The following is a 114,555-nucleotide window of genomic DNA, read 5'->3' as shown; positions in this document are numbered from 1 at the left end:
CCGCCCCTTGGACGGGGGGCTGAAGAGCGTTTCGCAGAACGCGAAGTAGTGGTCGGTGTACTCGAGGTTGAGGATCCAGAGGAGATAGCTCTTCTCGACGGGGAGCTGCGCCCTCTGCACCCAGCTTTCCGGGTAGGCGAGCACCGGCATTTCGCCTCCCTCGTAGCCACGGCTGATGGTTTGCAGGGCCGCCGTCACCAGGGGGGCCGGGACCTCGTCGTCGAGCACCATCACCGTCACGCAGTTGGTGAGCTCCGCCATGTTGAAGCCGACGTCGGTGTGGTTCACCAGGAAAAAGGCCTTGAGGGCCCCCTCCTTGCGGAGCGCATAGTACAGTTTCTCCTTGGTGAACCCCAGGGCGCGGTACTCTTTCTCGAGCCCGTCCTCGAAGGCGACCTCGGGGTCGAGGTCGAAGGCCTCGGTGAGAAGCCCCCCAGAGCGGAAGCGGTAGAAGCTTGCCACCTCGGTCAGCTCGAAGCGGCTGCTCGCCCCGAGCTCCCACGGGGGGGGAAGCGGTTCGGGTTCGCTGCCGCTTGCCCGGAAGTAGAAGTAGGCGAAGCGGTCCTCGGAGCAGGCGTGGCGGTCGGTTTCCTGCGCCGCGTAGCCGCCGAAGACCCGGCTGGGGAACTTGTTGTCGGGGCGGTAGTAGCAGTAGACAAAGCGCAGGTGGGCGAAGGCGAAGTTGTCGAGCTCGTTGAGGTATTCCCCCACCCTCTCCAGCACGGCGAGCCCGGCCCGCACCATGGACTTCCTGGCGGCGTGGTGGTGGATCATCCAGGAGTCGCGATAGAAGCGGACCATGGCCAGGTGACCGAGGATGGCGCCGCGGTCCAGGTGGATGAAGTGGCGGGCGATCTGGGGATTGTCCCGGTAGAGCTTCTCGTAGATCCGCTTGATCTCCTCCTTGTTGGCCTGGAAGTGGGCGTACTTGCCGGGGTAGATGAACCCGGTCTCGAAGAAGAAGTCCCACAGGTCGTTGAGATCCACCTCGGTGCAGACGTAGGACTTGCGGTCGGCCGCCTGGTGGAGGAGGGAGAGGATCTTCACGTGGTCCTTGACGTCCATGTCGAGGATGACCAGACCGCAGCGCACGGTGCCGTCCCCCTGCTGGTTGCGGGAGACCACCTGGGCGGTCAGGTCGAGGCTGAAACCGGGGCCGAAGACGAGCTTCACCGCCGGCAGGATGAGACCGGCCATAAGGACCGATTCCCCCTCGCTCTCCTCGACCCCCAGGCCGGTCCCGGAGATGTCGAGCACCTTGAGGTTGACCCGTTTGTCGATCAGGGGATGGGTGAAGACGATGTTGGGGGACGGGACCAGCTGCTGCCGGTTGGTCCGGTACCTCCTCGGCTTGAAACGCTGGATGGCGCTGGTGAGCTGCCTGAGGACCAGGGTGCTGGAGCCGCCGTCCCTTCGCCGGGAGACCATCTCGAAAGGACCCGAGTGGAGGATGGCGCCGTTGCGCACCAGCCGGAGGTTCAGCTCCCGCTCCGGGTTGAACCACTGCAGGGTGGCCGGAGACAAGGTGGCCCCGGAGATCCGTACCGAGACCGGCGTGAAGTCGTCCAGTTCACCCTTGAGCAGCGCGGCATTCTGGATCATCTCCACCCCGACCTCCACCCCGGCATGGCGCTTTATCCTGCGGGCCTCGAATTCCCGGCAGGTGACCGGCAACAGCAGGGAGAACCCCTCCTCGTCGATCGAGACGACCTCGGAGTTCACCACCAGGTACTTCCTGCCGTCCGGGATGAGGAGGAATTCGAAGCCGTAGGTTTTCAGCACCGCCCCCACCCCGGCCTCCTCGGCCCACCGGCAGTCGAGGCGTTCGCCGGCGCACGGCAGGGGGCGGGCCCGCAGGGTGACACAGCTGTCGTAGGCGACGTGCCGAAGGCTCACCAGGATGGTCTGATCCTGGAAGTTGATGAAGTTCAACCGGTTGGCCAGTTGGCTCTTCCCGACGCTTCTCCCCCTGAGGGAGCTCTCCCCTGTGCTCCCCTGCGTCGATTCACCACTTGCTCCTTGGTCCGTCACGCTGGCCTCCGGCACCCGGGGGCGACCCGGGAGTTTCCGGCGCTCCCACCCACGACCTCGCCCTTCTCGGGGCCAATCACGGGGCGATTTCCCGGTCGTTTAGCTCGATCCTGAACTCGGCCCCGTCGCCGACGTTGGCGACCGTCAGGCTCCCCCCCATGTTCCTCTCGATAATGCTCTTGGCCATGAAGAGGCCGATGCCGGTCCCCCCCGCCGGCCCCTTGGTGGTGAAGTAGGGCTCGAAGACCCGGTCCAGGATCTCCACCGGGACCCCCCCGGCGTTGTCGGAGATTGCCACCACGGTCACCCTCGCCCCCTTGCGCACCCGGATGGTGATGACCGGCTCTTCCGCCTTGGCGGCCAGCAGCGCGTCGCGGGCGTTCATGAGGATGTTGAGGACGACCTGGGAGAACTCGCTCGGGTAGCCGTGCACCACCGGGTCGCAGTCGGCATCGAGCTCGATCTCGATGTTGCGCGCGCCGAAGGCCGCTTGCAGGAAGGAGCGGACCTTGCCGAGCACCCTGACGAGCCGGAAATCGACCATGTCGAACTCGGGCCGGAAAAAGGTGCTGAAGTCGTCGATGGTCCTCGACATCCGGCGCACCGTCTCCATGGTCTTGGATAGGTTGTCCTGTATGAACTCCGGGGTGAATTCCCCGAGCCGGTAGGTCATCTGGAGATCCTGGGCCAAAAGCCCTAGGGTGTTGATCGGTTGGCGCCACTGGTGGGCGATGTTGTTGATCATCTCGGCCATGAAGGCCTGCCGCTCCTGGACCATCAGCTGGTCGTCCTTTTGCCGCTCGAGCTCCACCCCTGCCCTGACCAGCCGCTTGGTGTCCGCCTTCAGCTCCCGGCACTCCTGCTCGCACCTTCGGCGCGCCTCCCGTTCCCTCACCAGGGAGGCAAACTTGGCGTCGAGGTTTTTTTGCAGGGTCTGCATCTGGGAAAGCAGCAGCCTATTTCGCTCATCCAGCGGCTTCATAACGCTCTCCGATCACCGCTTACCCCCCGGGGGCTGACCCAGCAGGTGGCGGGGTCAGGTCGGTGAGGACAGTTACAGATAGAGTCGCCGATTCTCATTTGGCCGGCTTGGTCCGGGCGGCCAGGGGATCCGGGGTGGCCACCAGCATGGGAGGCTCCGCGGCCCTCGGGAGCTCGATCCAGAAACGGCTCCCCTCCCCGACCCTGGACTCGACGCCGATCCGTCCCCCCAGGCGGTTGACCGCCCTTCTCACGATGGCGAGGCCGACCCCGGTGCCGGGATAGCTCTCGATGGGGTTCAGCCGCTCGAAGATGTCGAAGATACGCTCCTGTTGTTCGGCGGGGATGCCGATGCCGTTATCCTCCACGTAGAGGCGGCAGTGCCGCTCCCCCTGCTCGGCCGAGACCCTCAGCCGCGGGTTCACCCCGCCGGGGACGAACTTGATGGCGTTGGTCAGCAGGTTCAAGAGCACCTGCACGAGCACGGTGCGATGACCGACCACCGCGGGGAGCTCTCCCCGCACCTCGAGGCGGTACTGCTTTCCACCCGCGACCAGATCGAGCTGGCGGAGCGCCTCGGCCACCACCTGGGAGAGGCTCACCGTCTCCAGCCGGATCTGCTGGCGGCTGAGGCGGCTGTAGGCGAGGAGATCTTGGATGAGCAGGTCCATTCCCTGGGCGGCGGCCAGGATCTTCCGGAGGTACTCGATCCGCTGGGACTCGTCCAGGGTACCGTCCTCGAGGAGGACCTCCGCGAACCCGCGCATGGCCCGCAGGGGAGCCCTGAGGTCGTGGGAGACCGAATGGGCGAAGGAGTCGAGCTCGCTGTTGATCTCCTCGAGCTGTCCGGTCCGCTCGGCGACCCGCACCTCGAGATCGGCCGCATCCGCCTGGACCCGGGCCAGCAGCTGGGCGACCTCGGCCTCGGCCCGGCACCGTTCGGTGACGTCTTCCAGCATGACGATCGCGTGGTGGGCGCCGCAGTCGCCCAGGACCGCCGAGACGGTCAGCCGCACCCGGAACTCCCGCCCGTCAAAGCGGCGCAGCGGTTTCTCCTCCTGGTAACGGCCGAGGTTGTCGTCCACGAGCGAGGCGAGACGGGCGCCGTCCAAGCCGAGATCGACCGCTTCCCACTCCTGCTCCTTGTTGCCGGACATCTCCCGCAGGGCCGGATTGCCGTGCAGGATCTTCCCCTTGCGGTCGACGATGGCGATGCCGATGCCGGCCCCCTCGAAGATGGAACGGAAACGCTCTTCGCTTCGCCGTAGCATTTCCTCGGTGGCCATCGCCTCGGTGATGTCGACCATTACCCCGCGCAAGGTGGTGCCTCGCTCATCGCGGACCACCCGGGCATGATCCCTCAGCCAGACCTCACCTCCCCCGGCGGTCAGGAAGCGGTAGCGGAAACGGCGGTCCCTTCCTTCGGCCGCGCTCTGGCGGCAGATCGCCACCACCCGCTCGCGGTCCTCGGGGTGGAGGTGGTTCACCCAGAAATCCGGCTCCTCCAACCACCGGGAGACGGGGTAGCCAAGGAGTTCCTCGGCACGACGGCTGACGAAGGTGAAGCGGAAGGGATCGATTTCGGCCTCCCACACGATGGCGTCGAGCCCTTCGACAAGCTCCCGGTAGCGCTCGGTGCTCTCCTTGAGCCTCGCCCCGATGGCGCTGACTTTTCTGAAGGCGTCGGCGTTTCGGGCGGCCAGCGCGGCGATCTGGGCGGCCGAGGCGAGCTGGTCCTGATCGAAACGGCTAAAGCCGGAACCGTCCTTCTTGTTGTGGAGTTCGAGGAAACCGATCATCTCGCCGCCCGCGTCGTGGATCGGCGTGCAGATGAGCGAGGTGACGCCGTAACGGGAGGCCAGTTGGCCATCGACTGCGGGGTCCCCTTTCACATCGTTGCAGAGGTAGGGAAGCTTTGTGGCAAGGATCCGCCCCGGGATCGGGTCGCCGGGGGACCAGCGGACGTCGTCAGCGGCCAGCTGGCCGCGGACGATCCGCCGGAAGCCGGAAAGCCCGTCGCGGCCACACAGGGCGGCGATCCCCCCTTCCGCACCGGCCATGGCGACCGCGGCGCGCACGAGGCCGTCGAGGATGTCGTCGACATCGAGGGTGGACTGAAGGGAGACGCTTAGCCTCCTCAGTGCCAGCAAGGCTCTTTCCGTCCTGGTGCCTGCGTCCATGTGAGTGTTCCTTGGAATTGTTTCATGAATACCCCAAGTATATCCGAGGCGAAATTCCTTGCATCACAATTTTCGGAGAGGAGGCATCTGAGGGAGTGGTGCACCCGGAAAAGCCGATCCTGAGCCCGGGAGGCGAGGCACGGTCAGTAACGGGAGACGCAGCGGTTTCCCTTGAGGTAGAAACGAAGGGGTGCGGCCGCCCAGGGGCCGGAATAGGCGACACCGATCCTCGGGCGGGCGACGATGTCGGCTTCCTGCGGTGCTGTTCCGGCGGCGATGAAGAAGTCGTCGGAGAGAAGGTCGTGACCGTTGAGGCGGCCATCGATGAGCATGGCCCTGGAGAGGAGACCGGGGCCCCGGGTGTTCCCGGCGACGTTTTCCACCGGCTCCAGGGCGCGCAGCAGGACGGCAGCCCCGTACCCCTCCCGCTCGGTCACCACGTTGGTGCACCAGTGGATGCCGTAGACGAGGTAGACGTAGGCGTGGCCGGGTGGACCGAAGAGAATGCGGGTGCGGGGGGTGATTCCCTTGGAAGAGTGAGCGGCGAGGTCGTGAGGGCCGAGGTAGGCCTCCACCTCGACGATGGCCCCTACCCTCGTCACCTCGCCCACACGGTGGACCAGGAGCCGCCCGAGCAGCTCCCTGGCCACCGTTTCGGTGTCGCGATCGTAGAACGAGCGGGGAAGCGGGTCCCATAGGTGGGGAGAGGCCATGGCACCACCGTCACTGCTAGATGAGCCCCTGGCGGGAGAGCGATTCCACCACGATGCGGGCCAGCTCCTTGCCGACCGTGACCACCTTCTCGGGCTCGTTGCTCTCCAAAGTGGCCGCCCAGAGCAGTTTCCCGTTGGCGGCGTCGAAGAGGTTAAGCTGCATGGTGGCCACGTCGTAGGTGGTGATGAAGGCGGGACCGTAGTTGGCCATCGAGCCGTAGTAGCCGTAGAGATCCCAGGCGGGAAAGGCCTCCGGGTACCAGCGGCCGGGGTAGGTGGTGACGTATCCCGGCTGGACGGTGGTCTGCTGCTCGACCCGGATGGTCTGCACGGTGAGGACCGCCTGAACGGCGGCACGCTTCACGGCGCCGTCCAAGGCTTCCCAGTTGGCCATCCCGGTCGGAAGCTCGGTGTAGCCGGGGATCGCCTGCACGCCGCGGGCGGCCAATTCCGCCGCGATCATGTCCTCGTAGACCCGGCGGCTCGACTCCTTCTTGGTGATGCTCACCACCATGATCTTCTTGAGGTGCGGGGCTGAAACGGAGGGATTGCGCCAGGTATCGACTACCGAGACGGACGCGCAGGAGCAGAGGAGGAACGTGAACAGAAGCAGACCGCCAGCTTTGAAAAGGGAGCGCTTTGTCATTGCCTTACCTCCTGTAGCCGCTTGAATGCGAAGGGGAAGATCCACTCTTCTGATGATAACACCTCCCGGCTCATTGCACATTAACGCAAGCCATATTCTTGCTCCCCTTTGGCAATGGTATATACTAAATATTATACACCGTTAGCGCATTCCTTTTGGGTTCCGGACACCTCGGCCACGCCCATTTTATCATGAAGGGCACTACCGCTCGTGCCACGACCTTCACGCTGGCGAAACGTAAAGGAGGAAAGCCATGGACACCATCAATCGCATTCTTGCCATCAGCAGGATCAGCGAGGATTGCCGCGACGTCGTGAACAACGGCATTTCTCTGGCCAAGAAACTCGGGGCGGAGCTGGAAGTGCTGCACCTGATTTCAAACCCGGTGGACCAGGAGGCCTTGAACGCCCCCCTGCCCTACCCCGACGCCGCCCACAAGACCTATGCGAGCATCCGTGAGGAGACCAAGGAGGAGCTGGAAAAAATCCTCCGCCGTGAGCTCCATTCGGGGTTCCCGATCAAGCTCATCGTCCGGGATGGCAACCCCATCGACGAGGTGACCAGCGTCGTGAAGGAGGAGAACATCGACCTGATCGTCATGCTGGCCCACCAGGAGACCCGGCTGGAGCACGCCCTGTTCGGCAGCGAGAACGAGGCGATCCTGCGCTCCATGCCGTGCAGCATCCTCTTGGTGAAGAAGGAGCCACACCCGGTCAAGTGGTAGCCACGGTCGCGGGGCGGAGGGCCCCCATTCGAAGGGACAGGATTTCACCGGCACAGGAGGCGGCATGCAGAGTTGGACCTGCACGATTTGCCAGTACGTGTACGATCCGGACCAGGGCGACGCGTTCAACGACGTCCCCCCCGGGGTCTCGTTCGAGGAGCTGCTGGAGGAGTGGACCTGCCCCGTCTGCAAAGGGGCCAAAAGGAATTTCGTTCCGACCACGCCATCGGAAGAGCGCTAGCCACCACCGGGTGAGCGGCGGAAATGATTGACCAAGCGCGGGAGCAGGATTACCCTGTTCCCGCTTTTCATTCCAGCTGGCGGAAACCGCATGCCCATTCTCGAAACGACCACTCTCTCCAAAAGCTACCTCATCGCCGGACGACCGGTACCGGTGCTCGACGAGGTTTCCCTCCAGGTCGAACGGGGGGAATTCCTGGTCGTGAAAGGGGAAAGCGGGAGCGGGAAGTCCACCCTGCTCTCCATCCTCTCCGGGCTGGACCGCCCCGACCGCGGCCGCGTGCTGATCGGCGGGGCGGACATCACCGACCTCGGCGAGGACGCCCTGGCCCCCTTGAGAAACGCCACCTTCGGCTTCGTCTTCCAGTCCTTTCACCTGGTTCCTTCGCTGACCGCGCTGGAGAACGTGATGTTTCCCGCCGAGCTGAAGGGGGAGCCGCAGGCCCGGGAGAAGGCGGAAGCGCTCATGCGGCGGGTGGGGCTCTCGGAGCGGGTCAACAGCTTTCCGCACCAGCTCTCCGGCGGCGAGAAGCAGCGCTGCGCCATCTGCCGCGCTCTCATCAACGATCCCCCCATCATCTTTGCCGACGAACCGACCGGCAACCTCGATTCGGTGAACGGGGCCGGGATCCTCGAGCTTCTCCTGGAACTGCAACGGGAGCGCAAAACCACCCTCATTCTGGCCACCCACAGCCAGGAGATCGCCGCCAGCGCCGACCGGGTCATAACCCTCCGGGACGGCCGCATCGTCACCGGCCAGCCGGCCTGATCGCCCCGCCATGGTCAACGCTCACTTCATCCTGCGACAGATATCCGGAGCCAGGCGCCAGTCGGCCCTCTTCGTCCTCTGCGTCGCCCTCTCCATGATCACCCTGGTCTCCCTCGGGAGCTTCAACCGGAGCGTCCAGCGATCACTGTGGAGGGACGCCCGCGCCCTTCATGCCGCCGACATCATCATCCGCGCCCACGCTGAGCTTCCTCCCCCCCTGGAGTCGGAGATCGCCACCCTGGCCAGCAAGGGCACCATCACGACCGCCCGCTACTACGACTTCTACACCGTCATCCAGAAGCACTCCGGCCAAGGGTCGCTGCTTTCGGATCTCAAGGCGGTCGAGCCGGGGTACCCTTTCTACGGGCAGGTTCTCCTCGCCTCCGGCCGGCCGTTCCACGAGGTGCTGACGGCGGGAAGCCTCATCGCCGAGAGGAGCTTCCTCGACCGCCTGGGCGTTGCGATCGGGGACCGGGTACGCGTAGGCAATGCGATACTTACCGTCAGCGACGTGGTCGTCCAGGAGCCGGACCGGCCGGTCGATTTCTTCGCGCTCGGCCCCAGGGTCTTCGTCGCGGCGGCGGACCTTTCGGCCATCGGTCTATTAGGCAAGGGGAGCCGGGCGGAGTACGTGACCCTCGCCAAGCTGGCCGACCAGGCGAAGCTTGCACCGGTGGTGGCGGCCCTTCGCAGCGCAGCGGGAGAGAGCCGGGTGCGGGTGGAGACCTTCCGGGACGCCGACTCACGGGTGAAGAAATTCTTCGACAATCTCCTTTTCTTCCTGGATCTCTCCGGGATTTTCACCCTCCTTCTGGCCGGTTTCGGCATCCAGAGCACGCTCTTTGCCCTGTTGAAGGAACAGGAGAAGACCATCGCGGTCATGAAGGCGGTGGGGGCCAGAAGCCGCTACATCATCGGCCATTTCCTGGCGGTCACCCTGCTCCTCGGGGTCGCGGGGACCATTGCGGGGCTGGCGGCCAGCTTCGCCCTCCAGCGCTATCTACCCAAGCTTTTCAGCGGGCTCATCCCGGCCCAGGTGGATTACACCATCTCCGGCTGGGCGGTGGCCGAAGGGGTGACGATCGGATTCATCGTGGTGCTCCTTTTCACCGCCCTCCCCCTGTACCGGCTCAAGGAGGTCAAGCCGCGCATCATCCTCGGCAAGGAGGAACAGGAGGGATTCTGGACCCGCTCGACCGGGGTCATCGGCGGCACCGGTACCCTCTTTTTCTTCGCGATGGTGCTGCTGAAAATACGGGACCTGACCACCGGGCTGTACTTCGTCGGGGCGGTCATCGGGCTGGTCTTCGCGGCTTTCGTGCTGGCCTCCATCATCCTGTGGGGATTGAAGAGGCTCCGCCCCAAAAACCTCGCCCTGCGCCAGGCGCTCAAGGGGCTCTTCAGGCCGCGCAACGCCTCGCGCCCGATCCTGGTCACCCTTTCGGCGGGTCTCGCGGTCATCTTCGCCATCACCCTGGTCGAGAAAAATCTCGACGCCTCCTTCATCCAGTCATTCCCGCCAGGCGCGCCGACCGTTTTCTTCATAGACATCCAGCCGGGCCAAAAGGACGACTTTGCCAAGACGCTCGGGAGCCGGGGGGAGTTCTTCCCCATCATCCGGGCCACCATCGGCGCCATCAACGGTAAGCCGATCGACATGGCGAAGCAGCGCCAGTCGCGGGGAGACAACCTGAGCCGCGAATTCAACCTGACCTATCGCGACTACCTCCTTTCGGATGAGCGGATCACCGATGGGAAGACGCTGTTCAGAAACGATTGGCAGGTTTCCCAGGTTTCGGTGCTCGATACCGTGCTGAAGATGCACGAGATGAAGGCGGGGGACACCTTGACCTTCCGGGTCCAGGGGATCCCGATCGAGGCGAGGATCTCCAGCATCCGCACGCGAAAAAGCAGCGGCTTCACCCCCTACTTCTACTTCGTCTTCCCGCCGAGCGTCCTGGCCGACGCACCCCAGACCCTTTTCTGCGCGGCCCGCATCGACAAGAGAGAGATAGCCGCCGTGCAGAACCGGATCGTCCAGCGCTTCCCCAACATCAGCGTCATCGACCTCACACAGACCGCGGAGCTCTTCGGGCGCATCATGGGGAGGCTCTCGACCATCGTCAGGTTCTTCACCTCCTTCAGCCTGGTGGCCGGCATACTGATCGTGATCAGCTCGGTATTCGCCACCCGCTACGCCCGCACCCAGGAGGCCGTCTATTTCACCATTCTCGGAGCCCGAGTCAGGTTCGTGCTGGCGGTGTTCGCAGTCGAGAACCTCTTCCTGGGACTCTCCAGCGGCGTTATCGCCCTGGCGATCTCCCAGGTGGCAAGCCTGGTGATCTGCCGCAAGAGCCTCGACATGGAGTATCACCCGTACCTCGCCCAGAGTCTCCTGCTGGTGCTGGCTACCACGGTGCTGGTGATGATGGTCGGGATGGCGGCGACTATCCCCATCCTGCGGCAAAAGCCGGTCGTTTTTTTGAGGGAGCATGCGGAGGAGTGATGGGGGCGGTTGTAAAATCTGCCCTCACCCGGCCTTCGGCCACCCTCTCCCCCAAGGGGGGCGAGGGTATTTACTAGGTGCCTTCGGCTAACCTTTCCGGAAGGGGCGAGGGGATACAGGGTAAAGGGGTAAAGAGATAAGTATCCGAGGAGGGTATTCCACATGAGACCGATAACGCTGGTGGCGTGGGCAGTTACCTTCTGCACGCTCATGGGCGGGTGCAACAAGGAACCACAGACTGCCGCGCGGCAGGCGGCCGATTCGCCCAAGGCCGAAGGGACCATCGTGGCGGTCGGTGACAGTCTCACCGCCGGTTATGGCGTGAAGGAGGACGAGGCTTACCCGGCCCAACTCGAGAGAAAACTCCAGGCCGCCGGCTACCACTGGAAGGTGGTCAACGCCGGGATCAGCGGCGAGACGTCGTCGGGAACGCTCTCCAGGGTCAACTGGATACTCAAGCTGAAACCGGACATCGTCATCCTGGAAACCGGCGCCAACGACGGCTTGCGCGGCATCGACCCCGCCTTGGCCAAGCGGAACATCGACCGCATCGTCACCGAACTGCAGGCCCAAGGCGTAGAGGTGGTGCTGGCGGGGATGCAGATGCTCACCAACATGGGGACCGGTTACACCAACTCCTTTGTGAGGATCTATCCCGAGGTCGCTCGGGAACACCACCTCATCCTCGTCCCCTTTTTCCTCACCGGGGTGGCGGGCGACGCCAGCCTCAACATCTCGGACGGCATTCATCCCACCGCAAACGGATACAAAATCGTCACTGAGACAGTCTATCCGTATACCGTAAAAGCCATTGAGAGAAAACGTTCGAAGAAACAGAGCTGAAGCAGAATTTACCTACTGTTATGCTCGAACTTTTCACCTCCAGACTTGCCTTTTCGGCCATTTTAATGTAAACATGGTCTGTTTTAAGGGAGGATTTTCCAGCCTCGTACTACTGCCGTCCGACCACCCATGGACCCGCTAGAAAACATCGGCAACAGGAGTAGCACGTTTGAACCAGTTTTCTTTCAGTTATGACGCGACCGGTCACTCCGCCCAAGCCCCGGGGACAGGCTCCGCCGCCGGGGATACCGGCCTCGACCGCGCCGCGCTCAAGGAAGCCCTCCGCTCGGTCCGTCATCCCCTCTACCTGGTCCACAAGGCTGGCGGCCTCACTCCCGAACTGGCCCGCACCGGCCAGGATGCCCCCTTTGCCCACGAGGGTGCGCGAGTCGTCGCCTTTGCCCCCCCTTCCCTTCCCGAACATCTGGGTGACCCCTCTTTCTGCCGCGAGATCGGCATCCGCTTTCCCTATCTCGGCGGCTCGATGGCCAAGGGGATCAGTTCCGCCGCCATCGCCGAGGAGCTCGGGCGCGCCGGGATGCTCGGGATGTTCGGCGCCGCCGGGCTTCCCTTACGCCAGGTCGAGGACGCCGCCGACCGGCTGGCCTCCTCCCTCGGAAAGATCCCCTACGGCTTCAACCTTATCCATTCGCCTCACGAGCCCGACCTGGAGCGGGAGCTTGCCGAGCTTTACATCCGCAAAGGGGTCCGCATCGTCGAGGCCTCTGCCTTCCTCGACCTGACCCTCCCGCTGGTCCGCTACCGGGTGCATGGGATCAGGCGCGAGGCCGACGGCCGGATCGTCGCCCCCAACCGGATCATCGCCAAGGTCTCCCGCGAGGAACTGGCGGCGAAGTTCTTCGCACCCGCCCCGGAGAAATTCCTCCGCGAGCTGGTCGCCAACGGCTCCATCACCGCGGAGCAGGCCGAACTGGCCGCCCGGATCCCGCTGGCCCAGGAAGTCACCGCCGAGGCCGATTCCGGCGGGCATACCGACAACCGCCCCGCCATCGCCCTCTTCCCGACCATCGCCTCGCTGGCCGCCCGGCTCCAGCAGAAGCACGGCTACGACGTGAAGCTCCGGGTCGGCCTGGCCGGAGGGATCTCCACCCCGGCTTCCGCAGCTGCCGCCTTCGCCATGGGCGCCGCCTACATCATGACCGGATCGGTCAACCAGGCCTGCGTCGAATCGGGCACCTCCGACGCCGTCAGGGCCATGCTGGCCGACACCCGCCAGGCCGATGTCATCATGGCCCCCGCCGCCGACATGTTCGAGATGGGGGTCACCGTGCAGGTGTTGAAGCGCGGGACCATGTTCCCGATGCGGGCGGCCAAACTCTACGAGATCTACCGCGCCTACCGCTCCCTGGAGGAGATCCCGGCCGCCGAACGGGAGAAGCTGGAGAAGACCTTCTTCCAGGCCACCTTCGACCAGATCTGGCGCGACACCCGCAACTACTTCCTGACCCGCGATCCCTCCCAGGTAGAGCGTGCCGAGCGCGACCCGAAGCACCTGATGGCGCTGGTCTTCCGCTGGTACCTCGGCATGGCCGCCCATTGGGCCAAGGACGGGGCCGAACAACGCCGGATGGATTACCAGGTCTGGTGCGGACCCGCCATGGGGGCGTTCAACGAATGGGCCACCGGGTCGTTCCTGCACCCCCCCGCCAACCGCAGGGTCGTTGACGTCGCCCTCAACATCCTGCACGGTGCGGCGCAGCTCAACCGCGCCAACGTTCTCCGCAGCCAGGGCATCCAGCTCCCCCAGGACGCCATGACGGTCGAGCCTCTCGAACTAGCCAAGATCAAGGAGTATCTTGTTGAAAACTGAACTGAAACCCGCCGCCCGCAAAGGAAACGAGCTGGCCATCATCGGTATCGGCTGCCTCTTCCCCAAGGCCGAGGACCGTACCGGATACTGGGCCAACATCGCCGAAGGCATCGACGCCATCACCGAGGTCCCCGACACCCACTGGGCGGTCGAAGATTACTACGACCAGGACCAGAAGAGCCCGGACCGCACCTATGGCCGCCGCGGAGGTTTCCTTTCCCCCGTCGATTTCAACCCGATGGAGTTCAACATCCCTCCCAACGTGCTGGAGGCGATCGACAGCTCGCAGCTCCTCGGCCTGGTCGCCGCCGGCCAGGCGCTCAAGGACGCCGGCTACGGCCCCGACCGTACCTTCGACAAAACCCGCGCCAGCGTCATCCTCGGCGTCACCGGCACCCTTGAACTGGTCATCCCCCTGGGCGCCCGCCTCGGCCACCCGATCTGGCGTTCGGCCCTCAAGGACGCCGGCGTGGACGAAACGGTCGCCAAGGACGTCGTGGAGCGGATCGCCGACTCCTACGTCTCCTGGCAGGAGAACTCCTTCCCCGGTCTGCTCGGCAACGTGGTGGCCGGCCGCATCAGCAAGAACTTCGACCTGGGCGGCACCAACTGCGTGGTGGACGCCGCCTGCGGCAGCTCGCTCGCCGCTCTGAACCTCGCCGCACTGGAGCTCACCTCCGGCAAGTCCGACATCGTCGTCACCGGCGGAATCGACACCTTCAACGACATCTTCATGTACATGTGCTTCAGCAAGACCCCGGCGCTCTCCCCGGCCGGCAACGCGAAGCCCTTCGACGTCTCCGCCGACGGAACCATCCTCGGCGAAGGCTTGGGGCTCGTGGTGCTGAAGCGCCTTGCCGACGCCGAACGCGACGGCGACCGCGTCTACGCGGTGGTCACCGGCGTAGGGTCCTCCAGCGACGGCAAAGGGGACGCCATATACGCCCCCAGCGCATCCGGCCAGAAGAAGGCGCTCGTTGCCGCCTATGCGGCCGCCGGGGTCACTCCCGACACCATCTCCATGCTCGAGGCACACGGCACCGGGACCAAGGTCGGCGATGCCGTCGAGGTCTCCGCCCTGCGCGAGGTGTACGGCAAGGCGGACAAGCCGTGGTGCGCACTTGGCTCGGTAAAATCCCAGATCGGCCATACCAAGGCCGCTGCGGGTGCCGCCGGTCTCATCAAGGCTGCCATGGCCCTGCACCACAAGGTGATCCCGCCGACCATCAAGGTCCAGACCCCACAGAAAGAGGTGGTGGCCAACAATTCCCCCTTCTATATCCCGACCGAGAAGCGCCCCTGGTTCCCGCGCCCCGGCATCCCCCGGCGTGCGGCGGTCAGCGCCTTCGGCTTCGGCGGCTCCAACTTCCACCTGGTGCTCGAAGAGTTCCAGGCGGAGAAGAGCGTGGCGGACTGGGACGGCCACACCCAGATCATCCCCCTGTCCGGCGCAACTCCGGCAGTCCTTTCCTCGGCCCTCGGGCAACTGGAGAGCGTGGCCTCTTCGTGGAACGCACTGAGGGATCTCGCGGCGACGCTGCGCAAGAATTTCGACCCGGCTGCCCCCTGCCGCCTCGCGATCGTGGCGGAGAGGAACAAGACCAACCTTGCCGGTGTGGTAAAGAACGCCCGGGCCATGCTGGAGAAAAACCCGAAGGGCGGCTGGCAGACTCCGGACGGGGCCTTCTATGCCTGCGGCGCCAACGCCGGCAAGCTCGGCGTGGTCTTCCCCGGCCAGGGCTCCCAGTACACCGGGATGCTGAACGACCTCTGCTGCCGCTTCCCGCAGGTCATGAGGAGCGTCGTCAACGCCAATGACGGCTTCATGGCCGAAAATGGCGCGTTCCTCTCCGATCTCATCTACCCGATCTCCGCCTTCGATGCCGAGACCCGGAACAGGCAGGAGGAAGAGCTGAGAGCCACCGAGGCGGCCCAGCCCGCCATCGGCGCCACCAGTCTTGGCGCGCTGCGTCTCGTGCAGGATTTCGGTATCGCCCCCGCCGCGGTCGCCGGTCACAGCTATGGAGAGCTCACCGCCCTCTGCGCCGCCGGGAAGATCGACGAGGAGAGCCTGCACGCCCTCTCGCGTCTGCGTGGCCGCCTGATGGGCGAAGGGAAAGGCGACAAGGGGAGCATGCTCGCGGTGGCCGCCCCGCTAGCCAAGGTGAGCGACGTCATCAAGGAAGAGAAGCTGGACCTGGTGATCGCCAACAAAAACGCTCCGACCCAGGCGGTTCTTTCCGGCAAGACCGAGGAGATCGTGCGGGCGAAAGATGTCTTCACGGCCCGCGGCATGACCTGCAAACAGCTTCCGGTAGCCGCCGCGTTCCACAGTGCGCTGGTTGCCGACGCATCCAAACCGTTCCTGGCGGCCCTCGACAAGGTGGAGATCAAGAAAGGCGACATTCCGGTTTACGCCAACACCACCGCCGCCGAATATCCGGCCGACCAGGCTGCCGCCAAGGCCCTGCTGGCCGGACAACTGGGCAAGCCGGTGGAATTCGTTGGTGAGATCGAGGCGATGTACCAGGCAGGGATCACCACCTTCCTGGAAGTCGGTCCCGGGAACCGCCTGACCGGCCTCGTCCAGGCCATCCTCGGCGACCGCCCGCACCAGGCGATCGCCATCGACGCCTCCTCGGGCAAGCGCACCGGTATCGCCGACCTCGCCCGCGCTCTCTCCCAACTGGCGGTGGCCGGATACCCGGTCAAGCTGGCCGCCTGGGATGAAGGGCATGTCCCGGCGGTGGCCGGCAAGAAGAAGCTCATGACGGTGCCGATCTCCGGCGCCAATTACGTAAAGCCGAAGGCGAAGAAGCCGCCGGTTCAGCGTCCCATGGTGACCGCCCAGGTGGCGGCACCGGTGACGGCTCCGTCGGCAGCCCCGGCCATGGCCGCCCAGCCTGCCCAGTCCGCACAGCCCGTTGCGGCAATCCAGGCCGCCACCGCTCAGCAGGCGTTGCCCACCGGATCGCCGTCGCAGGCTGTTCGCCCGGTCGCCACACAGGTTCCGCCGACGGTCCTCAGCGAGACCCTGCGGATGACCAGGGAAAGCATGTCCATCCTCCAGCGGATGCAGGAGGATACCGCACAATTGCACCGCAGGTTCCTGGAAGGCCAGGAGACCGCGGCGAAGACGTTCCAGACCCTGCTGGAACAGCAGCACCGTATTCTTTCAGGCGGCATGGCCGCTTACCAGGCAGCTCCGTCATTCACATCCACACCGGTACAGGCTCCGTTCCAGGCTCCGGTTTCAGCACAACAGGCGCCGGTCCAGGCTCAGATCCGTCCGGTAGCGGCCACCCCGGCGGCTCCGGCAGCCCCGGCAGCCCCGGCTGCCCCGGCGACTCAGGCGGCAGCACCGGTGGCGGCGGTAGCGGCGCCGGCTCCGGCGATGGCTCAGGTCAGCCAGCCGGCAGCCGGGTCTTCCAAGGTCACCGAGACGCTGCTGGCGGTGGTCTGCGAGAAAACCGGTTATCCGGTGGAGATGCTCGAGCTCGACATGGGGATGGATTCCGACCTCGGCATCGACTCTATCAAGCGGGTGGAAATCCTTTCGGCGCTGCAGGAAAGACTGCCGGGTTCCCCGGTCATCGGACCGGAACACCTGGGGACACTGAGGACCCTGGGGGATATCGCAGGACATCTGGCGAAGGGGACCACAGGGCAAGCGGCCCAAGGGACCGAAGGGAGCCAAGGGAGCTTGCAAGGCTTCGACGTCGCGGCGGTTCTGCTTGAGGTGGTGGGCGAGAAGACGGGGTATCCGGTCGAGATGCTTGAACTCGACATGGGGATGGACTCAGACCTCGGCATCGACTCAATCAAACGGGTGGAAATCCTCTCGGCTCTCCAGGAACGACTGCCGGGGTCGCCGGTTATAGGGCCGGAACACCTGGGGACTCTGAGGACGCTGGGGGATATCGCCGGACACCTCGCGAAGGGGGGCGCAGAGCAAGGGACTCAAGGGAGCCAAGTGTCCCACGGGGGACAAGGGGGCCAAGCAAGCTTTGACGTCGCTGCCGTGCTGCTTGAGGTGGTGAGCGAGAAGACCGGGTATCCGGTGGAGATGCTTGAGCTTGAGATGGGGATGGACTCGGACCTCGGCATCGACTCAATCAAACGGGTGGAAATCCTCTCGACTCTGCAGGAAAGACTGCCGGGATCGCCGACCATTGGACCGGAACACCTTGGGACTCTGAGGACGCTGGGGGATATCGCCGGACACCTCGGGAAAGGTGCCGGACACCAAGCGACCCAAGCGCCCCAAGCGACTCAAGCCACCCAAGTGAGCCAGCAAGGCCTTGACGTCGCTACGGTACTGCTTGAGGTTGTGAGCGAAAAGACGGGATACCCGGTCGATATGCTTGAGCTCGAGATGGGGATGGACTCGGACCTCGGTATCGACTCGATCAAGCGGGTGGAAATACTCTCGACTCTCCAGGAAAGACTGCCGGGGTCACCGACCATTGGGCCGGAACACCTTGGGACTCTGAGGACGCTGGGGGATATCGCCGGACACCTCGGGAAAAGTGTCGGACACCAAGGAACCCAAGGAACCCAAGGAACCCAAGGGACCCAAGGGGCTCAAGGGAACCAGGTAAACCTTGGCGGCGTGGACGTCGCAACGGTGCTGCTGGAGGTCGTGAGCGAGAAGACTGGGTACCCGGTCGATATGCTGGAACTGGAGATGGGGATGGACTCGGACCTCGGAATCGACTCCATCAAACGGGTCGAAATCCTTTCGACCCTCCAGGAGCGGCTCCCCGGCTCGCCGAACATCGGGCCGGAACACCTCGGTACGCTCAGGACGCTGGGGGATATCGCATCCTTCCTCGGCGGAGCCACTGCCAACTCTTCCCAAGCTGCCCCGGCACCCACTCCTCAGCAGCCTTCGACTCCCGAACAGACTCCGACGGCTACCGCGGCGCCACATGCTGAGCCGCCTAAAGCTGCCAAAGCGGAACCGACCATCGTCCACCCTATCGAAAGAAGCACGGTGGTTCCCGTCGCGCTGACCGACGAGGACGACTCCGACGCCATCACGCTCGCCAACGACGGTGAGATCTGGGTCACCGACGACGAATCGCCCTTTACCGCCGAGCTTTGCAGCATCCTCCTCGAGCATGGCTGCACCGTTCGCAAGATCGACGCCGCCAGCGTTCACCAGGCTGTCCCGACCGGCAAGCTCTCCGGCCTCGTCATCTCGGCCCCGGTAAGCGGAACCGACGACCAGTTCCTGAAGGACGCCTTCGAGCTCCTCAAGAACGCCTCCGAGGCCCTCATCCAGACCGGCAAGGACGGCGAAGACGCCGTTCTCGTCACCGTCTCCAGGCTGGACGGCTCCTTCGGGTTCGGAAACGAGGGCACCCTCAAGGATCCTCTTTCCGGCGGCCTCGCCGGTCTCGCCAAGACCGCGGCGCGTGAGTGGCCGGAGGTTTCCTGCAAAGCCATCGACCTCGGCGCGTTCCCGCACCAGTCTTCCGCCGCCAGCGCGGTGGTGCTGGAAATGCTCCGCCGCGGCCCGGTGGAAGTAGGCCTTACCCCCGGCGGCAGGTTCGGCCTCAAAACCGAAGTCCTCGCGGAAACGCCCGTCCCGGAAACGCCCGTTATCGAAGAAGGAGAGGTCGTCGTCATCACCGGCGGTGGGCGCGGCGTAACTGCGGCGGCCGCCCTGGCGATCGCCGAACAGTACCATCCGTTCCTGGTCCTCCTGGGACGCTCGCCGGAACCGGAAGAGGAACCGGCCTGGCTGGTCCCCCGGACCGAGGAGAGCGAGATCAAGCGGGCCATCATGCAGCAGGCCACCGGCAAGCTCCACCCCCGCGAGATCGAGGAGCGCTACCGCGCGGTATCCGCCGCCCGTGAGCTGCGGGATACCCTTTCCAAGGTCTCCGCCACCGGCGCCGAAGTCATCTACCGCTCGGTCGATATCCGCGACCAGGGCGCCATGGAGCTCGTGCTGGCCGAGATCCGCCGCTCGCACGGCGCCATCCGCGGCATCGTCCATGGGGCGGGCGTCCTAGCCGACCGGCTGATCGTGGACAAGTCCGCCGAGCAGTTCGAGCAGGTCTACGGCACCAAGGTCTACGGCCTGAGGGCTCTTTTGAACGCCACCCGCACCGACGACCTCCGCTTCATCGCCCTCTTCTCTTCGAGCACCGGCCGCTTCGGCCGCGTCGGCCAGGTCGATTACGCCGTCGCCAACGAGGTGCTGAACAAGGTCGCCCAGCGCGAGGCCCGGCGCCGTGAAAACTGCCGCGCCGTCAGCATCAACTGGGGCCCCTGGGACGGCGGCATGGTCACCCCTGCCCTCAAGAAAGTCTTCGCAGGCGAAGGGATCGGCGTGATCGATCTCGCCGAGGGGGGCGCCTTCCTGGCCCGCGAGATTGCCGCCACCGGCGCCCCGGTCGAAATCGTGGCACTGGCAGGACTCGGTCTCCCCGAGACCGCCGCGGCTCCCGCCAAGCCGCAGGTCCTTCATGAAGCCTTCGGCCTCACCCTCACCGTCTCGGATTATCCGTTCCTCCGTTCCCACGTCCTGGACGGCAAGGCGGTCCTCCCCATGGCCATCATCGTGGAATGGCTCGCCCACGGCGCCCTGCACGGGAACCCCGGCTTCCGTTTCCACGGCTTCAACGACCTCCGTATCTGCAAAGGGGTGGTCTTCGAAAACAACACCGGCTTCAAGCTGAGCGTGATGGCGGGCCGCGCCGAAAAACGCGAGTCGTTCCACCTCGTTCCGGTTGAACTCTGCAGCGAGGGGGCCAACGGCAAGACGGTGCTCCACGCCCGCGCCGAAATCGTGCTGGCCACCAAGCACCCGGAGGGGATCAGGTCCATCACCGAGATCCCCAGCACTCCCTACACGCCGGAAAACGGTGTGATCTACAACCGGGAGCGCCTTTTCCACGGCCCGGATCTGCACGGTATCGAACAGGTCGACGGCTGCTCCGCCAAGGGTATCGCCGCCATCGTCAAGAAGGCTCCCGCCCCGGCCAACTGGATCAAGCAGCCGCTGAGAAGCGCCTGGCTGACCGACCCGCTGGTGATCGACAGCGCCTTCCAGATGATGATCCTCTGGAGCTTCGAACGTTTCGGCGCCGGCTCCCTCCCCTGCTTCGCCGGCCGCTACCGGCAGTTCCAGGAGACCTTCCCGCGTGAAGGGGTCCAGGTGGTCATCCGGGTCACCTCGGAAAGCGCCCACGGCGCCACCGCCGACATGGAATTCCTCGACCGCCACAACGGCAAACTGGTGGCGCGCCTCGAAGGATACGAGTGCGTGATCGATCCATCGCTGAAGCAGGCGTTCCAGCGTAACAAGTTGCAGTCGGTTTCCGTGATGGGGGCCGCCTGAGCATGAACGAGCAGTCCCCCTCGGTTGCCATCGTCGGGATCGGCGGGATTTTCCCCGGCGCTCCCGACCTCACCACGTTCTGGGAAAACATCCGCTTAGCCAAAAGTGCCGCCCGGGAAGTACCCGAGGGTAGATGGCAGATCTCCGCCGATACCGCCTTCGATCCCGAGCCCGGCAAGCCTGACCACGTCTACTCGCGCCGCGGCTGCTTCATCGAGGAGCTGCCGCCGCTTTCCGAGCTCGCCGGCCTCTTCATCGACCAATCCCTGATCGCCCGGCTCGACCCCGCCTTCCAGCTCCTTCTGCACGCCGGCAAGCGCGCGTTCGACAGCGCAGTCACCAAGCCGGTGGATCTCACCCGGGTCGGCGTCATCATCGGCAACCTCGCCCTCCCCAGCGAAAAATCCGCCGAGATCACCCGCGCCCTCCTTGGCCGCACCTTCGAGGAAAAGCTCCTCGGCAAGGCCATCGAGACCGCCGCCACGGAACCCCTCAACCGCTACGTCGCCGGCCTCCCGGCGGGTCTTCTGGCCGCCTCCCTGGGGCTTGGCGGCGGGGCCTTCACGCTGGACGCGGCCTGCGCCTCCTCTCTCTACGCGATCAAGCTTGCCGTGGACGAATTGACCTCCGGCCGGGCCGACGCCATGGTAACCGGCGGCCTCTCCCGTCCCGATCCCCTCTTCACCCAGATGGGCTTCTCCCAGCTGCGGGCGCTGTCCAAACGCGGCATTTGCGCCCCGTTCGACGCCACCGGCGACGGCCTCGTGGTCGGCGAAGGGGCCGGCATCTTCATCCTGAAACGGACCCAGGACGCCCTCAAGCACGGCGACAGGATCTACGGGATCATCCGCGGCGTAGGTCTTTCCAACGACGTCGGGGGAAGCCTCCTGGCGCCGCTTTCGGACGGGCAGCTGCGCGCCATGCGTGACGCCTACGCGAAGGCGGGATGGGCACCGCAGGACGTCGATCTCATCGAATGCCACGCGACCGGCACCCCGGTCGGGGACGCCACCGAGGTAGCGAGCCTCAGGGAACTCTGGGGAGCCGCACCGGGATCGGAAAAGTGCTGCGTGATCGGTTCGGTCAAGTCCAACATCGGCCATCTGCTGACCGCCGCCGGATCGGCCGCCCTTACCAAGATCCTCTTGGCCATGGCCGAGGAAACCCTCCCCCCCACCGCCAACTTCGCCCAGGCTCCCGCCAACTTCGGGCTGGATCAGAGCCCGTTCGGCGTGCTCAAATCCCCGGCGCCGTGGATCCGCCGCGGCGAGGGGATCCCGCGCCGGGCAGGCGTCAGCGCCTTCGGCTTCGGCGGGATCAATGCCCACCTTTTGGTCGAGGAGTGGATCGGGCAGGAGGTGGTGCAAGAAGCGGGGTCGGTTTTTGGCGCTCAGGGGGAGGCAAAGGCAAATCCCCCCTGTCCCCCCTTTGACAAGGGGGGGACCTCTGGCCGAACTTCGGAACGGGGTGGCGACGCCATTCAGGACGATGTCGCTATCGTGGGACTCGATGCGCGGTTCGGGAAGTGGCAGTCGCTGACGTCCTTCCAGGCGCACGTGCTGGGGGGTGATCAGGCGACCAAGCCGGGCCGGCCGACCGACTGGTGGGGAGCCGAGAAGAGCGAGTGGTTCGCCGAAGCGGGGCTTTCCTCCACGCCGTTCGCCGGGTACTTCGTGGACGATTTCGCGGTGCCGCTGGACCAGTTCCGGATTCCGCCCCGCGAGATGGAGGAGATGCTGCCGCAGCAGCTGTTGATGCTGCAGTCGGCGGCGGCCGCCATCGGCGATGCCAAGCTCGATCGTTCGGAGAACCTGCGCGCCGGGGTGTTCGTCGGGATCGCCCTCGACCTCAACAGCACCAACTTCAGCTTCCGCTGGTCGATCGCCGAGAAGGCGGCCGCCTGGGCCAAGGAACTCGGGCTCGAAATGAGCGACGAGCAACTCGCCGCCTGGATCCAGGAACTGCGCGAGAAAAGCGGACCTGCCCTCACCGCCAACCGGACCATGGGTGCCTTGGGAAGCGTGGTTGCCAGCCGCGTCGCCCGCGAGTTCCGTTGCGGCGGCCCGAGCTTCACGATCTCCAGCGAGGAAAGCTCCGGGATCCACGCCCTGCAGGCCGCGGTGCGCCAGCTGCAGTCGAACGAGATCGATCGCGCCATCGTGGGAGCGGTCGATCTGGCCGGCGACCTGCGGGCCGCCTGGGGGCATCACATGGCCCGCCCCTTCTCCAAGTCGGGCCGCGCTACCCCCTTCGACCAGAGTGCCGACGGCACCGTGATCGGGGAAGGTGCGGCGACCCTGGTGCTCAAGCGTCTGGAAGACGCCAAGGCCGCCGGGGATAGGATCTATGCGGTCATCAAGGGGGTCGGCGACGCGAACGGGGAGTTGAAGCTGCCGGGTGCTGCTGCCTACCGCCGGGCGCTCGAGCGCGCGTACCGCGATGCAGGGATCGATCCCGTACGGGTTGGGCTCGTGGAGGCTCACGGCAGTGGCGATCCCGCCGAGGACCGGATGGAGTGCGCCGCCCTCTCCGACTTCTTCCAGCCTCCCGGCTCCACTTCGAAATTCGCTCCCCGCCGCCTCCCGGTCACCGCCGTCAAGGGAATCATCGGGCACTGCGGCGCCGCCAGCGGTATCGCGTCGCTCGCGCGCGCCTCCCTGGCGCTCTACCAGGAGATCATCCCGCCGGCTCCCGCGGGAAAGGCGCCCCTTTCCAAATTCTCCGGCAGCGACGCCATCTTCCTCCCCTCCGGGCCCCGCTTCTGGCTCCGCAATCGTGCCGAAGGGCCCCGCCACGCCGGGGTCAGTGCCTTCGGCGTCGACGGGGGGTGCTGCCACGTCGTGCTGGAGGGATATGACAAGGTACCCGCCGAGGCGAAGGCGGAACGCCTGGCGCCGCTTGGCCCCGGCAACGACTTCCTCTTCCCGGTCACGGGCTCCGGGCAAGGGGAGATTGCCGAAGCGCTCCTTCAGCTGAGGGATAAAGCCACCCTCCCCTCTCCTCCCGATATCGCCACGCTTTCCCGGGAGCTCATCAAGCGGCAGCAGGCGGCGATCAACCAGCCCTTGGCCATGTCGCTGGTGGCCCGCAGCCGCGACGAACTGATCGGGCTCATCGACCAGGCTGAGCGGCTCTTGAGGGCGGATTCGGTCCAGAGCGAGGCCATCCTTCATCCGTCCCTGCGGGATCGGCTCTTCTTCTCCCGCAACCCGCTCGGTCCCACCGGCAAGGTCGGCTTCGTCTTTCCCGGCTCGGGTAATCACTTCGCCGACATGGGGAAGGATCTTTCCGCCCGCTGGCCGGAGATCTTCCGTCGCCAGGACGCGGAGAACCAGTATCTGCGCGAGCAGTTCCAGCCGGAAGCGTTCTGGAACGGAGCCCCCATCGAAGAGGTGAACGACGACCACCTGGCGGTCATCTTCGGCCAAGTGGCGACCGGCTGCGCGGTGAGCGACGTCGTCCAGGGTTTCGGGATCAAGCCGAATGCGGTAATCAGCTACAGCCTCGGCGAGAGCGCCGGCCTCATTGCCACCCGGACCTGGCAGGAACGGGACCTGATGCTCTCCCGCATGAAGAATTCCACCCTCTTCACCCACGACCTGGCCGGTGAGTGCCGCGCGGTCAGGAAGGCCTGGGGCGAGATGGAGGGGAAGGAAATCAACTGGTGCATCGGCGTGGTCGACGCGCCCGCGCGCGAGGTCCGCAGGGCGCTCAAGAAGAGCTCGCACGTCTATCTCCTGATCGTGAACACCCCGGACGAGTGCGTGATCGGCGGCGACGTGAAGTGGGTGAAGCACGTGGTGGCGATGCTCGATTGCCGGTTCTTCCCGCTGCAGGGTGTCACCACGGTCCATTGCGAAGTGGCGCGTCCGGTGGCCGAAGCCTACCGCGATCTCCATCTCTTCAACACCAATCCGCCGAACAACATCACCTTCTACAGCGGGGCCTACGGGGCTTCGTTCCAGGTGAACCGCCGGTCGGCCGCGGAATCGATCCTCGCCCAGGCTCTGGAAGGGATCGACTTCCCGAAGGTGATCGACGCGGCGTACGAGGACGGCGTCCGCATCTTCATCGAGATGGGGCCCGGCGCCTCCTGCACGAGGATGATCGGAAGGATTCTCAACAAGAGGCCGCACGCCGCCAGGGCGGTCTGCTTCCCCGGTGGGGATGAGAACTCGGCGGTGGTGAAGCTGCTGGCCCACCTTTTCGCCGAACGGGTGCCGATGGACCTGGAGCCGCTGATTGCCGGGTACGCGAAGGACGTGGTGGTCGTTGGGTCGAAATCGCTTAGGTGCGTCACTGGCTCTGAACGGTTCGAAGTGACTGCGGTACCCCATCGTCGCCCCACCCATCCCCTTGAAGAGGAGGGAGTAATTGAGGTCGCAACGGTGTCTCTGCCAGAGGAAGAAAAGGCGGTGGAGGTGCCGGTACAGGAAGGATTCAACTTCACTGGCAGCGTAGAGAGTGTCAGCGAGGTGGTCGGACAGAGCACTCTGACGGCAGAAACTGAACTGGTACCGGCAGCATTTGAGGGTGCAGGCACGATGTCACAGGCGCCTGAAACCTTCACCCATAGCATTCATACTGAAAGTCAACCTGCTATTTCTGCGACCGATTCGGCTCATACCATGTCTCAACAAGTAGATACTGCGGCAGCATTCCAGGCTAACGTTCATCCCGCGCCCTCACCCGTCCAGAGCTTCGCCGAGGTTGCCACGGGCGAAGGCCCGCTGGGAGGAGAGGTGGAAAATGGGGTGACCTCGCTGCTGCAGAATTTCGCGGCGGCACAGCAGGCGACTCTCCAGGCACACGAGGCGTACCTGCGCGTGGCTGAGGAAATGACCCGCTCGATGACGGAAGCGCTGGCGCTGCAACTGGCCTTGCAGGAGAAGATGCTGGCGGAAGGGGTCGCGGCGGAGCCGTACGCGGTGGGCACCGTGGGCACCGTGGGCACTGTGGGCACTGTGGGCGCGGTAAGCGCGGTAAGCGCGGTAAGCGCGGTGGACCGGGTGGACACAGCGTCTAAAGCTGGAAGCGCCGCCCGCGATGCCGCATCTCTTGCCCCGGCAGCGGAGCCGCGCCCGCCGGTTAAGCCGGCGGTGTTTGACCGGAACATGTGCATGGAGTTTGCCATAGGGTCGGTCGGCCGGATGCTGGGACCGGCTTTCGCCGAGGCGGATAGCTTCCCGACCAGGGTGCGGCTCCCGGATGAACCGTTGATGCTGGTCGACCGGATGGTCACTCTCGAGGGCGAGCCGAAATCGATGACCAGTGGGCGGGTCGTCACCGAGCACGACGTCCTTCCTGGCGCCTGGTACCTGGACGGAGGCAGGATCCCGACCTGTATCGCCGTGGAGGCGGGTCAGGCCGACCTCTTCCTCTCCGGCTACCTCGGCATCGACTTCATTACCCGCGGACTGGCCGTCTACCGGCTCCTCGACGCGGTGGTCACTTTCCACCGCGAACTGCCGCGCCCGGGCGAAACCATCAGCTACGACATCAGGATCGAGCGCTTCTTCCGCCAGAACGACACCTACCTGTTCCGGTTCCACTTCGAATCGACGGTCAACGGGGAGCCGCTTCTCTCCATGCGTAACGGCTGCGCTGGATTCTTCTCCCAGGCGGAACTTGACGCGGGGAAAGGGATCGTTCGCGGCGCTCTCGACCTCCGCCCAACCTCCGGCAAGCTTCCCGCCGGCTGGCAGGACCTGGTGCCGATGGAAAAGGCCTCCTATACCGGGGAACAGCTGGACCGCCTGCGCCAGGGGGATCTCGCAGGGTGCTTCGGACCGCTCTTCCAGGGGCTTAACCTGAGCCGCCCACTCACTATCCCGGGCGGAAAGATGCGGCTTGTCCACCGGGTCATGGAGTTGGTCCCCACAGGGGGCCGCTATCAGCTCGGCTTCATCAGGGCCGAGGCGGACATCCGCCCCGACGACTGGTTCATCACCTGCCACTTCGTCGATGACAAGGTCATGCCGGGCACTCTCATGTACGAGTGCTGCATGCACACGCTAAGGATCTTCCTGCTGAGGATGGGTTGGGTCGCCGAAGGGGACGAAGCGGCATGGCAGCCGGTTCCGGGCGTGGCAAGCCAGCTCTGCTGCCGCGGCCAGGTTCTGGAAAATACCAAGGTCGTCACCTACGAGGTCACGGTGCGCGAGTTGGGGTACCGTCCGGAGCCGTACGCCATCGTGGATGCGCTCATGTACGCGGATGGCAAGCCGATCGTCGAGATCACCAACATGTCGGCTCGGCTCACCGGGACTGACCGGGATAAGCTCTCCGGACTATGGACCGGGAGGCAGGGTGCCGGGGCTGGCAACGCGGTTCAGGCGGGACGCCCCCACCTCCTTGCACCCTCCCTCCAGGCGGCTTCTCCTGCGGTCGGATACCAGCGGAAACCGGCGATCTATACGAAGGAGCAGATCCTCGCCTACTCCAACGGTAATCCTTCCGAGGGGTTCGGGGACAAGTACAAGGTCTTCGACCGGGAGCGGAAGATCGCCCGGTTGCCGGGTCCCCCGTTCCAGTTCATGGACCGCGTCACGGCCGTCGCCGGTGAGCCGTGGAAGATGGTGCCGGGAGCCATGGCCGAGGCGCAGTACGACATCCCGATGAACGAGTGGTATTTCGGCGTGGAGCGCCAGGGGAGGATGCCGTTCTCGGTGCTCTTGGAGGCCGCTCTTCAGCCGTGCGGATGGCTGGCCGCCTACGTCGGGTCGGCCCTTTCCTCGCCCACCGACATCTCCTTCAGAAACCTGGGAGGTACCGCCCTCCAGTACCGTCCCGTCACCCCGGAAAGCGGCACGCTGACGGCGACCGCCAACCTGACCAAGGTCGCCAACAGCGGCGGGATGATCATCCAGGAGTTCACCTTCTCGGTCGCCGACCGGGACGGCGTCGTCTACGACGGCGAGACCATGTTCGGGTTCTTCGGCAAGGAGGCGCTTGCCAACCAGGTCGGGATCAGGGACGCCGCGGCCTATCAACCGAACGAAACGGAAGCGGCAGGCGCCGAGCGGCTCCCCTACCCTGCGGCGCCTCCTTTCCCGGACACCATGCTGCGGATGATCGACACAATCGAGATGTACCTCCCGAACGGAGGCCCGGCCGGGCTTGGGTACGTAAAGGGGACCAAAAAGGTGCAGCCGGAGGAGTGGTTCTTCAAGGCGCACTTCTACGAGGATCCGGTCACGCCGGGATCGCTAGGGCTGGAGTCGTTCCTTCAGCTGGTCAAATTCGCCGCGGTCCGGCGCTGGGGATGGTCGGATGGTGACGTTCTCGCCGCGGTCGCCCTGAACCGCAAGCACCGTTGGCTCTACCGTGGCCAGGTGGTGCCGACTAACAGTCTGGTGACGGTCACCATGTGGGTCACGGCGATGGACGACGCCGCGAAGGTGATGACGGCGGATGGCTTCCTGTCGGTGGACGGGAGGGTCATTTACCAGATGAATGATTTCACGGTGCAGGTGGAAAGGAAGTAAAACCTCCCTCACCCGCCCTTCGGGCACCCTCTCCCGGGGGGAGAGGGGTTACTGGAGGCGACTATTCGCTCTCCCGGAGGGAGAGGGGTTACTGGAGGCGACTATTCCCTCTCCCTCCGGGAGAGGGGGTACTGGATTTCACTATACCCTCTCCCTCCGGGAGAGGGGCAGGGGTGAGGGAAGCTTTTCAGGTTTCAGGAACTATCAATCCTTAAGGTGGTTTATGAAGTATTCAAAGGTATTCATAGAGTCTTTCGGTTATGAACTGGCGCCGGTGGTGGTTACTTCGGCGGAGCTGGAGGCCCGGCTGGAGCCGCTGTACAAGACGCTCCACTTCGCGCCGGGACAGCTCCAGGCGCTTACCGGCATCCGCGAGCGCCGCTGGTGGGAACCGGGATTCCCGCTCTCCAAGGGTGCCCTGGCCGCTGCCAGGAAGGCTCTGACCGCGGCCGGACTCTCGGGCGCCGATCTCGGGGCGCTTCTCTACACCGGCGTCTGCCGTGAACAGTTCGAGCCTGCCACCGCCTGCCGCGTGGCGGCCGGCCTCGGCATCTCCGGCCAGGCCGCGGTGTACGATCTCTCAAACGCCTGTCTCGGCGTCCTCAACGGCATCCTCGAGGTCGCCAACCGCATCGAGCTCGGCCAGATCCGCGCCGGCCTCGTGGTCTCCTGCGAGAGCGCGCGCGACATCAACGACATCATGATCGAGAGGATGCTCGCCGACCGCGGCATGGAAAACTTCGCCAGCTCGCTCGCCACCCTGACCGGCGGCTCCGGCGCCGTTGCGGTGCTCCTTACCGACGGCTCCTTCTCCAACTCCGGCAGGCGCAGGCTCCGCGGCGGGGTCGCCCTCACCGCCCCCGAACACCACAACCTCTGCCTCTGGGGTGTCCAGCCGGACGGCCACGGCGGGTTCATCCAGTCCATGAGCACCGACGCGGTAAGTGTCATGAATTACGGCGTCGAGCTAGGGGTGAAAACCTGGGCGAACTTCCTTCCCGAAGTCGGCTGGACCGACAGCGACGTCGACCGCGTGATCTGCCACCAGGTCGGGAGCGCCCACCAGAGCGCAATCCTCAAGACCCTCGGCATCCCGCTCCAAAAGGACTTCACCACTTACGAATTCCTCGGCAACATGGGGACCGTCTCCCTGCCGCTCACGGCCGCGCTGGCGGACGAGCGCGACGTCCTCTGCGAAGGGGACCGGGTGGCGATGCTGGGGATCGGAAGCGGGCTCAACTGCCTCATGCTCGGGGTGGACTGGTAAATGGCCAAAGACCTCGGCAAACTCTATCCCTTCACCGGCAAAACCCTCGACCTCTCCGGCCTCTCCTACCATTACCTCGACGAGGGGACCGGCGCCCCGGTGGTCATGGTCCATGGAAATCCTTCCTGGTCCTTCTACTACCGTAACCTGGTCCTGGCGCTCCGGGACCGCTACCGCTGCATCGTCCCCGACCACATAGGCTGCGGCTTCTCCGACAAGCCGGGCGACGACCGCTACGACTACACCCTCTCCCGCCGGGTGGACGATCTCGAGAAGCTGATCGACCACCTGAAGCTTACGGGAAAGATCACCCTCATCGTCCACGACTGGGGCGGGATGATCGGCATGGCCTACGCGAGCCGCCACCCCGAGCGGATCGGCAGGCTGGTCATTCTCAACACGGCCGCATTCCATCTCCCCAAGGAGAAGAAATTCCCGCTGGGGCTTAAGATCTGCCGGGACACGCTCCTCGGCACCCTGCTAGTCCGCGGCTTCAACGCCTTCAGCGCCGGGGCCTCCATCGTGGGGTGCAAGAAGAACCCGATGAGCGCCGAGTTGCAAGCCGCCTACCGCGCGCCGTACGACTCCTGGCAAAACCGGATCGCCACCCTGCGGTTCGTGCAGGACATTCCGCTGCAGCCGGGGGACCGGAACTACGCGCTGGTGAGCGAGGTGGCCGAGGGGCTCGTCCGCTTTGCCGATCTCCCGATGGCTATCTTCTGGGGCGAGCTCGACTTCGTCTTCGACAAGAGCTTCCTCAAGGAATGGATCAGGCGCTTCCCGAAGGCCAAAGTGACGAGCTATGCGGACGCCGGACACTACATTCTCGAGGACATGAAAGAGGAAGTGGTGCCACTGATAGTGAAGTTTCTGGCGGAGACACATTGCGGGGACGCAGCCTAACCGAAAGGAATCGCCCCATCCCCACCCAAGTGATAAGCAAGCGATTCCATCAAACAGAAAAGGCATCGCATGACCAACAGTGACATCGTCAACATAGCCGCCCACCTGCCGGAAATGGCCAAGCGCCAGCCGGATACCACGGCCATCATCTTCCCGAAGCAGAAGCGGCGGATGAGCTTCTCCGAACTGGACAAGCTGAGCGACCGGATCGCCTCGGGCCTCATCGGCGTCGGCATCTGCTCCGGCATCCGTACCGTCCTCATGGTGACGCCGAGCCCCGAGTTCTTCGCCCTCACCTTCGCGCTCTTCAAGGTCGGCGCGGTGCCGGTACTGATCGACCCGGGCCTGGGGATCAGGAACCTGAAGACCTGCCTCGCCGAGGCCGAACCGCACGCCTTCATCGGCATTCCCAAGGCACATATCGCCCGGCTCCTCTTCCGCTGGGGCAAGGGGACCCTCCGCACCCTGGTCACCGTCGGCCACCGCCTCGGCTGGGAAGGGACCACCCTCTCGTCGATCATCGAGAACACGCCACCCGACGAACCGTTCATGATGGCGCCCACCCAGCGCGACGACGTCGCCGCCATCCTCTTCACCAGCGGCAGCACCGGCATTCCCAAGGGGGCCGTCTACACCCACGGCAATTTCGCCGCCCAGGTGGAAGCGCTCAAAAAGGTGTACGGGATCCACCCGGGGGAGATCGATCTCCCGACCTTCCCGCTCTTCGCACTCTTCGCCCCCGCGCTCGGCATGACCGCGGTGATCCCCGAGATGGACTTCACCCGACCAGGGTCGGTCAATCCGGTCAAGATCATCGACGCCATCACCAGGTACAACGTCACCACCATGTTCGGCTCCCCCGCCCTCATCAACCGGGTGAGCCGCTACGGCGTGCGGCATGGGATCAGGCTCCCCTCCCTGCGGCGGGCGATCTCCGCCGGGGCGCCAGTGCCGGCCGCCGTGCTGGAGCGCTTCACCTCCATGCTCAATCCGGGCGTCGAGGTATTCACCCCCTACGGGGCGACCGAGGCGCTTCCGGTCTGCTCCATCGGCAGCAGCGAAATCCTCGGCGGCACGCGGGAGATCACCGACGCCGGCGGCGGGGTCTGCATCGGCCGCCCGGTGGAAGGGATCCGGCTGGAGATCATCGAGATCACCGACAGCCCGATCTATTACTGGGACGATGACCTCAAGGTACCGGTCGGCAAGATCGGAGAGATCGTGGTCCAGGGGGAGCAGGTCACCAGGAACTACTACAACCGTCCGGAATCAGACCACCTGGCCAAGATCCTCGATCCGGAGACCGGGTCCTTCTTCCACCGGATGGGGGACCTCGGCGGGCGCGACGAGGATGGGCGGGTCTGGTTCTGCGGCAGGAAGTCGCACCGGGTGGAAACCGCGGCCGGACCGCTCTTCACCATTCCCTGCGAGGCGGTCTTCAACACCCACCCGGCCGTCTACCGGACCGCGCTGGTTGGAATTGGCGCCCCCGGGGAGACGAAACCGGTTCTCTGCGTCGAGCTGGAGAAAGGATCGAAGTGGGACCAGGACAAAGTGCGGGAGGAGTTGCTGAAGATCGCCCAGGAGCATATCCACACCCACGCCATCGAGACGATCCTCTTCCACCCCGCCTTTCCGGTCGACATCAGGCATAACGCCAAGATCTTCCGGGAGAAGCTGGCCAAGTGGGCGGCGGAGAAGGTGAAATGAAGGCGCTCGTGACCGGTGGAGGGGGATTCCTCGGGTCGGCCATCGTGCGCCTGCTCGTCGCCCGCGGCGACCAGGTGGTGAGCTTCTCCCGCGGCCATTACCCCGAGCTGGAGGCCCTGGGAGTCAGGCAACTGCATGGGGATCTGGGCGACCGGAAGGCGGTCGAGCAGGCTGCCGACGGTTGCGACATCGTCTTTCACGTGGCGGCCAAGGCGGGGATCTGGGGCGACTACCAGGAGTACCACCAGGCGAACGTGGTGGGGACCGATAACGTGATCGCGGCCTGCCGGGCCCACGGGATAGGGAGGCTTATCTACACCGGTTCGCCGAGCGTGGTGTTCGACGGCTCGGACGTCGAGGGGGGGAATGAAGGGCTCCCCTACCCCACCCATTACGAAACGTATTACCCGCTGACCAAGGCGATGGCGGAGAAGGAAGTGCTGGCGGCAAATTCGCCGGAGCTTGCCACCGTCTCGCTTCGTCCCCACCTGATCTGGGGCCCCGGGGACAATCACCTCGTGCCGCGCATCGTCGCGAAGGCGCGCGCGGGGAGGCTTCGGCGGATCGGGAACCGTCCGTGCCTGGTCGACACCGTCTACGTCGACAATGCAGCCCAAGCCCATCTCGACGCCGCAGACCGGCTTTCCTTCAGGTCCGCCCCCGCCGGGAAAGCGTACTTCATCACCAACGGCGAACCGCTCCCGCTTTGGGAGATGGTGAACAAGATCCTCGCCGCCGCCGGACTTCCCCCCGTTACCCGCTCCATATCCCCATCCCTTGCCTACGCCGTTGGGGCCGCCTGCGAGAGAATCTGGAAAACCTTCCGTCTCTCGGGAGAGCCCCCCATGACCCGTTTCGTCGCCCGCGAGCTATCCACCGCCCACTGGTTCGACATCTCCGCCGCGAGAAACGATCTCGGCTACGCACCCGCCGTATCCGTCGAGGAAGGGCTGCGACGCCTCAAGGCGTGGTTCCAGGCGGGAGCGCCGCGATGAAGCTGACAGTGCCGGCATCCCTTTCCGGGCTGGTCGACATCCTTTATTTTTCCTTGGACGTACCGGATGGCGAGGCCGATCGCCTGCGTGGGTTTCTCACTGCCGAAGAGGTGCAGCGGGGTAACCGGCTGATAGACGAGGTCCGGCGCAGGCGCTTCTTCGTGGGGCGCGGGATTCTGCGGGAAGAGTTGGGGTATGCGTTGGGAAGAGCGCCGGTGGAGATAGAGCTTAGAGAGGGAGAGTTCGGGAAGCCGAGGCTTGTCGAGGAGCCGGAGCCGGTGTCGTTCAACGTGGCCCATGCCGAGGAGCATCTGCTGATTGCCCTGGCCAGGGGGCGGCAGGTCGGGATCGACCTGGAGATGATGAAGCAGGAGCTTCAATTCGGGGAGATGGCGAGGCGGTACTTTTCCGAGAGGGAAAAGGAAGAGTTGTTTTCCCTGCCCGGGGACCAGCAACTGGCGGCCTTCTACCGCTGCTGGTGCAGGAAGGAGGCGTATCTGAAGGGAACCGGCACCGGCTTCTCGCAGGTCTCCACCGGATTCGACGTGTCACTGCTGCCGGGAGAATCGGCGGCGCTGCTGGCCCACCGGGGGAGACCGGACGAGCCGGCCAAGTGGATGCTGGCAGACCTAACCCTCCCCGCCCCCCTCTGCGCTGCAGTAGCTGTAGAAGAGTTTTGACCCTTTCTTATCCGTTGGGTGGGCAGTCCTCTGCCCACCGTTTCGCCCGAAACCGGCTGTAAAGCGGAGGCACAACGTCGACGACCGCGTGGGCACGGGGTGCCCACCCTACTGGCTATCTCAACAGGGCGATAGTCAGCGGCAATGTGAAGAATGACAGGCAGGTCTGGGCGGTGATGATGGTAGCCATGCTGTTATGATCGCCTCCCATCTGGCGGGACAGGATGTACGCGGAGGGCGCGGTGGGCACGCTGAACAGCAGCACGGCCACCCCGGTTGCCACTCCGGACAGCCCCAGGTAGGTCGCGAGTCCCCACGCGATCGCCGGTTTGCAAAGAAACTGTATGGTGCTGCTCACCACCAGCGACTGCCAGTGGGCCCTCAGATGCCCCGCCCGATAAGCGGCCCCTACCGCCATCAGGCCGACGGGAAACGCGGCCTTCCCTCCCAACAGCAACACCCCATCGACCGCCTTCGGGATCTTCAGCCCCAACACATTCACCCCAACCCCGATCACGCACCCCAGGATCAGCGGGTTGCGTACCAGGTCTCCCACCAGCCGCGTCAGACTCACCCCATCGTCTTTATTGACCGCCACCGAAAAGACCGAGACGCACAGGATGTTGATCAGCACGATCATGAAGCCGGCCCCGAGCGCGGCGAGCATCAGCCCCTCGTTGCCGAACAAGTTTTCCGCCAGCGCCAGCGCCACGAAGGTGTTGAAGCGGACGCCCCCCTGAAAGAGCGACGTGAAGGCAGGCCCACCCATCCGGCGGTCGGTCAGCCACCAAAGAAGGACCAGCAGCGCACTGGCAGCGACCGCCCCCTCGACTGTCAAAAGCATTTTCAGCCAAGGGAGATCGCTGATCTTCTTCCCGGCAAGACTGTGTATCAAGGTCGCCGGCATGAGCAGGAAATAGGTGAGTTTTTCGGCGGAGGGCCAAAAGTTTGGATGAAGGAAGTTAGTGCGCTGGATGAGAAAGCCGGCCAGTATCATGGCCAGTACCGGGGTGAGTGCGTCGCTTATGGAAATCATCGCGTCCTCCTTTTCAGGGAGCATAGCACGATGCTTCCATAACTAAAAATTGATAATACTTGACGTTACATCAAGTTTTAATCAAGAAATGCATTCAGTGGTGAGTTCGTTCAGTATGAGCTCTGTCAGTAACTGGCGGACATGACGTCCCTTCTGATACATCCCGACCCGCCGTGTCAGTGGAGGAGACCCGAACCTGGTAAGGCTGAAATGGCTCTCCGCGGCAAGCAGCCGCTTCCTGTTGAGCGGCACCACGGCGATGCCGAGCCCCTCCTCCACCAGGCGAAGCACCGACTCCAACGAGTCGATCTCCATCACCTCGCGCGGGGCGATGTTCTGGGCCATCAGCTGGCGGTTGACCATCGCCCCGGCCCAGGCGGTCTTGTCGAAGCGGACGAAGGGAAAGCGCTCGAAGAGCTCTTCCATGTGGCTGGCCTCGGTCCCGATCGGCGCCGCCACGAAGAAGGACTCCACGTCATAGGGGCGCCATTCGTACTGGGGACCTACCGCGAACGGGGGCTCGGTGGTGAGGGCGGCGTCGAGCTCGCCGTCTTCCACCTTCCGGAACAGGTCGGCGGAAAGGCCGGACACGAGCCGCACGTGCAGGTTCTCGTGTTCCCTGCGTAACCGGCCGAGCACCGAGGGGAGCGGTCCGGTCAGCACGGTGGGGACCACGCCAAGGGTCAGCACCCCTCCTATCCGGTTCGCCGGGGAGAGCTCCCCCTTGATCCCTTCGTACAGGGAAAGGATCTCCTCCGCCCGCTCCACGACCAGACGGCCGCTGGCGTTGAGCTTGGGGCTGCGGCCGTTTCTCTCGAACAGCTGGACCCCCAACTCCTCTTCCAGGTTCTTCACCTGGAGGCTTATGGCAGACTGGGTAAGGCCAAGGTAGTCGGCAGCCGCGGCGAAGCTCCCTTTGCGGGCAACGGCGGTGAGAATTTGAAGGTTACGCAGCGACATGGTGCCTCGTTGCCTATCTCAGGTTATGTCCGTGATCTCGTGACTGAGGACCTTTTCCCGGTACGCCTCGACGTGCCGGCGGTACTTTCTCAAGTTGACCTCGTCACTGAGCCATCCATAGACGATGACGTTACTCTCTTTGTCGTGCTTGAAATAGAGCCGGTACCCGCCTGAGAGTATCGCCCTCCGCCACTGACTGCCCCCCTCGACTTCCCCCTCGCCCTGGTAGTATTCGGCGTGCTCGGGACGGCCGGGGATATCCTTGACGATGGCCCGGTAGACCTGGGCCAAGAGCTTCGCAAGCGGGGACTCCCGGTAGCTCTCCGGGTGCCGCTCCTTCTCCTTGGCCACCAGGGTCGCCAGCTCATCCAGCACGGCGGCGAAGGCGGGGTGAAACACCAGGCGGGACTCGTTACTGATCATGGCCGGGCCTCCACCCCAAGGACCAGCTCTCCGATCGCCTTGAGCCGCTCCGGGTCCGGGACGACAGGCTCACCACCCTCGACACCTTCCTTCTCCATGACCCGGTAGAGGTCGCGGACGGCGGCGTTCTCCACGCTGAAGGAGATAGCCTCGAAGGTCCTTGGATGAAGCGGGAGCGAGCGCAGACCCGAGCGCACCAGGTCTTCGTAGTAGGAAGCGGAAAATTCGTCGGGGATGACGAAGCGGTAATGGAGAAAGGGTGCATCGGGGACGGGTACCACCCCGAAGGAGTAATCCCGCAGGATGACGTCGGTCTGTGACAGGGCGCAGCCGATGCCGTCCAGGACGGCCTTCAGGTCGCGCTCCAGCATCCCATGGGAGGTGAGCAGGTCGCCCACGGCCTCGCATTGGCTCGCCTCGGGCCGGGGCGCCCAGCCCCCCTTCTGTTCCAAGAGCCGTCTGTAGAGCGAGAAGCGGCCGGTCAGGGGGGCCATACGGATCACCTCGTCGAGGAGTAGCGGGTTCTCCGGGTCCATGTCCAGCGCCAACAGGGCGAAGCGGACCGCCTCCCCCCAGAGGCAGCACTTTTCGAGGGACGCGGAGTAGTACATGAGGGTGACCAGGGACTCGGTGAGTTCCAGGGCCTTCTTGTGATGGTCGTGCATGGCCGCCGAATCATGCTCGAGACAGGCGACCAGCCCGAGGAGAAGGTTTGCCGCCACCGGCTCCTTTTCCATCATCCCCAGGGCGCTTTTCTTGAACTTGCCCAGTTTCACCCCCTGGGTCACATCCCGGCGAGTGAATTCTCCGAGTTCGTGCACCATGCGGGTGAAGTCTGCCTGGGCCTGGGTGATCATCTCCTTCAGCCGGCCAGGTCGGTCTTGCAGAAGCGGCAGACCATCTCACGCCACTTGCTGAACTCGTGGCAGTTGGGGCATTCGCGGTAGTGCCCCGGCACCGCCCGGGCGGGGCCCTGGAAGATGGTGACCATCAGGGTCGGGGGGAACAGCGTGTTGAGCAGGAACCAGAGGAAGGGGTTTCGCCCCTTGGTCCAGGCGATCCATCCGCCGGCCAGGCCGGGGACAATGAAGAAGACGAAGATGAAAGCGATCTGCAGCAGGTATGCATGAATCATGTGCGGTGATTCTCCTTCAAACTGAGGGAAACTAGGTTCTCGGTTCGGTCCTGGTGATGGTGCTCCGCAGGTCGAGGCCGAGCAGGTCGGCTGCCTCGTGCAGGGAGCGGTGGTAACGCTCGCGGAAGTGGTCGAAGTTCTCGTTGGGGCGCCCCTCCTCATCCCACGGGACGCCGGTCCGCACCAGGACGATCAGGATCTCCTCCAGGGCGTCCCGCATACTTTTCAATTCGCGGATTTCGGTAACGGCGGCGGCAATGACCTCGCGGTCGGCAGGGTCCGCCACGGTCAGCTGTTCAAGTTTCTTAATGATCTCTGGCATGGTTACCTCCGTGCGAGCCCGCATGGTAACAGTGCCGGCCACCCCCGTCAACCTCGATTCGGAGCGATGGTGCGAGATACAAGGGTGGCTTTCATCGAATGGAGCGGGGTGATGCCCCGGGCAGGTGTCCGTCTAAAAAGGGCGACATTAAAATTGAGTTCACCCGAAAATCATGGTAAACCTTCTATCGTTTCTCGAATCCCACAGATATCACGAGGATAGCATGAACAGACTCGCTTCGCTCCTGGCCGTCGTGGCCCTCTCCGCACTCATCTCTGCACCGGCCATGGCGGATACCGCTTCCCAGCCGGCCGCCGCCGACACCAAACCCGCAGCAACCGCCCCGGCTTCCGCCACCGCCCCGGCTCCGGCCACCAGCCCGGCGAATGCTCCGGCCACCACCGCCACCGCCTCCCCGGCCACCGCGGCCGCACCGTCCGCCAAGGAACAGGGACCGAAGGTCGCCTTCGTCGACATGTCCCGGATCGCCAGCGAATCCAAGACCGGCAAGGGGGTCAGCGATACGCTCAAGGCCAAATCGGAAAAGTACAAGGAGAAGCTTCAGGCCAAAGAGAAGCAGCTCGAAAAGCAGAAAGAGGCCATCCAGGCCAAATTCCCCACCATGTCTCCCAAGGAGCGCGCGGCCAAGGGGAAGGAATTCCAGAAGAAGGTCGAGGATTTCCAGAAGCTCGTCCGCGCAAGCGAGGAGGAGATGGAAAAGATGCGCGAGCGGATGACCAGTGATGTGGTCAAAAACATCAAGAAGGTCGCCGCCGGGTACGCGAAGGCCAACGGTTTCGGCCTCGTGGTCGACGAGAAGGCCGTCCTCTTCGTCTCCGACTCCCTCGACACCAAGGACATCACCGACCAGGTCATGACCCTGCTCGACGAGAAACAGGCCAAATAGTTGCATCTCGACGCCGCATGGTAGACTTATTCGAAATTCCCGGCTCCCCCGGATACTTCAGAAGGTGACCGCCATGAAAATGCCCAGGTTTTCGACGCTGCTAATGTTATCGGCCGTTGCGCTCAGCCAGCTGCCGGCCAACCCCGCCCTCGCCGTGCTCGGCGAGAAGTCCGATTCCATCGCCAAGGACGGCACCCCGGTTTCCTCGGTGAGACGCGTGCTGGCCGCCAACGGCACCAGCAGCTACCAGGTGCAGGAGGTCCAGACCGCCGCCACCAGGATCCGCGAATACGTCACCCCCTCAGGGGTGGTCTTCGCCGTGGCCTGGAACGGGATTAACACCCCGGACCTGAGCTCGCTTCTGGGTTCCTACCACCAGGATTACCAGACCGCCAAGAAGCAGACACCCCGCATCCGCGGCCGCAGACAGCAGCAGGTCCAGGGGACGAACGTGGTGGTGGAAACGTGGGGGCACATGAGAAATCTTCAGGGAAGGGCCTATATTCCGGCCATGGTCCCAACCGGGGTGAACGTCAATGACCTTCGATAAATTTCTGGCCAGAACCGGTTTCGTATTCGCCCTTTTTGTCCTCATCGCAGGATTGGCAGGCTGCGGCGGAGGTGGCGGAGGCGGAGGCACGCCATCCCCGGGCACCCTCGTCTCGATCACTCTTAAGCCCGCCACCTCCACCTTCGTGGCCGGCAAGGTCTTCAACTTCATCCTGATCGGGACCTACTCGGACAACTCCACCGCCGACGTCACCAGCACCGCGACCTGGAGCACATCCGCCGCCAACGTGGCCACCGTCAGCGACGCCACCGGGACCAAGGGGACCGCCACCGCCGTTGCCGCAGGGACCGCGACCATAACCGCCACGGTAACGGTCACCCCGGCCACCAACACCACCCCGGCGGTGACCTTGTCGCAGAACGCCACCGTCACCGTCATCCCCTCTACCATTCCGCTTCCCGGCGGCAACGTCATGCAGGTCACCGTCAACGGGGGCCTCTGCTCTGCGGCCACCTCGGTCAACTACTTCAACAAGCCGTGCGTGAGCGTCACCATCTGCAACCCTGATGGGACCGGTTGCCAGCAAATCAACGACATCCTGCTCGATACCGGCAGCGTCGGTTTACGCCTCTTCAAACAGGCCATCCCAGCTTCTATCACCATGAACCAGGTGACCGTGAGCGGCGGCAACCTGGCAGGCTGCGTCCAGTTCGCCGACGGCTCCTCCTTCTGGGGCCCGATCCAGACCGCCAATGTCCAGCTGGGGGGCGAATCTCCGGTCCAGATCCCGATCCAGGTGGTCGATTCCACCTTCGGCAACCACCTGGTATCCCCCTGCAGCGTGCCGGACACCACGCCGCTTAGCGCCGGCATGAACGGCATCCTCGGGGTCAATACCCAGCTGACGGACTGCGGCTCCACCTGCGTCAACCACCCGAACAACTCGACCCCCATCGAGTCGGTGGGGAGATACTACGCCTGCTCGGGGACCAACAACACCAACTGCGTCGAGACCAAGGTCCCGTCGGCCAGCCAGGTCCAGAACCCGGTGGCGAGCCTTTCCCAGGACAACAACGGCGTCCAGCTGATCTTCCCGCCGGTTCCCTTCGGAGGCACCACCTCGGTGACCGGGAGCATGATCCTCGGCATCGGCACCCAGAGCAACAATACGCCGACCACCGGGCAGCAGAGGGTGTTCCCGGTCGACTCCACCGGGGACTTCGCCACCATCTACCCGCCTAACTCCGCCAACGTCTGGAACGCCTTCGCGGATACCGGCTCCAACGCCTACTACATCCCGAACGCCAATTCCGGCGTCCTCCCCCCCTGCTCGTCGCCGAACAGCGCCTGGTACTGCCCGCCGGTGACCCGCGCCCTGATCGGGACCGTCGAGGGTGCCTCCGGGAGCCCGGTACAGGACGTGCCGTTCAACGTAGGGAACTTCATCGCCCTTTTCAACACCAACAACAACGTCTTCAGCGACATCGCCGGCGTCTCCTCCTTCGGATTCGACTGGGGCCTTCCGTTCTTCCTGGGACGCAAGACCTACTTCGGCTACCCCAACCGCGCCACCACGCTCGGGACCGGGCCGTACGTCGCTTTCTAGCAGTTGCGCAGACCGAAGGGAGGTAGGAGCTTGGTAAGAGGTCTTCTGGTTGGCTGTGCCCTTTGGATGGGGATTTTTTCGGCAGTAACGGCCATGGCGGCGCCTCCGGGGGACGCAAAGGAGGCTTCAGCCGAAAAGGGGAGCCAGGAAAAGCCCCTCCTCCCCCCGACCAAAACGGTGGTGACCAACCACCGCGCGAAGATCGCCGGCAAGGAGATCGCCTACCGGGCCACCGCCGGCACCCTTCCCGTGTTAAACGACAACGGCGAGACCGACGCCGAGATCTTCTACGTCGCCTACACCGCAGAGAAGCCCGAATCAGCCAAACGGCGCCCGCTGCTCTTCGTATTCAACGGAGGGCCGGGCGCCGCCTCCGTATGGCTCCACCTCGGGGCCATCGGGCCCCGCCGCGTCGTCATGCTCCCCGACGGCAACATGCCCGCCCCACCCTTCAAGATGGTGGACAACGACCAGAGCTGGCTCGACTTCGCCGACCTCGTCTTCGTCGATCCGGTGGGAACCGGCTACAGCAGGGCGGTGAAGCCGGACGGCGCCAAGAAGTACGCAGCCGTGCGCGCCGACATCGAGTCGCTCGGGCAGTTCGTCAGGCTCTACATGACCCGCAACCAGCGCTGGGGATCGCCGGTCTTCCTGGTCGGCGAGAGTTACGGGACCTTCCGCTGCGCGGGGCTCTCCGAGCGGCTGGTGGAGCACGGCCAGGCCCTCAACGGGATGATCCTCATCTCCACCGTGCTCAACATGCAGACCATCTCCTTCGACAACGGCAACGACCTCCCCTATGAGCTCTATCTCCCCAGCTACACGGCGACCGCCTGGTACCACGGGAAACTGGCTCCGGATCTCCAGAAGGACCTGGACGCCACGCTCGCCGCCGCCGAGCAGTGGGCCGGCGGGGAATACCTCTCCGCCCTCAACAAGGGGGACCGCCTCACACCAGAGGAGCGCCGTCGGGTGGTGGAGACCATGGCCCGCTTCACCGGGCTCTCCCCGGCCTTCATCGACAACAGGAACCTGAGGATCGACCAGCGGATCTTCGCCACCGAACTTTTGCGGGACCGCTCCCGCATCGTGGGGATCATGGACAGCCGGCTCACCGCCGACAACGTGGTGCCGGCCGCCCCGCACGGCTTCGATCCGACCATCACCACCATCCGGCCGCCGTTCACCGCCATGGTCAACAAGTACCTGGGCGAGGAACTCTCCTACCAGACCGACCTGGAGTACTTCAGCCTGGGAGGAGGAATCCCGCATTGGGACTGGGAGGCCAAGAACTCCTACGCCGACACGAGCGACAACCTGGCGAACACGATGGCGAAGAACCCGTACATGAAGGTGATGACCGCCTCCGGACTCTTCGACCTCGCCACCCCCCACATGGCCACCGCCTATACGATGTCTCACCTGGGCATCACCCCGGACCTCAAGAAGAACATCACCATGAAGCAGTACCGCTCCGGCCACATGATGTATCTCGAGCTGAATGCACTGGAACAGTTGAAGAAGGACGCCGCAGACTTTATCGGGAAGGCTCTGAAGTAAGCTTACCCCCCCCTGTCAAAGAGAATGCCGACGGTTCCCCCAAGACCTATAAGAAAGGGGATTAGGCTAAACCTGCCTAATCCCCTTTCTTTGCCTTTATAGGTACTCTTGCCTCGCGTCAGCGAGCTTGCCCGTACATTATCCGAATCGATGAGCTCATAGGCTCTGGGCGACAACCTCGGCGATGTCTTTCACCTGGGTGGTCACCCCGGTGAATTCCTTGATCCCGTCTTCGAACATGGTCATGCAGAACGGGCAGCTGACGCAGATGGTGGCGGGTTTCTGGTCCAGCGCCTCCTTCACGCGGCTGCGGTTGATCGCGGTCCCTTCATGCTCCTCCAGCCACATCCTCCCCCCACCGGCCCCGCAGCAGAAACCGTTCTCCTTGTTGCGGGGAAGCTCGTGGACGGCCTTCCCGGTCACCTGCCTGATCACCTCGCGCGGCGGCTCGTAGACCTCGTTGTGACGCCCGAGGTAACAGGAGTCGTGGAAGACAACCCGGCCGAGGTCCCCGCCCCCTTTTACTTCGACGCTGCCACGGTCGATCAGCCCCTTGATGAATTCGGTGTGGTGGATCACCTCCAGCTCCAACCCGTACTGGCGGTAGTCGTTTTTGAGCGTGTTGAAGCAGTGCGGGCACTGGGTGATGACCTTGGTGACGCCGCGGCTGCGGAGCTGGCTCACGTTCTCGTTGGCCATCGTCTCGAACAGGAACTCGTTACCGAGCCTGCGGACGCTCTCGCCGCAGCACTTCTCGTCCTTGCCGAGGATGCCGTAGGAGACCCCAGCCGCATCCAGCACCTTGGTGAGCGCTACCGTCACCTGCTTGTTGCGGGCATCGAAGGCGCCCGAGCAGCCGACGAAGAGGAGGTACTCGGTCTTTCCCGCCTCGAACGGCTTGAGGTCGAGCTGGGAGCACCACTTGCTCCGCTCGGAAGGGGCCATCCCCCAGGGATTTGAGCGCTGCTCCATGTTCTCGAAGAGGTTCAGGAGCTCCTCGGGGAAACGGGCCTCCATCTCCACCAGGTGCCGCCTGAGCTTGACGACCTTGGGAAGGTGCTCGATGAAGACCGGACAGGATTCCATACAGGACCCGCAGGAGGTGCAGCTCCAGAGGGCCGCCTCGCTCACCTTCCCCTCCCCTTTCCCGATCAGGGAGGCGGCGGAGTTGGCGGCCGCGGCATCAACTGGGGAAGGGAGGGCGCTGCCGTTACCGAGCAGGCTCTCCTTGATGGCGTGGATGAGCATCCGCGGATTGAGCTGCTTGCCGGTTGCCGCCGCGGGGCAGGAATTCTGGCACCTGCCGCACTCGGTGCAGGAGAAGGAGTCGAGGAGATCCTTCCAGCTCAAGCGGTCCACCGAACTGGCGCCGAACGACCTCCCCTCGGCAAACTCCTCACGCGGCTGGGAATTGACCTTGCCCAGCGAGCGGAGAAAGACGTTGGGAATGGCGGTCAGGATGTGCATGTGCTTGCTGTAGGGAAGGAAGTTCATGAAGGAAAGGAGCAGCACGGCGTGGACCCACCAGCTGACGGCTTTGATGACGGGAAGCTGGCCGGTGAGGGATGTGTGGTTGAGAAGGCTCGCCAGCAGCGAGGAAACCGGAGCGCAGAAGGAGGGGGACGCCTCTCCCATGGCGATCTCGGCCGCGTGGACGCCGAAATAGGCCACCATCAGCCCGGCGATCATGGTGAGGATGAAGAAGGCCTCGAAGGTGCGGGCCTCCTCGTAGGGGGGATTGAAGATTCTCCGCAGGAAAGCCAGGGAGACGGCGGCCAGGGTAGCGAGCGAACAGAGCTCAAATAAAAGCGACAGGGTCCCGTGCAGCGGTGGCGGAAGCAGCGTGAAATTGAGGCTCGGGAAGACGCCCGAGATCAGGAACTCGGCGTTGGCCAGGGTCAGCACCAGGAAGGCCCAGAAGATGACCCCGTGGTTGATGCCGAAGGGGCGCTTCATCACCCGCTTCTGGCCGAGGGCGTAGACCAGCACTTCATTCAGGCGGGTCATCGGATGGTCGAAGCGGTACTCACCGGTGCCGACCGACACCAGGGCGAGACGCCGATAACAGCTGAAGGCGAAGATTGCTAGTGAGGCTACCAGAATTCCGGCAAATAGTGTCTGTTGCATGGAAGGCTCCGTTTCGGCGCAAAAATATATGGTTTCCATTCTCCCCTCTCCCCTAAAGGGGCGAGGGTATATCTCCTCTCAAGGCGGGAGAGGGCGCAGTGGCGAGGGGCTTTACCGGGCCTCTTTCAGCTCCCGCAGGCGGCCGGTCAGCGCCGGGACCACCTGGAAGAGATCGCCGACGATGCCGTAGGTGGCCACCTCGAAAATGGGGGCCTCGCGGTCACGGTTGATGGCTATGATGACGTCGGAATCCTGCATCCCTACCAGGTGCTGGATCGCGCCGGAGATCCCGCAGGCGATGTAGATCTTCGGGCGCACCGTCTTCCCGGTCTGCCCGACCTGGCGGTCCTGGGGAAGCCATCCGGCGTCCACGGCGCTGCGGGAGCCTCCCACCACGCCCCCCAGGAGATCGGCCAATTCCTCAAGCATCCCGAAGTTTTCCTTGGCCATCATGCCGCGCCCGCCAGAGACGATGAATTCGGCACCGGCCACGTCCACCTTGTCCTTGCCACTCTTGTCGGTGATCACCTCCAGCACGCGGGTGAAGATGGAGGACTCGGAAATGGTGTAGCTCTCGGTGATGACCTTCCCGGTGGCGCCGGGACGGCGTTCGGGCATCGGCATGACGTGCGGCCGGACGGTGGCCATCTGGGGCCGGAAGCGGTCGCACATGATGGTGGCCATGATGTTCCCACCGAAGGCCGGACGGGTCTGCATCAGGTTCCGCTTGTCGTCGATGCCGAGCCCCGTGCAGTCGGCGGTGAGCCCGGTCTTCACGCGGGTCGCCACCGCACCCGCCAGGTCGCGCCCCATCCCGGTGGCGCCCATCAAGACGACCTCCGGCTTGTACTTCCCGATCAGGTAGCACATGGCGTCCAGGAACGGTTCCGTCCGGTACTGGCTGAAGACCCGGTCGTCGATCAGGCAGGCGCAGTCGGCGCCATAGCTGAAGGCCTCGGTGGCCAAGTGGCCGATCTTCTCCCCGATGACGATGGCGGTCAGCTCCACGCCGAGGGAATCCGCCAGCTCGCGCCCCACCCCGGTCAGCTCCCAGGAAACCCGGGCCGCCTCTCCGGAGTTCTGCTCGATGAAGACCCAGACCCCGCGGTAGGAATCGACCAGCTTGCGGCGGGCGAGCTCCTCCTCGTCGAGGTCCTCCTCCCCCTTGTTGGCGAGGGCGGCCAGAATCTCGAGCTCCTCCGGGGTGTAGAACATCTCCAGCGCGCCGGCGGGGCAGGCCTTGACGCACTTCACGCAGCCGATGCACTTCTCCACCAGGATGACCGGTTCGCCCGCCTCGCTCATCTCGACGCCGTCAACCGGGCAGGCGCTTTGGCAGCGGGCACCGCAGGCGACGCACCTGCCGGTCACCACCCTCGCCTTCCCGCGCGGCTTCTTTACTTTTTTCGGTTCAGTCATTGGTTCACCCTTTCCTTTTTAAACCGCCAGCAGATCCCCCTCGACGAGACGGTCCACCAGCATGAGCGCAGCCGAAACCGGGTCATTCATGCCGTCACCGATGATTTCCCCCTGAGCGCGTTGGGGAGAAAAGATGCGGCTTACCCAGGTGGGGGAGCCTTTGAGCCCCACCGAATTGACATCCAGCTTCAGTTCTTCGTTGCTCCACCTTTCGACTTCGGCCTTGGCGGAGGCAAGCCGCATGGGGACCGTCGGGTAGCGCGGACGGTTCAGTTCCCTCACCACGGTGATCATGGCCGGGAGCCTCGCTTCCACGATTTCGTAGCGCCCCTCGAGCTTGCGGCGAACGGTGATGGTCCTCGCCTCGGTATCGATCCGCTCGATCCGGTCCACCAGGGTCAACTGGGAGAAACCGAGCCGCACCGCGATCCCCGGCCCCACCTGGGCGGTATCACCGTCGATGGTCTGCTTGCCGCAAAAGACGATGCCGATCTCGTCGTCATCCATGAGTTTCCGGATGGCGGCCGAGATGACGTTACTGGTGGAGAGGGTGTCGGCGCCGCCGAAGACCCGGTCCGAGAGGAGGATGCTCCGGTCGACGCCCAATGCCAGAGCCTTCCGGAGGGCGGCCTCGGCGTTCGGGGGTCCCATGGAGAGGGCCACCGCCTTGAAACCATGGCTGTCCTTGAGCCTGAGGGTCTCCTCCAGGGCGTGGGTGTCGTAGGGGTTGATGATGAAGGGGATTCCCTCCCTGACCAGCGTGTTGGTCACCGGATCGATCTGAACCTGGGTGGTGTCCGGGACCTGCTTGATGCAGGCGACCACGATCATTGTTCGTTCCTCCCTTGCCTTTGTTGCCTTATTGTTGGCGGCATACCGGCTTACCGCCGTACCCGCTTACCTCATTACCCCATGCTTCCCATACTGGCCAGGCTGAAGACGTGCTGCGGGCGATATCCGGGCTCGATTCCCCGATACATCAGGAGGTTATCCCCGCAAACCTCGAATCCTCGTTGAGCGAGCAGAGCACCCGCCAACCGGTTCCCTGCCGGGACGTCGAGGAAGACCCGCTCCCCGGCGCCCGCCAGGGCGGTGTCCAAAAGCTCCTCCGCTTCGGCCCCGACCACTCCCCCCCAGGGACCCAGCTGCATGCCGCTTTTCCAGGACTGGCAGCAGACGAATCCGCCGGAGTTGGAAAAGACCTTGCCGCGCCCGCAGGTGGTCCGCAGCAGGGAGGCCCGGCGGTCGCCCCACCCTTCCCGGTCCATCTCCACCACCAGGTCGAGATCGGGAGCCTCGGCGCTTGCAGCGCTGCCCGGCCGCCCGCTCCCCACCCAGCGCTGGACCCTGTCCACCGTCACGAACCCGAGCCTCTTGTAGATGCTCGCCCCCTTTTCGGAGGCGGTGAGCCAGATCGTCTTGGTCCCGTTCTCCTGCAGGGCCTCGATGGCAAGCTCCATCAACGCCTTCCCGATGCCGCGCCGCCTGGCCTCCGGAAGCACCAGGAGGTTGCCGATCCAGCCGCTGTCGCCGTACCTCACCGAGGTCACGTACCCGAGGGCGTTCCCCGCCTCGCGGCGCACGTAACAGCCGGCGGGAAACTGCTCCAGCAGGAACTCGAATTCCCACCTTCCACAGATCCATCCTTCCTCGCGGGCCAGCCCCAGGAAGGGACCGATGTCGGTCTCGACGAACTGGTAGACCATAGGGGGCCTCCTATTGGTACAGGTGAAGTTCCTGCAGCGGCTGTTCCTGCGGAAGGGGAGCGGGCTTGGCGAGCTGCTGGTCCTGGCCGATCAGCCCCACCGCATCGGCCCGGCACTGTTTGCAGTGCTTGAACTGGCCGATGATCTGCTCGTTGGCGCTTCTCAACTCCTCCAGCTTCTCGGGGGTGGGAGGCGCGTGGTCGGCGAAATCGGCCTGCGGGATGAGCGGCATGAGGTTCATGACGAAGGCGCCAAGCTCCTTCACCTTGCGGGCGATGAGCGGGATTTCCTGGTCGTTCACGCCGGGGATGACCACCGTGTTGATCTTGATGGTGAATCCCGCTTCCGCCGCCTGGCGAAGCCCCTCGAGCTGGTTGGCGGCCAGGATGGCGGCCCCTTCCTCACCGCTGTAGCGCACGCCGCGGTAGTAGACGTGGGAATAGATCCGCGCCCCCACCCTGGGATCGAGGGCGTTGAGGGTCACGGTGAGGCTGTGGAGATCGATCGCCTTGAGATCCGCCATCCGGTCGGGAAGGAGCAGGCCGTTGGTGCTCAGGCACTTCATCAGCTCCGGGAACTCCTCCCCAACCAGCCGGAAGGATTCAAAGGTCTCTTCGTTGAAAAGAGGGTCGCCGGGGCCGGCGATGCCGATCACCTTGATGATCGGGCCGGTTATCGGGCTGGCCATCACCTCGCGCACCTTGACGATCGCCTCCTGCGGGGTGAGGAGCCGGCTGGTCACCCCCGGCCGGGACTCGTTCGCGCAGTCGTGGCGGCGGGTGCAGTAGCCGCACTTTATGTTGCACTTGGGCGCGACTGCCAGGTGCATCCTGCCGTTTTTCTGGTGGTTGCCGCCGAAGCATGGGTGTCCCTGAATCTTCTGCATCTGTTTGCAAGACGAAGCCATGGTGTTCCTCCTTTTGCTGCCGTGCGTTCGGGACCCAAAGAAAAAAGCCCGGCACAGATCTGCTCTGCGCCGGGCTTCGTTGCCTTTTACTTCAGATACCCCGTTGTACCGTTACGGCTCTCCCGAGCATTTTACGTGCCAGTGTGGCGTATACGGCCGGTGGCCCCGGAATTAGGGGAGTTTTGGCCGGTCCCGGACGTACCGTAAAAACCGAAGGCGGCATGAAAGCGCTGCTTCTCGTGGCGGTGAAGCGATTAATTTTTGGGCAGCGCCGTTGATATGGGGGTGGGGAGAAGGAGGTATCCGGCGGGAAGCGGCGGAAAAAGGGGAAGGCGGGGCAAGGCCACGATGAGCAATAGCCGGAGAGGGAACGACTGTGGAGCTACGCTGGGAGCAGACTTCCGGTCGGGGACGATTTCCTGAGCCCGGCGGCGAGGAGGATGGATGAGACGCCGAGCCAGGCTGTGATGATTAGACGGAGTGCTTATTGCATCTTCCGGCGGCATGCACAGCCTAGCCGCCAGAGAAGAGATCCTTTCCCGGGCCAGGGGCGCCTTCCTCGGTCTCGCTATGGGGGACGCCCTGGGGGCACCGGCAGAATTCCTGACCCGCCAGGAGATCAGGGACAAGTACGGCGTCCTCAACGAGATGGTGGGAGGAGGATGGCTCAGGCTCAAGCCGGGGCAGGTCACCGACGACACGGAGATGTCGCTTTGCCTCGCCCGGGCGGTTGCGGACCACGGGGGATGGAAACTTTCCGCGATCGCCGACAACCTGGCCAACTGGCTGAAGTCGAAACCGATCGACGTGGGCGACACCTGCCGCCGGGGGATCCGGAACTACCTCCTGAAGGGTACCCTGGAAACGCCCCCCAACGAATGGGACGGCGGCAACGGCGCCGCCATGAGGATGCTCCCGGTGGCGCTCTGCACCCTGTCCGACCAGGAGCTGCTGGAGCGCTGCACCATCGAACAGGCCCACCTGACCCACAACCAGCCGCTCTCGGACGCCGCCTGCCTGGCGGTCGGCAAACTCCTCCAGATGGCGCTGACCGGAAAGTCCCTCCTTCAGCTCCGCAGGGAGGTCGATCTTTTAATCTCCCGCTTCCCCAACTTCACCTTCGATCCCTACAAAGGGCTCGCCACCGGCTACGTGGTGGACACCATGCAGACCGTCTTCCACTGTTTCTTCCGGGCGCGCTCCTTCGAATCGTGCGTGGTCGAGACGGTCAATCAGGGTGGGGACGCCGATACCACCGGCGCCATCGCGGGAGCCTTGGCGGGAGCCTACTTCGGAGAAGAATACCTTCCCGCTCGCTGGCTGAAAAAGATGGACAAGAAGCTCGTGGCCGAGCTGAGGGATCTGGCCGACCGGCTGGTAAAACTGTCCCCCCTCTTCGGTCCCTAACGAACCGTAGGGTGGGCACCCCGTGCCCACGCGGTCCTATGGCCATCTCCAGGGGCGGCCCTTAAACCGTGCAGAGCAGCCGCTTCACCCGGTACTCCCCGCCTATCACCAGACACTCCCCCTCCCCCTTCAGGATCGAATTCGGCAACAGGTGATCGAAAAAGAAGATCTTGGAGAGCGGCACCTGCGTTTCCCAGACGATGAACCCGAACTCCCAGGCGCGCTCCTGGTCGGTGGTGAACGAATTGAGGTTGTTGAGCCTCACGATCTCCTCCCGCTTGGAGAGGACCTCCAGCACGTCGTGTTCGCTCCGCTCGAAGGTGCCGCGGTAGAGGGTGAGGTGTCTTTGGCCCGGGTAGCGCTTGGCCAACTCGTACTGGCAGTATTCGTAGAGCAGATCGAGCTGCGAATTGATGGCGGAGGTGCGCGCGCTCCCCTTGGTCCGGTCGACGGCGTACTGGAGATACTCCTCGTCGTGGATGCCGCCGATCCGTGTCCGGTGAAAGGTCGGCGCAAGTCCCATCCGGCTCTCCACCCACCCCTTCAGGACCGCCCCCTCCGGGGAGTTGGAGTCCATCATCCACCCGCGCAGGAAACGGAGGTAGCTGTTCTTCAGGCTCTTTCTGGCGGTGTCGGTCCCCTGCTCCTGCCACTGGTGGAGCTGGAACTTCACCGACATGTAGTCGTTGAAAATTGAGCCTCGTTCGTCAACGGAGGCGATGGTATCGAGCTTGTCGAAGAGGAAACGGTTGGCGGCCCGCACGCCCTGAATCTCGAGGGGCTGCGGATTGTCATTGAAGTGCCGGGAGGCGATTACCCAGGGGGGAAGATTACAGTGATTGAACGATGTCTGCATAACTCGGTCGACGGCCTCCAATAACACCGGCGCCGTTGACGGTGATGCAGGCTCAGATGTAAATCAAGTTACGGGTTAAGTCAAGTTATAGCTGGCTAAGGTATTCTCTCAGCAAAGAAGCTCTCCCTCCCTTGATTTTAGGAGACCGCGCAACTATATTACCGGCAGAACCCAGGAGCCTTCCATGACCATGAAATCGACGCCGGCTGCCGGTGAGAGAGTACACGTGCCCCGATGAGAAGATCACCCGGAGCACCCCACCGCCGCTACCGGCTCGGCTACCTGCTGCGACGCCCGGAGACGGAGTCGTGCGAGCACGGTGCCGGCCTCCCGCCGGAGGAAGTGCCGTCGCCCCCCTCCCCTTCCATCCCCGCGCCGGTGCCGGATTTCTCCGTCCCCGCCCAGGAGGAGTGGGTGGAGATCGCCCCCAACCAGGTCGACCGCTTCATAAGGGGTGCAATCCCGTCGAAGCGGGCTCATCTCTGGTCGCTGGTCCTGGAATCGCGCTACATAACCTGCCGGGTCGAGCAGGGTGAGGGGGGCTTTTACCTCCTGGTGCCCGCCTCGAAGCAGCGCCAGGCGGTCGCCGAACTGAAGTCGTATGTCGACGAGAACAGGAACTGGCCCCCGACGCCACCGGCGGTCCGTCCCCTGATCGAGAACGCCCTCCCCGCCCTTTCGGTGCTGTTGCTTTTGGCCATCTTCTACAACATCACCCTTTTGCCGGTGACCATTGCGGGTAAGGAGCCGGACTGGGTGGAGATCGGCAAGGCGCAGGCCGGGGCGATCATGGACGGCGAATGGTGGCGGGTGGTCACCGCCCTCACCCTCCACGCCGACTGGGTACACCTTTTCAGCAACATCGGCATCGGAAGCGTCTTCATCATCTTTCTCTGCGGAGACCTGGGATCGGGGCTCGCCTGGACCCTCATCCTATCCAGCGGGGTGCTCGGGAACCTCGCGAACGCCTACTTCCAGCTCAGGGGGCACAGCTCGGTCGGCTTTTCCACCTCGGTTTTCGGCGCGGTCGGCCTGCTCGGCGCCCTCGCCGTGGCCCGCTACCGGCACCACGTCAGAAAGCGGTGGCTGGCTCCGGCCGCGGCCGCACTGGCGCTGCTCGTGCTCCTGGGAAGCGAGGGAAAGCAGACCGACCTCGGCGCCCACCTCTTCGGGTTCGGGTTCGGCTTCCTGCTCGGGCTGGCGGTCGAGCCGCTGGTCGCACGCTACGGGCGCCCGGGTCCACGCCTGAACCTCTTCCTGTCGGTCGCCTGCGCAGCCCTCGTGGTCGGCGCGTGGTGCGCGGCCATCCTGCTCGCTGACTGAAACGACGAGGGGCAGGTCCGATCTTCCGGCCTGCCCCTCGCCATCTCCTGACTTGCCGGCGGCACTCACCGCCACGCCCGATTACCTGCCGTGGCCCTCATGCTCGCCTCGCCCTTCTCCGTGCCCATGGCCGCCACGCTCGCCATGTTCGCGCCCTCCGGGCCCGCCGCCATGCTCACCGCGGAATTCACCGCGCGGCGGCCCGCCACGATGCTCCCTCGCCTCCCCGGGATGTCCGCCGCGATGTTCCTTGCGCCACTGACCGTAAGGGATGTGCCGCTCGTGCATGTAAACCCGCCGGTAGTCCCGAGGAACACCGTAAACGGGACCGGGCACTCCCCGCCGCGACACAACGCGCCAGGGGCCGTTATAGGCGCGGGCCCGGTACCAGCGGTCGCCGCGGGGGGACCACCAGTAGCCGTTGTAGAAGAAGATATCGAATTCGACACCGGGGACGAAGTAGACACCGGTACTCGGCATCATGACCACCTCCGGCGGCTGCGCCACCACGATCGGAGGTGGACCCAGATTCACGTTCACGCTTACCTCAGCGGCGGCCAGCGATGCACTACCGGCTGTCAGCAGGGCCGCAACTAAACCAGTTTCCGCGATCCTCGTAAAAGCTCCTCTCATTGGTACCTCCACTTCTCGGACACTCTCCGGACCCGGTGTGAAAACGGGACGATGCCGGCCGGGAGATGATACCCGATCCCTTGGTATCTCCTCTTATAATGAATCACATAGTTCCCGATTAGCAAATTCTGCGGCAAGGCATCGGACCGCGGATAAGGGCACTTCACCCTCCCTTCAAGGGGTGGGTTGGGGTGAGGATGGGGTCCCGGACTGTTGCTACAGAAACGGCAGCGGCTTCCCTGTCCTGAACGCGAGCGCCTGGCAGACGGCGATCAACTCCCCCTGCTGGTCGCGGACCTTGATGTCATAGGTCGCGGTCCGCTTGGTGCCGCTCACCTCGACCGCCTCAGCCCGCAGCCGAGCGCCTGTTTCCGGGCTGGCTACGTAATTCACGTTGACGCTCATGGCCACCGTCGTGCTCCCGACCGTCTGGCACGCGGTCTGGAACGCCTCGTCGATGAGGGCAAAGATGGCGCCGCCGTGCATCCGCGCAAAGAGGTTGTCCATCACCTTCGGGTCGTAATCCATCTCGACCACCGAACGCCCCTCCTCCAGTTCGACCAGCTCCATCTTCAAGGCCCGCGCGAAGGGCTCGTTCTCCACCCCCCTAAAGATCGCTTTCACCAATTCATTATCCATCGCATCCTCCATGCCCTTCCGGTTAAACACCAGAAGCCGGCTTGACTATTAGTTTTTTCAAATTAGACTTTCGTATCGAAAACAACCCCTTACCTACCCACTAAATCCCCCGTCAATGAGGGGGGGGGAGACTGGCTCCTTCTCAGAAGGTGTCCGCCCCCTTCGACCGACGCGAAAAGTACCAAGCCGTCTAACACGGCCGCGCCCTTCCTCCCATCCTCAAAGAGGTGGAGGACGATCGATGTGCCGACACCATAACGTGCGTCAAATCGGGAACAGCGGAGGTATCAGCATGAAGACCGACCTCAAGATCAAGATGAAACTGTTCATCGGCTTTGGCATCATCATAGCGGCCTCGGCAGTTGTAGCACTTACAGCTTTTTATGCAATATCTTCGTTGAACACCAACCTGGTGACCCTGCTCGACACCCGCATCCCCCAGATAAAGGGGGTTGGGCAGATAAGTCTCAACATCGCCAACAGCGCCCTGCACATGGACGAGGCGGTGCTGGCGGACGCACCGGACGTGGTCCGCACAGAGCTCAGCGCCATGGGTGCCAACAAGAAGAGCGGCACCGAGACCCTGGACATGCTGAAGGCTACCCTGACGACGGACAAGGAGAAGGCCCTCCTGCAGAATGTCACCGACCGGCGGGCGTCGTACTTCGCGGTGCGCGACAAGATCATCGGGTATCTGAACGATGGGAGGAAGGCGGAGGCCCAGCGGACGCTCGCCGATGTGAAGCCGCTACGGACCGCATACCAGGCAGCGCTGGGTGATTTGCAGACCTACATCCAGGAAAAGGCCAAGGTGGACGGAAACGCCACCATGAGCGGCGTAAAAAGGGCGCGGCTGATGATCGTGGCGCTGGTGATAACCTCCATGGCGGTGGCCGGGATGGTGGCATTTTGGATCGTCAACAGCATCACCAAGCCCCTCTACACCGCGGTAGCCACCGCCGACCGGATCGCGGAGCGCGACCTCACCGTGGAAGTGACCGGCATCGACCAAACCGAAACCGGCCAGCTCATGGCGGCCATGAACAACATGGTGCAGAACCTGAGGGACATCGTCTCCCAGACTACCGACATATCCCAAAGCATCGCCACCTCGTCGAGCCACCTCCACGCGACCTCCGAGGAGATCGCCAACGGTGCCGAGCAGGTCGCCCTCCAGACCCAGACGGTGGCCACCGCCAGCGAGGAGATGTCGGCCACTTCCAACGACATCGCGGCGAACTGCCACGAGGCGGCCAGGAATTCTCAGCAGGCGAGCAACGCGGCGGAGGCGGGAGCCCAGGTCGTCTCCCAGACCGTGGAAATCATGAACCGCATCGCGGACCGGGTGAACGCCACCTCCCGGACGGTGGAAAGCCTCGGCGAGCGCTCCGACCAGATCGGCGCCATCGTGGGGACCATCGAGGACATCGCCGATCAGACCAACCTGCTGGCCTTGAACGCCGCCATCGAGGCGGCCCGGGCCGGCGAACAGGGACGCGGCTTTGCCGTGGTGGCCGACGAGGTGCGGGCCCTGGCGGAGCGGACCACCAAGGCGACCCGGGAGATCAGCGAGATGATCAAGGCCATCCAGGCCGAGACGAAGGGAGCGGTCTCGGCGATGGAGGAAGGGGTGCGGGAGGTCAAACAGGGAACCGAGGAGGCTGCCAAATCGGGGAACGCCCTCCAGGAGATCCTCGACCAGATCAACGCGGTGAGCATGCAGGTGAACCAGATCGCCACCGCTGCCGAGGAGCAGACCGCCACCATCAGCGAGATTACCGGCAACATCACCAGGATCTCGGACGTCGTCCAACGCACCGCCCAAGGCTCCCAGGACTCCTCCGTGGCCGCCGCCCAACTGGCCAGCCTCTCCGACAACCTGAGCACCCTCGTCACCCAGTTCAAGTTAAGCTGACGCCTCCATAACCGGCCCGGCCCCTCCTCCCACGCAGGGAGGGGCCGGAGCCTCCCCCCCTTTTCGCTCCAGCCAACGAGCTCCCTACCTTCTTGACTCTGTGCATACAGTGTGCATAATGATTATGAACTACGAATGGGATCCCGATAAAGCGGCACGGAACCACCTAAAGCACGGGGTGAGATTCGCCGATGCAGTTGGGGTCTTTGATGACGAACGTGCCATTACCATTGAAGACCGGGACCATGCCGAATATCGTTATGTCACCATTGGACTCGATTTCACCCTCAACCTCCTGGTAGTCGTATACACGTGGCGGAGGGAAGAGACCATCCGGATAATATCCGCTCGCAAGGCGAATTTCAGGGAGAGGAAATTCTATGAAAAAGAATTATGACTTCAGTAACGGTTCCCGTGGCTCAGTGGTTCCCACCGACACCACCAAGACCCGGATCACCATTCGCATAGATAACGACATCCTCGAGTGGTTTCGGGCAAAGGTGAACGAGCAAGGAGGAGGCAACTACCAGACAATGATCAACCAAGCCCTTCGCAGCTGCATTCAGGAAAAACCTCTCAGGGAACTGATCCAGGAAGCAGTCCGCGAGGAACTCTCCCATTTAAAGCCTGTGGTATAAAAGCCGCTTTGTGGCCTCTGCCTGTTGCTTGCCAGCTGATACGCCATTTATCTTTTGTAAAGCCGCCGTCGCTGCCTGATATTCGATAAAGTCGTAGATGGAGGTCTCCAGGCAGCGTTTAAAATATGCTTCCGCCCCCTTGGTGTCCCCCTTCCCGATACGCTCCTCCCCAAGATAGTAGTACGCCTCGCACAGGTGCTCCCGTATCTCGCGGTCGTTCTTCCCTTTATGAGCCTCCTCCAGTACCGATTTTTCCGTCAATCCGTCCATCCCGAGATAGTACCTGCAGATTGTCCTGACAAACATATCGGACGGATGGGAAGACACATGGATCCGTAACTCCTCCAGCTGACCGCTTACCCGTTCCTTCGACACGGTACGAAGTGTCAGCAACAACCAGAGGCGAGGATAGTCGTCATTGGGATCGAGCCGGATGGCATCGACATAATCGGAGATGGCCAGGTCGTAGTTTCCGGTCAGGCGGTAGGCATAACCACGGCTGGCGTAGTTGGCGGCTTGCTGCGGGGCCAAGTCGATGGCCTTGGAATAATCGGAGATGGCCCGCAGGTAGTCGCCTTTGATTCCATAGGTATAGCCGCGGTTGTGGTACGCGGCGTAAAGCTTCTGGTCCAGTTCCGTGGCCCTGGTATAGTCGGCGATTGCTCGGTCCCACTCAGTCTTCGTCTTATAGGAATTGCCGCGGCTATAGTAGGCGGTAGCCAGCTTGGGATCGAGCTCGATGGCCTTGTTGAAATCGGCGATCGCACGGTCGTTGTCGCCTTTGTTCGAGTAGGCAACGCCGCGGTTGTGAAAGGTAACCGCGTCGCACTGGCCAAGTTCGATGGCTTTTGTGTAGTCCGCGATAGCAAGATCGTCTGCGTTTTTCTCCGAATAGGCGTCACCGCGGTTCCGGTAGGCGCTGGCAAGCTTCCGGTCAGACTGGATGGCCCTGGTAAAATCGGCGATGGCCAGTTCAATCTCGCCTTTGGACTTGTAGGCAAAGCCACGGTTGTTGTAGGCACAGCAATGGTTGGGTTCCAACTCGATGACCTTGGTGTAGTCGGCTATGGCGTGGTCGAACTCTTCTTTGCTCAAATAGTGGTTACCGCGGTTGTAATAGGCGCTGGCATAGTTCGGTTCCAACTCGATCGCCTTGGTATAGTCGACAATCGCTCGGTCGTACTCCTCCTTGATGCCATAGGTATTGCCGCGGTTGAAGTAGCCATTAACAAGCTTCGGGTCCAGTTCGATGGCCTTGGAATAGTCGGCGATGGCGCGGTCAAGTTCGCCCTTGTCGACGTAAGCGACCCCGCGATTGAAGTAGGCTTCAACAAAAGTCCCGTCCGATTCAATTGCCTTGTTGAACTCGACTATGGCCCGGTCCGGGTCGCCTTTTTCGCTAAAGATGACACCCTGGCAGTTGAACACCGTTGCCGCTTTTCTTTGCCGGCATGCCTGGGACCGAACGTCACCAGAACATACCTCACCGGTCGCCACTTTAGCCCTCAACTCGCACGGACTTTCGACGCGAGAGCTGGTACTGCATGAAGTGCACAAAAATAACCACCCGAACGCGACGACCCATTTTTCAACCATGCGCTCCCCTTTTATGCGATTCCAGCAAGGCTTCATTTCCGGCCGGTAATGTCCCAATTACGGACCTCACTGGGTTCTGGCGACATGCTACACCTTCCCTCACCTGGCCTTCGGCCGCCCTCTCCCCCAAGGGGGCGAGGGATTAAGAACCGTTTCTATCACAGGCGGTGCCTGGGCAAACAGACGAAGACCATTGTCATTGGAAGAATAAGGCGAGAGATTTTAAATTAGCGGGGACTATATAGAGAGAACTGCCTATTGTCAAAGGTGATTCGTGGAGGTGTAACCTTGGGGAGGGATCGGGGCCGGTCACGAGGTCCAAAGGCCTCGGTGACCGGCTTCACGGATTGGGAGAGTCCTGCCGGAACGGGGCTACCGATACATCAGCCCGAGCTTGGACATGACGTTGTAGAGGCCGTCCTTGGAGACCGGTTTGACGAGATAGGCGGAGGACTGGGCGTTGCAGAAGGAGTCTATCGCCTCGTTGGTGGAGTTGAGACCGGTGAGCATCACGATGTCGACCCGCTTCTCGACGTTGCGCTCCTTCTCGAGTGCCCGTATCGCCTTGGCCGCGTCGTGTCCGCTCATCCCCGGCATCATGATGTCCATGAAGATCACGTCATACGGGTCACTCGCGTCGAGGGCGGCGCGAACCTTGTCAATCGCGTCGTCCCCACTCCCCGCCTGATGACAATCTCCCATCGAACGAAGCAGAGTAGCAACGAACTCCCTGCAGAAAATCTCGTCATCCACTATCAGACACTTCATAATCTGTCTCCTGGTTTGATCGGCCAAAGTTCCTGCTGGTGAGGGACGGACACGCCTGTTCCCTCCGCCAGCCAGTTCCCCTCAAATACTTTCGGTGCTCAAGAAGGGAAGCAATTCGTCCAGCACCGTTTCCTCACCATTGTCGTTGAGCTGCTCCCGAAGTGCCACGAACTGCTCCAGGTTGGCCATAAAGAGATCGTGCAGCCTTGGTTCGAAGAAACTCCCCCGTCCATCGTTCAGGATGGCGACCACCTTTTCCAGCGGGAAGGCCTTCTTGTACGGTCGCTCGGAAAGAAGGGCGTCGAAGACGTCGACCAGCATGACGACCCTGCCGAAGATATGGATCTGCTCCCCCGCAAGGCCGTTGGGGTACCCGGTCCCGTCCCACTTCTCGTGGTGCTGGAGCGCGATGACATGCCCGGCGGCGATGACCGGATACCGCTCGGCATGGGACAGGATCTTTGCCCCGATCACGGTGTGCAGTTGCATGAGCCGCATCTCGTCCGGGTCAAGCTTTCCCGGCTTCAGGAGGATCCGGTCGGGGATGCCGATCTTTCCCACGTCGTGCAGCGGTGAGGAGTACCTCAGTACCTCGCAGGCCTTTTCGGAGAGCCCCGCCAACTTTCCGAGCACCGCCGAGAATTCGGAGATCCTTCGGGTGTGCTGACCGGTTTCAACATCCCGGAATTCGGCCGCCCGTCCCAGGCGGATGGAGACCTCGTATTCGGTCCGCTTGGAGAAATCCAAGGCCTTCCGGAGATCCGCCGTCTTCTTGATCACCTGCTCCTCGAGGGCGTTGTTCATCCCGAGGGAGATGTCCATCAACTTCTTGCTGCGCAGATGGTTGCGAACCCGGAGCTTCAGCTCGTCGGGATTGTACGGCTTGGTCAAAAAGTCGTTGGCTCCCAGGGAAAGCGCGCTCAGCACCTCGCTTCGATCGGCGGTAACCACGATAACCGGGATGTCCCGGTAGCGGTCGTCGCGTTTCAGCCGGGACAGGAGCTCGTAACCGTTCATCACCGGCATCTCGAGATCGACCAGGATGGTGTCGGTGTCCTGGTGCTCTCCAAGCAGCTCGAGCGCCTCCTGGCCATTGGACGCTTTCAGGAAGGTGGCCTCCAGGTCGCCAAGCATCACTTCCAGCATGTCCAGGTTCATCGGCACATCGTCCACCGCCATGATCTTGACAGTGTCGATCATGCCCCACCCCACTCGGCATCCAGGCAATGTCTGAAGGCGGCCAACTCCTTGACCACCCCGGCCAGGAGGTCCCCCTGGTGCGAGAGGTCTCCCTTGCGCGCCGAAAGCTCAAGCCGGGTTGCCACCGAGGAAAGCCGCTCCGCACCCACGGTTGCCGCAATCCCGCCGATGGTGTGGGAAAGGAAGATGATTTCCACTACGTTTTCCTGTTGTACCGCTCGATCGAGAGCGGCCACATGCTTCGCCAGACTCGTCACGGAGAGAGTGAGCATATCTCCGATGGCATCTTCCGCCCCGTCCAACCGGAGGAGGAAGAGCTCGCGGTTGAAGACCTGACCGTCCGCGGCGGCGGCGGCTCGAAACATCATGTGTCCTCCCCTGCCAGTCCCACCAAGGCCACAGATATGCCCGGCGGTGCGATTCAGAGCACTGAGCACGGGGGCCAGCCATGGGGCAGCCGTTGTGGACCTGGTAGTCATATCGGCAGAGCTGGTTCCGCCTTTAGCTCATTAGCGTCGTAAAGTTACGAATTTAAGGTAACCGCCGTAAATGAGAGACCATGGTGAGGAAAGCGGAAGGGGGCAAAGCGGGGCGGGTGGCCATGGGGGACGTTGGAAAGGCAGGGGGCCGCGTGGCCCCCTGATATCGGGAGATCAGACGATGATCCGGACGGGGTTTTCCAGAATCGATTTGAACCGGACCAGGAACTCGGCGACGTAAGCGCCATCGACCAGCCGGTGGTCCGCACAGATCGTCACCTTCATCACCTTCGCACAGGCGGGAGCGCCGGCGCGCACGATTACGGTGTCGGCCACGGCGCCGACAGCCATCACCCCCGAGTGGGTGGGATAGATCACCGCGGTGAAGTCGCTCACCCCGTACATGCCGAGATTGGAGACGGCAAAAGTCCCGCCGCTCATTTCCTGTTCGCTGAGAGCTCCCGAGCGGGCCTTTTCGGCAAGTTTGCGGCCGGTCTCGGAGATCTCCTTCAGGGAAAGGTTCTGGCATCCCGGAATCACCGGAATGAGGACGCCATCCTGCACGCCGACGGCGACGCCGATGTTGATGTCGCCATGAGCATGGATGCCGTCCTCCCCGAAGGTGGCGTTCAGGAGCCGGAAATCCTGCAGGGCGAGGGCCACCGCCTTTACGATGAGATCGTTGATGGTGACCGGGATACCGGTCTGCTTCAACTGGTGCCGCAACGACTCGGCCTCGTCCATCAGGATCTCCATGGTGACCGTGAAGTGGGGGATGGAATTCCACGACTGGGTGACGGTCTTGGCGATTGCCGCGCGCAGCCTCGGGAGCGGCTGGGTTCCTTCCTCCAGTGCAGGGCGAGGTACCGGCTGGCCGGTGGGTGGCGGCTGGGCGCCCGACTGCCCGGCAGGCTGTGGCTGCTGCTGGGTCTGGGCATCGTAGAGATCCTGCAAAAGGATCCGCCCATCGGGACCGCTCCCTCTCACTGCGGCCAGTTCGATCCCCAGCTCACGGGCGCGTCGCCTGACTACCGGAGCAGCCTTCTCGCGGCTCTCTCCAGACTGTGGGGAGGGCGCCGGCTTCTGGCCCCCTTCGTTAGGTTGAGCCGGTCGGGCGGCAGCAGGTTGGTGCACCGGTCCGGCCGAAGGTTTGGGAGCCCCGGCGTGTTCCCCACCTTGTTCGGGCCCACCTTCCGCCGGCGGTTGAGGGGCGATGCCCGGTTCCTCGGCATTCTCGAGGATGTGCCCTATCGGGGCCTCGGTGGGCTTCCCCACTTCCGCGGGAGCCGCGCCCTTCCCCTTCTCGGCACGCCCTTTCTCCACTTCGGCAGGAGGAGCAGGTTTCCTTTCGCCCTCCTTGGCGCCCTCTTCCGCCCCCTCACTGGCAGACTCTTTCCCGCCTTCCTTGGCAGCCGACGGTGCCTGAGCCTCGTCACCAGCAGGAGCCCCGCCACCGGCAGCCGCGCCTTTCTCCTCCGGCTTTCCGATCACCGCGATGACGGTACCGACCGCGACCAGGTCGCCGGGGTGGGCCTTGAGTTCCAAAAGAGTACCGGCGGTGAATGCCTCGAGTTCCATATTGGCCTTGTCGGTCTCGACCTCGGCCAGGACTTCACCGCGCTTGACGGTGTCCCCCACCCTTTTTCTCCAGGCAACCAACCTCCCTTCCGTCATGGTGTCGGAAAGTTTTGGCATGACGATGTCGTTCATGGCGGCTCCCTTAGTACGATTCTTTGAGAAGATCGCGAACTCCCTGGGCGATACCGTCCGCCTGCGGGATGCAGATTTTTTCGATCTTGCGCGAGTATGGCATGGGGACGTCGAGGCCGGAGATCCGCTTGACCGGGGCGAGCAGCGTGTCGAAGCAGGCTTCGTAGATCCGGGCGGCGAGGTCCCCGCCCAGGCCGGCGGCGCGCCAGCATTCCTCGACCACCACCGCCCTACCCGTTTTCCTCACCGAGGCTAGCACGGTATCCATGTCCAAGGGACTCAACGTCCTTAAGTCCACCACCTCGCAGGAGATCTCTTCCTTCTGGAGCTCCCCGGCCGCCTGCAGGGCGAGGATCGCCATCCGCCCGTAGCCGACGATGGTCACCTGGCTTCCTCCCCGCGTGACTGCCGCCTTCCCGAAGGGGACGACGAAGTCCGGATCGTCAGGGACCTCCCCCTTGCTGTTGTAGAGGAGCTCGTGCTCGAGGAACACCACCGGGTTATCGTCACGGATGGAGCTTTTCAGGAGCCCCTTGGCATCCGCCGGGGTTGCCGGGTAGGCGATCAGCATCCCGGGGCAATGCATGAAATAACTCTCCAGGCTCTGCGAATGCTGTGCTCCCAGCTGGCTCCCCCCTCCCCCGGGCATCCGGATCACCATGGGGAGGGAGACCTGTCCGCCGAACATGTAGCGGATCTTCGCCATGTGGTTCACGATCTGGTCCATGGCCAAGAGGGCGAAGTTGACCGTCATCAGCTCGGCGACCGGCCGCATACCTCCCATGGCCGCCCCGACCGCCACCCCCACGATGGTGTTTTCGGAGATGGGGCTGTCCCTCACCCGCTCCTCGCCGAACTCGGCCAGCAGCCCCCGGGTGACCTTGAAGGCTCCCTCGTAGAGGGCGACGTCCTCCCCATAGGTGACCACGGTCGGGTCCCTCCGCATCTCCTCCTTGAGTGCCACGTTGATGGCATCGCGATACGTCATCTCGGACATAACGGTCTCCAGTCTGGGCCAACGTAAAACGGACCCGGGGGCCCGTTCACTTTCATTTATGGATCTTGACAAATCTTACCAGACCGGCCCGGGAACACAACGACGGGGGGAGCGGTGAAAGCGCGCCCAGCGCCAGAATATGCCTGACGGGGAGCCGGGCCATAGCCTAGCCGCATTAAGAAACACTTGGAAAAGCCTGCGTTAATGTGTTATATCCATCCGGTGGATTGGGTCCCGCTTCCCTGAGGGACGGTGCCGGGCGGTAAAAAGTCGGAGTCGGAATGATCGATAAGAGGACCAAACGTATCCTGGTAGCCCTGCTCCTGCTGATGCCAGCCCTGCTGGCCCCGCCCCTGCCGACCGCGGCCTTCGCCAAGGCGGGCCTGTCCGAACTGGACGGCGCCTCCGCCACCGTACTGTTCACCCTCGTTCTGGCCGGGGCGGCGGCCATTCCTTTCAGTGTCCATGGGTTATGGTTCTTCCCCTGGTACTTCGTCGGTCTCCAGATTCCTTTGATGATCGGCGGGTTGTACGGGGTCTGGAAGTTCCTTAACAGAAAGGATGCCCGCCCACTTACCTATTTCATCGTCCTCCCCGTCGTCTACGCCGTTCTCACCCTCACCACCAACATGGCCGCCGTCGCCTTCTTTCGTGCCGACCATTCCGACTATTTCGCCAAGGAAAAAACCATGGTAGCCGCTTGCGACCGCCCGGGAGGGGAACGCCCGTCGGAGGCCGAACTCCGTCGGAAGCTGGGCGAACCGTATGAAGCGGATTCCTTCCGGGTCTCCAGTCCAGCCCTTCCTCAGGCGGTGGCCGATACCATGCGCGAGGCCAAGATCGACGAGGCCTACATCCTGAGCTATTTCGAGAAATGCCGCGGCCGAAGGGGAACCGAACAGCGGACCTATTATCTCGTGCTCGATCCCAACACCCGCCGCTACCTGACACGAGTGATCCTGACGGAGCCCACCCAGTGGCTCAACAAGTGGCCGTACCGCAGGGATTGAGGTTCCACGATTATCCGAAATCAGCGCCAACCAGGAGGAATAAAGGATGGAAAGCAAAATTGCCCGCGCTTTGAAGCTCGGCAGCGAACCGATAGCCCTGCTCTGGTCGGACGTACGCCCGGAAGGAGCGGCCCAGTTCTCACCCGGCACGCGCTCGTGCGTGATGTTCATGGTGACGACGGCGTCCAAGGGGAAGACGGCGGTGTTCGACCGCGAGACCTTCGGCTGCCCGGGAGGGGGCGTCGGGCTTGGGTTCGGCAACATCTACGAGAAGTTCCCCGGCGGGATACCCGGTTTTTGCGGATTCCTCTCCCACGGCAACGAGAACGATCCCGCCGGCAGGGCGATCGGTGAAGGGATGAGGGCAGGCGGCGCCCCGGAGGAGTTCGTCCATCATTTCCTGCATGGGGAGCGGTTCAAGAAATCGCCCGAGGCGGTGAAATGGTTCATCGAGGCGAATCCCATCCAGGACATTCCGGCAAAGTACGTGATCATGAAGCCACTTTCGGAAGTCGATCCCGAGAAGGAGGAGCCGATCTCGGTGACCTTCCTCGTCAATCCGGACCAGCTCTCTGCCCTGGTGATCCTCGGCAATTACGACCGCCCCGGTCTCGAGAACGTGGCGGTGCCGTATGCCGCGGCCTGCCAGGTGGTCGGCATCGTCTCCTACCGGGAGGCCCACTCGCAAAATCCCCGCTGCCTGATCGGCCTCACCGACCTTTCCGCCCGCAAGTACCTCAAGGGACAGGGAATGGCCGACAAGCTCACCTTCACCATCCCGTTTCGCCGCCTGTGCGAGATGGAGGAGAACGTCGCCGGAAGTTTCCTCGAAGAGAGGACTTGGGCGGAAGTGATCGCCTGATATACCGGCCCCTGCTCCTATCCTGGAGCAGGGGCCCGCTTCACCCATCTCACCTGACCGCCACCTCTCCTCACGCCGCTTTACCGCGGCTCCCGCTAGTCACCCTTGAGCCCTTCGATATCGAGTTTCTTCATCTTCAGCAGGGCGACCATGGCCCGGCGGGCCCGTTCGGGGTCGGGACTGGACAGCAGTTCCCCGAGCATGGAGGGAACGATCTGCCAGGAGACCCCGAACTTGTCCTTGAGCCAGCCGCAGATCTGCGCCTCCTCAGGCCCCCCTTCGGAAAGCTTTTCCCAGTAATAGTCGATCTCCTCCTGCGAATCGCAGTTGACGACAAAGGAGATCGCCTCGCTGAAGGTGAAGGTCGGGCCGCCGTTCAGGGCCACGAAATCCTGCCCCTCCAGTTGGAAGGAAACGGTCATCACCGAACCGGCCGGGCGTCCCGATGCCTCGGCACTCTCCCGGTTGTAGTGGGTCTTGCCGGTTATCTTCGCATTCCTGAAAATCGAGGTGTAGAACTTGACCGCCTCCTCCGCTTTGGAGTCGAACCAGAGGAAAGGGGTAATCTTCTGAACTTTGTTTTCCATGACGGAGACTCCTTCTCGTGACTTTGTGCCTCGGATGCCACTCTTCGTGCCCTGGAAACTCATGGGCCGGGGTCCTGCTCTCTATTTTACTCCTTCATCCCATCCTCATCGTGATCGCCAGATAGGGCACAAAAAAAGCCGCCTCATCCGGTTAAGGATGGGCGGCTTCTCGGTTCCACAGGCACCTCACTCTCTCTGGCGTTTCTTCAGGTAAGGACCGAGGTGACGAGGTGGTTATGCCAGTATCTACCGGGGCGTCATCTGCCCCTTGATTGCCAGGCAACGTTCCAGCGAGGCGCGGGCATTGGCTGAGCGCTCCGAGTCGGGTTTCAGTTGGAGCGCGATGACGAGATGCTGGATGGCCTGATTCAGATCACCGGTGATCATCGAGATCATCCCGATCTTGTAATGAGCGACCTCGTTGCGGGGATGGATCCTCACCGCCTCCAGGTAGTGGGGAAGAGCCTCGTTGTAGTTCCCCTCCTGAAACAACCAGTTCCCGAAAAGGATATGGGCATAGTAGTTCTCACCGGTGACCTTGAGGGTATGGGTGAGAAGCGACCGGCTGTTTTGCCAGTAACCGAGCTGGTTCCAGGTCAGGGCGGCGAAGACGAGCAGCACCGCTCCCGCTACCGGGGCGAGTATCCTCGCCTGGCGAAGCGAGGAAGGAAGGATCTCCGGGATCCCCCAGACCGCGATGATGGCGAGCCCGACCATGGGAATGTACATGTAGCGGTCCGCCATGGACTGGTGTCCGACCTGGACCAGGCCGATCACGGGCAGCAGCGTGATGACGAACCAGAACCAGCCGACCGCCAGATACGGACGGCGTCTCGCGTTGAGCACGGCCACGAGGGAGATTGCCACCAACAGGACGAGGCAGCCCACCGCGGGGAGGTAGGACTCGACACGGGGGAAAGGATAGTACACGGCGAGGTTCACCGGCCAGACCGTCTTCCCGATGTAGGCGAGGTAAGCGAGCAGGGCGTTATACACCCGGAGGGAAATCGGGAGTACGGAAAGGTCGGCGACCGCCCCCCCCTGCCGCTGGGCGTAGATGGCGAGTCCGCAGAAAAAGGCGGTAATGCCGGCCAGGGGGAGCTTTTCCAGCAGCAGGGGCCACAGCACCCGCCCCTCCCGGTCGGCCGCCTGCGTGCCCCCCTCTACCAGGGGAGCCGGACCGCCGGCGGTGGCGAAGCGCCCAAGCGGCCAGTAGTCGAGGAGCAAAAGTACGATGGGAAGCGATACCAGCATCGGCTTGGACATGAGCCCGATGACGAAGACGGCCAAGAGGGCGGCGTAACGTCCGGCGCTGCGCTTTCTGACGTAGCCTGCGTAGATGAGGAGGGCGGCCATCCAGAAAAAGGTGCTCAGCACATCCTTGCGCTCGGCCACCCAGGCCACCGACTCGACGTGCAGCGGGTGGAAGGCGAAGATGGCGGCAACCAGGGCGCTCGGCCAGAGGGCGCCGGTGACAGCGGAGAGGAACAGGAAGAGAAGCCCGACGTCGAGGGCGTGCCAGAAGACGTTCACCAGGTGATGGCCGGCCGGGTTGAGGCCGAACAGTTGGACGTCGAGGATGTGGGAGAGCCAGGTGACCGGATGCCAGTTGCCGCTGGTTTCGGTGGAGCCGAGCGAGAACGCCCATTTGACGGAATCGGCAGTGAGCCCGCCGGCTATGGAGGGGTTCTTGCTGACGTAGAGCTGGTCGTCAAGGATGATGAAATCGTGCCGACCGCACTGGAGATAGAGAAGGAGAGTCGCGGCAATCAGAACAAGGAAGATGGTGAATCTCTTCGACATAAAAGCTCCCGGAAGGGACATTTAAAAGGCGAGGCATCATACCATCGGGTCAAGGAGTGGGCAAGTTCAGAGTGGAGCGGTTGGACTCAAAACCGCCGCGGCCAGCCCGATACCATAAACATATCCTGGAAAGCACCCCGCTCCATGTGATATAGGACGTTGAACCGGCGGCCTCGCCGAGCTTGCTTGAGAACCGGAGTTCCCCTTGCCGCAAGATATTTCCCCTGACATCGCCCACGATACCCAGTTCGTCTATCGTCCCATCGGCTTCGTCCGGTCCCCCTATTCGCGCCGCATCGATGCCCCCCATCAAGGCACCGTGGTGGAGGGGACCGAGACCGGGGAGGTTGCGGTTGCCACCCTGGAGCTCGAGCCGCACCTCGACGAAAAAGTGCTCCAGGATCTGGATGGCTTCGACCGCGTGTGGCTCATCTTCGCGTTTCACCTGAGCGAGGGGTGGAAGAGCACCGTGAAGCCGCCACGCGGGGGACCCAAACGGGGCGTTTTCGCCACCCGATCTCCCCACCGCCCCAATTCGATCGGCCTGTCGGCGGTGGAACTGGTGAGGATCGCAGGAAGAACGCTCCACCTCCGTGGCGTCGACCTCCTGGACGGCACGCCCGTCCTGGACATCAAGCCGTACGTCCCCTACGCCGACGCCTTTCCGGACTCCAAGGCCGGATGGATCGACGAGATGGACGCTCAAAAGGGCCGCTATTCGGCGCCCGGGCCTCGCAAGCCCCGCTAGCATTGGCCGACGGACCTGCGGCCATCAATTATCGATCCCCAGCCAACAAAAAACGCCGCCGAACCATTCAAGGTTTCGGCGGCGTTTGCTTTTGGTCATGAAGGCCCAGGGATGGCCGAAGCTACTGGACGATCACCCAGTTGCCGGTCCCGTTGGCATCGACGGTCACGACGTAGCCGCTGTTGTTGAAGGTCATCCTGGCCCTGGAGCCGTTGGCGCCGTTGAAGAGGACCACACCGGCGGTCGGCTCGCCGGAAAGGGAGTTGACGGTGAGCGGCGTCGGGGTGGTGATGTCGACGTAGCCGTACTGCGGGTCGTAGTACTGGCCGCTGATGGTCATGCTGGTGGAGGTGAGGGTAAAGGTCCAGTCGCGCAGCCAGTAGACGGCCCCACCGCTGCTCACGGTGCAGGAGATGGTCATCGTTTCGCTGCTCCCCTGGACGGAGAACCCGATGCTGCCGTAGAGGGACGAGGTGGCGTTGTTGAGGGTGGCGCTCAGCGGATTGAAGGTCATGGTGAGCGAGTTGAAGGCGCCGGTGTTCATGTTGAAGACGCCGCCGATACCCACCGAACCGGAAACCGTGGCGGTGCCGGCCTGCTCGCAGTAGTTGCTGAAGGTCATGGAGCCGGAGAACTCACCGGTGGACTGGTTGAGGTTGAGGGAGAAGGAAGCGCTCCCGCTGTAGGCGCCGTTGATGGTCTGGTTGGCGGTCACGCCGGTGAGGGCATTTGCCGCGGACCCGGCCTGGAGAGCCTTGGCTACCCCTTCCTTGAGAGTGGCACCGATGCCGGCCACGACAGGGGAAGAGGGAGCGGAGCCGGGGCTTTGAACCGCGGCGATGTTCGCGGTCATGGCCATGCTGGTATTGTTATAGGCAGAAGATGAAAGAGAGGCAGCGTTCGACTGGGTTACTACAGCCTTGCTTTGAACACCGGAATAAGAACCGGCCCCGCCACCGCTGGTGCCACCACCGCCTCCACAGGCGGCAAAAAGTCCAGTCGCTGCAAGCAGGCCGATAATCTTGATTCCTGCCACATACTTTCTCATCTTCTTTACAATCATTCTTTCCCTCCGGATGTAGTTTGGCCGGATGGCCGAAATTGAACGAGATAGATATAGAGCCAAAGCGTATGTAAGTCAACTCCATTCAAGTCCTGAGTTGGAAATAAATAAGGGAGGATCCATGTGACAGGACCCTCCCTTTTGCAAAGTTCTCCCCTGCCCTCTGCGCAGGTCAGACGTAGATATCTTCCCAGACCTGGTCGTCCTCGGGCCAGGGAGACTGGGAGGCGAAGCTCACCGCCTCCTCGACCTCGGCGCTGCACCGCTCGTGAATCCCGTCGAGTTGCTCCTGCGTTACGATCCCCTCCTCGATAAGCCTGCGGCCGAGATTCGGGATCGGGTCGCGGCTCTTCCAGACCTCCTGCTCGGAGGAGGAGCGGTACCTCGCAGGGTCGGCCATGGAGTGGCCACGGAAGCGATAGGTGACCGCCTCGATGAAATAGGGCCGCTGCCGCTCGCGCACCCACGCGGCCGCCCGCTTGGTCGCCCGGTACATGGCGATGACGTCCATGCCGTCGACCTTTTCGCTCGGGATGTCGTACCCGCAGGTGCGCCGGTGCAGGGCGGCCTGCGCGGAGGCGCGATGAACCTCGGTGCCGATGCCGTAGAAGTTGTTCTCGCAGACGAAGAGCAGCGGGAGGTCCCAAAGTCTCGCCCAGTTGAGCGATTCGTGGAAGGTCCCCTGGTTCATGGAGCCGTCGCCGAAGAAGCAGGCGGTGATGCTGTCCTCGTTCTTCAGGTGCGAGGCCCAGGCAAGCCCCACCGCGATGGGGAACTGCCCGCCTACGATGGCATAGCCCCCCATGAACCGTTTCTCGGGCGAGAAGAGGTGCATCGATCCCCCCTTCCCTTTGCAGATCCCGGTGGCGCGTCCGAAGAGCTCGGCCATGATCCTCTTGGCCTCCACCCCGCGCACGAGCGCCTGGGCGTGATCCCGGTAGGCGGAAAGGATGTAATCGTTCGCTTCGAGACCGGCCGTGCACCCCACGGCCACCGCCTCCTGCCCGCTGTAGAGGTGGAGAAAGCCGGTGATCTCCCCCTTGGCGTACTGTTCGGCGCAGCTCTCCTCGAACTCCCGGCAGAGCACCATCTGCTCGTAAAACCCGATCAGCTCCTTTTCCGGCAGCAGGTCTCTCAGACTACCTTCCATGGCTCTCCTCCTTCACCACGTTCAACAGGCCTCCGGCCAGCAGTTCCCGCCGCTCCCGATCGGTGACATCCAGCAGGGTAACGATCTCCCTGCCGTTGACCTCCACCGGGATCTCGGTGGCCCCACCCTCCACCAATCCCCTCAGGCGGGCGAATTTCAGCCGGTCCCCCTGGTTCAGGCCGTCGTAATCGGCCGGATCCTTGAAGGTCAGGGGAAGGATGCCGTAGTTGATGAGGTTGGAACGGTGGATCCGCGCGAACCCCTTGGCGATCTTGACCCGGATACCGAGGAAGCGGGGCGCGAGGGCGGCATGCTCGCGCGAGGACCCCTGGCCGTAGTTGACGCCAGCCACCACCGCGCCGTTCCCCTTGACCTTGGCCCGCTCGGAGAACTCCGGGTCGGCCTGCTCGAAGACGAATCTGCTGATCGCCGGGATGTTGCTCCTGAACGGGAGCACCTTGTTGCCGGCCGGCATGATGGTGTCGGTGGAGATGTTGTCGCCGACCTTGATGATGACCTCAACCTCCAGCTCGTTCGGGAGGGGGTCGAACTCCGGCAGCGGTACGATGTTGGGGCCGGTGACGATCTCGACCTTGGACCCGTCCTCCGGAGGCGCGACGATCCCCGCCGAGTCGTCCACCAGGTAGTGCTCCGGGTTCTGGACGGCCGGCCACGGCATCAGTTCGCCGAGCTTTCTGGGATCGGTCGCCACCCCGAAGACGCCGGCCGCGGCTGCGGTTTCCGGGGAGCAGAGGTAGACCCGGTCCTCCTTGGTCCCGCTTCGTCCCGGGAAGTTGCGGGGGAAGGTGCGGAAGGAGACCTGGTTGGTCCCGGGGGCCTGCCCCATCCCGATGCACCCAAGGCAGCCTGGCTGGTGGATCTGGGCCCCGGCCAGCAGGAGCATGATGAACCCCCCGTTGGCGACCACGTTTTCCAGCACCTGCCGGCTTCCGGGGTTGATGTGGAAGGAGAGGTTGGGGGCGATCTTCCTGCCGTCGAGGATCTTGCAGACGGTCATCAGGTCCCGGAAGGAGGAGTTCACCGAGCTCCCGACGATCACCTGGTCGACCTTGAGCCCCTCAATGTCGGCCACCCGCACCACGTTGTCCGGCGAGGTCGGGCAGGCGATCAAAGGCTCCACCAGGGAGAGATCGACCTCGTCGTATTCGTCGTAGGCGGCGTCGGGGTCCGCGGACAGTTCCCGCCAGGCCTCTCCCCTCCCCTGCGCCTCCAGGAACTCGCGGGTGCGATGGTCGCTGGGGAAAACGGTAGTGGTGGCGCCGAGCTCGGCCCCCATGTTGCCGATGGTGGCGCGGTCGGTGGCCGAGAGGGTGGCGACGCCGGGGCCGTAGTACTCGATGATCTTCCCTACCCCGCCCTTGACGCTGTGGCGCCGGAGCATCTCGAGGATGACGTCCTTGCCGGAGACCCACGGCTGCAGCTCGCCGGTCAGCTTGATCCCCCAGATCTTCGGGCAGGTCAGGTGGAAGGGGCGCCCGGCCATGGCCAGCGCCGCATCGAGACCGCCGACCCCGATGGCGAGCATGCCGAGGCCGGCGGCGGTCGGGGTGTGCGAGTCGGCGCCTAGCAGGGTCGTCCCCGGCACGCCGAACCGCTCCAGGTGCACCTGGTGGGAGACGCCGTTACCCGGTTTGGACAGGTAGACGCCGATGCGCTGGGCGACCGAGGTGAGAAAGGCATGGTCGTCGGCATTCTTGTTGTCGGTCTGCAAAAGGTTGTGGTCGATGTACTGGGCGGCGAGGCTCACCTTGACGCGATCGATGCCGGTGGCCAGGAACTCCAGCATGGCCATCGTCCCGGTGGCATCCTGAAGCAGGGTCTGGTCCACCTTGATGGCGATCTCCTTGCCGGGGACCAGTTCTCCCTCGACCAGGTGCGCCTGCAGTATCTTGCTGGCTAGGTTCTGTCCCATGACGGATCTCCTTGGCGCTAAGGCAATTAAAAAAACCGGAAGGCCCGCGTGGGGCCCGGTCCGGCTTTACAGTAGTTCCTCGATCAGCTCCCTGAGCACCACCGCGTTGTTGTGATCGGGGTCGCGGGCCGCGAAGAGAAGGGTGACGCTTCCCCGACGGGCCATCCCCGCCACCTCCTCGACGGCCGGCCGCACCTTGCGAAGCTCCTCGCGGTAGCGTTCCCGAAACTCTTTCCACCGGGCCGGATCGTGACCGAACCAGTGGCGGAGCTCGTTACTGGGGGCCAGGTCCTTCAGCCAGTGGTCCACCCCCGCCCGCTCCTTGCTGAGACCGCGGGGCCAGAGCCGGTCCACCAGGAGGCGGACCCCGTCCTCCGCTGCCGGTGCCTCGTATGCCCGCTTTATCTTGACCATGTCGTCACAGCCCCGCCACCACCCTCTGCAGGGCCTGTTTGATCGACTCGGCGAGCTCGACCAGGTGCGGGTTCCCCACCAGCGACAGGGCCGCCACCGGATCCATCACCATCACCGTGGTGCGGAACTCGGACACCGAGTAGAGCACCACGTTGCAGGGGAGCAGGGTACCGATGTTCATCTCGATCCCCAGGGCCTGGTAAGCCGCCCCCGGGTTGCAGGCGCCCAGGATCAGGTAGTTGCGGAAGTCCTTCTGCAGTTTCTCCTGGAATTTCTGCTTCACGTCGGCCTCGGAGATGATCCCGAACCCCTCCTTGGCGAGCTCGTCCTTGACCTTCTTGACCGCGTCCGCGAAGGGAAGTGCCAGCGTGATCCCGAAGGCGTACGGGGTCGTGAGCGGCTGGGAACTCTCCTTCTCCAGGGCCTCGGCGCGTTGCTTGACGGTCAGCGCCTCGCTCTGGATCTGGTCCGGCATCCCGGCCAGAAGAATCTGCTCGGCCTTTTCGTCTTTGGGAGTCCAGTCCACCTCGATGGTCAGCACCTGCGGGGAAACCGGGTTCTGCACCGAGGAGGGTACCACCCGGTTGACCACCTTCCCCGAGAAGAGCGGATGTTCGAGCAGGAAGTAATGGATCTCACCGTGGGCCCGGTCGATCACCACCTTTTCCTTGATCAGCATCCCCTCCCCCTTGATCTCCCTCAGCAGACCGTTGCCGTAGTGCTGGAGGATGCGTGACTGCACCACCGCCGGCAGATAGCTCTGGGGCTGCTCGACCTTTTCGATCAGGAGTTTCCAGACCGTGTCCAGGGCTGCGTGAATTTCGCAGCTGTAGGTTACCTTGCGCATGGATGGCACCTCCCGGCAACGTCGCGTTCCCGCGCCGTGGATGGAGCGGAAAGCCCGGCGTTTCCAATTAAACTTTACCCCGCTTGCCGGTTCCCGGCAACTTGTCACGGACCCTGTTCATGAGGATCCCTCCGGCCAAAGATGCATAATTTCGCCCACTTTCGAAGTCTGAGGATGGTCCGCCGTCTCGTTTCATTTGGACGACGGCGGCGGTTGCTTGGTCGCTTCGAGCTCCCGCTTCTCGTGATAGATGAAGCGGACCAGGTAGTATTCGAAGGGAAAGCCGCTCTCGTAGTAGCGGAAGGTCTGCTGATGGCGGGCATCGATCGCCTCCAGGGTCTCGATGCCTAACGTCACCGCGAAGCTGTCGTCGGAGTCGACCGGTGCCTCGGCGACCGTGTACATCCCGTAGCGAATCCCGGAATCGACCGCCATCCCTCCGGTATCGCGCGCGGAAGAGGGACCGAAGATGGGGAGCACCAGGTAGGGGCCGGAGGCCACCCCCCAGTAACCGAGCGTCTTGCCGAAGTCCTCCGGCCGGCGCTCCAGCCCCCATTTCGAGGCCGGGTCGAAAAGCCCTCCCAGGCCAAGGGTACTGTTGGTGAGAAAACGCCCCAGGGAGATGCCGGCCTCCTTCCCTTTCAACTGGAAGACGCTGTTGGTGAGGTTCTTGAGTTCGCCGATGTTGTCGAAGAAATGGGAGACCCTTTGCTGGACAAAGACCGGGGTCACGTACTCGTAGCCGCGTACCACCGGGAGGTAGAGGTATTTGTCGAAGTAGAAGTTGAACCGGTACATGTTCCGGTTGAACCCCTCCCAGGGGTCGTAGACGTAGGCGAACGGCTGATCCCGGAACTCGGCCATGGTGTGGCGCGCCGGGATTTCCGGGGCGGTTTGCGGCCTCGTGGTAGCGCAACCGGAGAGGACCAGTACAATGAGCAGGACGGTCAGGGAACGGCTCACGGGAGCCTCCTATTAGCGGAAAAAGGCGATCATCTGCTCCAGGTTGTCCCGGTACTCTAGGTTACCGAGATGCCCCCCCTTGGGGTACACCTTGAGACGCGCCCCGAACAGGCTCCGCAGATACTCCAGATCGCCAGGCTCCATGAGGAAGTCGTTCTCGTTGGCGACGACCCCGATCTTCGGAGTGTTGACGAGGTACCCCTCGATGCTCTTCAGGCTCTGGGCGGCGGCCAGTTGCTGGACGGTGAGCCAGGGGCGCTTGGATCGGAAGTACGGGTAAAAGTACTCGTTGAAATAATCGTAGAAGCTCAGGTGAGAGGAAACCATGAAGTACTCGTAGAGCGAGTCGCTCTGCTTCAGCACCTTGTTCTTCGGCACGATGTACCCGCTGTTCGTCATCACGTCGGAGGCGAAGATCATCCCCCCCAGGTTTATCCTGAAGGTAAGACCGATCAGACCTCCCGTCTCCTCGGAGGAGAAGAGCCGTTCCCGGTACATCGTGTACAGGAACTCGTCGCTGAGGGTCACGAAGTTGCTGCTGCGGTAGTACTCACTGAAGCGCGAGAGCATCCGGTTGAAGAAGATCCCCTGCTGGCGCGGACCGCCGGGTATCTTCTTCAGCAGCTCCTCGATGCGGGTGATGGAGGTATAGACGCTGACCGAGGGGTCGATCATCAGCACCTTGCGGAAGTTGAAGACCTGGCGATCCTCGTCCAGCTTGGCGACAAAGGCGGCTTGGTCGCCGCCCAGGCTGTAGCCGCAGAGGTTGAACGAAGAGACCTCGATTTCGCCCCGGACCTGCTCCCAGGCCACCTCCATGGCGTGGTAGAGGTCGGCGCTATCGTCGGCAAGATCGCCGGGGACGCAACTGCGCGAGGCGGAGATGATGAAGTTGGCGTTGGTAGGCGACGGAAGCGTGATGACGTGAAAGCCCGCGTGGTAAAAGGCCTTCAGCATGGTAATGAGCTTATCCGCACGGTCGCTCGAGCCGGTCCCGGCGATCAGGAACACCAGGGGGGCCTTCTTCTTCTGCCAGGCGAAGGTGCAGCGAAGCCCCTTGTCGTAGAAGAAGATGGGAGGCTTCACGCGCTCGGGGAGCACGTCGAGGACCAGAAACCGCGTGCGGATCTTTTCAGGGTAGGCAGGTATCAGCTGCGGCGGAGTGCCGAGGATGGTGGCCTCGTAGGCGCCATCGATCGGGTAGCCGTAGCGAGCCTCGGCGGCCAAAAGATCGAACGGCAGCAGGAGCAGCAGGAAAGCGAACACCATTCTCATGAACATCATCTGCGCCTCCCGTCAAAAAACAACCCGCCGAAGCGGGTTGCCGGGCGCTCCCCCGTCGGGGACAGTAATCTATTTAATGATCAGGTCGTTTTTGACATCGGTGACGCCGTTCACCCGGCTGGCGACATCGCCGGCCCTGGTTTTCTGGTCGAGGGTATCGACAAAGCCGCTCAACTGGACGACGCCCTGGTAGGTCTTGACCCCGATGTTGAAGGTCTTCAGCGACAGCTCGTCGAAGAGGGCCGCCTTCACCTTGGTGGTTACCACCGAATCGTCCACGTACTGTCCGGTGCTCTCGTGAGTCGAGGTCGTCGCGCAACCGATCATAGAAGACAACACTCCTGCGCAGGCAAAAACCTTTGCCCAATGGCGAACCTTGGCCATGATGTCTCTCCTTTTTTAGCTGCGGGGTTGAGATATGCTTAAGCGTAGCTAACGCACATTAAGTGTCAAGCCGCCCCATCTCAGCGCCCTTGACAGCGCATTCCCACCCGACGCGGTGGCCAAGGCCGGGGGGAAGGGGCCGGCACACAAGGAGCCCCCCCCATGAAGCGAGCTACCATCTTCCCCCTTTTCCTGGGAGCACTGCTACTGACCACCACCCCCTTCGCCGCCGACGTCTCCATCTGCAACCCCGGCTCCGCGATCACCACCTTTCCCGACGGGCGCCTGCAAGCGTGCAACCTGAGAGATATCTACACCATCCAGGGAGTGGTCTGTAACGCCTACTCGGCGATCACCTTCCACCCGAACGGCCTGCTGCGAAGCTGCACCAGCAGGGATTTCTACACCTACGCAGGGATCCCCTGCGACGAGTACGGCGAGATATCCTTCTATCCCTCCGGAACACTCGACACCTGCCGGCTCTCGACCCAGACCCAGATCCAGGGCAAGGTCTGCGACGAGCTGCAGCAGGTCACCTTGTTCGAAGACGGCCGGCTCCAATCCTGCGCCACACCGAAGTGAGTCCCGGGAGCCCTTGACATTCAAATCGAAATGGTTTCTATTTACAGCAACGGTCCCGCCCATTCCCTCTTGTGGAGGAGTTTTAGATGAAACATGTTTTCCGGATGCTGCTGGTCGGCATCCTCATGCTCACCTTTGGCTGCAGCTCGAAGGAGACCCCGACGGCCAAGAGCGGCCCGCACAAGCCGATCGTGGTCGCCACCCTGTTCCCCGTTTACGACTTCGCCCGCGAGGTGGCAGGCGACAAGGCGGAGGTGAAACTGCTCCTGCCTCCGGGGGTGGAGCCGCACAGCTTCGAGCCGAAGCCTGACGACGTGGTGCGGATCGCCAAGGCGGACGTGGTCATCTACACCAACCGCTTCATGGAACCGTGGGCGGTCAAGCTCCTCGGATCGCAGGGGGGAAACACCGAGGTGGTGGACGCAAGTCAGGGGGTGCCCCTGATGAAAACGTCGCACGCCGAGAGTGAAAAGGAGGGAGGAGTTCACGCCCACGACCACGGCGGGTTCGATCCCCATGTGTGGCTCGATTTCGCCAACGCGCAGGTAATGGTGAAAAACATCGCCGACGGGCTCGCCAAAAAGGACCCGGCCAACGCCGATTACTACCGGTCTCGGGCGTTGAAGTACCAGGGGGAATTGCAGAAACTCGATGGGGAGTACAAGGCGGGGCTGGCGGACTGCAGGACCAGGGTCCTTCTCCATGGCGGGCACTATGCCTTCGGCTACCTGGCGAAGCGCTACGGGCTGGATTACCACTCCGCACAGGCGGTGGACCCGGATGCCGAGGCGACGCCCCGGAAGTTGGCCGACCTGGTCAACCAGATGAGGGCCAACCATCTCAAGTACGTTTTCTGCGAGGAGCTGCTCTCCCCGGCGACCGCCGAGATGATCGCCAAGGAGACCGGCGCGCAGGTGCTGATGCTGAACGCGGCCCACAACGTCAGCAAGGAGGACTTCACCAAGGGGACCACCTTCCTAGCCCTCATGAGGGAGAATCTGGCCAACCTGAGGAAGGGGCTCGAGTGTAAGTGACGCCCATTCGGGTCGCCAAGGGGAGAACGGGGTAAAAAAAAGGCAGCAGGCCGCGAAAAAAATTCGGAATTCGCTTGTGATAACGAAGTTTTGCAGGATTTCTTCGAACGTTCGAATTATTAGAAAAAGGGGGAGTGGCACCACACGGAGCCACTCCCCCTTTTTATCGCCTACTTTCGGTCCTTATTTTCACGAGCCGAGGCGGGCCATGACCTGCTTCATCTCGTTCCACACGCCGCGCTTGAGCCCCTCGTCGGCCACCAGCTCTTCGGGATGAAGGGTGGCCATCAGCGGCACCCCGCCCAGGCTCCGGAAGCGCCCGCGCAGGGATTCCAGGGAATTTCCGGATTTCATCATGAGCTGGGCCGCCTCTTCTCCGAGGACGACGATACATTCCGCGGATGCGGCGGAGAGCCTGGCGAGCAGGGCGGAACGCAGCTCGTCGCCGGCATCCCCCCTCGGGTAGCTCAACAGCAGCACCTGGTCCTGGGGAATCCCCATCGCGCCCACTATCTTCGCCAGCAGGGACCCCGCCTCCCCGGCGAAACCATCACCGGCCATCACCAACACCAGCCGCGACTTCGGCGGCCCCTCGGCCTTGATCGGGATGGCACCCTCGACGGGTGCCGGAGCCGTTGCCGAAGCCGAAGCCGCTGCGGAAGCACGCTCATCCCCGGCGCACACCCCCTCGGGGGCCCTTGCTGCCGGGCCGGCGGACGCAGCGGTGGAGACGCCGGGGGAAGGTTCCGGCGTTACCGGACGCGCCACGGCCAGGGGAGCGGTAACGGAGGCCTCCCCGTAGGGGATCTCATCCATCCCGCTCTCCGCCAGGTCCTCGAGATACCTCTTCAGCGAGGCTACCAGGGACTCCTGTTCCGACATTTCATGCATCCGCTTACCCTCAAACAAGTTAGTCGATTAGAGCCTTTACTTTTGCTCATCCATTAACTATCCTCAACTACATGTTCCCACTTCTTGCCGCAGCACTGCTGCTCGTTTTGGCCCTACCCCACGATGCCTTCGCCTGGGGGGCCGGAATCCATCTTCAGCTGGGGATGAACGTCCTCTCCCATCTCGAGACGCTGGAGCCTTCGGTGGCCGCCATCATCGGCAACCATCCCTTCGACTTTCTCTACGGCACCATCGCCGCCGACATCACCATCGGAAAAAAGTTCACCCACTACCTGCAGCACTGCCATCGCTGGCGGATGGGGCACAAGGTGCTCGACAAGGCCGCAGACGGTGCCGAGCAGGCCTGCGCCTACGGCTACCTGAGTCACCTGGCGGCCGACTGCATCTCCCACAATTACTACGTCCCGTACAAGGTGATGAGGAGCTTCTCGTCGCTCACCCTGAAGCACGCCTACTGGGAGATGCGGTTCGAGAACTACGTAGAGAAGGAGATCTGGGACACCGGGAAGAAGGTGGCAGCCGAGCACTTCAGCAAAAACGACCAATTGCTCCGCAAGGTCCTATCGGACACCATCTTTTCCTTCGCAACCAACAAGAGGATCTTCAACTCCATCCTGCTGGTGAGCCGGCTGGAGAAGTGGCAGAGCCTGCTGCAGACGCTTTCCGACTCCTCACGCTACGCCCTCGACGAAGAGGACCGCGAGGAGTACATGCAGCTCGCCCAGGAGGCGGTCTTCGACTTCCTGAACAACGGCGAGAATTCCCGCTACTTCAAAGCCGACCCGACCGGTGAGAAGGCGCTGGCCGCGGCGGAGGCGGTGCGTAAGAACCTAAGGCTCCTCTATCGGAGCGGGAAGATCACCAAGGACCAGGCCTACGCCGAGCTTGGCGAGATCAAGACCAAACTCAAGGACGCCATCTGCCAGCCGGAGCTTTTGCTGGAGATACTGTCGAAATAACCCTCCCCCCCCCAAGACATCACGGATCAACTCCTGATGGAACGGATAAAGGCGGATCTACCTGGTAAGCAAAGAGATTTTCATCGCTCAAAGGGATTTAAGCCTTATCCGCGTCAATCCGTTCGATCCGCGTCCTCCGCGTTCTATTGCTTTTGTCCCTTCCCTCTTTTTAGTGCCAGCACCCGGTCGAGAATGACTCCCGCCAGCTGATCCTTAGCCATCTTCGGCAGCTCCTCAACCTTCCCGTCCCTGGAGAGGATCTTCACGATGTTGGTGTCGACGTTGAATCCCGCCCCTTCCAGGGAGACATCGTTGGCAACCACCATGTCCAGGTTCTTCGCGTTAAGCTTGGCGGTGGCGTTGGCCACCAGGTCGGCGGTCTCGGCCGCGAATCCTACCAGGATCCGTCCTTCCTTGCGCCCCCCTACCTCGGCGAGGATGTCGGGGTTCTTCTCCAGGTCGATGGAGAGGGACTCGGCCACCTTTTTCATCTTGGTACCCGCCCGCCGCTTGGGACGGTAGTCGGCGACGGCGGCCGCCTTGATCACCACGTCACAGCCGTCGAGCTCGGCCAGTACCGCGTCCCGCATCTCCCGCGCGCTCTCCACGCGCAGCACCTTCACCCCCCAGGGATCGGCAATGGCGGTGGGACCGCTCACCAAGGTGACCGCGGCGCCACGCAGGCGGGCCTGACGGGCAATGGCGTAACCCATCTTTCCCGACGAATGGTTGCTGATGTAACGCACCGGGTCGATCTCCTCGAGGGTGGGGCCGGCGGTGACCAGGATCCGCTCCCCGGCCAGGTCCTTCGGGGTCAGTGCGGCAACCGCCTCCTCGAGGATGATGGCGGGATCCTGCAGCTTCCCCTCCCCTTCGTACCCGCAGGCGAGCATGCCGCAGGCGGGGGGGACGAAGAGGTAGCCGTGCTCCTTCAGACGCCGTTCGTTCTCGCGGTAGATGGGGTTCTGGTACATGTTGACGTTCATGGCCGGGGCGATCAGCACAGGGGCCTTGGTGGCCATCACCGTGGTGGTCAGCAGGTCGTCGGCGATGCCGCCGGCCACCTTGCCGATGAAGTTGGCGGTGGCCGGGGCGATCACGAAGAGGTCGGCCCGCTCGCCAAGCGAGATGTGGCCGATCTCCTGCTCGGAGATCAGGTTGAAGAGCTCCAGGTGGACCGGATTTCCCGAAAGGGTCTGGAAGGTGAGCGGCGTGACAAACTCGGTGGCAGCACGCGTCATCACCACGTGGACGGTGGCGCCCGCTTTGGTCAAAACTCTCAGCAGTTCGACTGCCTTGTAAACGGCGATCCCCCCGGTGACACCGAGGATGATCACTTTCCCTTGCAGCATCGGCTCCCCCCTACAGGTACGGGTTGGACTTCTTTTCGCGCCCGATGGTGGTGGAGGGGCCATGGCCGGGCCAAACCACGGTCTGCTCGGGAAGCGGCATCAGCTTTTCGGTGATGGAGGCGATCAACTGCTCGTGGGAGCCGCCGGGAAGGTCGGTACGCCCGACGGAATCGGCGAAGAGGGTATCGCCGGTGATGACCACCTGCTCGTTGCGGAGATAGAGACAGCAGCCGCCCTGGGTATGTCCGGGAGTATGGAGCACCTCGATGGTGCGCTTGCCGAACTCGAGCGTCATGCCGTCGGTCAGGTAGCGGTCGGGGGCCGGCGAATCGACCACGTCGAGGCCGTAACCCTTCGCGCTGCTGCGGGCGCGGGAGAGAAGCGCCAGGTCATTCTCGTGGACCAAAAGCTCCGCCCCGGTCCGATCCTTCACGTCGCGGTTGCAGCCGACGTGGTCGAAGTGGGCATGGGTGTTGACGATGTACTTGATGTTGAGGCCAAAGCGCCCCACGGCGGCGAGGATCTTGTCGCAATCGGCACCGGGATCGACGATCACCCCTTCGTTGCTCCCTCTGTCACCCAGGATGAAACAGTTAACCCCGAGCGGGCCAACCACTATTCTCTCTATCAGCATGGCATCTCCTTGGAAAATATAGATAACAGTACTGCATAGTCAAAACGATCCCCTCTGGCCCCCATTTCTCTCCGACCGCGTGGGCATTGGGTGCCCACCGTGCCATTTCCACCCGGCGTACCAGGGGGACGGGGAAGGAAAGGGGCTAAAAGAGATCGAGGTTCTCGTTCTTTAACGCCTCGAAGGGGTTGTTGGTGAAGGACTTGCGTCCATCCTTTTGCTGGCGCTGGGCGTCAGGCTTGAGCGGGGGCGCGGCCACCCGCTCGGGGACCAGCTCGGCCGGATCGAGGAAATCCTCGGCCTGCGGCTCCTCGACCCGCATGGCGTTGTCCTTGAAGAAGTAGCGGTCGTACAGACGGTGGTACGACGTCCAGCGGGAGGGATTGTCCGGCTCCTTGCGGATGTGGGTCCTGATCCCGTTGATCTTGGAATCGAGATCGTCCAGGTAGTTGAGGATGGTCGCCTCGACGGTCTTGGGACGCTTCGGGGAGCCGTACTCGTACTGCCCGTGATGGGAAAGGATCATGTGCTTTATGAGCATCCCGAGCTCGACCGGGAAGCCGGGAAGCGTGGCGATCCGCTCCTGGATCATCTCCACGCCGATGGTGATGTGGCCGATCAGCTTCCCCTCGTCGGTATAGTCGAAGGAGCGCAGATAGGTCATCTCCCGCACCTTCCCGATATCGTGCAGCAGGGCGCCGGCCACCAGCAGGTCGCGGTTCAACCCCTGGTACAGCGGCACGATGGCGTCCACCAGCTTGGCCACCGACAGCGAGTGCTCGAGGAGCCCGCCGAGGTAGACGTGGTGCATGCCCTTGGCGGCGGGAGCCACCCGGTACTGGGCCATCACCTCGGGATCCGAGAAGAAGGCGTTCATCAGCCGGGCGATATCGGGATCCCTGATGGTGGCCAAGAGCTGCCGCAGCTCGGCCACCATCTCGTTTATGTCCCGGTCGGTCTCGGGAAGGAAATCGGCCAGCTCGACCTGGGATTCGGGGACCAGGGTCAGCTCGGAGATGATGAGCTGCATCTTCCCGAGGTAGACGCTCGCCTTACCCCGCACGGCGAGGAAATCGTTGCGGTCGAAGAGGGTGGCGACCTCGTCGGCGTTGTCCCAGATCTTGGCGTCCATTTCGCCGCTCCTGTCCATCAGTTTGAGGGTCAGATACGGCTTGCCGTTTTTGGCCATGGCCATGATCTTATCCTTGACCAGGAAGACCGCCTCGACCTGGTCCCGGTCCTTGATGTCCGCAACGCATATCTTTTTCACAAGCTACTCCTTGTTGGTATCGGTTTGAGTCTCTACCCTACCCCTGCCCCTGCTCCTGCCGGTTCCTCAGCGCGATGGCATCGGCCACCCGGATGCCGTCCAGCGCGGCACTCATGATCCCCCCCGCGTAACCGGCACCCTCGCCGGTCGGGTAGAGGCCGGGATGGCTGACCGACTGGAAATCGCTGCCGCGCGGGATCCTGACCGGCGCGGAGGTCCTCGTCTCCACCCCGGTGAGGGTCGCCTCCCCCGTGATGAACCCGCGCATCTTCCGGTCGAAGGAGACGATCCCCTCCCGGAGGGTGGTTACCACCGGCCCGGGGAGAAGCCGCGCCAGATCGTATTCTACCACGCCGGGGCGGTAGCTGGAGGCGAGCTTCCCCTTCCCCTTCTTGAGAAAGGAGAGGAGGCTCTCCGCCGGCGCCAGGTACCCTCCCCCGCCGGCCCGGTAGGCCCGCTGCTCGAGCATCCTCTGGAACTCGATGCCGGCCAGCGGCGAGCCGCTTTCGAAATCGCGGGGCCCGACGGTCGCCACCAGGGCGCTGTTGGCCCAGGGGGAATTGCGCCGGTAGCCGCTCATGCCGTTCACCACCACCCCGCCGCTCTCGGAGGCGGCGGCCACCACCACGCCGCCCGGGCACATGCAGAAAGAATAGGCCGATCGCCCGCTCGCCTCGTTGTTGTAGGCCAGGGCGTACTCGGCCGGAGGGAGGCTCGGGGGGGCCTTCGATCCGTACTGGATGGCATCGATGAGCGCCTGGGGGTGCTCGACCCGAAGCCCCACCGCGAACGGCTTCGCCTCCACGGCCACCCCGCGCTCGTACAGCATCGCGTAGGTGTCGCGGGCGCTATGCCCGGGTGCGAGCACCAGGGCACGGCAGGGAAGTTCGTACTCCCCGTTGACCTCGATCGCCGCGAGGTTCCCGTCCCGCAGGATGAGGTCGCTGAACCTGGTGTCGAAGAGGACCTGGAAACCCGCGCTAAGGAGGCTTTCCCGGATCCCCTTCACCACCGTCCGCAGGCGGTCGGTCCCGATGTGGGGCTTCGCCTGGTAGAGGATCTCGGGGGGCGCCCCGAACTCGGCCAGCTTGGCGAGCACCCAGCCGCAGTTGGGGTCCTTCACCCTGGTGGTCAGTTTCCCGTCCGAAAACGTTCCCGCCCCCCCCTCGCCGAACTGCACGTTGCTCTCGGGAAGGAGGGTCCCCTCGCGCCAGAAGCGGGCCACGTCGCGGTTACGCCGGTCGACGTCCCGCCCCCGTTCCACGATGGTGGCGCTGAGTCCGTACTCGGCAAGCCGCAGGGCGGCGAAGAGGCCGGCCGGCCCCATGCCGACGACGATCAGCCCCGGGACCGGGGAAAGCTTTGGAAAGCTAACCGGGGCGACGGGTTCCACCCGCGAGAGATCCCCTCCCGGGACAAGCCGGGCTTCGTCCCGCAGGGAGAACTCCACCGTGTGGACCAGCTTGATGGCCCCCTTCTTCCGGGCATCGATCCCCTTTCTCACCAGGGAAAAGGAGACGATCTCGGAGTCGGGGATGCCGAGCTTTCTGGCCAATAGCGGGCGGAGCGCGGACTCCGGATCGCCGGGGTTCAGGGTAAGGTTACGCAGCAGAAATGGCATCGGGATCAGGCCGCGCTGGCGCGCGCCTTTCTCTCCAACAGCTGCTCGATGATGATCACGATGTCGAGTGGAGGGGTCGATTTGGGGATGTGCACCTTGGCGCCCATCTCGGGGACGGTATGCTCATGAGGAGCACCCTTGAACATCGAGGTGAGAAGCACGATGATCGGGTCACGGTCGCCGGCCTGCCGGGCGATCTCCAGGCAGGTGCTGACCCCGCCCATGTTCGGCATCACCAGGTCGGAGACGACCACGTCCGGGTGTTCCTGGAGGTAGGCCTTCACCCCCTGGATGCCGTCGGAGGCGGTCACCACCGTGAAGCCGGCCCCCGAGAAGGCGTCGGAAAGCACCTTCAGGAAGAAGCTGTCGTCATCGATGAGGAGAATCTTTGCCCCGGCGGCTGCCATTTCGACCTCTGAGTCTTGGTGGAATGGGCCATAATACAAAAATGCCGGCCAAATTGGAAGGGGAAACCGCCCCTACTTGGCCGCCAGCGGGAGCCTGACCAGGAAAGTGGTGCCGCTGCCGTCGGTCTTCTCCACCTCGATCTTCCCTTTGTAGGTCTTGACGATCCTCAGCACCACCGAGAGCCCGAGGCCGGTGCCGCGCGCGTTGGTGGTGAAGAAGGGGTCGAAGATGTTGGGGAGGTTTTCGGGAGGGATGCCGGGACCGGTGTCGGAGACCTTGAGGTTGATGTACTCCTCGTCCTGGTCGAGTTGCACCCCGAGGGTCCCCTGCTCGCTCATGGCGTGGATGGAGTTCAGAAAGAGGTTGGTGAAGATCTGCTCGATCTCCATCGGGTCGGCCTTGATGGCGGGAGGGATGTTCCGGAAGTCGGTGACCACCTGGATCTTCTTCTGCCTGAGCTGGGGGGTGAAGGCCTCGAGGAGATCCTCCAGCACCCGGTCCACGTGCACCTCGCTGATCTCGAACTTGGGCCGCTTGGAGGCGTCGAGGAGCTTACCGAGGATGCCGTCGATCCGGTCCACCTCCTTGAGGATCTTGTCGCAGTAGTCCTGGTGCTCGTTCTCGTCGAGCCCACCCTTGATGAGCTGCACGAAGAGCGCTATCGAGTTGAGCGGGTTCCTGATCTCGTGTGCCATCCCGGCGGAGAGGTAGCCTAAGGTGGCGAGCTTCTCGGACTGGACGATCTCGGCCTGGGCACGGGTCAGCGCCTCGCTCTTCTCCTGGACCCTCGCCTCGAGCTCCCGGTTCCAGTCGGCGATCTCGGCCAACAGCCGCTCGCGCTCGAGAAGCAGCGCCCGGTTCTGCAGCTCGACCGCCCGGAGCTTCAAGACGCTCTCGATGCGGTCCACCATGTCCTGGTTGTTGAACGGCTTGAGGATGTAGTCGGAGGCCCCCGCCTTCATGAGCTCGACGGCGATCTCCTCGCTCCCCTTGCCGGTGAACATGATGACGTAGGTCTCGGGGAAGCGCCGCCGGATCTCCTTGAGGGCGGTGAGCCCGTCCATGTTGGGCATCATGTAGTCCAAAAGGACCAGCTCGGGGGGATGCTCCTCGATGATCTTGAAAGCCTCGCCGGCGCTCAGTGCGGTAAAGACCTGGAAGCCGCGGTTCTTGAGGATGATGGCGGTCAGGTCCAGGATGATCTTCTCATCGTCGACGATGAGGACGGTGCCGCGGTACTGTTTCACGGTGTCAGTCATGGTGCTCTCTTTCGGGATCGGTCAAAAAAAAAGGGACAGCGAAAACGCTGCCCCCGGGTTCGCGGCGCTTCGTGCTACGGGAGTCTGACGGTCACCACCGGGCAGAGGGCCTTTCTCACTACGCGCTCTGCGGTGCTCCCGAAGAGGAGGTGGTCGATGCCGCTTCTCCCCTGGGTACCCAGCACGATGAAGGAGACCTGCTCGCTCTCGGCCCGTTTCAGGATCTCTTCGAAAGGGATCCCGGTGACGATCGAGCAGTCGTAGTCGGCGAACTCCTTGACGTGGGTGCTGCAGAAACGCTCCATCATCTGCTGGGCCCCATCCTCGATCTCCTTCTCGAGGTTCTCGAAGGAAACGTGCGGGACGTAGAATCCCCGGAGATCGACCGGTTCGTTGATCACGTGAAGGATCAGCAGACGGCTGTTGAACTTCTGGGCTAGGGCTAGGGCATACTCGAAGGCGTGCTCGGAGCTCTCGGAAAAGTCGGTGGCGAAAAGAATCTTGTCGAACGTTCGCATGCTGCCCCCCTGCAATTTAATTCAGTGACTGGTCTCCTTGAAGATCTTTTTGAGGATCGACTTCAGTTCGTCGATCTTGACCGGCTTGTTGATGTACTCGAAGGCTCCCAGGTTCATGGCCTCTATGTACGATTCTACCCCGCCGTAGGCCGTGATCATGATCACGTTACTCTTGGGGTAGCAGCGGTTGAGCTCCTTGAGGAAGGTGATCCCGTTCATCTCGGGCATGTTGATGTCGGTGACGATCAGGTTTACTTCCTGTTCTCTCAGGTAGTTGAGCGCTTCGAAACCGTTGGCGACGCTGTCGACTAGGAACCCTTCCTTGGCCAAAAGGCGGGAAAGGCCGATCCGTGCATTCTCCTCATCGTCGACCACCAGTATTCGTTTCGGCTGCTTTGGCAAAGTCAGGCTCCGGGTAAGTTTTTGAAAAGACGTACTGATTCTAACATCGTGCTCCCCGGTGTCAAGCGGTGCCGCGCGGGCCTGCGGCGATCCCGTTTCCCGGTCTCATCGCCGTCGGGATAACGGCGGCGATGGCCGGTATCGAGGGAATCGCCCCCCGGCAAAATCGCCCGTCGGCCTCCCCGTCAGGGCCCCTTCAGTTCCACGTGAACGGGCTTGCCCGCCTCTCCGAGCTTTAGATGGCGCCCGTTGTATTCGGCATCCACCGCCCCGCCGTCACCGAGATCGATCACGAACGACCGGGTCCCCTTCCACTCGATCACGTCGCCCGCCTTCAGGTCGTAGCGCTGCGAGATGCTGTCGTCGATGGTGATGGCCAGCCAGCTGTCCCGGTTGAACCTGAGCCGCAGCACGATCCCTCCCGGCTGCTTCTGGACGGGCGGAGGGGCTGCGGCGGGAGCGGGAGCGGGAGCCGGGGCCGGCACCGGGGTGGTGGCGGGCGCCGGTGCGGCGGGAGCCGCCGGGGGCGTAGCCTGTGCTGAACTGTGCGGGGAAAGGACCGCAGGGTTCTGCGGCTGGGGTGCCGGCGCCGGCTGGGGTGCGGCCGGCGGCGGAGCGGCCGGTTTGACGGCGGGGCGCGGCGGACGTTCGTCCGATTCGCCGAAGAAGATGGCTGCCATGATGACCAGCACCAGCAGGAAGCCGGGGACCACCCAGCGGCCGGGTCCTCCCACCACCTTCCCCTTCTCGACCTGCGGGGCGCGGGGGACACCCGTCTCCGCCTGCGGGCGGGGAGCGGCCTGCTGCAGCGACTGCTCGTAACGGGCCACCACCTCGTCGCCGGAGAGGGAGAGGAAATCCGCGTACAGCCTCAGAAACCCCTTGATGTAGGCCGCCGACGGGAGTTTCTGGAATTCACCCTGCTCCATGGCGATCAGGTAGTTCTTCCCGATCTTGGTGACCCGGGAGGCCTCGTCGAGCTCGAGGCCCCGCGAGATGCGGACGCTTTTCAGGTATTCCCCGAGCGGGACGGCACCCCCTGCTTCTGCCTCTGGTTCAGCCACGTTGCCTCACTTCAGCATGTCCAGGTACTCCCTGGAGAGCTGCCCGTTTTCGGAATCAGGAGCGAGCTTGACCACCTCGCGAAAGGCCTCGCGGGCCTGCCGCGACTCGTTCTGTTTCATATACGCCAGCCCGAGGTGGTAGTAGGCGGCGGCGTACGAGGAGTTGAGCGAAACGGCCTTCTTGTACTGCTCGATGGCGAGCTCGGTCCGGTTGAGGGCGAAATAGACCCGTCCGAGGTTGAGCCTGGCCCTTGGGTCGGCGGGGTTCTTGCTGACCGACCCGCGCAGCTCGGCCAGGGCCTGGTCGTAATCCCCCTTGCCGAAATAGGCGAGACCGAGGTTGATGGCGGCGCTCCCCTGGTCGGCGTAGAAGATATCATCCTGGACCTGCTTGAACTGCGCGATGGCGGCGTCCCAGCGCTTCATCTCCAGGTAGTCGACCCCGAGGTTGTTGCGCGCCTCGGAGTAGTTCTCCTTGAGCTTGAGGGCCCTCAGGTACTTCTTTTCGGCCAGTTCGAAGAGCCCCTTCCGGAAGTAGGCCAGCCCGAGGAGGTTGAGGAGCTCGGGGTCCTTGGCGCTGATCTTCTCGGCCTCGGTGAACTCCTGCAAGGCCCCGGTGAAGTTGTTCTCGGCGTAGAAGGACTGCCCCATCTGGTAATGGTAGAGGTAGGTGTTCTTCTCCGCCTTGCTCATGGCGCAACCAGAGGCAAGAAGCAGCGGAACGATCAGCACGACAAGGAACCAACGGGACATACGCCTCACCTGGCTATTCGGGGTCTGGTACCGGGGAAAATTAACAGATTAAGAAGATCTTGTCAATGAAGGGACATCCCTCCATCCCCCGCCTAGAGCTCGTTCACCCCTTCGAAGTGGGTCATCTGCTTGAAGGTCCGGTAGCGGGCCTCGATCTCCGGGTAGGTGAGCGACTTCAAGCGGTCGAGGCTGAAGGCCTCCACGTTGAACGACGCCATCACCGAGCCGAAGATGACCGCCTGGCGGACCCCGTCCTCGGTGAGGTTGCCGGTGTTGGCGAGGTACCCCATGAAGCCGCCGGCGAAGGTGTCGCCAGCGCCGGTGGGATCGAAGACCTCCTCAAGCGGATAGGCGGGAGCGGCGAACAGCGAGTGGCCGTTGAACATGAGCACCCCGTACTCGCCGCGCTTGACGATCAGGTTCTTGACCCCCATGGCGATGATGGTGCGGGCGGCGCGGATCAGGTTGGACTCGCCGGAGAGCTGGCGGGCCTCCCCTTCGTTGATGATGAGAAAGTCTACCTTCCTGATCACCTCCTTCAAGGCCTCGGGCTTGGAGGAGATCCAGAAATTCATGGTGTCGCAGGCGACCACCTTCGGCTTTTTCACTTGGTTCAGGACCTCCATCTGCAGCTCGGGGTCGATGTTGGCGAGGATCAGGTACTCGGCGTCGGCGTAGGCGGCCGGGATCACCGGGCGGAAGGTCTCGAAGACGTTGAGATGGGTCTCCAGGGTCTGGGCCTCGTTGAGGTCGTAGCCGTAGCGCCCCTTCCAGTGGAAGGTCTCGCCCGGGACCCGGGAGAGGCCGGTCAGGTCGATGTTGCGGGAGGCGAGGAACTTGGTGTGCTCCTCCGGGAAGTCCTCGCCGACCACCGCCACCAGGTTCACGTCGGTGAAGAAGCTCGCGGAGGTGGAGAAGTAGGTGGCCGAGCCACCGAGGACCCGCTCGCGCTTGCCGAAGGGGGTCTCGACCGAGTCGAGTGCGACGGATCCGACGACCAAAATGCTCATGAAATACCTCCTGAAAGTGGTTAAAGTGTCGAGTCGGGCAATCAGAGATACTTGCCGATGATCAGCTCCAGGTTCTCCCGGGTCTCCACCGGGATCACCGAGGTGTCGCTGATGATGGCGTACTTGAGGGCATCGGCGCAGGCGCAGCTCCTCGCGCCGGAGATCTTCTGCACGGCGCAGCGGATGATCTTCTTGGCCATGGCCACGTTGGACTTGATGATGGCGATGATGGCCTCCACCGAGACGTCGTCGTGGGCCTCGTGCCAGCAGTCGTAGTCGGTGGAGAGCGCGATGACCCCGTAGCAGAGTTCGGCCTCGCGGGCAAGCTTCGCCTCGGTCAGGTTGGTCATCCCGATGATGGATGCCCCGAAGGAGCGGTAGAGGTGGGATTCGGCCCGGGTGGAGAAGGCGGGCCCTTCCATGCAGACGTAGCAGCCGCCCCGGTGCACGGTGGCGCCCGCCTCGTTGGCGGCGTCGAAGAGGAGGGAGGAGAGATGCTGGCAGACCGGGTCGGCGAACTGAACGTGGCCGACCACTCCGTTGCCGAAGAAGGTGTCCTTCCTGAAGCCGCGGGTGCGGTCGATGAACTGGTCGGGGACGACGATGTGGCCGGGGGCGATCTCCTCGCGGAGGCTCCCTACCGCGGAGACCGAGATGATGCGGGTGACGCCGAGCTTCTTCATCCCGTAGACGTTGGCCCGGTAGTTGACCTCGCTGGGGGTGAAGCGGTGCCCCTTGCCGTGGCGCGGCAAGAAGACCATGCGGACCCCGTCCAGCTTCCCGGTGATGTAGTCGTCGCTGGGGCGCCCGAAGGGGGTGTCGACGTTGACCTGGTCGACCTCGGTCATCCCCTCCATCTCGTAAAGCCCGCTGCCGCCGATTACTCCGATTACCTCCTCAGTCATCACACCCTCCTCGCCATGCAATTATAAATAGATCGGTCTGTGGTTACTGCTCCTTGAGCTTTTCGTCAAGCCTCCCCTTGAGCTGCCCGCAGGCGGCCGAGATCTCCCCTCCCCGGCTGGAGCGGGTGATCACGGTGACGTGCTTGTCCAAAAGGAACTTGTGGAAGCGGTCGATCGACTCCTGGGTCGGGGTCTTGAAGGACGCCCCCTCGTGCTCGTTGAAGGGGATCAGGTTCACCTTGGAGGGGAAATGGCTGATCAGCTTGACGAGCCTTTTGGCGTCCTCCAGGGAGTCGTTCAGATCGCGGATCATCACGTATTCCACGGTGATCCAGCGCCGAGAGGGGAGCGGGAACGCCTTGCAGGCGGCCAAGAGCTCCTTCAGCGGGTAGCGCCGGTCGATCGGCATGATCTGCGAGCGGACCTCGTCGGTGGTGGCGTTCAGGGAGACCGCCAGGTTGACGATGCACGCCCGCCCGAGCTCCGCCATCTCGGGAACCAGGCCGCAGGTGGAGACGGTGACCTTGCGGTTGGAAAACTGGAAGCCGTCCGGATCGGTGAGGATCTTGACGGCCGGGACCACCGCGGAGAGGTTGGCCAGAGGCTCCCCCATCCCCATGAAGACGATGTTCCTGACCGGCTCCTCCCGCTTCACGGCGCAGACCTGGTTGACGATCTCGGCGGTGGTGAGGTTGCGGGTGACCCCGAAGGTCCCGGTCAGGCAGAAGGCGCACCCCATGGCGCAGCCGACCTGGCTGGAGATGCAGAGGGTGTTACGACCCTCGTCGGGGATCAGCACGCTCTCCACGGCGTTGCCGTCGGCAAGCCGGAAGAGGTACTTCCTGGTGCCGTCCTCGGCCGCCTCCACCACCTCGGGGACCAGGTTGGAGATTACCGCCTTCTCCGCGAGCAAGGCCCGGAACTCCTTGGAGACGTTGGTCATCTCGTCGAAGCTCGTGGCGTCCATCTGGTAGAGCCACTTGAAGATCTGCTTGGCGCGGAAGCGTTCCTTGCCGAGCCCGGCGATGTACTGCTCGAGACCCTCGAGGGTCAGGTTCTTTAGGTCGGTCTTTTCCATGCGTCCATATAAAAAAGGCCCTTCGCGACGAAGGGCCCTTTTTGAGTCGTACCTTTGCGTCTTAGACCAGTTCGAGCTGGTTGAAGAAGTAAGGGATCTCGAAAGCGGCGGTTTCCGGGGCGTCGGAGCCGTGAACGGTGTTTTCCTCGATGCTCACGCCGAGAACCTTACGGATGGTGCCGTCGGCGGCGTTGGCCGGGTTGGTGGCGCCCATGAGGGTCCTCCAGTCGGCGATGGCGTTCTCTTTTTCGAGCACCAGGGCGATCACCGGGCCGCGGGACATGAAGGCGCAGAGGTCGCCGAAGAACGGGCGCTCTTTGTGGACATAGTAGAAGCCTTCGGCCTGGCACTTGGAGAGACGGATCTTCTTCATGCCGACGATCTTGAAGCCGCCAGCCTCGATCATCTCGATAACCTTGCCGGTTACGTTCCTCTCGACGGCATCGGGCTTGATGATAGCAAAAGTTCTTTCCATGACTTCCTCCCTCATTATATTGGTAGACCCCTTCAAATACCATTCCCGATCAAGTTTTGTCAAGGCAAATGCAGGGGTTGCGGGTACAAAAAAAGCCCACAGAATCTCTGTGGGCTTTCGGAAACAGGGCGGGCCCTGTTCCCAATTACTTCTTCTCAGCCGGGGCAGCCGGGGCAGCCGGAGCAGCCGGAGCAGCTTTAGCGGAAGAAGCCTGACCCTGAGCGGGAGCAGCCGGAGCGGCCGGAGCAGCCGGAGCAGCCTGCTCAGCAGCCGGAGCCGGAGCCTCTTCTTTCTTCTTGCAGCCAGCAGCAAAGGCGAGGGCCAGAGCCAGGCAAAGAGCCAAAGAGATCACTTTTTTCATTGACGATATCACCTCTTTTCTTTTTAGATTTACCATTACTGCGCAAAGCGCCTGGTTTTTCAGGTCACAACAAAGGCCGAATATACTAGCATTCCGATAAAAGTCAACACTTTTTAAAGCGTAAAAATCAATATTTTCCCTTGACCTTTAACTTTTCGCCTGAAAAAGAGTGGTTACCTCCCCCCCCCTCTTCATGTGGGGTGGTGAAACGGCCGCGTTCCCCGCCAGTCGGGCCCGCACGCCCTTTCAGGAGGGGCCGGCGGGGGTACGGGTGCATGTAAACTATCTCATGAACTTTTTACCGCCTACTAGCAAGTAAGCTATCTATTTTCACACCAAACCCTTGTCTTCGGGCGTCAAATATATTACTTTAGCCCAATTAATCCACATGCAAACGCTAGCTACCCGAGGGGGAATCCACGTGAACGAAACGCTTAACCCGGAAGAGAGGAAATTTCTGCTGGAAATGGCTCGCGAGGCAATTACCGTGGCGGTACGCAATGGCAAGGCCGTGACCAAGGAGGTCACCACCCCTTCCCTGCTGGAGCAAAAGGGCTGCTTTGTAACCATCAAAACCCGGGGGGCCCTCAGGGGGTGCATAGGAAACCTGACCTCCGACAAGCCCCTGTACCAGCTCGTCCAGCAGATGGCGGTCTCCGCGGCCATCCGCGACCCGCGCTTTTACCCGATGAAGGAAGAGGACCTGGCGGATTTCCAGCTGGAGATTTCGGTCCTCTCCCCGATGACCAAGGTATCCTCGCCCGAGGAGATCGAGGTCGGCGTGCACGGGCTTTACCTGGAAAAGAATTTTGCCCGCGGGGTGCTTCTCCCCCAGGTCCCGGTCGAGCAGGGGTGGAACCGGGAGACCTTTCTGAACCAGACCGCACTCAAGGCAGGCTTAAAGCGCGACGACTGGCAGGAAGGGGCCGACCTCTACGTCTTCACCGCGGAGGTCTTCGGGGAGTCGGAAACAGTCTAGGCTGTCGGACCTGTCGGACGAAGGAAAAAAAAGGGGGCGCTTTCGCGCCCCCTTCTTTTTTCCCGGTGAGGGGAATGCTTACATCTTGCGACCACCTTCGGCAGCCCACTTCTCGAGCATGTCGGTGGTGACGGACTTCGGACGCTCGATGGCGTAGCCGAGGCCGCGGTCCCAAGTGATGTTGGCCATGCAGCCCAGAGCGCGGCCAACGCCGAAGAGGACGGTGTAGAAGTCCCACTCCTTGAGACCGTAGTACCACTGGATGACGCCGGACTGTGCGTCGACGTTCGGCCAGGGGTTCTTGGTCTTGCCGTGCTCGGTGAGGACGCCCGGGGCGGTCTCGAAAATCATGGCGACCAGCTTGAACAGCGGATCGTCCTTGAGGCCCGGGGTCTTGAGGCAGAACTCACGCTGAGCGGTGTAGCGCGGGTCGGTCTTACGGAGAACGGCGTGGCCGTAACCCGGAACAACCTGACCGGCGTTGAGGGTATCCCAGAGAGCCTTGGTGACGTTCTCTTTGGTCGGCTCGGCGCCGTTGAGCTTCTTCTGGAACTCCATGATCCAGCCGAGAACTTCCTGGTTGGCAAGGCCGTGCAGCGGGCCGGCCAAGCCGTTGAGGCCTGCGGAGTATGCGTAGTACGGGTCGGAAAGAGCCGAGTGCACCAGGTGGGTGGTGTGGGCGGACACGTTGCCGGACTCGTGGTCGGAGTGGAGGATGAAGTACATCCTGGCCACGTCCTTGTACTGCTCGCTCTGGCCGATCATGTGGGCGAAGTTGGCGCCCATGTCGAGGGTCGGATCGATGGCGATCTGCTTGTCGCCACGGTATTTCAGGTTGTAGATGAAGGCGGCCAGTACCGGGATACGGGCGACGATGTCGCTGGCATCCTCGTAGACGTACTCCCAAGCATCCATCTTGTTGAATTTACCGGAGTTGTAGAAGCCGGCGAACTTGGAGTCCTTCTGCATGGCGATGATACCGACGGAGAGCATCACCATCGGGTGGCTGTCCTTCGGAAGAGCGCGGACGGCCTGGTAGACGTACTCGGGTACCACCTGGCGGGTCTTGAACTCGGCCTCGACGGCGGCAACCTGGTCCGGGGTCGGAACTTCGCCGGTCAGCAGGAAGTACCAGAAGGACTCGACGGTCGGGTACTCGGAACCTTTGGCCTTCGGCAGAGCCTCGAAGGTCTCCGGAATGGTCTTGCCGCGGAAACGGATGCCTTCCTGCGGATCGAGATAGGAGATATCGGTCACCAGGCTGCGGATATCGCGGGCGCCGCCGATGCACTGGCCGATGTCAACCTTGTCGATGATAACGGAGCCGAACTCTTTGGTCAGGCGGGTGATACGGGGACGGTGGGCCTGGATCTTCTCAAACAGCTTCTCTTTTAATTGCGTCATGTGTCGGTTCTCCTTTTCTGTTGGGGTTGAGTGAACACTGATGAATTAAACTCTGGGAAACTTGCCACCCTTCTCGTCACCGTGCCGGTCGACCGCGCTCGGCCGGTTGCGCTGGGAAGTATACTGTATACAAAGAGTTTTCAAATGTATACCATTGCCTCGTTTTATTTTCAATACAAAAAAATTCGATTTAGACCGTTTTGACTACATTTTTCTCCCTGTTACAGAACCACCAACTCATCACTGGAAAAGGTCAACCGCTTAAGTCCGCTCTCCGTAAGGTAAAAGGTGTTTTCTATACCTACCGCCCCCTCCCCCGGATACACTACTTTGGGCTCGAAAGCGAAGGCCATTCCCGGCTCCAGACGTTCGCTGTCGAACCCCTTGGCGATGAACGGATACTCATCGATCTCGATCCCCACCCCGTGCCCGATAAAGGGCACCTGCGAGCCGGCGGTTCCCATGAAGTGGTCACCGTAACCGAGCGCTACCGCGAGCGAGAGGCACTCCCGGTAGATCTCCCCCCAGGTCGGCCGCTCCTCGGCCAGCACCATCATCCGCTGCTGGATCTTCAGCATGTCGTCGTACCCCTTCCTGAGCCGGTCGGAGAGCGGCCCGATCGAGAAGACGCGGGTCTGGTCGACCAGGTAGCCGTCGAAGCTTGCGGCGAGGTCGATGACCACCGGCTCGTTTTTACCGACCCGGTTGTAGCCCGCCCCATGGCCGAAGGCGGGGGTAAGCCCCATTCCCCCAAGCGGTGTGTTGGTGAAGGCCGGGGCGGCTGAGTCGGGGCCGGCCAGCACCTGTCCCATGCCGACCTCCCCGTTGAAGGCCCGCATCCTCACGTAGCCGTGGTGCCCCTCCACCCGGCAGACCCGCTCGAGCTCGGCGGCGAGCTCGACCTCGGTCATCCCCTCGCGCAGGTACTCCTTGGCCCGCCGGTACACCTTGTCCGCCTGGATGGCCGCATCCTGCATGATGTGGATCTCCTCGTGGCTTTTCACCATCCGGACCCGGCGCACGCACGGCGTCGCGTCGGCCAAGGTCGCCTGCGGGTAGAGGGCTTGAAATTTCTGGTAGAGAAGGACGGGGAGCACGTCGAGCTCCAGGCCGATTCGGGAAGGGACGGGATGCCCGAGCCGGGCCACCAGCGGCGGGAGATCTTTGGGCGAAGAAAAAGGGATTACCTGGGCCAGACCGCATTCCATGCGGGCCCGCAGGTAATCCCTTCGTACCAGGTAGACGGGGTCCCCGGCGGCGGGGACGTAGAGGATACCGGACTGGACGGTACCGGTGAAGTAGAAAAGGTCGGCGTTTTGCACCAGGAGACAGGCGTCGAGGCCGGTGGCGGCCATCTCGCGCTGCAGCATCCTGAAGCGGTATTCCAGTTCGTTCTTGGGCGTAAGCCTCATGCACATCCTCCCGTACCCTTCCTCATGAGCTCATTGAGAGGAAAGGAACAGGAAAGATAGCGCAGGACGCGGGGTTCGTCAACCGGCCCGCGCCGTCGCGGGTTCGTCAACAGGCCGGGGCCGCGGCGGGCTGCCCCTGGGGGGCATCCTCGTCGAGCTCAAGCTCACGGATGGCCATCTCCCGCAGCTTGAACTTCTGGATCTTCCCGCTGGCGGTCATCGGGTAGGAGTCGACGAAGCGGACGTACTTGGGGATCTTGTAATTGGCGATCTTGCCGCGGCAGAAATCCTTTACCTCCTCCTCGGTCATGGCGACCCCGCCCTTCAGGATGACGGCGGCCATCACCTGCTCGCCCCACTTGCGGTCGGGGACGCCGTAGACCTGGACGTCGGAGATCTTCGGGTGGGTGTAGAGGAACTCCTCGATCTCGCGGGGATAGATGTTCTCGCCACCGCGGATGATCATGTTCTTGATGCGGCCGGTGATCTTGCAGTAGCCGTTTTCGTCCATGACCGCCAGGTCGCCGGTGTGGAGCCAGCCGTCGGCGTCGATCGCCTTGGCGGTCTCCTCCGGCATCTTGTAGTACCCCTTCATGACCAGGTACCCCCTGGTGCAGAGCTCACCCTGCTTGCCGGGGGGAAGCTCGGCGCCGGTCTCGATGTCGACGATCTTCAGCTCGACGTTGGGGAGAACCCGGCCGACGGTCGATACCTTCAACTCCAGCGGGTCCTCGGTGCGGGTCTGGGTGATGACCGGCGAGGACTCCGTCTGGCCGTAGGCGATGGTGATCTCGGAGGCGTGCATGTCGCGGATCACCCGCCGCATGACCTCGATCGGGCAGTTGGAGCCGGCCATGATCCCGGTCCTGAGCGAGGTGAGGTCGAACTTGGAGAACTCGGGGTGCTCGAGCTCGGCGATGAACATGGTGGGGACCCCGTGCACCGCCGTGCAGCGCTCCTTCTCGATGGTCTGCAGCACCTTCAAAGGATCGAAGACCTCCACCGGGACCATCGCGGTGCCGTGGGTCACGCAGGCCATGACGCCGAGCACGCAGCCGAAGCAGTGGAAGAAGGGAACCGGGATGCAGAGGCGGTCGTTCTCGGTGAACTTCATGCACTCGCCGATGTTGAAGCCGTTATTTACCACGTTGTGGTGGGTCAGCATGACCCCCTTGGGGAACCCGGTGGTCCCCGAGGTGTACTGCATGTTGATCACCTCGTACGGGTTGAGCGTGGCCTCGACGGCGGCCAGCTCCTCGTCGCTCACCTGGGCTCCGAGCTCCACGATCTGCTGGAAGGGAATCATCCCGGCCGGGGCCCCGCCACCGAGGAAGACCACCCGCTTCAGGAAGGGAAGCCGCTCGCAGGAAAGCTCTCCCGGCGTACTTCCCGCCAGCTCGGGAACCACCGAGGCGAGGGTCTGGACGTAGTCGGTGTCCTTGAAGCTCTGCACCATGAAAAGGGTGGTGGAATCGGACTGTTTGAGGATGTACTCTAGCTCGGCCGACTTGTAGCTCGTGTTGACGGTCACCAGGACGGCGCCGATCTTGGCGGAGGCGAACTGCAGCACCACCCACTCCGGGACGTTGTAGGCCCAGATCGAGAGATGGTCCCCCTTCTTGACCCCGAGTTTCAAAAGCCCCTTGGCGACCAGACGGCAGTGTTCGTTGAACTTTTCATAGCTGTAGCGGAGACCGCGCTCGTGGTAAACCAGCGCATCGTGGTCGGGGAACTTGGCAGCGATGTGGTCCAGCAGGCCCCCTACGGTAAGCTCGATCTGTTCAGACATTGGCCCCCTCCTGTTTAGCATCCTCAAAAAATTGTTTAAAATATTTAACTCATTGAAATAAAAGGAGTTTATGTCTATCACAGCGCCCTAACCATGTCAAGGCAAATGAGAAATTGTTCGCGATGGTATACGGCTGCTCCCCAAGTCCCCTTTTTCATTTGTTTCTTGTCAAGGCAGCCTTAATTTATATAATGGTGCTGACGAAAAACGAGAGGCACCTTATCCCCGTTTTAGAGGGATGGCGCCGCATCACCCAGAGATAAGGCGGTGCCGGAAACCTTTACATCGGCCCATTCATGAAGGGAGCGCCACCCCTTACTCAAGCGAAATTGTTGGTTTTTGGTCGTTTTTACCGGGCGCCGATTTCTGCCTCTTTTTTAGGCAATTTGCTAATGACACCGATTCGAAACGGTTTTTTCGGGAGATTCACACGTTTTCCACAACGCTTTCCACAACTGCTGTGGACCGCTGGGGATCACCCCTCCATTCCCGTTAAACTTCCAACGTTTACCTATGCTTCCCGCCCCGGGAACACCGCTTACACAGGACCCAAGCGCCATGCAAACCGTACTGGTAATCGAGGATGAGACCGACCTCGCCGAACTGATCGCCTTCCACCTGGAGCAGGAGGGATACCGGCCGCTGGTCTGCGCCGACGGAATCTCCGGTCTCCAGGAGGCCCGCCACCAAAAACCCGACCTGATCCTGCTCGACCTGATGCTCCCCGGGATGATGGGGACCGAAGTCTGCCGCCTGCTCAAGGGGTCCGAGGAGACCAGGAGGATCCCGGTCATCATGCTGACCGCCAAGGGAGAGGAGATCGACCGGGTGGTGGGATTCGAGATGGGGGCCGACGACTACGTGGTGAAGCCGTTTTCCACGAGGGAGCTGATGCTCCGGGTGCGGGCCGTGCTGCGAAGGGGGGGCGACCAGGGGGAAACGGAGAAGGCGCTCACCATCGGCGACCTGGCCATCGACACCGAGCGGCATACCGTGACGGTGGCCGGGGAGCCGGTCGTGCTCACCTCCACCGAATACAAGCTCCTGATAAACCTCGCCCAGCGCCTGGGGCGGGTCCAAAGCCGGGAGGTGCTTCTGCAAAGCGTCTGGGGTTACAACTACTTCGGCGACACCCGCACGGTCGACACCCACGTCACCCGGCTGCGGACCAAGCTGGGGAGCGCCGGAGACCTGATCAAGACCGTGCGCGGCTTCGGCTACAAGATGGAGCAGCCATGAAAGCAAGCTTCCGCTGGAAACTGATGGCCTCCTACCTCCTGCTGGTACTGGTCCTGGGGGGCGGGCTCTACGGCTATCTCTCCTTCGAGGAAGAGAGGGCGATCATTTCCTCCACCCGCGAGCAGCTCTTCGACCAGCTGAGGGTCGCCACCTTGATGGCCTCCAAGGAGATCCGCGATCTCAAGCAGGATGCCCCGGTCCTCACCGACACCCTCTCGAAGGCGGTGCGGGCCCGGGTCACCGTCATCGATCCGGGCGGCACGGTGGTGGCCGATTCCGAGGTCTCCGGGGGCGAACTTCCCACCCTCGAAAACCACAACGGCCGTCCCGAGGTGATCCAGGGGCGCCAAAACGGGGTCGGCTCATCGGTGCGGTACTCGGCGACGCTGCACATGGATATGATGTACGTCGCCGCTCCCTTCGGCGCCGGTAACATGGTCAGGCTGGCGCTGCCCCTGGCCGAACTGAAGCAGGCCCAGCTGAAGCTCCAGAGGAGCCTGGGGGCGGCCATGGCGGTGGCGGTGATGGTCTCGCTACTCCTCTCCTATCTCCTTTCCAACGTCAACACCCGCAACCTCCGGATGCTGGCGGCCCGGGCCTCGCGGATCGGCCGGGGCGAACTGGGAGGGCGCATTCCCATCACCAGCGACGACGAACTGGGAAGGCTCGCCCGGGTCATCAACGAGATGACCGACCGGATCGAGCAGCAGCTGGCCAGGATCTCCACCGAGAAGAACCAGCTCGATGCCATCCTCAAGGGGATGGGCGAGGGGGTCATCGTGACCGACCAGCACGGGACCGTAACCCTCGTGAATCCCGCCTTTTGCAGCATGCTGGGAACCGGCACCGAGGTGGTCGGCAGGCAGCTCGTTGAGATCTCGCGCCATCCCGACCTCCACGAGGCCTGCCGCGAGGTACTTACCCTCCAGCACGAAAAGCACCAGGAGATCGCCCTCGCCGAAGGGAGGGTCACCATGGTGCACTGGGTTCCCCTCAACCAGGGTGAGGAGCTGCGGGGGACGGTGGCGGTCTTCCACGACATCAGCGCGCTCAAGAAGGCGGAGAAGATCCGCCGGGATTTCGTGGCCAACGTCTCCCACGAGCTGCGCACCCCCGTCACCGTCATCAAGGGATACGCAGAAACGCTCTTGAACGGGGCGGTGAGCGAGGACGCCGGGCGGCGCGACCGCTTCCTGGGGATCATCTACAACCACGCCGACCGCCTCACCGTGCTGGTACGGGACCTGTTGGCCCTCTCCGAGCTCGAATCGGGCGAGGTGAACCTGCAGCCCCAGACGGTACAGCTGGAAGGGGCCATCCGCAACGCCCTCCTGCTGGTGGAGCAGCGGGGCGAAGAGAAAGGGGTGACCCTGGAGTTCGCCGGCGTCTCCGGCACCGGATCGGTGACGGTCGATCGCGGCAGGCTCGACCAGGTGCTGATCAATCTCCTCGACAACGCCATCAAGTACAGCAGCGCCGGGGGCAAGGTCGCAGTCAGCGCCGCCGACGAGGGGAAGATGGTACGGGTCTCGGTTAAGGACGAGGGGATCGGCATTCCAGCCAAGGATCTCCCCCGCCTCTTCGAACGCTTTTACCGGGTCGACGCGGCCCGCAGTCGTGACTGCGGCGGGACCGGGCTGGGGCTGTCCATCGTGAAACACATCGTACAGGCCCACGGCGGGAGCGTCTCGGTCGAAAGCACACCCGGGACCGGCTCCACCTTCTCCTTCACGCTTCCCAAAGCCGCCACCAAGTCGTAACCACTCCTTCCGCATCGGGGGGGCGCCAACTAAGCCCCCCCCCGCCTTCACCGCCTTCACCGCCTTCACCGCCTTCACCGCCTTCAGCCTTCACCGCCTTCAGCCTTCACCGCCTTCAGCCTTCACCGCCTTCAGCCTTCACCTTCAGCCTTCACCTTCACCTTCAGCCTTCACCTTCAGCCTTCACCTTCAGCCTTCACCTTCAGCCTTCACCTTCAGCCTTCACCTTCAGCCTTCACCTTCAGCCTTCACCTTCAGCCTTCAGCCTTCACCTTCAGCCTTCACCTTCAGCCTTCACCTTCAGCCTTCACCTTCAGCCTTCACCTTCAGCCTTCACCTTCAGCCTTCACCTTCAGCCTTCACCTTTCGCCCTCGCCGTCCCCCTCCGCCATCCACTTCCTCTCCCTTTCGAATTCTCCATACAAAAACTACACATCCTTAACCGTCCTGTAACAATCCCCCTCCATCATGCATCCGTCGAAGCAAGGGGCCGTCCAACTGGCGGCTGATGACCGGAAGTTATCGAGGTCCCCGCCCTCGCTGACAAGGACGGTAAGCGATAAATCAAACGGAAAGTCACCGCGTCGACACAATCTTATTCCAACCGTAACACGGCTGTAACAAACCACCGGCATTCTGGCCGGGAACTGACGATGATCAAAGGAGAGGATGAATGCTGAACAGGATCCGCAAAAGTGTCATGGCCCTCGCCGCAGTGGCCGCCTTCACCGCAGCTACCGCTGCCCATGCCGAAACCCTCATCAACGGCGCCGGTGCCACCTTCCCCTACCCCATTTACTCCAAGTGGTTCTCCGAGTACGCCAAGATCGACCCGAGCGTGAAGTTCAACTACCAGTCGATCGGCTCCGGCGGCGGCATCAAGCAGATCACTGCCCAGACCGTCGACTTCGGCGCCAGCGACAAGTTCCTCTCAGATGAAGAACTGAAAGCCGCCCCCGGCAAGCTCCTCCACATCCCGACCGTGATGGGCGCCGTGGTGGTCACCTACAACCTCCCGGGCGTCGGCAAAGGATTGAAGCTTACCCCGGAGGCCCTGGCCGGGATCTACGAAGGGAAGATCACCAGCTGGAACGCACCGCAGATCGCTAAGGACAACGCCGGCCTGAGGCTCCCCGCCAAGCCGATCATCGTGGTCCACCGCACCGACGGCAGCGGCACCACCGCCATCTTCACCGACTACCTCTCCAGCGTGAGCGGCGAGTGGGCCAAGAAGGTGGGCAAAGGAACCTCCGTCAGGTGGCCGGTCGGCCTGGGCGGCAAGGGTAACGAAGGGGTCGCCGGCCAGATCAAGACCACCCCGTACTCCATAGGCTACGTCGAGCTCGCCTACGCCTTCGAGAACAGGCTCCCCTTCGCGTCGCTCAAGAACAGGTCCGGGAACTTCGTGGAGCCCTCCATCGCCTCGACCACCGCCGCCGCTGCCGGGGCGGCCAAATCGATGCCGGCCGACTACCGCATCTCGCTCGTCAACCAGCCGGGCAAAAACGCCTACCCGATCTCCGGCTTCACCTGGCTGCTGGTCTACCAGGACCAGAGGGACAAGACCAAGGGAAAGAAACTGGTTGAATTCCTTAACTGGGAACTCAAGCGCGGCCAGAAGATGGCGAGCCAGCTCCTCTACGCCCCGCTGCCGGCCAACGTGGTGCGGATGGTGGAAAAGACCATCAAGACCATCAGGTAGCGGCAGGATAGCCTTAGCATCCCCTGGCGGCGGCACGGCCCAGCAAGGCCACCGCCGCCAGCGTTTTGAAACAGACAACTTTCACGTGCGGATTCCGTCAGCTGGCGGCGATCCCTCCGAGAAACCCGAGAAACCGTATGCCTCCAGCCAACGCATCAACCATGACCGCTCCGCACCCGGAGACCACCGTGCAAGCAGCCAGTAAACCGAAACCGATCGCACAGGAAAAGAAGCTGAGCGGTGACCTCATCTTCAGGTGGGTGACCACCATCTTCGCCCTCAGTATCCTGGGAATCCTGGCACTGATGCTGACCGAAATGGCCCTGCAGAGCATCCCTGCCATCAAGAAGTTCGGCCTGAAGTTCGTCACCGCCAGCGAATGGGATGCCGTAAACGGAGTCTTCGGCGCCCTCCCCTACCTCTACGGATCGGTGGTCTCCTCGGTGCTGGCGCTGGCCCTCGCCACCCCCCTGAGCATCGGGGCCGCCCTCTTCATCACCGAGATCTGCCCCAAGGGGTGGGGATCGATGATCGCCCCGCTGGTGGAGCTTCTGGCCGCCATTCCCTCGGTCATCTACGGCCTTTGGGGGGTGCTGGTCATGGCCCCCTGGCTGCAGTCCACGGTGGAACCGTTCCTGATCGACCATTTCGGCGCCCTCCCCTTCTTCCAGGGAGCCCCCTACGGCGTCAGCATGCTGGCCGCGGTCTTCATCCTGATGATCATGGTGGTGCCGATCATCACCTCCATCACCAAGGAGGTGCTCATGGCGGTGCCGCAGAGCCAGAAGGAAGCCGCCATCGCCCTGGGCGCCACCCGTTGGGAGATGATCCGGATCGCCATCCTCCCCTATGGCAAGTCCGGCATCCTGGGGGCCGCCATCCTCGGCCTCGGGCGCGCGGTCGGCGAGACGATGGCGGTCACCATGGTGATCGGCAACGCGCCGCAGATTTCGCTGTCGCTCCTCTCTCCGGCCTACACCATGCCGAGCGTGATCGCCAACGAGTTCGCCGAGGCAAGCTCCAAGCTGCACAGCGCGGCGCTGATGGAGATCGGCCTCATTCTCCTGCTGGTCACCCTGATCATCAACGCCATGGCGAGACTTTTGATCTGGAGCGTCTCCAGGGGGAGCTCGGGAGGGAGGATCTAAATGAAGTCGGTGCTCATGCGAAAATTCAAGAATCACCTGATGACGTTTCTGATGGTGGCCGCCACCGCGGCGGTGCTGGTCCCGCTGGGGCTGATCTTCTTCCACATCGTCAAGATGGGGATCAGTTCGGTCAACCTGGACTTCTTCACGGAAATTCCCAAGCCTCCCGGTGAAGCGGGGGGCGGGATGGCCAACGGCCTGGTCGGCTCCTTCGTCATGATCCTCATGGCTTCGCTCATCGGGATCCCGATCGGCATCTTCGGCGCCATCTACCTTACGGAGTACGGCGGGAGCAAGATCGCCTCCACGGTCCGCTTCGGGGCCGACGTCCTGTCGGGGACCCCGTCCATCATCACCGGCCTGGTGGCCTACTCACTGCTGGTCGTCCCGATGAAGGGATTCTCGGCGCTGGCAGGATCGGTGGCCCTCGCCCTGATCATCGTCCCGATCGTGCTGAGGACCACCGAGGAGCAGCTGAAAATGGTACCGGGGTCGCTGCGGGAGGCATCGCTGGCGCTGGGGGTCCCCTTCTGGCGGACCAGCCTCAAAGTCACCCTGCGAAGCGCCATGTCCGGGGTCACGACCGGGGTGCTTTTGGCCATCGCCAGGGTGGCGGGCGAAACGGCGCCGCTTCTCTTCACCGCGCTTGGCAACCAGTTCTGGAACAAGGACGTGACCAAGCCGATGGCGGCCCTGCCGCTGCAGATCTTCAACTTCGCCATCTCCCCCTACGACGACTGGCACCGGCTCGCCTGGGCGGGAGCCTTGGTCCTGGTGACGGTGATGTTCACCCTGAGCCTCACCGCCCGCTACTTCGGAAGGGGCAGACACCGCGTCTAACGGCCTCTCTGGCGGCCGGCCGCGACCATGCAAGCTACCGGTACCGACCCGGTACCTGAAAAACGACAAGAAAAGGCGACACCATGTCTTACAGCGCAGCGAATCTCAAAGTGACCGATCCCGCCCCTGCCCTCAAGGTGCAGTTGGAGGATGTCAACATCTACTTCGGCAAGACCCACGCGGTGAAGAACATCACCATGGACTACCCGGAGAACAGCGTCACCGCCATCATCGGCCCCTCCGGCTGCGGCAAGTCGACCCTGCTCCGCTCCATGAACAGGATGCACGACCTGGTCCCCTCGGCCAGGGTAACCGGCAAGATCCTGCTCGACGACAGCGACATCTACCAGAAAGGTGTCGACCCGGTCTCCCTGAGGAGGAAGATCGGGATGGTCTTCCAGAAGCCGAACCCCTTCCCCACCATGTCGATCTACGACAACGTGATCGCCGGCTACAAGCTCAACGGCAGGATGAACCGCGCCGAGGCCGACGAGGTGGTCGAGACCAGCCTGAAAAGGGTCGCCCTCTGGGACGAGGTCAAGGACCGGCTGAAGACCAACGCGATGAACCTCTCCGGAGGCCAGCAGCAGCGGCTCTGCATCGCCCGCACCATCGCGGTCAAGCCGGAAGTCATCCTGATGGATGAGCCCGCCTCCGCGCTGGACCCGATCTCCACCATGAAGATCGAGGAACTGATCGAGGAACTCAAAGAGCGCTACACGATCATCATCGTCACTCACAACATGCAGCAGGCGGCCAGGGTATCAGACTACACCGCGTTCCTGTACATGGGCGACCTGATCGAGTTCGGGGAGACCAAGAAGATCTTCACCACGCCCGAACAGAAGCAGACCGAAGACTACATCACCGGGCGTTTCGGCTAACAGGACCGGAACTTTGACTGGTACCGGCAACAATAATAGAAAAGTTCTGGAGAAGTTATGGAAAGAGAGCATTTCAGCAAGCAGTTCGACACCGAGCTGAACGAGATACGGGAAAAGCTGCTCGTGATGGGGGGCAAGGTCGAGTCGATGATCGCCAATGCCATGCAGGCCCTGGTCGAACGTGATACCGAGCTGGCGCAAAGGACCATCGCCTTTGACCACGAGATCAACACCCTGGAGATGGAGATCGACGAGAAGTGCCTCCAGGTGCTGGCCCGCCGTCAGCCCGCCGCCCGCGACCTCCGCTTCATCACCTTGGCCCTCAAGATCGTCACCGACCTCGAGCGGATCGGCGATCAGTGCGCCAACATCGCCAAACGGGTGAAGGAGCTCAACTCCGAGCCGAACCTGAAGCCGTATATCGACCTCCCCCGGATGGCAGTGGCCTCCTCCACCATGGTCAAGGAGGCGCTCGATGCCTTCGTACGGGGGGACGTGGAACTGGCCATCAAAGTCTGCCAGGACGACCAGGTGGTGGACGATCTGAACGAACAGATCCAGCGGGAGCTTCTGACTTTCATGATAGGAGACCCGACCACCATCGCCCGCGCGATCAAGGTCAACTACATCTCGAAATGTCTGGAGAGGATCGCCGACCACGCGACCAACGTGGCCGAGATGGTGATCTTCATGGTCAAAGGAAAAGACATCCGTCACACCATCGCCTGATCCTCCAGGGCCTCCTCGCCTTGAGAGGTCACAAGGTGATCCAGCACTCTTCCGCACTCCAGAAAGCCTTGCCCGAAGGTTAGATGATATCCCCTCGCCCCTTCAGGGGAGAGGGTGCCCGAAGGGCGGGTGAGGGTGATTTTGATCCCCAAACGAAAAGGGCTCCCCCCAACGGGTGAGCCCTTTTTCGTTTCAGCCATCTAACATTGCCCAATGAAGGGCAATGGCCCCTACTACTGGCCGACCACCCTCCCCTTCACGACCGGGAATTCCTTATGACAACCGCCGCAGCAAACCTGCCCTGCGGCAGTGGTTTTCCAGGGGGTCAAATTGCGGGAATCACACCACTCACAGTACCATACATAAAAGTCACTCATTGCCATCGTCTTCATTTCTCATTCTCCTTTTATTTGTTCGAAGTAACAATAGCAGCTAAATGTTACCGTACTGTGTCGGGAAGACAACGGAGACGTGAAGTTTTTCTAAAATCGGGACCAAGCGGCCTTTGACAAAGGCGCTGGTTGATCCATCATTTTCCTATCAATGCGGCCACAGTCACAGGAGGAACCATGCTGACGACTTTAGGATTCGACATCTATGGCACCGTTATCGATACCGAAGGCGTAGTGAACAAGCTCGAGGGGATGGTGGCCGATCCGCGTGAATTCTCGCGCAGATGGAGGGAGAAACAGCTGGAGTACTCTTTCAGGCGCGGCCTCATGCAAAACTATGAGAGTTTTGCCGTCTGCACCAGGGACGCTTTGAGCTATACGAGCATGGCCCTCGGCGCGCCTTTGACTAACCAGCAGAAGGTTGACCTTCTGGAAACCTACCGGACCCTTCCCGCGTTTCCGGACGTGCGGGAAGCACTGGCAGGTCTGCGGGATAAGGGGTACCGGATCTTCGCGTTCTCGAACGGGACGGCGGAAGCGGTAGAAAAGCTGCTGGAGACGGCCAGGATACGCGACCTTTTCTTGGGGGTGGTGAGCGTGGATGATCTGAGGTCGTTCAAGCCGAGTCCTGCGGTGTACAGCCATTTCCTCAGGCAGTCCGAGGCACGCGGTAGTGCATGGCTTATCTCCGGGAACCCTTTCGACGTGATAGGCGCGGTATCGGCGGGAATGAGGGCGGCGTGGCTGAAGCGCTCCGAAGCGGCGGTTTTCGATCCCTGGGGAATCGAACCGACGGTGACGGTCCGGACCCTGGGAGAACTGGAGCCGGCCATCGCTGATGTCGAGAAACGGTGACGGACATCCGCCCGCCCTCTACCCCCCGTTCACCACGTTCTGCGGGCTGCCCGCCAAGAAGGCGGCGATGTTCTCAGCGGTGGTGGCCATCAGCCGGCGCCGCGCGGCCAGGGTAGCCCAGGCGATGTGCGGGGTGATGATGCAGTTCTTGGCGGTGAGAAGGGGGCTATCGGAGGGAATCGGCTCCTTGGCGGCGACGTCCACGGCGGCTCCGGCCAATTGGCCGCTGTTCAGCGCCCAGGCCAGCTCCTTTTCGTTCACCAGCGGTCCGCGCGAGGTATTGATCAGGAAGGCGTGGGGGCGCATGAGCCGGAGACGCTCGGCATTCACCAGGTTGCGATTGCCCCCGGTCAGCGGGCAATGGAGGCTCACCACGTCCGCCGCCTGAAATAGTTCATCGAGGGGGAGCCACTCGACCTCGACGCCTTCCGGTGCGACCCGGCTGTTCGGGTTATGAGCCACCACCTTCATTCCCAGGGCCTGGGCAATGCGGGCCACCCGGCCACCGATCCTTCCCATCCCCACGATCCCGATGGTCTTGCCGTAGAGCTCGGTCAAAGGGTCGTTCATCAAGGTGAAATCGCGCGAGCGGCTCCACTCCCCCCGCTTGACGGCGGCGTCATAGCAGCCGACCTTGTTGGCCAGTTCCAGCAGGAGCGCGATGGTGTGCTGCGCCACGGAATCGCTCCCGTACTCGGGGACGTTCACCACCGGGATGCCGAGGCGGGCGGCGGTCTCCAGGTCGACGATGTTGAAGCCGGTGGCCAGCACACAGATGAGTTTCAGCTTGGGAAGCGCCGCGATGGTGGCGGCGTTCATCCGGGTCTTGTTGGTCAGGACGATGTCGGCACCGAAGCAGCGCTCCAGGATCAGGTCATCCGGTGTGCGGTCGTGAACGGTGATTTCGCCATGCGCCGCGACCGGGTCCCACGGGTTGTCGCCGGGATTGAGGGTGAAGCCGTCGAGGACTACGAGTTTCATGTGCTGCCTCCGGAAAGCGAAATCTCGTCTTTTTCATCTCCCCTCGCCCCCATCGGGGGAGAGGGTCAGGGTGAGGGGGCGGTTCATGGCGGCGAGAAAAACCTCCCTCACCCGCCTTCGGCCACCCTCTCCCCTGAAGGTGCGAGGGGATCTAAGGAATCAGTGGACGACGGCGCCGCCGGAGACCACGAACTTGACGGCTTCCTCGACCGTCATCCCGCTCTCGTACACCTCTGACTCCTTGAAGAAGAGGGCGAAACCGGAGGTGGGATTGGGCATGGTGGGAACGTAGACGACCACGAGCTTCTCCCCGTCACGCATCACCTCGCCGGTCACGAACCCCACCGCCCGAACTCCACTGCGGGGCCACTCGACGAACACGGCGCGGCGGTAGGAGGTCTTTCCCTCCTTGAATACCTGGGTGAGCTGCTTGCTCGAGTTGTAGATCGACTTGACGAGTGGGATGCGGGACAGAAGATCGTCCCACCAGCGCAGGATGCGGGTCCCCATGACGTTGGTGGCCAGGATCCCGCTGAGATAGATGACCACCGCGCCGGTCAGCATCCCCAGCCCGGGGATGTGGTAATCGCGCTGGGTGAAGAGGGCGACCGCCGAATCAAGATAGGTGCCGAGGATGCCGTCAGCGAAGTTGAAGAGGAACTTCAGGATGAAGATGGTGATACCCAACGGGACCACCACGAAGAGGCCGGTTATGAACTTTGCCTTCAGATGCCTGATAAACCCTTCCATCCTCGCCTCCTGTCGATATCGCTTGGTTTATGCTACAGAGCAGCCTACAAAGTCAATCGTTTTAGGCTTGTTGCCTGAACCAGTCACTTCGGCGCCTCGTCACCCCCTCCGTCTCTCCCTTTTCCCGGGACGGCATTATTGTGTAAACACAAGCGGGCGCTAAATTCCCTCGCGCTTGGCCGGCCTGATGTGGTACTCTCCTCCACTAATTAAGGACCGCAGGAAGCGGCGAAGCACGGAGGTAGCAATGTTCGGATTCGGATTACCTGAGTTGTTGGTGTTACTGGTTATCGTGGTGGTGATTTTCGGGGCGGGACGTATTCCCGAGATCGGCAGCGCGGTCGGCAAGAGTATACGGAACTTCAAGAACGCTTCCGAAGGAAAAGACGCCATCGACATCACCCCCAAGAAGGAATCCTGAGGTACCCCTACCGTGCACGAGATGTCGATAACCCAGAGCATCGTGGAGATCTGCGAGGAGAACGCCGGAGGTCGGCGCGTCCTTGCGGTCTGTCTCGAGATAGGCGAACTGAGCAACATCGTCCCCGAGTCGGTGGAGTTCTGTTTTGAGGCCTGCACCAAGGGAACCCTGCTGGACGGTGCCAAGCTGGAGATCGATCGCATCCCCGGCCGGGCCCGCTGCCACCAGTGCGACGCGGATTTCCCGGTGGCAGCCTATTACGACCCCTGCCCAAGTTGCGGAGGCTACCAGGTGGAGGTTGTTTCCGGCGAAGAGCTGAGAGTAAAAGAATTGGAGGTGGAGTAAGCCATGTGTACGACCTGCGGGTGCGGTCCCGAAGAACATCATCACGATCACGACCATCATCACGACCATGACCATCACCACGGCCACGATCACGGCCATTCCCATAGCCATGACGACAAGGACGGCGGGCACCAGCACGCCGAGGGGCACGGGCACAGTCATGGCCATGCGCACGGCCACGGGCACGGGCATGGGCACCACCATCATAAGGAAGAGCAGGCGGCTGCCGCCCCGAAGACCATCAAGGTGGAATCCGACATCCTCGCCAAGAACAACCGGCTGGCCGCCCTCAACCGGGCCCTCTTCAAGGAAAAGGGCGTCTTCGTCCTCAACCTGGTGAGCTCCCCCGGCTCCGGCAAGACCACCATCCTCGAGCGGACCCTGCGGGACCTCAAGGACAACTTCAGCTTCAGCGTCGTCGAAGGCGACCAGCAGACCGACAACGATGCCGTCCGCATCGCGTCCACCGGCGTCCCGGTGAAGCAGATCAACACCGGCGCCGGCTGCCATCTCGACGCCCACATGGTCTGCCATGCCGTGGAACACTTCGACCTCGACGCCCTCGACATCCTGATGATCGAAAACGTCGGCAACCTCGTCTGCCCCGCCTCCTTCGACCTCGGCGAGCACCACAAGGTCGCCGTCCTGAGCGTCACCGAGGGCGAGGACAAGCCGATCAAGTATCCCACCATGTTCCACAACTCCGACGTGATGCTCCTCAACAAGGTCGACCTCGTCCCCCACCTCGATTTCGACGTGGAGAAGTGCAAGGCCTACGCCCGCAAGGTCAACCCGAACATCCTCATTTTCGAAGTCTCCAGCAAGACCGGCCAGGGAATGGATGCCTGGTACCAGTGGCTTGCTGCCGAGTCCGTGAAAGCACTGGCCGCGGGGAGCGATGGGCGCTGACCGCCGGATCAGGATCCGGATCGAGGGGATCGTCCAGGGGGTTGGTTTCCGCCCGTTCATCTACCGGCTGGCCACCTCCCGTTCCCTGTCCGGCTGGGTGATGAACACCCCCTCCGGCGTCATCGTCGAGGCGCAGGGGCCGGAGGTGGTGGTTGATCGTCTGTCCGAGGAGATCCCGCCCCTGGCGCCGCCGCTTGCCCGCATAGACCGCTTGTCCCTGGAGGAGATCCCCTGCGAGGAAGAGAAGGGATTCACCATCCGTGAGAGTGGCGGCCACGGGAACGAGGTGCAGGTCTCGCCCGACTGCGACGTCTGCCCTGACTGTCTCACCGAACTCTTCAACCCCGCCGACCGGCGCTACCGCTATCCGTTCATCAATTGCACCAACTGCGGCCCCCGCTACTCGATCATCAAAGGGGCCCCCTACGACCGGCCCCTTACCACCATGGCTCCCTTCGTCATGTGCGAGGCCTGCCGGGCCGAGTACGAGGACCCCGCCAACCGCCGGTTCCACGCCCAGCCAAACGCCTGCCCGGTCTGCGGCCCTTCCCTCTCCCTGGTGGATCGGGACGGAAAGGCCGTGGAGGGCGACCCCCTCGACAAAGCGGTCGACCTGCTAAAGGACGGAAAGATCCTGGCCATCAAGGGGCTCGGGGGATACCACCTCGCGGTCGACGCCACCAACGAGGCGGCGGTGCGGGAACTGCGAAACCGTAAGAAGCGGGACGACAAGCCGTTCGCGCTGATGGCACCCGACCTCGCCGCGGTTGCCGCGCTTGCCTTCTTCGATGACACGGAACGAAGGCTCCTGGAGGGCCCCGAACGCCCCATCGTCCTCCTCAGGAAACGGGAGCGGAACAGGATCGCCCCGCAGGTGGCGCCTACCAACGGCTACTTCGGCATCATGCTCCCCTACACACCGCTGCACCATCTGCTGTTGGCCGGAAACTTCACCGCCCTGGTCATGACCAGCGGTAACCTCTCCGACGAGCCGATCTGCTACCGCGACGACGATGCCAGGGAACGGCTGAAGGGACTGGCTGATTTCTTTCTCCTCCACAACCGCGAGATCCAGACCAGGACCGACGACTCCGTCATCAGGGTCTTCAGGGGGAATCCCATCTTCCTCAGGCGTTCGAGGGGATACGCCCCCCGCGGGATCACCATCCCTCCCCTTACCCGCAACGTCCTGGCGGTGGGAGCCGAGCTCAAAGGTGCCATCTGCCTGGCCCGGAGCGGGAAAGCCTTCCTGAGCCAGCACATCGGGGACCTGGGAAACGCGGCCACCCTGGCCTCGCTCGAGGAGACAGTCCTCCACCTGGAGCGGACCTTACAAATCACGCCGGAGGTGGTGGCTCACGACCTCCACCCGGACTACCTCTCCACAGCCTATGCCCACTCCCGCCAGGGAATTGCCAAGGTCGGCGTCCAGCACCACCACGCCCATCTCGCCTCCTGCCTGGCCGAAAACGGCGTCGAGGGAGAGGCCATCGGCGTCATCCTGGACGGCACCGGCTACGGAACCGACGGCACCATCTGGGGAGGAGAGTTCCTGGTCGGCGATTACTCCAAATTCGAGCGGAAGGGAAATTTCGTACCCCACCCCCTTCCCGGCGGCGACGCAGCGGTCCGCGAGCCGTACCGGATGGCAATCTCCTACCTCTACGGAATTTACGGCGATACCATCTTCGACCTGCCGCTTCCCTGCGTGCAGCGGGTCCCCGGCCTGGAGCGGAAACTCTTTCTGAGGATGCTCGAGCGCGGGATCAACTCCCCACTCACGTCCAGTTGCGGAAGACTCTTCGACGCGGTCGCGTCGCTGATCGGCCTCAGGCACCGGGTGGCCTTCGAGGGACAGGCCGCCATCGAACTGGAAGCGGTGGCGGAATCGTCGCAATGGGATGGTTGCTACCCTTACAAGGTGGAACTCTTCCAGGGGCGCTACCTTGTCAGCTTCTCCCCGATGATCCGGCAGATAGCAGACGAGGTCGCTTCGGGAAGACCGGCGGCCGATATCGCCCGCGGCTTCCATAACACGGTGGCGGACGTTATCGCCGAGACCTGCTGGATGATCCGCCAGGAAACCAAAATTGGCCGGGTCGCCCTCTCCGGCGGCGTCTTCCAGAACAAGCTTTTGACCGAGGGGATCTGCTCCCTCCTTTCAGACAACGATTTCGAAGTATTCACCCAACGCCTGGCCCCTCCCAACGACGGCGGCATCGCCCTGGGGCAGGCCATGATTGCAGCAAGGAGTTTCGCATGTGCTTAGCGGTACCGATGAAGGTGGTGAGCGTCAACGACGACATGGCGGTTGCCGAGGTTGACGGCGTCAAGCGGGAGGCAAGCCTGATGATGCTGGGCGAAGAGGCCAAGGTGGGGGATTACCTCCTGATCCATGCCGGTTTCGCCATCAGCAAACTCGACGAGCAGGAGGCGCTGGAAACCCTCTCCCTCATGCGCGAGTGTCTCGATTTGGGAGTGGAGCCGACATGATCGACCTCTCCCAATTCCGCAGCAAGGAGTACGTGAAGGGGCTCTCCGCCAGGATCAAGGAACTGGCGGCGGGAACCGGCAGGACCATGACCTTCATGGAGGTCTGCGGCACCCACACGATGTCCATCTACCAGTACGGGATCCGCTCCCTGCTCCCCGAGAACGTGAAGCTCATCTCCGGCCCCGGCTGCCCGGTCTGCGTCACCCCGGTCGGCTACGTGGACCATGCCGTCGCCTACGCCCGCCGCCCCGGCACCGTGGTGGCGACCTTCGGCGACATGATCAGGGTCCCCGGGTCGACCTCGAGCCTCATGCAGGAGCGCGCCCGCGGGGCGGACATCCGCATCGTCTATTCGCCGCTGGACGCGGTCGAACTGGCGGCCAAGAACCCGGACAAGCAGGTGGTATTCCTCGGCGTCGGCTTCGAGACCACCGCGCCCACCATCGCCGGCAGCATCATCATGGCCGCCCGGCGCGGCCTCACCAACTACTTCGTGCTGGCCTCCCACAAGACCATGCCGATCCCGATGGAGGTCCTCTCCGCCGATCCGGCTCTCGGCATAGACGGCTACCTCTGCCCGGCCCACGTGAGCGCCATCATCGGCGCCAACGCCTACCGATTCCTCACCGAAAAGCACGGCATCCCCTGCGTGGCTACCGGCTTCGAACCGGCCGACGTCATGCATGGCGTCGAGATGCTGGTGAAGCAGATCGTGGAGGGACGGAGCGAGGTGGAGATCCAGTACAGCCGCTTCGTGACCTGGGAAGGTAACGTCAAGGCCCAGCAGGTACTAAAGGAGGTCTTCGCCCCCGTCGATGCAGCCTGGCGCGGTATCGGCGTCATTCCCGGGAGCGGGCTGGAGATTTCCGAGCAGTACCACCACTTCGACGCCACCCGCGCGATTCCGGTCGAGGTTGAGGAGCCGCGGGAGCCGAAGGGGTGCCAGTGCGGCGAGGTCCTGAAGGGGAAGCTCTCCCCGTTCGAATGCCCCCTGTTCGGTAAACTCTGCACCCCGGAGGCACCGGTCGGCGCCTGCATGGTCTCCTCCGAAGGAAGCTGCGCCGCCGCCTACAAGTACGGCCGCACCGAATAGGATTGCTCAAAAGCTAACCTGATTAGCGCCAATCTTCCGCTAGGCGTAACCACCGCTCTGGTCGGCTGCCAGTCCGGGCAGCGGCAGCAGCGAGGCGGGGAAGCATAGCAGCAAGATCGAAACGACGGTTAAAGCGGTACTGAT

At 63.0% G+C, this 114,555-nt stretch carries 99 protein-coding genes and 1 pseudogene (1 of these 100 only partly in view); 43 read left to right on the top strand and 57 right to left on the bottom strand.

Translation table 11 applies throughout. From position 1 onward, the window contains the following. The 5 genes from ACYVL5_RS03700 to ACYVL5_RS03680 form a co-directional block, all read right to left on the bottom strand. Positions 1–2,031, bottom strand: the 5' portion of a protein-coding gene (locus ACYVL5_RS03700) for a PilZ domain-containing protein (protein WP_460594208.1). It extends 21 nt beyond the left edge of the window; 2,031 of the gene's 2,052 nt are visible here — the first part of the coding sequence; its start codon is at positions 2,029–2,031; the stop codon falls past the left edge of the window. A gap of 76 nt (positions 2,032–2,107) precedes the next feature. Further along, positions 2,108–3,013 (bottom strand): sensor histidine kinase, encoded by a 906-nt coding sequence (locus ACYVL5_RS03695; RefSeq protein WP_460594207.1) that lies wholly within the window; start codon positions 3,011–3,013, stop codon positions 2,108–2,110. 94 nt (positions 3,014–3,107) lie between these two features. Next, positions 3,108–5,192, bottom strand: coding sequence for an ATP-binding protein (locus ACYVL5_RS03690; protein WP_460594206.1), 2,085 nt, complete (start codon positions 5,190–5,192; stop codon positions 3,108–3,110). Positions 5,193–5,335: 143 nt separating this feature from the next. Continuing rightward, the gene (locus ACYVL5_RS03685) at positions 5,336–5,905 is read right to left on the bottom strand and encodes a DNA-3-methyladenine glycosylase (protein ID WP_460594205.1); all 570 of its coding nucleotides are present in this window, start codon (positions 5,903–5,905) and stop codon (positions 5,336–5,338) included. Positions 5,906–5,921: 16 nt separating this feature from the next. After that, the gene (locus ACYVL5_RS03680; protein ID WP_460594204.1) at positions 5,922–6,551 is read right to left on the bottom strand and encodes a DUF4136 domain-containing protein; all 630 of its coding nucleotides are present in this window, start codon (positions 6,549–6,551) and stop codon (positions 5,922–5,924) included. 253 nt (positions 6,552–6,804) lie between these two features. Here ACYVL5_RS03680 and ACYVL5_RS03675 point away from each other — a divergent pair, with 253 nt between their 5' ends. From ACYVL5_RS03675 to ACYVL5_RS03615, 13 genes are all read left to right on the top strand, one after another. Further along, entirely contained in the window at positions 6,805–7,275 is a 471-nt protein-coding gene (locus ACYVL5_RS03675) for a universal stress protein (RefSeq protein ID WP_460594203.1), read from the top strand. Positions 7,276–7,339: 64 nt separating this feature from the next. After that, on the top strand, positions 7,340–7,516 hold the full coding sequence (locus ACYVL5_RS03670; RefSeq protein WP_460594202.1) for a rubredoxin: 177 nt from the start codon (positions 7,340–7,342) through the stop codon (positions 7,514–7,516). Between the two features lie 90 nt (positions 7,517–7,606). Continuing rightward, positions 7,607–8,284, top strand: coding sequence for an ABC transporter ATP-binding protein (locus ACYVL5_RS03665; RefSeq protein ID WP_460594201.1), 678 nt, complete (start codon positions 7,607–7,609; stop codon positions 8,282–8,284). A gap of 10 nt (positions 8,285–8,294) precedes the next feature. Then, positions 8,295–10,790: an ABC transporter permease gene (locus ACYVL5_RS03660; RefSeq protein WP_460594200.1), complete on the top strand. Its 2,496-nt coding sequence runs from the start codon at positions 8,295–8,297 to the stop codon at positions 10,788–10,790. A gap of 162 nt (positions 10,791–10,952) precedes the next feature. Continuing rightward, positions 10,953–11,633 (top strand): arylesterase, encoded by a 681-nt coding sequence (locus ACYVL5_RS03655; RefSeq protein ID WP_460594199.1) that lies wholly within the window; start codon positions 10,953–10,955, stop codon positions 11,631–11,633. A gap of 169 nt (positions 11,634–11,802) precedes the next feature. Beyond that, positions 11,803–13,464: a beta/alpha barrel domain-containing protein gene (locus ACYVL5_RS03650; RefSeq protein ID WP_460594198.1), complete on the top strand. Its 1,662-nt coding sequence runs from the start codon at positions 11,803–11,805 to the stop codon at positions 13,462–13,464. After that, a complete protein-coding gene (locus ACYVL5_RS03645; protein WP_460594197.1) occupies positions 13,451–20,818 on the top strand; it encodes an SDR family NAD(P)-dependent oxidoreductase in 7,368 nt (2,455 codons plus the stop codon). Before ACYVL5_RS03650 ends, ACYVL5_RS03645 begins: the two co-directional genes overlap by 14 nt. A 2-nt stretch (positions 20,819–20,820) precedes the next feature. Then, positions 20,821–28,305: a beta-ketoacyl synthase N-terminal-like domain-containing protein gene (locus ACYVL5_RS03640; protein ID WP_460594196.1), complete on the top strand. Its 7,485-nt coding sequence runs from the start codon at positions 20,821–20,823 to the stop codon at positions 28,303–28,305. 223 nt (positions 28,306–28,528) lie between these two features. Beyond that, positions 28,529–29,572, top strand: a complete 1,044-nt coding sequence (locus ACYVL5_RS03635) for a ketoacyl-ACP synthase III (protein ID WP_460594195.1) — start codon at positions 28,529–28,531, stop codon at positions 29,570–29,572. Continuing rightward, positions 29,573–30,475, top strand: coding sequence for an alpha/beta fold hydrolase (locus tag ACYVL5_RS03630; protein ID WP_460594194.1), 903 nt, complete (start codon positions 29,573–29,575; stop codon positions 30,473–30,475). Positions 30,476–30,544: 69 nt separating this feature from the next. Then, positions 30,545–32,185 carry an AMP-binding protein gene (locus ACYVL5_RS03625; RefSeq protein ID WP_460594193.1) on the top strand — a complete coding sequence of 547 codons (1,641 nt, stop codon included), beginning with the start codon at positions 30,545–30,547 and terminating at the stop codon, positions 32,183–32,185. Then, positions 32,182–33,180: a Rossmann-fold NAD(P)-binding domain-containing protein gene (locus ACYVL5_RS03620; RefSeq protein WP_460594192.1), complete on the top strand. Its 999-nt coding sequence runs from the start codon at positions 32,182–32,184 to the stop codon at positions 33,178–33,180. Before ACYVL5_RS03625 ends, ACYVL5_RS03620 begins: the two co-directional genes overlap by 4 nt. Next, complete coding sequence (locus tag ACYVL5_RS03615) at positions 33,177–33,860, top strand: 4'-phosphopantetheinyl transferase family protein (protein WP_460594191.1); 684 nt, start codon at positions 33,177–33,179, stop codon at positions 33,858–33,860. The genes ACYVL5_RS03620 and ACYVL5_RS03615 overlap by 4 nt, the downstream gene beginning before the upstream one ends. A gap of 115 nt (positions 33,861–33,975) precedes the next feature. On the opposite strand, the gene ACYVL5_RS03610 is transcribed toward ACYVL5_RS03615, so the two are convergent. The 6 genes from ACYVL5_RS03610 to ACYVL5_RS03585 all read right to left on the bottom strand — a co-directional run bounded on the left by ACYVL5_RS03610 (position 33,976) and on the right by ACYVL5_RS03585 (position 37,736). Further along, positions 33,976–34,896 carry an AEC family transporter gene (locus ACYVL5_RS03610; RefSeq protein WP_460594190.1) on the bottom strand — a complete coding sequence of 307 codons (921 nt, stop codon included), beginning with the start codon at positions 34,894–34,896 and terminating at the stop codon, positions 33,976–33,978. Between the two features lie 81 nt (positions 34,897–34,977). Further along, positions 34,978–35,856, bottom strand: a complete 879-nt coding sequence (locus tag ACYVL5_RS03605; protein WP_460594189.1) for a LysR family transcriptional regulator — start codon at positions 35,854–35,856, stop codon at positions 34,978–34,980. Positions 35,857–35,874: 18 nt separating this feature from the next. Further along, positions 35,875–36,279, bottom strand: coding sequence for a type II toxin-antitoxin system YhaV family toxin (locus tag ACYVL5_RS03600; protein WP_460594188.1), 405 nt, complete (start codon positions 36,277–36,279; stop codon positions 35,875–35,877). Next, a complete protein-coding gene (locus ACYVL5_RS03595; protein ID WP_460594187.1) occupies positions 36,276–37,136 on the bottom strand; it encodes a hypothetical protein in 861 nt (286 codons plus the stop codon). Before ACYVL5_RS03595 ends, ACYVL5_RS03600 begins: the two co-directional genes overlap by 4 nt. 5 nt (positions 37,137–37,141) lie before the next feature. Then, positions 37,142–37,414, bottom strand: a complete 273-nt coding sequence (locus ACYVL5_RS03590; protein ID WP_460594186.1) for a hypothetical protein — start codon at positions 37,412–37,414, stop codon at positions 37,142–37,144. A gap of 31 nt (positions 37,415–37,445) precedes the next feature. After that, the gene (locus ACYVL5_RS03585) at positions 37,446–37,736 is read right to left on the bottom strand and encodes a hypothetical protein (protein WP_460594185.1); all 291 of its coding nucleotides are present in this window, start codon (positions 37,734–37,736) and stop codon (positions 37,446–37,448) included. A 223-nt stretch (positions 37,737–37,959) separates the two neighbouring features. Between ACYVL5_RS03585 and ACYVL5_RS03580 the strand changes: the two genes are divergently transcribed. From ACYVL5_RS03580 to ACYVL5_RS03565, 4 genes are all read left to right on the top strand, one after another. After that, complete coding sequence (locus tag ACYVL5_RS03580; protein ID WP_460594184.1) at positions 37,960–38,643, top strand: OmpH/Skp family outer membrane protein; 684 nt, start codon at positions 37,960–37,962, stop codon at positions 38,641–38,643. Between the two features lie 73 nt (positions 38,644–38,716). Then, positions 38,717–39,193: a DUF2844 domain-containing protein gene (locus ACYVL5_RS03575; protein WP_460594183.1), complete on the top strand. Its 477-nt coding sequence runs from the start codon at positions 38,717–38,719 to the stop codon at positions 39,191–39,193. Then, positions 39,180–40,760, top strand: a complete 1,581-nt coding sequence (locus ACYVL5_RS03570) for a DUF3443 family protein (RefSeq protein ID WP_460594182.1) — start codon at positions 39,180–39,182, stop codon at positions 40,758–40,760. Before ACYVL5_RS03575 ends, ACYVL5_RS03570 begins: the two co-directional genes overlap by 14 nt. 30 nt (positions 40,761–40,790) lie before the next feature. After that, entirely contained in the window at positions 40,791–42,320 is a 1,530-nt protein-coding gene (locus tag ACYVL5_RS03565) for a S10 family peptidase (RefSeq protein ID WP_460594181.1), read from the top strand. A 156-nt stretch (positions 42,321–42,476) separates the two neighbouring features. Here ACYVL5_RS03565 and ACYVL5_RS03560 read toward each other — a convergent pair whose 3' ends face one another. From ACYVL5_RS03560 to ACYVL5_RS03540, 5 genes are all read right to left on the bottom strand, one after another. After that, positions 42,477–44,447: a (Fe-S)-binding protein gene (locus ACYVL5_RS03560; protein WP_460594180.1), complete on the bottom strand. Its 1,971-nt coding sequence runs from the start codon at positions 44,445–44,447 to the stop codon at positions 42,477–42,479. 111 nt (positions 44,448–44,558) lie between these two features. Further along, positions 44,559–45,866: an FAD-binding protein gene (locus tag ACYVL5_RS03555; protein ID WP_460594179.1), complete on the bottom strand. Its 1,308-nt coding sequence runs from the start codon at positions 45,864–45,866 to the stop codon at positions 44,559–44,561. 18 nt (positions 45,867–45,884) lie between these two features. Further along, positions 45,885–46,697: an electron transfer flavoprotein subunit beta/FixA family protein gene (locus ACYVL5_RS03550; protein WP_460594178.1), complete on the bottom strand. Its 813-nt coding sequence runs from the start codon at positions 46,695–46,697 to the stop codon at positions 45,885–45,887. A 74-nt stretch (positions 46,698–46,771) separates the two neighbouring features. Then, positions 46,772–47,572 carry a GNAT family N-acetyltransferase gene (locus ACYVL5_RS03545; protein WP_460594177.1) on the bottom strand — a complete coding sequence of 267 codons (801 nt, stop codon included), beginning with the start codon at positions 47,570–47,572 and terminating at the stop codon, positions 46,772–46,774. 10 nt (positions 47,573–47,582) lie between these two features. After that, on the bottom strand, positions 47,583–48,479 hold the full coding sequence (locus ACYVL5_RS03540; protein WP_460594176.1) for a radical SAM protein: 897 nt from the start codon (positions 48,477–48,479) through the stop codon (positions 47,583–47,585). A 504-nt stretch (positions 48,480–48,983) separates the two neighbouring features. On the opposite strand from ACYVL5_RS03540, the gene draG reads away from it, so the two are divergent. Beyond that, entirely contained in the window at positions 48,984–49,886 is a 903-nt protein-coding gene (gene draG / locus ACYVL5_RS03535; RefSeq protein WP_460594298.1) for an ADP-ribosyl-[dinitrogen reductase] hydrolase, read from the top strand. A 61-nt stretch (positions 49,887–49,947) separates the two neighbouring features. On the opposite strand, the gene ACYVL5_RS03530 is transcribed toward draG, so the two are convergent. After that, positions 49,948–50,742, bottom strand: a complete 795-nt coding sequence (locus tag ACYVL5_RS03530; protein ID WP_460594175.1) for an NAD(+)--dinitrogen-reductase ADP-D-ribosyltransferase — start codon at positions 50,740–50,742, stop codon at positions 49,948–49,950. Positions 50,743–50,976: 234 nt separating this feature from the next. On the opposite strand from ACYVL5_RS03530, the gene ACYVL5_RS03525 reads away from it, so the two are divergent. Continuing rightward, positions 50,977–52,065, top strand: coding sequence for a rhomboid family intramembrane serine protease (locus tag ACYVL5_RS03525; protein WP_460594174.1), 1,089 nt, complete (start codon positions 50,977–50,979; stop codon positions 52,063–52,065). 81 nt (positions 52,066–52,146) lie between these two features. On the opposite strand, the gene ACYVL5_RS03520 is transcribed toward ACYVL5_RS03525, so the two are convergent. Together ACYVL5_RS03520 and ACYVL5_RS03515 are read right to left on the bottom strand one after the other, a co-directional pair. After that, a complete protein-coding gene (locus tag ACYVL5_RS03520; RefSeq protein ID WP_460594173.1) occupies positions 52,147–52,605 on the bottom strand; it encodes a hypothetical protein in 459 nt (152 codons plus the stop codon). 309 nt (positions 52,606–52,914) lie between these two features. Next, positions 52,915–53,337, bottom strand: coding sequence for a PaaI family thioesterase (locus tag ACYVL5_RS03515; protein ID WP_460594172.1), 423 nt, complete (start codon positions 53,335–53,337; stop codon positions 52,915–52,917). Positions 53,338–53,629: 292 nt separating this feature from the next. Between ACYVL5_RS03515 and ACYVL5_RS03510 the strand changes: the two genes are divergently transcribed. From ACYVL5_RS03510 to ACYVL5_RS03500, 3 genes are all read left to right on the top strand, one after another. Continuing rightward, complete coding sequence (locus ACYVL5_RS03510; protein WP_460594171.1) at positions 53,630–55,252, top strand: methyl-accepting chemotaxis protein; 1,623 nt, start codon at positions 53,630–53,632, stop codon at positions 55,250–55,252. Positions 55,253–55,370: 118 nt separating this feature from the next. Continuing rightward, the gene (locus tag ACYVL5_RS03505; protein WP_460594170.1) at positions 55,371–55,649 is read left to right on the top strand and encodes a BrnT family toxin; all 279 of its coding nucleotides are present in this window, start codon (positions 55,371–55,373) and stop codon (positions 55,647–55,649) included. After that, positions 55,633–55,890 carry a BrnA antitoxin family protein gene (locus ACYVL5_RS03500; protein ID WP_460594169.1) on the top strand — a complete coding sequence of 86 codons (258 nt, stop codon included), beginning with the start codon at positions 55,633–55,635 and terminating at the stop codon, positions 55,888–55,890. Before ACYVL5_RS03505 ends, ACYVL5_RS03500 begins: the two co-directional genes overlap by 17 nt. On the opposite strand, the gene ACYVL5_RS03495 is transcribed toward ACYVL5_RS03500, so the two are convergent. The 6 genes from ACYVL5_RS03495 to ACYVL5_RS03470 all read right to left on the bottom strand — a co-directional run bounded on the left by ACYVL5_RS03495 (position 55,873) and on the right by ACYVL5_RS03470 (position 62,640). Continuing rightward, positions 55,873–57,486: a tetratricopeptide repeat protein gene (locus tag ACYVL5_RS03495; protein ID WP_460594168.1), complete on the bottom strand. Its 1,614-nt coding sequence runs from the start codon at positions 57,484–57,486 to the stop codon at positions 55,873–55,875. The two genes, ACYVL5_RS03500 and ACYVL5_RS03495, sit on opposite strands and share 18 nt — an antisense overlap. A gap of 372 nt (positions 57,487–57,858) precedes the next feature. Beyond that, positions 57,859–58,254 carry a response regulator gene (locus ACYVL5_RS03490; protein WP_460594167.1) on the bottom strand — a complete coding sequence of 132 codons (396 nt, stop codon included), beginning with the start codon at positions 58,252–58,254 and terminating at the stop codon, positions 57,859–57,861. An 81-nt stretch (positions 58,255–58,335) separates the two neighbouring features. Then, the gene (locus tag ACYVL5_RS03485) at positions 58,336–59,454 is read right to left on the bottom strand and encodes an HD domain-containing phosphohydrolase (protein ID WP_460594166.1); all 1,119 of its coding nucleotides are present in this window, start codon (positions 59,452–59,454) and stop codon (positions 58,336–58,338) included. Further along, complete coding sequence (locus ACYVL5_RS03480) at positions 59,451–59,822, bottom strand: Hpt domain-containing protein (protein ID WP_460594165.1); 372 nt, start codon at positions 59,820–59,822, stop codon at positions 59,451–59,453. The genes ACYVL5_RS03485 and ACYVL5_RS03480 overlap by 4 nt, the downstream gene beginning before the upstream one ends. Positions 59,823–60,107: 285 nt before the next feature. Next, positions 60,108–61,643 carry a dihydrolipoamide acetyltransferase family protein gene (locus tag ACYVL5_RS03475; RefSeq protein WP_460594164.1) on the bottom strand — a complete coding sequence of 512 codons (1,536 nt, stop codon included), beginning with the start codon at positions 61,641–61,643 and terminating at the stop codon, positions 60,108–60,110. 10 nt (positions 61,644–61,653) lie between these two features. After that, the gene (locus tag ACYVL5_RS03470; protein WP_460594163.1) at positions 61,654–62,640 is read right to left on the bottom strand and encodes an alpha-ketoacid dehydrogenase subunit beta; all 987 of its coding nucleotides are present in this window, start codon (positions 62,638–62,640) and stop codon (positions 61,654–61,656) included. 281 nt (positions 62,641–62,921) lie between these two features. Between ACYVL5_RS03470 and ACYVL5_RS03465 the strand changes: the two genes are divergently transcribed. Together ACYVL5_RS03465 and ACYVL5_RS03460 are read left to right on the top strand one after the other, a co-directional pair. Further along, complete coding sequence (locus ACYVL5_RS03465) at positions 62,922–63,650, top strand: hypothetical protein (RefSeq protein ID WP_460594162.1); 729 nt, start codon at positions 62,922–62,924, stop codon at positions 63,648–63,650. Positions 63,651–63,696: 46 nt separating this feature from the next. Further along, entirely contained in the window at positions 63,697–64,512 is an 816-nt protein-coding gene (locus ACYVL5_RS03460) for a DUF169 domain-containing protein (RefSeq protein WP_460594161.1), read from the top strand. Positions 64,513–64,607: 95 nt separating this feature from the next. On the opposite strand, the gene ACYVL5_RS03455 is transcribed toward ACYVL5_RS03460, so the two are convergent. Both ACYVL5_RS03455 and ACYVL5_RS03450 read right to left on the bottom strand, forming a co-directional pair. Next, the gene (locus tag ACYVL5_RS03455; protein WP_460594160.1) at positions 64,608–65,099 is read right to left on the bottom strand and encodes a VOC family protein; all 492 of its coding nucleotides are present in this window, start codon (positions 65,097–65,099) and stop codon (positions 64,608–64,610) included. A 246-nt stretch (positions 65,100–65,345) separates the two neighbouring features. Then, complete coding sequence (locus ACYVL5_RS03450) at positions 65,346–66,902, bottom strand: tetratricopeptide repeat protein (protein ID WP_460594159.1); 1,557 nt, start codon at positions 66,900–66,902, stop codon at positions 65,346–65,348. A gap of 205 nt (positions 66,903–67,107) precedes the next feature. Here ACYVL5_RS03450 and tsaA point away from each other — a divergent pair, with 205 nt between their 5' ends. Next, positions 67,108–67,650 carry an SAM-dependent methyltransferase gene (gene tsaA / locus ACYVL5_RS03445; RefSeq protein ID WP_460594158.1) on the top strand — a complete coding sequence of 181 codons (543 nt, stop codon included), beginning with the start codon at positions 67,108–67,110 and terminating at the stop codon, positions 67,648–67,650. A gap of 121 nt (positions 67,651–67,771) precedes the next feature. On the opposite strand, the gene ACYVL5_RS03440 is transcribed toward tsaA, so the two are convergent. The 8 genes from ACYVL5_RS03440 to ACYVL5_RS03405 form a co-directional block, all read right to left on the bottom strand. Beyond that, positions 67,772–68,509: a hypothetical protein gene (locus tag ACYVL5_RS03440; protein WP_460594157.1), complete on the bottom strand. Its 738-nt coding sequence runs from the start codon at positions 68,507–68,509 to the stop codon at positions 67,772–67,774. A gap of 376 nt (positions 68,510–68,885) precedes the next feature. Continuing rightward, positions 68,886–69,863 (bottom strand): thiamine pyrophosphate-dependent enzyme, encoded by a 978-nt coding sequence (gene pdhA / locus ACYVL5_RS03435; protein WP_460594156.1) that lies wholly within the window; start codon positions 69,861–69,863, stop codon positions 68,886–68,888. Next, positions 69,853–71,796: an aconitate hydratase gene (locus ACYVL5_RS03430; protein ID WP_460594155.1), complete on the bottom strand. Its 1,944-nt coding sequence runs from the start codon at positions 71,794–71,796 to the stop codon at positions 69,853–69,855. Before ACYVL5_RS03430 ends, pdhA begins: the two co-directional genes overlap by 11 nt. A gap of 66 nt (positions 71,797–71,862) precedes the next feature. Further along, complete coding sequence (locus tag ACYVL5_RS03425) at positions 71,863–72,210, bottom strand: DUF488 domain-containing protein (RefSeq protein ID WP_460594154.1); 348 nt, start codon at positions 72,208–72,210, stop codon at positions 71,863–71,865. 4 nt (positions 72,211–72,214) lie between these two features. After that, a complete protein-coding gene (locus tag ACYVL5_RS03420) occupies positions 72,215–73,057 on the bottom strand; it encodes a DUF302 domain-containing protein (RefSeq protein ID WP_460594153.1) in 843 nt (280 codons plus the stop codon). A gap of 192 nt (positions 73,058–73,249) precedes the next feature. Continuing rightward, positions 73,250–74,020: an MlaA family lipoprotein gene (locus ACYVL5_RS03415; protein ID WP_460594152.1), complete on the bottom strand. Its 771-nt coding sequence runs from the start codon at positions 74,018–74,020 to the stop codon at positions 73,250–73,252. 12 nt (positions 74,021–74,032) lie between these two features. After that, positions 74,033–75,304: an alpha/beta fold hydrolase family protein gene (locus tag ACYVL5_RS03410; RefSeq protein WP_460594151.1), complete on the bottom strand. Its 1,272-nt coding sequence runs from the start codon at positions 75,302–75,304 to the stop codon at positions 74,033–74,035. 69 nt (positions 75,305–75,373) lie between these two features. After that, complete coding sequence (locus ACYVL5_RS03405; protein WP_460594150.1) at positions 75,374–75,631, bottom strand: BON domain-containing protein; 258 nt, start codon at positions 75,629–75,631, stop codon at positions 75,374–75,376. Between the two features lie 219 nt (positions 75,632–75,850). Here ACYVL5_RS03405 and ACYVL5_RS03400 point away from each other — a divergent pair, with 219 nt between their 5' ends. Both ACYVL5_RS03400 and ACYVL5_RS03395 read left to right on the top strand, forming a co-directional pair. Beyond that, entirely contained in the window at positions 75,851–76,270 is a 420-nt protein-coding gene (locus ACYVL5_RS03400; RefSeq protein WP_460594149.1) for a hypothetical protein, read from the top strand. An 86-nt stretch (positions 76,271–76,356) separates the two neighbouring features. Next, positions 76,357–77,304 (top strand): TroA family protein, encoded by a 948-nt coding sequence (locus ACYVL5_RS03395; RefSeq protein ID WP_460594148.1) that lies wholly within the window; start codon positions 76,357–76,359, stop codon positions 77,302–77,304. A 189-nt stretch (positions 77,305–77,493) separates the two neighbouring features. Here ACYVL5_RS03395 and ACYVL5_RS03390 read toward each other — a convergent pair whose 3' ends face one another. Continuing rightward, positions 77,494–78,186 carry a uracil-DNA glycosylase family protein gene (locus ACYVL5_RS03390; protein ID WP_460594147.1) on the bottom strand — a complete coding sequence of 231 codons (693 nt, stop codon included), beginning with the start codon at positions 78,184–78,186 and terminating at the stop codon, positions 77,494–77,496. Between the two features lie 80 nt (positions 78,187–78,266). Between ACYVL5_RS03390 and ACYVL5_RS03385 the strand changes: the two genes are divergently transcribed. After that, positions 78,267–79,175 carry a zinc dependent phospholipase C family protein gene (locus tag ACYVL5_RS03385; RefSeq protein WP_460594146.1) on the top strand — a complete coding sequence of 303 codons (909 nt, stop codon included), beginning with the start codon at positions 78,267–78,269 and terminating at the stop codon, positions 79,173–79,175. Positions 79,176–79,318: 143 nt separating this feature from the next. On the opposite strand, the gene coaBC is transcribed toward ACYVL5_RS03385, so the two are convergent. From coaBC to ACYVL5_RS03310, 15 genes are all read right to left on the bottom strand, one after another. Beyond that, entirely contained in the window at positions 79,319–80,527 is a 1,209-nt protein-coding gene (gene coaBC / locus ACYVL5_RS03380) for a bifunctional phosphopantothenoylcysteine decarboxylase/phosphopantothenate synthase (RefSeq protein WP_460594145.1), read from the bottom strand. A gap of 10 nt (positions 80,528–80,537) precedes the next feature. After that, the gene (locus ACYVL5_RS03375) at positions 80,538–81,161 is read right to left on the bottom strand and encodes an MBL fold metallo-hydrolase (protein WP_460594144.1); all 624 of its coding nucleotides are present in this window, start codon (positions 81,159–81,161) and stop codon (positions 80,538–80,540) included. Positions 81,162–81,306: 145 nt separating this feature from the next. Then, positions 81,307–82,431 (bottom strand): 3'-5' exoribonuclease YhaM family protein, encoded by a 1,125-nt coding sequence (locus tag ACYVL5_RS03370; RefSeq protein WP_460594143.1) that lies wholly within the window; start codon positions 82,429–82,431, stop codon positions 81,307–81,309. 37 nt (positions 82,432–82,468) lie between these two features. After that, positions 82,469–84,052 (bottom strand): NAD(P)/FAD-dependent oxidoreductase, encoded by a 1,584-nt coding sequence (locus tag ACYVL5_RS03365; RefSeq protein WP_460594142.1) that lies wholly within the window; start codon positions 84,050–84,052, stop codon positions 82,469–82,471. A 5-nt stretch (positions 84,053–84,057) separates the two neighbouring features. After that, positions 84,058–84,459: a response regulator gene (locus tag ACYVL5_RS03360; RefSeq protein WP_460594141.1), complete on the bottom strand. Its 402-nt coding sequence runs from the start codon at positions 84,457–84,459 to the stop codon at positions 84,058–84,060. Between the two features lie 72 nt (positions 84,460–84,531). Further along, positions 84,532–85,719, bottom strand: coding sequence for a hybrid sensor histidine kinase/response regulator (locus tag ACYVL5_RS03355; protein WP_460594140.1), 1,188 nt, complete (start codon positions 85,717–85,719; stop codon positions 84,532–84,534). A 74-nt stretch (positions 85,720–85,793) separates the two neighbouring features. Next, the gene (locus ACYVL5_RS03350) at positions 85,794–86,237 is read right to left on the bottom strand and encodes a universal stress protein (protein ID WP_460594139.1); all 444 of its coding nucleotides are present in this window, start codon (positions 86,235–86,237) and stop codon (positions 85,794–85,796) included. 21 nt (positions 86,238–86,258) lie between these two features. Continuing rightward, complete coding sequence (locus ACYVL5_RS03345; RefSeq protein ID WP_250678144.1) at positions 86,259–86,639, bottom strand: response regulator; 381 nt, start codon at positions 86,637–86,639, stop codon at positions 86,259–86,261. 185 nt (positions 86,640–86,824) lie between these two features. After that, the gene (locus ACYVL5_RS03340; protein ID WP_460594138.1) at positions 86,825–87,703 is read right to left on the bottom strand and encodes a helix-turn-helix domain-containing protein; all 879 of its coding nucleotides are present in this window, start codon (positions 87,701–87,703) and stop codon (positions 86,825–86,827) included. A 6-nt stretch (positions 87,704–87,709) separates the two neighbouring features. Then, the gene (locus ACYVL5_RS03335) at positions 87,710–88,456 is read right to left on the bottom strand and encodes a tetratricopeptide repeat protein (protein WP_460594137.1); all 747 of its coding nucleotides are present in this window, start codon (positions 88,454–88,456) and stop codon (positions 87,710–87,712) included. A gap of 92 nt (positions 88,457–88,548) precedes the next feature. Further along, positions 88,549–89,466, bottom strand: coding sequence for a carbohydrate kinase family protein (locus ACYVL5_RS03330; RefSeq protein WP_460594136.1), 918 nt, complete (start codon positions 89,464–89,466; stop codon positions 88,549–88,551). Between the two features lie 41 nt (positions 89,467–89,507). Further along, positions 89,508–90,371 (bottom strand): nucleoside phosphorylase-I family protein, encoded by an 864-nt coding sequence (gene mtnP, locus ACYVL5_RS03325; RefSeq protein WP_460594135.1) that lies wholly within the window; start codon positions 90,369–90,371, stop codon positions 89,508–89,510. Positions 90,372–90,414: 43 nt separating this feature from the next. Next, positions 90,415–91,449 (bottom strand): 23S rRNA (adenine(2503)-C(2))-methyltransferase RlmN, encoded by a 1,035-nt coding sequence (rlmN, locus tag ACYVL5_RS03320; protein WP_460594134.1) that lies wholly within the window; start codon positions 91,447–91,449, stop codon positions 90,415–90,417. Positions 91,450–91,510: 61 nt separating this feature from the next. Next, positions 91,511–91,924 (bottom strand): nucleoside-diphosphate kinase, encoded by a 414-nt coding sequence (gene ndk, locus ACYVL5_RS03315; RefSeq protein ID WP_460594133.1) that lies wholly within the window; start codon positions 91,922–91,924, stop codon positions 91,511–91,513. Between the two features lie 145 nt (positions 91,925–92,069). After that, a complete protein-coding gene (locus ACYVL5_RS03310; RefSeq protein ID WP_460594132.1) occupies positions 92,070–92,285 on the bottom strand; it encodes a hypothetical protein in 216 nt (71 codons plus the stop codon). A 421-nt stretch (positions 92,286–92,706) separates the two neighbouring features. On the opposite strand from ACYVL5_RS03310, the gene amrA reads away from it, so the two are divergent. Then, positions 92,707–93,264: an AmmeMemoRadiSam system protein A gene (amrA, locus tag ACYVL5_RS03305; RefSeq protein WP_460594131.1), complete on the top strand. Its 558-nt coding sequence runs from the start codon at positions 92,707–92,709 to the stop codon at positions 93,262–93,264. A gap of 78 nt (positions 93,265–93,342) precedes the next feature. On the opposite strand, the gene ACYVL5_RS03300 is transcribed toward amrA, so the two are convergent. The 3 genes from ACYVL5_RS03300 to ACYVL5_RS03290 form a co-directional block, all read right to left on the bottom strand. After that, on the bottom strand, positions 93,343–94,668 hold the full coding sequence (locus tag ACYVL5_RS03300; RefSeq protein WP_460594130.1) for a citrate synthase family protein: 1,326 nt from the start codon (positions 94,666–94,668) through the stop codon (positions 93,343–93,345). Between the two features lie 221 nt (positions 94,669–94,889). Further along, on the bottom strand, positions 94,890–96,080 hold the full coding sequence (locus ACYVL5_RS03295) for a M24 family metallopeptidase (protein WP_460594129.1): 1,191 nt from the start codon (positions 96,078–96,080) through the stop codon (positions 94,890–94,892). Between the two features lie 106 nt (positions 96,081–96,186). Then, a complete protein-coding gene (locus ACYVL5_RS03290; protein WP_460594128.1) occupies positions 96,187–97,869 on the bottom strand; it encodes an AMP-binding protein in 1,683 nt (560 codons plus the stop codon). A 558-nt stretch (positions 97,870–98,427) separates the two neighbouring features. Here ACYVL5_RS03290 and ACYVL5_RS03285 point away from each other — a divergent pair. The 8 genes from ACYVL5_RS03285 to ACYVL5_RS03250 all read left to right on the top strand — a co-directional run bounded on the left by ACYVL5_RS03285 (position 98,428) and on the right by ACYVL5_RS03250 (position 107,418). Next, on the top strand, positions 98,428–99,108 hold the full coding sequence (locus tag ACYVL5_RS03285) for a response regulator (RefSeq protein WP_460594127.1): 681 nt from the start codon (positions 98,428–98,430) through the stop codon (positions 99,106–99,108). Further along, complete coding sequence (gene pnpS, locus ACYVL5_RS03280) at positions 99,105–100,868, top strand: sensor histidine kinase (RefSeq protein WP_460594126.1); 1,764 nt, start codon at positions 99,105–99,107, stop codon at positions 100,866–100,868. Before ACYVL5_RS03285 ends, pnpS begins: the two co-directional genes overlap by 4 nt. Before the next feature lie 673 nt (positions 100,869–101,541). Beyond that, the gene (gene pstS / locus ACYVL5_RS03275; protein WP_460594125.1) at positions 101,542–102,570 is read left to right on the top strand and encodes a type 2 periplasmic-binding domain-containing protein; all 1,029 of its coding nucleotides are present in this window, start codon (positions 101,542–101,544) and stop codon (positions 102,568–102,570) included. 161 nt (positions 102,571–102,731) lie between these two features. Then, the gene (gene pstC / locus ACYVL5_RS03270) at positions 102,732–103,718 is read left to right on the top strand and encodes a PstC family ABC transporter permease (RefSeq protein ID WP_460594297.1); all 987 of its coding nucleotides are present in this window, start codon (positions 102,732–102,734) and stop codon (positions 103,716–103,718) included. Next, entirely contained in the window at positions 103,719–104,558 is an 840-nt protein-coding gene (gene pstA / locus ACYVL5_RS03265; protein WP_460594124.1) for a PstA family ABC transporter permease, read from the top strand. An 83-nt stretch (positions 104,559–104,641) separates the two neighbouring features. Then, a complete protein-coding gene (gene pstB, locus ACYVL5_RS03260; protein ID WP_460594123.1) occupies positions 104,642–105,442 on the top strand; it encodes a phosphate ABC transporter ATP-binding protein in 801 nt (266 codons plus the stop codon). A gap of 57 nt (positions 105,443–105,499) precedes the next feature. Continuing rightward, positions 105,500–106,171 carry a phosphate signaling complex PhoU family protein gene (phoU, locus tag ACYVL5_RS03255; RefSeq protein WP_460594122.1) on the top strand — a complete coding sequence of 224 codons (672 nt, stop codon included), beginning with the start codon at positions 105,500–105,502 and terminating at the stop codon, positions 106,169–106,171. Positions 106,172–106,740: 569 nt separating this feature from the next. Then, on the top strand, positions 106,741–107,418 hold the full coding sequence (locus ACYVL5_RS03250) for an HAD family hydrolase (RefSeq protein WP_460594121.1): 678 nt from the start codon (positions 106,741–106,743) through the stop codon (positions 107,416–107,418). Between the two features lie 18 nt (positions 107,419–107,436). Here the strand turns inward: ACYVL5_RS03250 and ACYVL5_RS03245 are convergent, their stop codons facing one another. Both ACYVL5_RS03245 and ACYVL5_RS03240 read right to left on the bottom strand, forming a co-directional pair. Then, entirely contained in the window at positions 107,437–108,399 is a 963-nt protein-coding gene (locus ACYVL5_RS03245) for a D-2-hydroxyacid dehydrogenase (RefSeq protein WP_460594120.1), read from the bottom strand. Between the two features lie 159 nt (positions 108,400–108,558). Then, complete coding sequence (locus ACYVL5_RS03240; RefSeq protein WP_460594119.1) at positions 108,559–109,149, bottom strand: DUF502 domain-containing protein; 591 nt, start codon at positions 109,147–109,149, stop codon at positions 108,559–108,561. Positions 109,150–109,396: 247 nt separating this feature from the next. On the opposite strand from ACYVL5_RS03240, the gene ACYVL5_RS03235 reads away from it, so the two are divergent. Genes ACYVL5_RS03235 through hypD form a run of 6 tightly spaced genes read left to right on the top strand, consistent with a single transcriptional unit; the run spans position 109,397 to position 114,411 of the window. Next, positions 109,397–109,570: a twin-arginine translocase TatA/TatE family subunit gene (locus ACYVL5_RS03235; RefSeq protein ID WP_460594118.1), complete on the top strand. Its 174-nt coding sequence runs from the start codon at positions 109,397–109,399 to the stop codon at positions 109,568–109,570. A gap of 12 nt (positions 109,571–109,582) precedes the next feature. After that, positions 109,583–109,915 carry a hydrogenase maturation nickel metallochaperone HypA/HybF gene (gene hypA / locus ACYVL5_RS03230; protein WP_460594117.1) on the top strand — a complete coding sequence of 111 codons (333 nt, stop codon included), beginning with the start codon at positions 109,583–109,585 and terminating at the stop codon, positions 109,913–109,915. Between the two features lie 3 nt (positions 109,916–109,918). Beyond that, on the top strand, positions 109,919–110,824 hold the full coding sequence (gene hypB, locus ACYVL5_RS03225) for a hydrogenase nickel incorporation protein HypB (protein ID WP_460594116.1): 906 nt from the start codon (positions 109,919–109,921) through the stop codon (positions 110,822–110,824). Continuing rightward, positions 110,814–113,093: a carbamoyltransferase HypF gene (gene hypF, locus ACYVL5_RS03220; RefSeq protein WP_460594115.1), complete on the top strand. Its 2,280-nt coding sequence runs from the start codon at positions 110,814–110,816 to the stop codon at positions 113,091–113,093. The genes hypB and hypF overlap by 11 nt, the downstream gene beginning before the upstream one ends. Next, entirely contained in the window at positions 113,084–113,317 is a 234-nt protein-coding gene (locus ACYVL5_RS03215) for a HypC/HybG/HupF family hydrogenase formation chaperone (RefSeq protein WP_460594114.1), read from the top strand. Before hypF ends, ACYVL5_RS03215 begins: the two co-directional genes overlap by 10 nt. Then, entirely contained in the window at positions 113,314–114,411 is a 1,098-nt protein-coding gene (hypD, locus tag ACYVL5_RS03210; protein ID WP_460594113.1) for a HypD family hydrogenase formation protein, read from the top strand. Before ACYVL5_RS03215 ends, hypD begins: the two co-directional genes overlap by 4 nt. A gap of 22 nt (positions 114,412–114,433) precedes the next feature. On the opposite strand, the pseudogene ACYVL5_RS03205 reads toward hypD, so the two are convergent. Next, a pseudogene (locus tag ACYVL5_RS03205) lies at positions 114,434–114,555 on the bottom strand (IS1595 family transposase); the annotation flags it as partial.

It is taken from the genome of Geomonas sp. Red276 (genome assembly GCF_054784495.1).
The sequence above is the reverse complement of the archived record's forward strand: the minus strand, read 5'-3'. Positions and strand labels throughout refer to the sequence as shown.

Bases quoted from the DNA above. Each gene is read 5' to 3' on its own strand.
- ACYVL5_RS03695 (WP_460594207.1), bottom strand. From the start codon at position 3,013: ATGAAGCCGCTGGATGAGCGAAATAGGCTGCTGCTTTCCCAGATGCAG.
- ACYVL5_RS03690 (WP_460594206.1), bottom strand. From the start codon at position 5,192: ATGGACGCAGGCACCAGGACGGAAAGAGCCTTGCTGGCACTGAGGAGG.
- ACYVL5_RS03685 (WP_460594205.1), bottom strand. From the start codon at position 5,905: ATGGCCTCTCCCCACCTATGGGACCCGCTTCCCCGCTCGTTCTACGAT.
- ACYVL5_RS03680 (WP_460594204.1), bottom strand. From the start codon at position 6,551: ATGACAAAGCGCTCCCTTTTCAAAGCTGGCGGTCTGCTTCTGTTCACG.
- ACYVL5_RS03675 (WP_460594203.1), top strand. From the start codon at position 6,805: ATGGACACCATCAATCGCATTCTTGCCATCAGCAGGATCAGCGAGGAT.
- ACYVL5_RS03670 (WP_460594202.1), top strand. From the start codon at position 7,340: ATGCAGAGTTGGACCTGCACGATTTGCCAGTACGTGTACGATCCGGAC.
- ACYVL5_RS03665 (WP_460594201.1), top strand. From the start codon at position 7,607: ATGCCCATTCTCGAAACGACCACTCTCTCCAAAAGCTACCTCATCGCC.
- ACYVL5_RS03660 (WP_460594200.1), top strand. From the start codon at position 8,295: ATGGTCAACGCTCACTTCATCCTGCGACAGATATCCGGAGCCAGGCGC.
- ACYVL5_RS03655 (WP_460594199.1), top strand. From the start codon at position 10,953: ATGAGACCGATAACGCTGGTGGCGTGGGCAGTTACCTTCTGCACGCTC.
- ACYVL5_RS03640 (WP_460594196.1), top strand. From the start codon at position 20,821: ATGAACGAGCAGTCCCCCTCGGTTGCCATCGTCGGGATCGGCGGGATT.
- ACYVL5_RS03635 (WP_460594195.1), top strand. From the start codon at position 28,529: ATGAAGTATTCAAAGGTATTCATAGAGTCTTTCGGTTATGAACTGGCG.
- ACYVL5_RS03630 (WP_460594194.1), top strand. From the start codon at position 29,573: ATGGCCAAAGACCTCGGCAAACTCTATCCCTTCACCGGCAAAACCCTC.
- ACYVL5_RS03625 (WP_460594193.1), top strand. From the start codon at position 30,545: ATGACCAACAGTGACATCGTCAACATAGCCGCCCACCTGCCGGAAATG.
- ACYVL5_RS03620 (WP_460594192.1), top strand. From the start codon at position 32,182: ATGAAGGCGCTCGTGACCGGTGGAGGGGGATTCCTCGGGTCGGCCATC.
- ACYVL5_RS03615 (WP_460594191.1), top strand. From the start codon at position 33,177: ATGAAGCTGACAGTGCCGGCATCCCTTTCCGGGCTGGTCGACATCCTT.
- ACYVL5_RS03610 (WP_460594190.1), bottom strand. From the start codon at position 34,896: ATGATTTCCATAAGCGACGCACTCACCCCGGTACTGGCCATGATACTG.
- ACYVL5_RS03605 (WP_460594189.1), bottom strand. From the start codon at position 35,856: ATGTCGCTGCGTAACCTTCAAATTCTCACCGCCGTTGCCCGCAAAGGG.
- ACYVL5_RS03600 (WP_460594188.1), bottom strand. From the start codon at position 36,279: ATGATCAGTAACGAGTCCCGCCTGGTGTTTCACCCCGCCTTCGCCGCC.
- ACYVL5_RS03595 (WP_460594187.1), bottom strand. From the start codon at position 37,136: ATGATCACCCAGGCCCAGGCAGACTTCACCCGCATGGTGCACGAACTC.
- ACYVL5_RS03590 (WP_460594186.1), bottom strand. From the start codon at position 37,414: ATGATTCATGCATACCTGCTGCAGATCGCTTTCATCTTCGTCTTCTTC.
- ACYVL5_RS03585 (WP_460594185.1), bottom strand. From the start codon at position 37,736: ATGCCAGAGATCATTAAGAAACTTGAACAGCTGACCGTGGCGGACCCT.
- ACYVL5_RS03580 (WP_460594184.1), top strand. From the start codon at position 37,960: ATGAACAGACTCGCTTCGCTCCTGGCCGTCGTGGCCCTCTCCGCACTC.
- ACYVL5_RS03575 (WP_460594183.1), top strand. From the start codon at position 38,717: ATGAAAATGCCCAGGTTTTCGACGCTGCTAATGTTATCGGCCGTTGCG.
- ACYVL5_RS03570 (WP_460594182.1), top strand. From the start codon at position 39,180: ATGACCTTCGATAAATTTCTGGCCAGAACCGGTTTCGTATTCGCCCTT.
- ACYVL5_RS03560 (WP_460594180.1), bottom strand. From the start codon at position 44,447: ATGCAACAGACACTATTTGCCGGAATTCTGGTAGCCTCACTAGCAATC.
- ACYVL5_RS03555 (WP_460594179.1), bottom strand. From the start codon at position 45,866: ATGACTGAACCGAAAAAAGTAAAGAAGCCGCGCGGGAAGGCGAGGGTG.
- ACYVL5_RS03550 (WP_460594178.1), bottom strand. From the start codon at position 46,697: ATGATCGTGGTCGCCTGCATCAAGCAGGTCCCGGACACCACCCAGGTT.
- ACYVL5_RS03545 (WP_460594177.1), bottom strand. From the start codon at position 47,572: ATGGTCTACCAGTTCGTCGAGACCGACATCGGTCCCTTCCTGGGGCTG.
- ACYVL5_RS03540 (WP_460594176.1), bottom strand. From the start codon at position 48,479: ATGGCTTCGTCTTGCAAACAGATGCAGAAGATTCAGGGACACCCATGC.
- draG (WP_460594298.1), top strand. From the start codon at position 48,984: ATGCACAGCCTAGCCGCCAGAGAAGAGATCCTTTCCCGGGCCAGGGGC.
- ACYVL5_RS03530 (WP_460594175.1), bottom strand. From the start codon at position 50,742: ATGCAGACATCGTTCAATCACTGTAATCTTCCCCCCTGGGTAATCGCC.
- ACYVL5_RS03525 (WP_460594174.1), top strand. From the start codon at position 50,977: ATGAGAAGATCACCCGGAGCACCCCACCGCCGCTACCGGCTCGGCTAC.
- ACYVL5_RS03515 (WP_460594172.1), bottom strand. From the start codon at position 53,337: ATGGATAATGAATTGGTGAAAGCGATCTTTAGGGGGGTGGAGAACGAG.
- ACYVL5_RS03510 (WP_460594171.1), top strand. From the start codon at position 53,630: ATGAAGACCGACCTCAAGATCAAGATGAAACTGTTCATCGGCTTTGGC.
- ACYVL5_RS03505 (WP_460594170.1), top strand. From the start codon at position 55,371: ATGATTATGAACTACGAATGGGATCCCGATAAAGCGGCACGGAACCAC.
- ACYVL5_RS03500 (WP_460594169.1), top strand. From the start codon at position 55,633: ATGAAAAAGAATTATGACTTCAGTAACGGTTCCCGTGGCTCAGTGGTT.
- ACYVL5_RS03495 (WP_460594168.1), bottom strand. From the start codon at position 57,486: ATGGTTGAAAAATGGGTCGTCGCGTTCGGGTGGTTATTTTTGTGCACT.
- ACYVL5_RS03490 (WP_460594167.1), bottom strand. From the start codon at position 58,254: ATGAAGTGTCTGATAGTGGATGACGAGATTTTCTGCAGGGAGTTCGTT.
- ACYVL5_RS03485 (WP_460594166.1), bottom strand. From the start codon at position 59,454: ATGATCGACACTGTCAAGATCATGGCGGTGGACGATGTGCCGATGAAC.
- ACYVL5_RS03480 (WP_460594165.1), bottom strand. From the start codon at position 59,822: ATGATGTTTCGAGCCGCCGCCGCCGCGGACGGTCAGGTCTTCAACCGC.
- ACYVL5_RS03475 (WP_460594164.1), bottom strand. From the start codon at position 61,643: ATGAACGACATCGTCATGCCAAAACTTTCCGACACCATGACGGAAGGG.
- ACYVL5_RS03470 (WP_460594163.1), bottom strand. From the start codon at position 62,640: ATGTCCGAGATGACGTATCGCGATGCCATCAACGTGGCACTCAAGGAG.
- ACYVL5_RS03465 (WP_460594162.1), top strand. From the start codon at position 62,922: ATGATCGATAAGAGGACCAAACGTATCCTGGTAGCCCTGCTCCTGCTG.
- ACYVL5_RS03460 (WP_460594161.1), top strand. From the start codon at position 63,697: ATGGAAAGCAAAATTGCCCGCGCTTTGAAGCTCGGCAGCGAACCGATA.
- ACYVL5_RS03455 (WP_460594160.1), bottom strand. From the start codon at position 65,099: ATGGAAAACAAAGTTCAGAAGATTACCCCTTTCCTCTGGTTCGACTCC.
- ACYVL5_RS03450 (WP_460594159.1), bottom strand. From the start codon at position 66,902: ATGTCGAAGAGATTCACCATCTTCCTTGTTCTGATTGCCGCGACTCTC.
- ACYVL5_RS03440 (WP_460594157.1), bottom strand. From the start codon at position 68,509: ATGGCCATGACCGCGAACATCGCCGCGGTTCAAAGCCCCGGCTCCGCT.
- pdhA (WP_460594156.1), bottom strand. From the start codon at position 69,863: ATGGAAGGTAGTCTGAGAGACCTGCTGCCGGAAAAGGAGCTGATCGGG.
- ACYVL5_RS03430 (WP_460594155.1), bottom strand. From the start codon at position 71,796: ATGGGACAGAACCTAGCCAGCAAGATACTGCAGGCGCACCTGGTCGAG.
- ACYVL5_RS03425 (WP_460594154.1), bottom strand. From the start codon at position 72,210: ATGGTCAAGATAAAGCGGGCATACGAGGCACCGGCAGCGGAGGACGGG.
- ACYVL5_RS03420 (WP_460594153.1), bottom strand. From the start codon at position 73,057: ATGCGCAAGGTAACCTACAGCTGCGAAATTCACGCAGCCCTGGACACG.
- ACYVL5_RS03410 (WP_460594151.1), bottom strand. From the start codon at position 75,304: ATGATGTTCATGAGAATGGTGTTCGCTTTCCTGCTGCTCCTGCTGCCG.
- ACYVL5_RS03405 (WP_460594150.1), bottom strand. From the start codon at position 75,631: ATGATCGGTTGCGCGACGACCTCGACTCACGAGAGCACCGGACAGTAC.
- ACYVL5_RS03400 (WP_460594149.1), top strand. From the start codon at position 75,851: ATGAAGCGAGCTACCATCTTCCCCCTTTTCCTGGGAGCACTGCTACTG.
- ACYVL5_RS03395 (WP_460594148.1), top strand. From the start codon at position 76,357: ATGAAACATGTTTTCCGGATGCTGCTGGTCGGCATCCTCATGCTCACC.
- ACYVL5_RS03390 (WP_460594147.1), bottom strand. From the start codon at position 78,186: ATGTCGGAACAGGAGTCCCTGGTAGCCTCGCTGAAGAGGTATCTCGAG.
- ACYVL5_RS03385 (WP_460594146.1), top strand. From the start codon at position 78,267: ATGTTCCCACTTCTTGCCGCAGCACTGCTGCTCGTTTTGGCCCTACCC.
- coaBC (WP_460594145.1), bottom strand. From the start codon at position 80,527: ATGCTGCAAGGGAAAGTGATCATCCTCGGTGTCACCGGGGGGATCGCC.
- ACYVL5_RS03375 (WP_460594144.1), bottom strand. From the start codon at position 81,161: ATGCTGATAGAGAGAATAGTGGTTGGCCCGCTCGGGGTTAACTGTTTC.
- ACYVL5_RS03365 (WP_460594142.1), bottom strand. From the start codon at position 84,052: ATGCCATTTCTGCTGCGTAACCTTACCCTGAACCCCGGCGATCCGGAG.
- ACYVL5_RS03360 (WP_460594141.1), bottom strand. From the start codon at position 84,459: ATGGCAGCCGCCGGGGCAAAGATTCTCCTCATCGATGACGACAGCTTC.
- ACYVL5_RS03355 (WP_460594140.1), bottom strand. From the start codon at position 85,719: ATGACTGACACCGTGAAACAGTACCGCGGCACCGTCCTCATCGTCGAC.
- ACYVL5_RS03350 (WP_460594139.1), bottom strand. From the start codon at position 86,237: ATGCGAACGTTCGACAAGATTCTTTTCGCCACCGACTTTTCCGAGAGC.
- ACYVL5_RS03335 (WP_460594137.1), bottom strand. From the start codon at position 88,456: ATGTCCCGTTGGTTCCTTGTCGTGCTGATCGTTCCGCTGCTTCTTGCC.
- ACYVL5_RS03330 (WP_460594136.1), bottom strand. From the start codon at position 89,466: ATGAGCATTTTGGTCGTCGGATCCGTCGCACTCGACTCGGTCGAGACC.
- mtnP (WP_460594135.1), bottom strand. From the start codon at position 90,371: ATGACTGAGGAGGTAATCGGAGTAATCGGCGGCAGCGGGCTTTACGAG.
- rlmN (WP_460594134.1), bottom strand. From the start codon at position 91,449: ATGGAAAAGACCGACCTAAAGAACCTGACCCTCGAGGGTCTCGAGCAG.
- ndk (WP_460594133.1), bottom strand. From the start codon at position 91,924: ATGGAAAGAACTTTTGCTATCATCAAGCCCGATGCCGTCGAGAGGAAC.
- ACYVL5_RS03310 (WP_460594132.1), bottom strand. From the start codon at position 92,285: ATGAAAAAAGTGATCTCTTTGGCTCTTTGCCTGGCTCTGGCCCTCGCC.
- ACYVL5_RS03300 (WP_460594130.1), bottom strand. From the start codon at position 94,668: ATGACGCAATTAAAAGAGAAGCTGTTTGAGAAGATCCAGGCCCACCGT.
- ACYVL5_RS03295 (WP_460594129.1), bottom strand. From the start codon at position 96,080: ATGAGGCTTACGCCCAAGAACGAACTGGAATACCGCTTCAGGATGCTG.
- ACYVL5_RS03290 (WP_460594128.1), bottom strand. From the start codon at position 97,869: ATGTCTGAACAGATCGAGCTTACCGTAGGGGGCCTGCTGGACCACATC.
- ACYVL5_RS03285 (WP_460594127.1), top strand. From the start codon at position 98,428: ATGCAAACCGTACTGGTAATCGAGGATGAGACCGACCTCGCCGAACTG.
- pnpS (WP_460594126.1), top strand. From the start codon at position 99,105: ATGAAAGCAAGCTTCCGCTGGAAACTGATGGCCTCCTACCTCCTGCTG.
- pstS (WP_460594125.1), top strand. From the start codon at position 101,542: ATGCTGAACAGGATCCGCAAAAGTGTCATGGCCCTCGCCGCAGTGGCC.
- pstC (WP_460594297.1), top strand. From the start codon at position 102,732: ATGACCGCTCCGCACCCGGAGACCACCGTGCAAGCAGCCAGTAAACCG.
- pstA (WP_460594124.1), top strand. From the start codon at position 103,719: ATGAAGTCGGTGCTCATGCGAAAATTCAAGAATCACCTGATGACGTTT.
- pstB (WP_460594123.1), top strand. From the start codon at position 104,642: ATGTCTTACAGCGCAGCGAATCTCAAAGTGACCGATCCCGCCCCTGCC.
- phoU (WP_460594122.1), top strand. From the start codon at position 105,500: ATGGAAAGAGAGCATTTCAGCAAGCAGTTCGACACCGAGCTGAACGAG.
- ACYVL5_RS03250 (WP_460594121.1), top strand. From the start codon at position 106,741: ATGCTGACGACTTTAGGATTCGACATCTATGGCACCGTTATCGATACC.
- ACYVL5_RS03245 (WP_460594120.1), bottom strand. From the start codon at position 108,399: ATGAAACTCGTAGTCCTCGACGGCTTCACCCTCAATCCCGGCGACAAC.
- ACYVL5_RS03240 (WP_460594119.1), bottom strand. From the start codon at position 109,149: ATGGAAGGGTTTATCAGGCATCTGAAGGCAAAGTTCATAACCGGCCTC.
- ACYVL5_RS03235 (WP_460594118.1), top strand. From the start codon at position 109,397: ATGTTCGGATTCGGATTACCTGAGTTGTTGGTGTTACTGGTTATCGTG.
- hypB (WP_460594116.1), top strand. From the start codon at position 109,919: ATGTGTACGACCTGCGGGTGCGGTCCCGAAGAACATCATCACGATCAC.
- hypF (WP_460594115.1), top strand. From the start codon at position 110,814: ATGGGCGCTGACCGCCGGATCAGGATCCGGATCGAGGGGATCGTCCAG.
- ACYVL5_RS03215 (WP_460594114.1), top strand. From the start codon at position 113,084: ATGTGCTTAGCGGTACCGATGAAGGTGGTGAGCGTCAACGACGACATG.
- hypD (WP_460594113.1), top strand. From the start codon at position 113,314: ATGATCGACCTCTCCCAATTCCGCAGCAAGGAGTACGTGAAGGGGCTC.